We start from the raw sequence: 110,603 nt of genomic DNA, 5'->3' as shown, positions 1-110,603 counted from the left end.
GTGCAGTGAGTTGCCCGCGTCGATCTCCAGGGTCTCGCTGGTCAGCCCCAGTCGGGGTCGTCGGTCGACGGCAATCGCCTCGACCGCCGACCAGGGCAGCAGCCGCCGACCCGCGAAGCCGTGGATGACGGTGAGCCCGGCCGGGGCCACCGCCAACCGGACCGGTGCGACCAGGTCGCGTACCGCCCAGCCGGCCAGAGCTGCGGCGGCCAGGGCGGCCACCGCGAGGCGGACCGGGTCGCCGTCGGCGAAGAGCAGCCCGAGCGCGACGAGCAGGACGGCGCCGGCCAGCTTCGCCGCCGGCAGGCTCGACGGCACTCGCCACTGCCGTGTCGGGGACGTCTCATTCACCCGCCCAGCATGCCAGCGGCCGTCGGATTCCGGCACCTCGTGCAGGTGTGGCCGGACGACCGGTCGATGGACGACGTAGGATCGGGGCAGCCCAAGTTACCGGGGAGTAAACATGAGTGACGCGGTCATCGTCGGCGCGGTACGTACCCCGGTCGGGCGGCGCAAGGGCAGCCTCGCCAGCGTCCACCCGGTCGACCTCTCGGCGCACGTGCTGCGCGCCCTCGCCGAGCGGACCGGGCTCGACCCGGCCCAGGTCGACGACGTCTTCTGGGGCTGCGTGTCCCAGGTCGGTGAGCAGTCGTGGAACATCGCCCGCAACGCTGTGCTCGCCGCCGGCTGGCCCGAGACGGTGCCCGGCACCACCCTGGACCGGCAGTGCGGCTCCAGCCAGCAGGCCCTGCACTTCGCCGCGGCGACGGTGCTCTCCGGCCAGGCCGACCTGGTGGTCGCCGGTGGCGTCGAGTCGATGACCCGGGTGCCGATGGGCTCCAGTGTGGCCGGCGGCATGCCGTTCAGTGACCAGTTGCGCGCCCGCTACCGGGGCGTCGAGGGCTTCGCCGACGACGCGCCGCTGCCGTTCAACCAGGGGGTCGGGGCCGAGCTGATCGCCCAGCGGTGGCGCCTCTCGCGTACCCAGCTGGACGAGTTCGCGCTGGCCAGCCACGAGCAGGCAGCCGCCGCGCAGGACGCCGGCGCGTTCGACCCGGAGCTGACCCCGGTGCCGCTGGCCGACGGGGGCAAGTTCGCCGCCGACGAGGGCATCCGCCGGGAGACCTCACTGGAGAAGCTGGGCGAGCTGGCCACCCCGTTCCGCGCCGACGGCGTGGTGACCGCCGGCTCGGCGTCCCAGATCTCCGACGGCGCCGCGGCCCTCGTGGTGACCACCTCCGACTGGGCCAGCCGGCACGGCCTGCGCCCGCTGGCCCGGATCCACACCGCCGTGGTCGCCGCCGATGACCCGGTCACCATGCTCACCGCGCCCATCCCGGCCACCGCGAAGGCGCTGCGCCGCGCGGGGCTGGGCATCGAGGAGATCGGGGTGTACGAGGTGAACGAGGCGTTCGCCCCGGTGCCGCTGGCCTGGCTGGCGGAGACCGAGGCGGACCCGGAGCGGCTCAACCCGCGCGGCGGGGCGATCGCCCTCGGTCACCCGCTCGGCGGCTCCGGTGCCCGGATCATGACCACCATGCTCCAGCACATGCGGGACAACGGCATCCGTTACGGACTGCAGACCATGTGCGAGGGCGGCGGCATGGCCAACGCCACAGTCGTCGAGCTGATCTGAGGACACCGCCGCACGTCGGTCCGGGCGGCGGTCACCTGCGCTGGGGCCCGGATGCTGGTGGGGGCGCGAGCCGGCCGTTGGGCATGTGCACGACCCGGAGGAACGCGGGCAGCCGCCACGGCCTCGGCCCGCCGATGACGACGTCGCGCCGCAGCACCGCCTGCGCGGTGCTGATCCGGCCGAACATCATCAGGTTGAACCGGGCGGGGCGGAACGTCACGCTCGCGTCGAACGGGGCGTCGGGTGGCGCGATCCGCACCCGGCGGTCGCCCAGGGTCAGCGTCGTCGTCGGCGTGTACTCCGAGCGGAACTGCACCGACACGTGGTGCCGGGGCATCGACAGCTCGGTGTTGAGCAGCACCCCGTACGTGTCGCGCAGCATGTCGAACATGAACAGGTCCCAGTAGAGCGCGGCGTGCTCGTCCGGCATCGGCCACGCCCGGCGGAGCGCCCGCGCGATGTCCCAGCCGTGCACGAGCAGCTCGTTGGTCAGATGGGCGAACAGGCCGCCGACCGTCACCCGCGCGTTGCCCAGCCAACTCACCGTCGAGCGCGGATCGGCCGACGTCGTCAGGAGGCGGCCGACCAGGGTGTTCAGCTGCGTCAGCAGCACCTCCGGGTCGCGCTCGGTGAAGTGGGCGAGCACCTGGGTGTTGACGTCGGCCACCGTGTCCACGTTCGTGGTGGCCAGCAGGTCCTCCAGCCCTGGCACCCGGATGGGGATCTCGGTGCCCTCCAGCCTCGACACGTACAGCACCGCGATCGACACCACGTGCGCGAGGGTGTCGGCCACGGTCCAGTCGGCGGTCGCCATGACGTCGGGTGAGGGCGCGGCGGCCACCAGGTCGGTGAACCGGTCGGTGGCCGTTCGCAGGGCCGTGTTGGCCACACTCCACCGGTCTGGATCTGCCGCGCCAGTCACACGAACAGCATCGAGCACCCAGCGCGCCGGAACATCTTCGAATGTGCCATCTTCCGGCAGCGGCAGGTCTGGACCGGCGTCAGTCGTTGTAGAACATGGTGGGGAACCACCCGAAGCCGAAGATCGAGGGCACCCGGACGTCCCAGTACACGACTGTGAAGACGCCCAGGGCGATGAGCAGCGCGCCGCTGATCACCATGCTGCGGCGTACGTCGGCGGCGAGCCAGCTGATGAACCGGCCGCGGGTGAGCATGATCAGCAGCGCGAACAGTGCGGTGACCACGACGATGTTGCCGAGGGACTGCAGCACGAACGCGGCCGAACCGTACAGCGGGTTGCCGCTGTCGACCGCCCAGTGGAACAGCTTGTTGAACAACGGGTACGGCCGGCCGATGAGGAAGCCGCCGATGAGCGCGCCGAGGGTGATCACCCGTGCGACCGGCCGGTCGGCGAACACGTCCGGCACCGTCCGGATCGCGGCCAGCCCCAGGTAGATGAGGGCCAGTCCGATGACGCCGAACACCACCGACGACTGGATGATGCGTACCGGCACCCCACCGGCGGTGTCGGTGGACAGCTGGGGGAGCCGGTCACCCAGCAGGACCCCGACGAACCCGTACACCGCGGCGACGGCGACCATGCCCAGGGTGAGGTAGCCGACCGGCCGCAGCAGCAGCCGGAGCCGGTCACCGTTGGCAGAGCTTGCCGCGCCGAGCGGCCCGATGGACGCGAGCATCGCGATGTTGCACGCGGTGAACGTGCCGGCGAGGCCCGACACGAACGCGAACACCAGGCCGGCGGCGGTACCGGAGATCGCCGTCGCCTTCGCGTCATGGCCGAGGATCCCGCTGGCGACGCTGTCACCGATGACCGAGTCGACGAACTCGTAGGACCAGAGCACCGCCAGCAGGACTCCGGCCGCCACGCTGGCCGCGATGATGACGCCGTTGCGTTGTGGACGTTCGGCGGCGGAGGGGCGCGTGAGGTCTCGCGTGGCTGTGGTTGGCGTTCCCGTCATAGCTCTACTCCCCGAGCCGGTTCGAGCATGATTACAGGGCGCAGCGATAATGTCGCTCAGAGCTTCCTCGGCGCATCTCGCAGAGTGCGCAATTGGCAGATGCCACCGCCTCCGCTGGGGACGCAGTGCCGTGCCGGCACGGAATAAGCGGTCCCGAAACTCGGGAAGACGGCCTAGGGTGCCCAGCGTGACGACGATCGAGCGTGCCCCGGACTGGTCCGGCGAGCAGTGGCAGACGCAGGCCCGGTCCTGGGTCGACGCGCAGCTGAGCCGGGCCGGCCGACGGGTGACCGGGCCGGTGGAGCCGCGGGTCCGTCCCTGGTCGCTGGTGTGGCGGGTGCCCACCGACGACGGCCCGGTCTGGTTCAAGGCCAATAACCCGGGCACGGTGCACGAGGTGGTCCTGATCGCGGCGCTCGCCGAGTTGACGCCCGACCGGGTGCTGACGCCGATCGCGGTGGACCCGGCGCAGGGCTGGTCGCTGCTGCCCGACGGCGGCGAGTCGTTGCGCGACGTGCTGGCACGCGACCCCGATCTGGCGCACTGGGAACGGGCGTTGCCCGGGTACGCGGCGCTGCAACTGGCCACCGTGCCGCGCGCCGACGAGTTGGTCGCCCTGGGCGTGCCGGATCAGCGTCCGGAGGTGCTGGCCGGCCTCTTCGCCGAACTGCTCGACGATCGCGAGGCGCTGCTGATCGGCGCCGAGGGCGGGCTCAGCGCGGAGGTGCACGAGCGGCTGCGGGCCGAGTTGCCGTCGTACGCGCAGCGGAGCCGCCGGCTCGCCGACATCGGCATCCCGGCCACCGTGCAACACGACGACCTGCATGACGGCAACGTCTTCGCCGGGGCGGCCGGGTACCGCTACTTCGACTGGGGTGACGCCTCGGTGGCGCACCCGTTCGGCACGCTGCTGGTGACCCTGCGCTCCATCGGGCACGCCGGGAAGCTCGCCGCGGACGACGCCCAACTGGTTCGGTTGCGCGACGCCTACCTGGAGGCGTGGACCGACCGGTACGACCGCCGGACCCTCGTCGAGGCCGCCGACCTCGCGATCGCTCTGGGGCCGGTGAGCCGGTCGCTCTCCTGGCGTCGAGCGCTGGACACCCCCGAGGAGTCCCGCGCCGAGTACGCCGACGCGGTCCCGGGCTGGCTGGAGGAGCTGTTCGCCGCCAGTCCACTTCAGCCCAACGCCTGACCATGATCCGTCCGAGTCGGAAGTCGGACAGGCTGTGCGACGGGCGGCGTGGAACTTCCAAAAGTCCTCCGTGACCCACGTCACCCCGCTGGGGAGGTCGTTGGGCAGGTCATGGACGTCTTCTCCCGAACGTTCCTCCCGGCCGCCGCTGAGGCTGGCCTGGCCGTGCAGACGGTGAGCCGGCACATGCCGGTCTTCCGGCGCTGCGTCGGCTCCGGTGACGCCACCATCCTGGTCACCCGTTGCAGCCGCCCCGACCGCCCGGTCACCGGCGACTACCTCCTCCTGCTCACCCACCGCCGCCTGGTGGTGACCCAGCAGACCCGCCTCCTGCACCGACTGCGCCTGCACCTCAACACCGAGTTGCGCGAGCTGAGCAACGTCACCTGGAGCCCGGACCCGCGGCTGCAGTCGGTCGAGATGGCGGCCACCGCGATCGACGGGATCCGCGAACGGTTCCTGATCCGGACCAGTCACCCGAAGCAGGTCTGGCAGCTCGATGCGTTGCTCAACCAGGCGTTCCGGACCCGCCTGCGACCGCCCGGCGCGCGGGTCGTCGCCAGCATCGGTGACGCACCGGCCGTCGCGCGGCCCGGGATGTTCGCTCCGTCCTGGTGAGCTGACCCCCGCTTCGTTCCACCTTTACCGAACTCGAACACGCGCCGATCGCGCCGAGCCTCCGCCGTCGGCAATCATGGGCCGGTGACCGTCGAACCACCGCATCGCGGGCTCGTCCTCGTCGTGGAGGACGAGCCGGCCATCGCCGACCTGGTCCGGCTCTACCTCACCCGGGACGGGTTCGGCGTCCACCTGGAACGTGACGGCGAGGCCGGTCTGAGCGCGGCCCGCCGGCTGCGCCCGGTGGCCTGTGTGCTGGACATCGCGCTGCCGGGCCTGCCCGGCACCGAGATCTGCCGCCGGCTGCGCGAGGCCGGCGACTGGACCCCGGTCATCTTCCTCACCGCCCGGGACGACGAGGTGGACCGTATCGTCGGCCTGGAGTTGGGCGCCGACGACTACGTCACCAAGCCGTTCAGCCCACGCGAACTGGTCGCCCGGGTGCGCGCGGTGCTGCGCCGATCCGCCGGCGGCCCGGAGGGCGCGGACCGGCCACGGGTCGTCGGCCCGGTGACGCTCGACCCGGCCCGCCGCACGGTCACCGCCGCCGGCGCCCCGGTGCAGCTCACCTCCACCGAATTCGACCTGCTGGCCCACCTGATGGCCCGGCCCGGCCGGGTCTTCACCCGGGAGGAGCTGCTCGCCGGGGTCTGGGGCTACGCCGCGCACGCCGGCACCCGGACGGTGGACGTGCACGTCGCCCAGGTGCGGGCGAAGCTCGGCCCGGCGAGCGTGATCCGGACCCATCGCGGTGTGGGGTACGCGGTCGATGCCTGACCACCCCGGGCACGTCGAGTCGCCGACCATGGCCCTGCCGGTGGTCGGCGCCACCCCACCCGCCGCGCCTCGACGAGGCCGCTTCGGCCGTACGCTGACCGCCCGCGCGGTGCTCGTCACCTGCGCGGTGGCGCTGGTGTCGGTGCTGGTCACCGCCATCGTCGCGGTGCCGTTGGCGATCCGTGGCGCGGAGCGGAGCGAGCAGGAGGCGCTCGCCGCCCAGGCCCGGCTCGCGGCCGAGGTGCTGCGGACCCGCCTCGATAGGGGTCGTAGCGCCGACGAGGAACGGCTCATCCAGCAACTGCGCGACCAGGGCATCGACGCGTACCTGATCCGGCGTGGGGCGGTCGACCGGGCGGGTCTGCCACCCCGGGTGGTGCAGCGGATCGGGCAGGGCCGCAACGTGTCGGCTCGTCGCTCGGTCAACGGTGAGCGGGCCCTGGTCGAGGGTCGGGCCCTGCCCGGCGGCAACGGGGTGGTGCTCTCCCGTCCGCTGGCCAACGGACTGTGGGCCCGGGTGCTGCTCAGTCTCTGGTTGCCGTTGCTGGCCGGGTTGACCGCCGGTGTGGTGGCCGGGCTGCTGCTGGCCCGCCGGTTGGCTCGGCCGATCCGCGTCGCGGCCACCGCCGCCGCCCGGCTGCGGGCTGGTGACCGCGCCGTCCGGGTGCCGGTCGAGTCGCCGGACGAGGTCGCCGACCTGGCCGAGGCATTGAACGGGTTGGCTGCCGCCCTCGCCACCAGCGAGGGTCGACAGCGGGAGTTCCTGCTCTCCGTCTCGCACGAGCTCCGCACCCCGCTGACCGCGATCCGGGGGTACGCCGAGGCGCTCGCCGACGGGGTGCTCGGCGTCGACGACACGGTGGACACCGGCCGGACGATGCTGGCCGAGGCCCAACACCTGGACCGGCTGATCGGTGACCTGCTGGCACTGGCCCGGCTGGAGGCCGCCGACTTCCCCCTCGAACCGGTGCCGGTGGACCTGACCCAACTGGCCGTCGACGCGGAGCCGACCTGGTCCGGCCGGTGCGCCGCGGTGGGCGTGCCGTTCCGGGTGGAGACGCCCGGTCGGCCGGTGCCCGCGTACACCGATCCGGGGAGGATCCGGCAGGTGCTGGACGGGCTGTTGGAGAACGCGCTGCGGGTCGTACCCCCGGGGTCGCCGGTGGTGCTCGCGGTCCGGCCGGCTGGCGCGGACCCGGCGCACGGCGGCGTGTTGGAGGTCCGCGACGGCGGGCCCGGCTTCACCGACGACGACCTGGCGGTGGCCTTCGAACGCGGTGCGCTGCACGAGCGGTACCGGGGGGTGCGCAAGGTGGGCAGCGGGTTGGGGTTGGCGCTGGCCGCCGGGCTGGTCCGTCGGTTGGGCGGGGAGATCGCCGCGGGGCACGCGCCGGAGGGTGGTGCCGCCTTCACCGTCCGGCTGCCCGGTGATCCTTACCTGACCCGAACATCGGCCTGACGCTCCGCTCGTCGTCGCGGGGAAGGCTGAGGGCTCCACGGACGAGAGGGAGAGTCATGCCACGTTGGGGTATCGCCACCGGCACCACGGCACTGCTCGCGGCAGTCGCGCTCGGCGTCAGCGGCTGCGGCGCGGCCGAGGTGGCCAGCCAGCCCGCCCGGGACGTCGCCGTCGAGGTCGCCGCCGCCATGGGGGTCGAGGGTCAGGCGCTGGCCGCGATGGGCTTCGACGCCGACGACCTGGACGTGCTGACCGTCGCCGCACCGGCCACCCCGACGCCGGGCGCGTCCCCCAGCGCCAAGGAGAAGGCCCGGGACAAGCGCGGCGAGGAGTGGCGCAAGCGCCGCCAGGCCCGCGTGCTGCTGCGCAAGAACACGCTGCACGGTGAGGCGGTGGTGAAGACGAAGGACGGCGGTACGCAGACCGTCGCCGTGCAGCGCGGCGAGGTCACCGCGATCGACGGCGACTCGATGACCGTCAAGTCCACCGACGGCTTCACCATGAGCTGGACCTTTGGCGACGACCTGCGGGTGGTCGAGCGGCGGGCCACCGTGCAGCCGAGCGAGGTCAAGGTCGGCGCGACGCTCGGCGTTGCCGGCGCGAAGGACGGCGACAAGGGCGTGGCCCGGCTCATCCTCATTCCCCGCGCCAAGTGAGCGAAGGGGCCCTGGTCGACGCCAGGGCCCCTGCCCTCGTCACTAACGGCCCGGCGGGAGGGCGTAGCCGACGTAACCGTCGAACTCCAGCCGCCAGCCGGCCGGGACGAGTTTGGCGCAGGCCGCCTCGCTGCCGGTGCAGACGATCGCGTCGACCGAGGAGGGGTCGGCGGGCGGTCGTTCCGGCAGTACCGACTGCAACGCCACCAGGTCCGGTGAGCCGCCGTCGGGGTGCCGCAGCAGCAGCCACCACGGGTACTCCCAGTTGTCGTTCTGCTGCACAAGCCCGATCCGTCGCGCGCCGCTGTCCTGGACCGCGGTCGCCGCCCAGCGGAACTCGTCGGCCCACTGTGGGCGGCGCAGGAACCGGGTGTCCCAGTCGGAGGTGGTGAAGACCGAGCCGGCACCGACCAGCCGGCGCGGGAAGCCGTACGACAGCGCGAGCACTCCGGCCAGCGCCGAGGTGGCCAGCACGGTGACGGCCGCCACGGTGGCAACCGTTCGACGTCCGCCCGCACGGTTGCGCAGGAGCGCGTCCAGCCAGAGGCCGGCGAGGGGTACGGCGAGCACCACGGCGTAGAGCAGCAGCCGGTTGCCCCACGGCTGCCATTTGATCATCGCGGTGTGCAGCAGCACGGCGGTCAGCACCACCACGGCGTACGCCCGCAGCGACCCGGCCCGCTCGGCGGCGATCCGCCGTGGTCGGGCGAGCGCGATCACCGCGCCGATCACCGCCAGTGCCCCGGCCAGCGGAAACGCCACGCGGTCCTCATCCGGATACCAGGCCGGCTCCGGGAAGAGCTCCCGACCGAAGGTGATCGCGCGGTCCTGTGGGTCGACCCCGATCGCCTCGGCGCCGCTGATGATCACTTCGGCCCCGGCCCGACGCAGGGGCGCCAGCGGTGTGTCGAACGCTGTGTGTCCGATCCGCAGCGCGTTGACCACTATCGACGCCGGGTCGTGTCGCTCCATCGGGATGGACTCGCGCAGCCGGGGCGGCCCCAGCGGGTGCCCGAACTCGGCGGTGACCCGGGCCAGGAACGGGCCGACCACCACGGCCGCGACCACCAGGATCAGCACCGAACCGCCGACCGTGCGGGCCAGCCCGCCGACCGGCCAGGACCGCCGACCCGCACCCGCCGCTGACGTGCTCGCCGCTGCCGATTGACCGGTCCGGGCCAGCCTCAGCTGGGCCAACCCCCAGAGCACCAGCAGCGGGCCGACCGCGATGAGCCCACTGGTCTTGGTCACCGCGGTCAACCCGGTGGCCGCCCCCAGCCCGAGCAGCGTGCCCCAGCCGGTCCGTCGACGCAGCCCGTCCAGCGTCAGAGTCGCCGCGCAGGCCACCCACGCCGCGCAGATCAGGTCGGTCTGCGTGCTGGTCGCCTGGAGCACCACCATCGGCGTGGTCGCCAACACGAACGCGGTGAGCAACTGGGCCCGCCGGCCGCCGCCGAGCTGCGCGGTGATCCGTGCGGCCACCAGGAGGCAGACCACCCCGGCCGCCCACTGCACCAGGTTGTGCAGGGCGTCCCCGCCGGTGAGTAGGCGCAGGTGCAGCAGCAGGTACTCGGCCCCGGGCGGGATGGTCACCTGCCGGTGGATGGCGGTGGGCCAGAAGTCCAGGTCGCCCTGGGCGACCCAGTGCTCCACCTTCGGCAGGTGGTACGTCTGCGAGTCGAAGTTGTTCGGCTCGGCCAGCAGCGCGACCAGCAACTCCACCAGGACCAGCCCGCCGATCGTGCCGGCGAGGAGCCGTTCGCCCGGTCGGGCCGTACGCCAGGTGTCGACCGCCGTGGCGAGCAGGCCGGCGGCCCTCCGACCGGCCCGAGTCGGCGCGGTGGCGGCCCCACCGGGCTCGGCGGCCGGGGCGGACACGTCGGGGTTGCCACCGGACACCACCGCGCCCACCGGAACCGGCCGCGACGCGGTGGTGACTGGCACCGGCGCGGCGCCGACCGGCTGGCCGAGGCGAGCCTCCCGTCGCCAGCGCAGACCGGCCGCCGTCGCGGCCGCGGCCAGGAAGAGCAGCCAGGCGACGGCGAAGGCGGGTCGGGTCAGTGCGTGCGACGCGCCGAGCACCTCGACGACGAGCACCGCGTACGCCCCGCTGAGCAGGACGGCGCGCACCACGGCGAGCCGCAGCGGTGCCACCGCACCAGCCTCGCGTGGCCTCGTCGCGACGGTGAGCAGGAGCACCGCGGCGGCAGGAACCGCCGCGAGCAGGGAGCCGGCAGCCGACATGGCGGAAGTAAACACCATGGGTCTGAACCCGCCGCGCCGGCTGCCCCGCAGTGGCGGTACGCGGTTAACAAACCAACCAGGCTAGGCTATGGCCGACGTGTTGCCGCCACCGTGGAGATTCCCGTGAAGCTCTCGATCCTCATGCCGGTCTACAACGAGGAAGAACGCATCGCGGATGCCCTCAAGCAGGCATTGGCGGTGGACTATCCCTGTGAGATCGAGTTGGTAGTCGTCGACGACGGCAGCCGGGACGGCACCGGCGAGGTCCTCGGCCGCGCCGACGACGCACGCCTGCGGGTCATCACCCACCAGCGCAACGCCGGCAAGGGTGCCGCCATCAAGACGGCGGTCGACAGCGCCGAGGGCGACTACATGGTCATCCTCGACGCCGACCTGGAGTACGACCCGCAGGACATCCCCAAGCTGCTCGACCCGGTGCTCGACGGGCGGGCCACGGTGGTCTACGGCAATCGCACCTTCGGCAGCCACAGCGCCTACAGCTTCTGGTACGTGATGGGCAACAAGGGCGTCACCATGGCGGCCAACGTGCTGTTCAACTCGTACATCGGTGACCTGGAGACCTGCTTCAAGTTGATGCCGGTGGCGCTCTACCGGTCGCTCGAGGTGCGTTCGCGCGGCTTCGGCATGGAGGCCGAGGTGACCGGCAAGCTGCTGCGTCGCCGCATCCGGCCGTACGAGGTGCCGATCAGCTACCGGGCACGCGGCCGGGAAGAGGGCAAGAAGATCACCTGGAAGGACGGCGTCGAGGCGATCTGGATCCTCGGGCGCGAGCGCGCTCGCCGCCGCCCCGCCGTCTCAGCCGCCAACTGACCCCAGGAACGCGCTGATCGACAGCCGCAGGCCGTCGGCGTCCAGACCATGCCACCGGGCGTGGTCGGCCGGATCGCCGTACCGTCGCAGGTCGGTCTGACCCACCCCGAGCGCGAGCAGCCGGTGCGGTACGTCCGCCAGAGCCCGGCTGACGACCGCGCTCGACGTGCCCGCCAGGTACGGCTCGACAAGCACCACGTCGGTGTTGGCGAGCGCCCGCAGCCCACGAGTGTCGAACGGCCGGGGCGTGTGGGTGTACGCCACCGTCACGTCCATCCCCTCGGTCGCCGCCAGGGTGGGGTCGAGCATCGGTCCGACCGCCACCACGAGCGGCGCGTTCGTTCCGCCCCGCCGCAGCACCCGTAGCCGGCTGGCATCCGGGTACGCCTCGGCGTTGCCCTGCTCGGAGAGCCGCAGGTAGATCGGATCGTCGGAGGTCGCGGCGGTGCGGAGCAGCGGCGCCACCTCGTCCGGGTGGCCGGGCACCCGGACCGTCCAGCCGTCGCCGAGGGAGTCGAAGAGCGCCACGTCCCCGGGTGACTGGTGGGTGCGGCCCTCCGCCGACCCGTCGTACGACGCGCCGATGCTGACCAGGACGGCGCCCACGCCCTGGTGGTCCAGATCCAGCTTGATCTGCTCGTACGCCCGGTCCACCAGGAACGTCGCGTACGAGTGCGCGATCGGACGCAGCCCGGTCAGGGCGAGCCCGCCGGCCACCCCGATCATCAGTTGCTCCCGGATCCCCACGTTGAGCACCCGGTCCGGGTGTCGGTGGCCTACCGGGGCGAACTGGCTCACCGAGATGTCGGCCAGCACCAGTGCGGTACGCGGATCCTCGTCGAGGAGGGCGGTGGCGGTGTCGATGAAGGCGGTACGCATGTCGGTCATCCCTTGCTCTCGGTGCGGGCGACCACCAGGTGCGGGTGTCGTGGCCGGTGCCCGGTCAGCGCCGCGTACAGGGCCTCGTGGTCCCGGCCGTCCACGGTGTCGGCGGTCCAACCGTTGACGGTGAACCGGCTGGCGATACCACCGGCCCACCCGTAGCTGGCCGACGCGTTGTCCACCACAACCGCGGTGAGGCTGTCCAGGCCTATCGCTCCCGCGTACGCGATCGCCTCGTGGTTGGATCCCTCGTCCAGTTCGGCGTCGCCGAGCAGCACGTACACCCGGGGTTTGTGCAGCCCCTGGGCGCGTAGGCCGAGCGCGGTGCCGACGGCCAGCCCGAGCCCGTGCCCGAGGGATCCGGAGCTGATCTCGACCCCGGGCACCAGGCGTCGGTCCGGGTGGTGGCCGAGCCGGCTCTCCGGGCCGGCCAGGTCGTCGAGCCAGGCCTCCGGGATGAAACCGTGCGCGGCGAGCACCGCGTAGTAGGCGGCCGGTCCGTGGCCCTTGGAGAGCAGGAACTGGTCCCGCTCCGGGTCGTCGGCGGTGTCGGGGGTGACCCGCAGCACCCGGTCGTAGAGCACCTGGAGCACGTCGATGGTGGAGTGCGCGCTCGGCGCGTGCTTCTCGTCGCCGGTCAGTCGTCGGATCAGCCCGGGCAGTCGGGCGCTGCTGTCGGTGGTCAGTGCGGTGGTCATGCCACTACTGTGTGAGTTGAAGTGCACTTCAACTCAAGGACCTGTTGATGCCGGATCTACTGACGATCGGTGAGCTGTCCGCCCGCTCCGGGGTGGCACCGTCGGCGCTGCGCTACTACGAGCGACTCGGGCTGATCCGCGCCGACCGTACCGGCGGCAACCAGCGCCGGTACGCCCGCGCCGAGCTGCGGCGGGTCGCCTTCATCCGGATCTCCCAGCAGGTCGGCGTCTCGCTCGACGAGATCCGGGCGGCACTCGACTCGCTCCCCGAGGCCCGCACCCCCAGCCCGCAGGACTGGGCGCGGCTCTCGGCGAGCTGGCGGAGCAGGCTGGACGAGCGGATCCGGCTGCTCACCAAGCTCCGCGACGACCTGGACGGCTGCATCGGCTGCGGCTGCCTGTCGTTGCAGCGCTGCACGCTCAACAACCCGGAGGACACGCTGGCCGGCGAGGGCCCGGGCGCCCGGCTGGTGCTGCCCCGACCGACCGACGACCCGACGCTGGCAGGCTCGCTCAACTGACGGCTGACCGCCCGCCCGGTGGGCGGGTGAGGAGCACCTTGCCGAAGTGGTCGTGCGATTCGACGCGCCGGTGCGCCTCCGCCGCCTCGGTCATCGGCAGCCGCCGGTCCACGATCGGCCGGATCCGGCCCGACTCGACCAACGGCCACACCTCATCCCGTACGCCCTGCACGATCTCCGCCTTCTCGGCGAGCGGACGGGACCGTAGCGACGTCGCGGTGACGCTCGCCCGCTTGGTCAACAGCGCGCCCAGATCCAACTCGGCCTTGCGCCCACCCTGCATCCCGATCACCACGAGCCGACCGCCGGTGGCCAGCGCGGAGACGTTCCGCCCCAGGTAGGACGCGCCCATGATGTCGAGGATGACGTCCACCCCGCGCCCGTCGGTGACCCGCCGGGCCTCCTCGACGAAGTCCTGCTCCCGGTAATCGATCAGGTGGGCCGCGCCCAGCTCACGCAGCCGGGCGTGCTTGGTCTCCCGCGCGGTGGTCAGCACGGTCACGCCGAGGGCCGCCCCGAGCTGGATGGCGAAGGTGCCGATCCCGCTGCCCCCGCCGTGCACCAGCAGCGTCTCGCCCGCGCCGAGCCGCGCCACCTGGACCAGGTTCGACCAGACCGTGCAGGCTGCCTCGGGCAGCGCCGCCGCATCCACCGGGTCGCACGCCGGCACCGGCAGCAACTGCCCGGCGGGGACCGCCACCCGCTCCGCGTACCCGCCGCCGGCCAGCAGCGCGCAGACCTGCTGCCCGACCGCCCAACCGGCGACCTCCGCGCCAACCTCCGTGATCACCCCAGAGCATTCCAACCCGGGGTACGCGGGCGCGCCCGGCGGCGGCGGGTAGTGCCCCTGCCGTTGCAGCAGGTCAGCGCGGTTGACCCCGCTGGCCCGCACATCCACGATCACCTCGTCCGGGCCCGGCTCCGGGTCGGGCACCTCGGCCCAGACCAGCGCGTCAGGTCCACCGGGCTCCGGAATCGTGATGGCTCGCATGGGCCCAGTCTTCCCGATCTCACCGGGTGCCGCAGGCGCACCCTCCAGCCCACTGTGGACACGCGAGACCGCCTGGCCGGCGCACCGGGGAGGGACACCGGGCCGCCCGGAGCGAGCCGTGGCAGACTATGCGTGGCCGTACGCCCACGGGTGGCGGCCCAGGAGGGTTCGCCTAGTGGCCGATGGCGCTGGTCTTGAAAACCGGTAAGGCAGCGATGTCTTCGTGGGTTCGAATCCCACACCCTCCGCCCAGCGAGACGGCTGTTTACGCAGCTCAGCCCCCGTTTCCCGACGGGGGCTGATTGCTGATGGGGGGCTGGTGGGGGGGACTACGCACTGCCCTTGCCGTTGATGGATCGAAGCGGGGCAATGGGTTGGGTCTGCTGCTCCGCGTTCGCCCGCCACAGGTCCCGCACCATCTCCTGGATCTTGGCGAGTTTCACCCCGTTGACCTCGACCTGTTGGTCAGCGGCAACGACGGCGGCGATCACCGACTCGACGCTGACCTGCTGGTTGCGCAGGTTGTCGTTCTCCGCGGTGAGTGCCCGGACCTGAGCGTGCAGGCCGCCGATGAGCAACCAGCCCAGCCAGATGAGTCCGCCGATGGGGAACGTCACCCCCACGACGAAGCCGAGGACGTCGAACGGTGGGGCCAGGGTGAACGTGGTGAAGCTGTGCAACGCCCGGGCGACGATCGAGACGACGCCAACGGCAATGACACCACCGGCCAGCGTGCAGGGGGCGACGGATGGGCGCTTCGAGTAGTACATGACGCGATCAGCTCCGATCGGGTTGTGCTGGTGGTGGAGAGGTGATCGGAGGTTGGGTGTCGCGGTCCCCCACCTCCCGCCGGCCAGGCCGGCACGTGCCCGCTGTCGCGCTGCGGGCGTGGCCAGCTCAGGCGGGTCCGGGCTCGATGTGCTCGGTGCGGCCGGCGGGGATGTCACCGCGGGGACGCAGCTGGGTGAGCCGGTGGAGCACGGGTGCGCTGTAGGCGCCGCCGGCGGTGAGGGCGACGAGCTGTTCACCGGTGGGTGGTGGCGGTTTGACGTTGCCGGCGGTGATGGCCTGGCCGTCGGGTCCGGCCGGGGTGGGGCAGGGCTTCAGCGGTGCCGGCACACGGTGGGCGGCGGGCAGCCCGGTGCGCCGGTCGGTGATGGTGCGCACGACACCGCGGCCGTGGTCGGGGGTGACGTCGTCGCCCCGGTCGCTGGTGCACTGCGGTTCGCGGTCCGGCCGCTCCGCGCTGTCCGTCGCGGGGGCCAGGCCGGGGAGCAGGGTGCCGGTACCAGCCACGGGGCCGATGACGGGCAGGCCGGGCACCTCGACTACCGGCGCCGGGGGCAGCTGCGCGCCCGGCGGGACGGTGGTGACCGGGACGTCGAGCGGGGTGGGCTGCGTCGGCTCGGTGGGCGCCGGGGTGGCGACGGGCGCCGGGGTCGGCAGGGGCGGGATCGGGACGACGACCGGTGCGGGAGCTGGAGGTGTCGGCACCTCCGGTACTTCGACGGGTGGCGCGGGAAGGTCCACCGGCACCTCGACGGGCACCTCGACCGGCGGGACGACCGGGTCGGCGGCCGGCGGCTCGTCTACCGGGGCGTGCTCGGTCGGGGTGTCCTCGGCCGGCTCGGACGTCGGCTCGTCGGCGGGCGCGTCCTGCTCGGGTTCCGGCGCGGTCGTCGGCTCCGGGTCGGGTTCCGGCTCCTTGGTGGGCTCCGGCTCGGCTGGTGCTTCCTCGGCCGGCGGCTCCGGTTCCTGCGTGGGTTCGGGCGTCACCTCGTCGACCACGCCGACGACGGTTCCCAACGCACCCCCCGGGCGTTGGGCGTCGTCGGCGTGGGCGGCGGTGCTCATGGCGAGGGCGCCGACGCAGCCGGCGATGGTGAGTCCTGCCCCAAGGGCGAGACGTCGCAGTGTGGTCCTTGTCGTCATCGGCGTCGTCACCTCCCCCCGGAGTACGTGCCAGCGATCCCATCGACGGGACCAAATCCCTGCTGTTGCCCCCTGTGCGGGGACGTTCATGAGTGTCGTCCTGATCACTACGAGGTGACCATCCTGCCCCCGGTGGAGGCGGGGCGCGACCTGTGTCGGCGATCTTTATACGTTCGGCTCGGCGGGATTCCCGCGCAGTTCCTGTCCGGCAGTCTGCTTCATCCGCACTGGGAGCGCTTCTATCCGTGCAACTTGCGTTCAGCATGCGTAACTTCGGGTTGATCAGACACAGCGACGCAGGCCCCATGGCTGCGGTGCAACGCTACCAAGATCGCCCGTAGGGCTAGCTGAACGTGAAGCGTGTCCGGTCCGCCGCGTACTTCCCGCGCTCCCGACCACCGACCATCACCACGACGATCGGCACCACGACGCCCGGCTCGATGCCCAGCTCGGTGCGCTCCGCGTCGGTGGGCATGCGGGCGATGAACTCGGCGCCGCGTGGCACGCTGACCTTGATGCGGTCCCGCTCTTCGACCACCCAGGCAGGGTATCCGCGCACGGTCCCGATCAGGCCCTCGTTGCGCAGGACGTCCATCGTCCGCTGGATGGTGTCGGTGCCGACGCCGTACTCCTGGGCGAGGTGTCGCACCGACGGCAGGTCGTCGCCCGGCCTGAGCTGCCCCGACTGGATCCGGTCGCGCAGCACGTCGGCGATCTGTCGGTACACCGCTCGCTCGGCGGCGTGGTTGATCACGCTGGAGCACGCTACGGATCGACACCAACATGTACGGACAAGGCCCTAGGGCCCAAGGGCGGAAGGTCAGCGGCTGGCGTTGCGGACCTTCGCGAACCGGTTCCACACCTTCCGGCCGACCCGCAGCCGCGACCCGGAGCCCTTGCACCGGCGGCACCGCCGCCACACCTTCGAGTCCTTCCGAGCGAACTTCCCCTTGCCCTCGCACTTGCCGCAGTGGGCGAACGGCCACCACGCGCACGACGCGGCGTAGGCCAAGGCGGCGACCGTCAGAGCGGCCAGGAGCCAGCCCCACGGCATGGGGTGCTCGGGGGTGGCGGTAGCGGCGGTCAGGGCGTCCACGGTGCCTCCAGGGGTGGTTTTCGGGGGTGTGAGCTGAGGTGGTGCTACGCGCTACCTCCCGCCATCACCGCAGGTCACGGCATGTGCGGGAGGTAGCGCGGCAAGGTGGCACTCGTGCTACCGGTAGCGCGGGCCGTGCTACCTGGATTCGATGGCGCGGCGCTGGATAGCGGCCTCGATCGCGGCCTTGTCGCAACCCTGACCCTTGCCCGAATCGAAGTGGTCCGGGTCGTGAACGGTCTTCCCCTTGACCCCGAGCTTGCGCACCATCGCGCTGATCGCCTCGGGGGTGATGTCGGCGTACGCCTCGGGGTAGGTCTCCTTCAGGCGGGCGGCGAGCGCCGGCCAAGAGATGGTGGCCTTCCCGGCGTAGAAGACGTTGCGGACGTCGTTGAGCACGTCCCGCGCCTCCCGCGACATCTCCTCCCCGGCGGCCTCACCCGTGAGCAGATCCTGAGCCTCGCGGAACTGACGAGCCGCCCGAAGGATCTTCTCGGCGTCCTGCCCGTCGGCGAGGAACGTGCGCACCGTGGGGGTGTCGTCGCTGGCCCCGTAGAGGTAACCAACGCCGCGGTACTCAGGGCCCACGGGCAGGGTCGACGCGTCGAACCCCTCGGCGTAGGCGTCGCCGCCCAACACAGCCTCGCTGACCAGCCGGTTTCCGCACTTCAACGCGAACCGCACCGCGTGGTTGTCCCGGTAGCGGGTGAACAGCCGCTTGATGTTCTCCCCCGAGCCGATGCCCGACGGCTTCTGTGAGCTGGACAGGATGATGACCCCGGCGGATGGGCCAACGGCCATGATGAACGACAGCAGCGAGGCGATCTCCTCGGAGGCGTCCTTGTCGTCCAGCTCGTAGTAGACCTGGAACTCTTCCATCACCAGCATGTGCACCCTGAGCTGCTTGTACTTGCGGGACAGCTCCCGCGTCAGCTTCCCCTCGGGGCACTCGGAGGCGGGCAGCTTCGACAAGAAGTCGTTGACCTGCTCGATGTGCTTCTTGAGGTAGCGCAGCGCCTGGAGCAGGTGCTCCACGGGGTCACGGTCGCGGCTGTTCGGCACCGTGCCGTAGATCGCCATGTGGGCGACGAGCCGGAACAGCGTCCAGTCGGGTGAGTTCTTGCCGTCCGCGACGATCAGCCGCACGTACGGGTCGAGGGCGGCGTACAGGGCCAGCGCCCGGGCGGTGAAGGTCTTGCCCTTTCGGGGCTGCGCACCGACCAGCACCGAGATCCACATGAGCAGCAGCGTGACGAGGCTTCCGCGCTCGTCGAAGCCGAGCGGTGCGGGCTTCCAGATGTCGGTGGGCTTGAGCCGCAGCAAAGGCGTCCGACCTGCGGAGATGGCCAGTGGGTCCTGGTAGGCGACGTACAGCCAGTGGCTGCGGTGGCTGGCCTTGTCCTTGGTGATGAACACCTGATTGATGGACACGTCGAGGCCGGAGGCGATGCCGCCCTTGGCCTTCACGGCGTCGTCGAAAGTCTTGCCGGGCGGCAGTCCGATGAGGATCTGGGAGCCGAGGTGCTTGGCGTCGTCGGCCATGCGGCTGAGGAACTGGATTTGCTGGTTCGGCTTGTCCGGGTGGCCGAGGCCCGCGGCGTAGTAGGCGCTGGCGACCAGGTCGGGGTTCAGCTTCCGGAACCGGGGGGTGACCACGGCCGGGTGGATGATGGGCTTGGTCGCCGGCCGACCGACGTGCGCGAGCAGTGGTACGGCGACGACCGCGACGGCGACGACCGCCCACGTCGGCGCGAGCCGTACCGCGACGTACGCGGCGACGAGCAGTACCACCTCGGCGAGCAGCACGAGGCCGCGGTACAGGCGGGTGGCCTTCACCTCGTTGTGCGTCTTGTGCCACTCCTGCGCGTCGCCGCTATTCGCGGCAACCTGCTTCAGGTGCGTACCGTCCTCGGCCCGGGCGTCGGCGTCCCACCACCACCGCAGCTGCCGGCCACTGACGCGCAGCACGCCGATGATGGCCCAGAACGTGGCCAGCGCGATGTACCACGGGCTGCGCACCGCGTGGTACCCAGCGCGGTGGGTGACCTCCCCACCGACCCGCTTGAGCCCGGCCACGATGTTGTCCTTGCCGCGCCACTGGGCGGGAATGATCGGGCGGCGCGTGTCGTCCTTGCTGACGACGTCCACGTAGACGGGCCTGCGGGTGTCGGGCTCCTCGTCCAGCTCGATCTCGAAGTGGGTGTCGCGGGGGGTCAGGTCGTCGTCAGCCATGGGTCAGCCCTCCTTTCGAGCCACGGTGCGGCCGGTGGGTCGGCGGGATTTGTCGCTGGTCGGGGTGGGTCGGTTGCTGCCGGTGCCGGCCCATTCGGGCCGCTTCCACGGCTTGCCGCCGAGCACCCGCATCGGCTTGTCGTCGGCCACGGGTCAGCCCTCCTTGCTGTGGTCGTGGCCGTTGACGCCGGCCATCTGGCGCGGCCAGTACCGGCGGACCGTGCGGGTGCCGAGCTGCAACCGGGCGGCCACGTCCGCCTGCGTCATGGCCGGGTTCTTCGTGCGCAGAGCGGCCACCTTCTGCTCGGTGGTGGCCGCCGGCTTGGCCGCCTTGCGACCGGCCACCTGGCGCTCGTCGGTGGCCGGTTCCTTGGCCGGGCGCGTGGGCCGTTCCGGGGCCACGACGGTGACGTTGATGGCCGGTGCCGGGCGGCCCATCCGGCGGGGCCGGCGGGTGGTGGTTGGCCGCCACCGTGGCCGGTAGGTGGCCGGTGTAGGGCCGGCCAGCGGCGGCTCGGTGATGGCGTCAACGATGACCGCCAGGTCATCCCCAGCCGGAGCGGCGGTGGGCTCGCCGGCCAGCTTCGCCGGCGTGAGCCGGCCGGACAGGAGCGCCGCGTACCCGTCGTAGTCGGCCAGGGCGGCGATGCGCTGGGCGATGGCCGCCGGGTCGTAGGTGTGCACGGCGATGGCCGCCAACGTCGGATCGGCGGACTCTTCGATCAGCTCCCGCACAGCCTTCGCGATGGCCGCCTCACGCCGTTCCGCGCGAACCTGCTCCCGGGCCGCCGCGAGCGAGGCCAGCCGCCCCAGCCGGGCGGTGGTCGGCTGCGGACCCTCGGCCAGGCGGGTAGCCGAGTTGGCCTGCGCCAGGATCCGCGCCCGCCGGGTGATGCCCGGGTGGGTGAACCACTGCACGACACCGTAGGTCGGGGTGGTGTCCTCCATCTTCCCGGCCAGGCGCAGTGCGTCGCGGCGCTTCGCGGAGGTGATGAGCAGGTAGACGAGATAGCCCAGGCCGGACATGACGCCGAAGAACGCGGCGAGGCCGACCTGCTGGTGGCCGAACACGTTGGCCGCGACGGCGACCGACGCGAACGCCGTGGACAGGGTCATGGCGAACAGGGCGCGCTCGCCGAGCTGACGGCGCTCGTCGGCGTACCGCATGAGGACGACTCCGCCCAGCTCGACGGCGGCGATCGGGCCCAGGGCGATCCACCAGTTGACGTTGAGCCAGTGCGCCGCGGCGGTGACGGATCCGCCGAGGGCGGTGGCGAGGACGACGGCGTAGAAGACGCGGACCATGCGGTTGGTGTTCATCGGACGTTGGCCTCCTTCCTGGTGAGGCGCAGGTCGGCGAGGGTGGGGGCAGTGGTGGTGGCGGTGACCGCGGCGGGCTGCTCACGCTCCAGCAGCACCGGCCGGGTCACGTACCAGCGGTGCACGGCCTTGGCGCCGCGCCGGCTCAGCCGGTACGCGCGAGGGGCCGCCCACTTCGTGGTGAGGATCAGGGCGACGAGCAGCAGCTGGACGGCCTGGGCGAGCTTCTTGAGCAGCCACCAAACGAGCTGGGCGCCGCCGACCAGGATGAACTCCCAGAAGCCGCCCGCGACCCGGTTGCACCCGCACTTGCCGTTGATGGCGCACATCAGCGGGCCAACTCCTTCCGCTGCCGGGCGGAGACAGCGCGACGCTGCACAGGGGCCGGCTGCGACACGGCGGCCGGCTTCCCACCACCGGCGAGAGCGATCAGGCCCAGGGACATGGCGGCGAACAGCGGCGGGCCGACCACGCCGGCGGCGATCAGTTCCGCGCCGGGCTGGTCGGTGGGCAGGTGAATGGCGACCTGCCACACGACGATGCCGGCGACGGAGCCGAGCAGGTGCCCGGAGATCAGGGACGCCTTCATCGCGCACCCCCGGGCTGAGCTGCGGTGACGCACATGCCGGCCGCGCCGATGTCGCACGGCTGTGTGGTGTGGTTGTAGCCGACGGCGAACGCGGCGGCGACGGCGCACAGCAGGATGGTGCGCTTCACGAAACGGTCGATGGCGGCCATCACTTCACCACCACGGTGTCGTAGTAGGTGGCCCGGTCCGCGCCGACGTGCTGGTAGATGTCGCCGTGGTCGCCGCCCTGCGCGGTGACGATGCCGTGGGCGGTGGTGTCCACCTCGTCGTCGGTGGTGGCGGTGAAGGTCTCGCTGTGGGTCTTCGTCTCGCTGATGAAGACGTCGACTCGGTACAGCTCGGTGGGCTGCGCGGGCGGGCCCGCGTCGGGGATCATGCTCATGGGTCGGTCCTCCTGGGGTCCGATCAAGGCCCCGGCCGGCGGTGGAGTCGCCGCGCCGGGGCCGCCTACGTTGTGGTCAGTTCTCGTCAAGCCAGCCCTCGCGGAGCCGCCCCTGCCCCTTGGCCTGCTGAATCGCGGTCTGGGTCTTTGCGTCGGCCGGCTTGAACTTCGTCCGGTCAGTGCGGCTGTCCTTGCCCATCGCGTCGGCCAACTTGGCGTTCAGCTTCGTGTCGCGCTTCGGCATCGGTCACACCTCCCACATCTGGCCGCAGTGGGTGCAGACCATGTACTTCTTGCCGTTCGCGTAGGTGGTGTGGAAGACGGGGTGTGTGCAGCTGGCCATCGGTACTCCCTCTGTTTGGGTCGCCTGCTTGGCGTCCTCCGCTGGCCGCCCGGACCGGTGTGGGCCGGGCGGCGTACGCAGAACGTCAGCGGCGGTACCAAGGAACGTTCTTCTCGGCGGCGATGACGCGGTCGTTGGCGTCGAGGAAGGCGTCGGTCTCCGCGCGGTCGCGGCGGCTGATGCGCTCCAGCTCGGCGCGGGCGTCCTTGTGCTCCTGGATCGCGGCGGTCTTCTGGGGGTCCTTGCTTCCGAACAAGCCCATCTCGTTCCTCCTGAGGCTCGCTTGCATGTTTGTGTGTCTAGTGAGACGCTAACCCTCGAACCCGTCCTGTGTCAACTGAGACAAGGAGCTGATAGCGTGATCACCGTGCCTCGCCCCAAAACCGTCTACACCGACGAGCAGCAAGCCCTGCTCGCCGCCGCCATCGAGAAGGCGCAGAACGCCGAGCGCGCCGAGGATGAGGCGTGGGAAGCCATCCGGGCGGCCCGGGACGCGAAGGTGCTCGACACCGATCTGACCGGCGACAACACCCCGCCGCGCTTCAACCGGGCCACCCTGAACAGGCGGTACGGCAAGCGCCCTTCCTGATCCGGGCACAACGAAGACGGCCCCGCCGCCTCCACATCGGAGGTTGCGGGGCCGTCTTCGTGTTTCAGTTGACACACTCTCCCAGTGCCTGTAGTGTTTCAGATGAGACAGGAACTGGCCGAGAGAGGGAGATGGACATGGACAAGGTCGAAGCGAAGACCCAGGAGATCATGGCGATGGACCCGACGATCAGCCCCAAGCGCGCGCAGATCAAGGCCATGAAGGTCATCGCCGCCGACCAGCTCGCCGCCTACCACCGCCAGGTGATGGACCAGAACTGACCAACCCGCCACCCAGCGCCCCGCCTCCCAGACGGAAGCGGGGCGCTTCTCCGTCGCCTACCCGACGATCACGGTGACTGGTTGCCGCTGGTCGATACGGTGCCCGACATGATCCGTACCCGCCTCACTGTCACCGCCCTGACACTGGCCGTCGCCGTGACTGCCGCCGGCTGCGGCGGCGACGCGGAACCCACCGCAGCCCCGTCAGCAACGGCCAGCAGCACGTCCCCCACCCCGGCGCCCACCAGCGCATCGCCCACTCCAGCCGCCAGTCCGAGCGTCGACCCGGACGTGCCGCTGAAGCTCGGCAAGACCTTCACCACCGCCGACAAGTACGCCCTCGCCACCGTCTACGGGTACAAGCACAACGTCGCCAAGACCGCACCGAGGCCCGACGAGCAGCCCGGGTACGTGTGGGCGGCAGCCGACGTGAAGGTGTGCGCCGGGAAGGCCGACGTCAATCCTCGCGGCCTGCTCATCTCGAACAGCCCGTGGTCCTTGGTGTACGCCGATGACACGCAGATCGAGCCGTCGAACACCGGGTACGGCTCGTTCCCGGAGCCCGGGTTCCCGTTCGGGGAGAAGGATCTCGCGCCGGGCCGGTGCGTGCGGGGGTGGATCACGTTCCCCGCGCCGGGCAACAAGCGGCCGGTGGCGGTGGAGTACGCGCCCGAGGACGAGCCGGTGCCCCCGCGCTGGGCGGTGAAGTAGCCCGGACAGCACGAAAGCGCGCCCCCGCCACGAAGGCAGGGGCGCGCAGTGCGTTGCGGGGAGAGTCAGCGGTCGATCGGGTCCTTGGCGTTGGGGATGACGTACACGCCGAACGCGCCGAGGATGGCCAGGGCCACGGTGATGCCCTCGGTCGCGGTCAGGGTGTTGTCGCCGAGGGCGACAGTCAGGGCGGTGCCACCGGCGACGACACCGGCGACGATGGTCTTGGCGTACTGGGCGACGCGCATGCTAATCCTCCTGGGTACGGTGCATGGATGGCTGGGTTTCCGCGCCTCCGCGAGGCGGGCTGGTTGTACGGCGACGACCCGTACCTCCCGCTGGCCCTGGTCAGGCTGTTCGAGCGGATGGACGGGACGGGCTGGGAAGTGCGCCTGAACTCGCCGGCCGAGGCGGCGACGACGATGGTCGACTGGCCTGACGAGGCCGGGGCGCGGGCTGAGCTGGCGCGGGTGTACGCGCAGGGTGAGCAGTACGGCCGGTGGCGGATTCGCCAACCGGACGCCTACTGAGCTACAGGTGGCGGCCGTTGACGGTGCCGCCCGGATCACGAACCATCGCCCGCAGCTGCTCGATCTCGATGCCTGGGGTGAGGATTGCCGACCGCCACGACCGCAGGGTGGCCACCGCAGCGTCGATCTCCCCGTTCAACTCCCGCATCTTTTCCCGCGTCTCCTCGCGGGCCTGTCGCAGCTCGTCGCGGGCTGCCTTCGCCTCCCGCTCCGCCTCCGCAGTACGTTCCTGCAACTCGTTGACCTGCTGGATCGCGCTGTCGGTTAGCCGGGCCACCGCGTCCGCGCGGGTCTTCGGCCGGTTGAACAACCCCCCGACCAAGGTGGTGATGATGCCGGCCACCCCACCACCGCTCACACACGTCAGGACCAGGGCCCATCCGCTCATTACCGTTCCCCCGCCTGCTTGACCGCCCTGATGCCCCGGGCCACCTGCCACCCCCGCCACGCCGACGCGCCCGCCCAGGACAGGCAGAACGCCACCGCGAACGTCGCCTCAGGCCGCCCGCTGGCCAGCAGTGCGAGGCCGTACAGCAGCGGCGCTGCCGTCTGCCCCTGCATGGCTGCCAGTTCCAGCACCAACGCCTGGTAGGTGTTGGGCAGCACGATGGAGACCAGGCCGATGACGCCGGACGCGAACAGCAGCAGGTACCACGTCCACAGCACCCAGGTGTCGACGAGCTGCTCGACGGTGGTGGGTGGTTTCGCGCCGAGGACGAACGCGCCGCCGGCGAGCGCGGACAGGATCAGGAACATCACCTCGTGGGGTCTGTGCCTGCCGGTGACGATGATGGTCGGCACGGTCACTCGACCAGGCGGCGGGTCAGCTCGTCGGCGACCTGCTTGGCCATGGTCGGCGGGATCGCGGCGGCGATCTTCTCCGGGGTCAGCGACGCCAACACACCGGCGACGATGGCCGGCTCGTCGGTGAAGTCCTTGCCGGCCAACTGGGCTACGGCCTGCTCGGTCCGGGCAGTGGACCCCCGCATCGTGTACGTGTCGTTCGCGACCGCGGCCACGAACGTGCCGAGCGCGATCTTGGGGTTAGTCGCCCGGTCGCCGTAGCCGTTGGGCCAGATGTCCGCAGTGACGAGATAGTCCCCGAGCGCCTTGGCGATCTCCTGTGCAGTAGGCATGTCGTCCTCCGTGCTGGTCGGGGCCTTGATCAGGCCGATCTCGGTCAGGTAGCGGCGCACCACGGCGGTCTGGTCCCGGCCCGCCTTGATCGCGTCGCGGAAGTAGCTCTTGTGGGTGTGCCAGCGGTGGGAGCTGTCGCCCGAGCTGCGCTTCCCGAGGCGATCCCACCGCTTCACCGTCGTGCCGTCCGGCGAGTAGATGACCTCCCGGATGTCCCGGGTGTCGACGGTGTTCGCCGCACACTGGGCGACCAGCCACCGGGAGTAGTGCGGGAGGTCGAAGGTGCCCTTCGGGGTGGTAACGCGGAACTGGCCCACATCCAGGCCGGCGGCGTAGTCGTTGAGCCCGGCCCGGTCGCGCGGGGACTCGACCACCGAGTAGTCGTTCGTCACCACCCGGTCCGAGCCGCAGTGGTAGCCGCCCCGGTGAGCTGGGTCGCCGACGATGCCGACCTCGCCCGGGTCCAGGTCGTCCGGGCCCGGGGCGTTGTCGAGGTGCGTCAGCAGCAGGCTCCGGACAGCCAGGAGGTTGGCGGGTGCGCGGGTCACAGCCCCAACCTCCGGGCCACCTCACGGCGAATCGTCTCATTGCGGGCCGCCCGGCCGGCGTCAGTCAGGTGCACCCCGTCAGTCAGCCACGACCGGATCCGCGTCGGCTTCACCGCCAACTGCCGCTCCCACGCGGCGATCGACAAACCAGGGTGACGGCCCGTCGCCTCCCACAGCTGGGTGTTCACCCACGCGGCGTTCCGCTGGTCGTCGACCTGCACGTTCGCCGGTTGCGCCCACCGTGAGATGTGGACCTCCACCCACACCACCGGCACCGTCGGGCCCAGCAGCGTCATCACCCGGTTGACCTGCCCGGCGACCACCGGCGGCCCGAAGAACGGGGCCGGCCCGTAGATGTCGTTCGTCCCCGCGGCCATCACCACCAGGCGCGGCGGCCCGTACACGGCCAACCACTCGGCGAGCACATCCACCGTCGGCCGGGTGGGCCGCCCCGACTGCCCGTTCGACGCCACGAACAGCCCGTACTCGGCGTACATGTCGGTGGCGAACGCCCCGGCGCTGTCCACGGTGAGCGAGTCACCGAGCAGCCATACGTCGGCCTTCGCGACCAGGTCCGGCGCGGACACGACCTGCTCCCCGGTGGACCAGTCACCCTGATTCCCGGATCCGTACCAGCCCGGGCCCACCGCCGGGGCGGTGCACCCACAGTCGGCGGCGGACGCCGGTGCGACGGCCGTCAGCAGCACCACGGCGGCGACCATGACGGCGAACAATTTCCGGGCACCACGCATCATCACGACCTCCATCAGGTCAAGGCGGGAAAGGGTGTCAGCGGCGCGGCGGGCCGGCTTGCGCGCGGATCGCCTTCGAGATCTGCCGGGGCAGTGTCGGCGCGAACGAGTCCAACTCCAGCCGGCACGACGCCCGGCCGGTGTCGTACTCCGCGCCGACGCACCGGAACACGGTGACCCCGTCCCGCGCGGACGCGTTGAGGCTGTCGAGGCGGGGCAACACACCCCGCACCCGGATGAGCGAGCCGGGCGCCAGGCGGGGCAGCTCGTAGGGGTACACGGTGCGGCCAGTCACGTAGTCGACCAGCGGCCGGGCGACAGTCAGAGTGCCCTGGTTGGGTGCCGCCGCGTGCTCGGCAAGGAACTCGTCACCGGCCCGGTTGGCGTTGGACTCACCCCCGGCGACCGCGCCGAGGTCGATGAACGCCTCCCGGGAGAACCCGGCGTCGGCGAGCACCTGCACGGTCTGGGTGCGGACGGTGGTGCGGGGCCGCCCGGCCTGGTCCACCCATCGCACCCGCACCCGGTCATAAAGGCCGTCCGCGCTGCCAGGGCTGTCGAACACGTCGGAGACGTCCGCGTCGAACCGCACCGAGGTGGGCCAGTTGGACCACTCGAAGCGGTACTTCCCCGCAGCGTTCGGCTCCCACGCCGCCCAGAAACACCGCGGCTCCAGACGCATCAACTCCGCCAGCACCCGCTCGGAGTCAACGCCGTCCACCCACGCCAACTTCGGAATCGGGTACGTGCCCGTGGCGATGCTGGCGTTCGCCCCGTCGAACTGCGGGAGCAACCGGCCCAGCAGGTCCGCCACCACCTCGTGCGCCAGAACCGTGCTCAGCGGGTACGACGCCGCGGTGAGCAGCTCCGTGCCGGCGGCGTTGTAGCGGGTGCCGACGACCGCGACGTCCCGCAGTGCGGCCCAGTAGGTGTCCGTGCCGATCGTCGCCGCCCCGGCGGCGCTCTTGAACAGCCGAAACTCGATGGTGTTCCGGTTGTTCGCGGCCGCGAAGTCCGTGGCGATCACGCTGGCGAAGTTGCCGCCGACCGTGTTCAGGTTGGCGGTGGCCACGACGTCGCCGGAGGCGAGGCTGCCGTCCGTGCGGGCGACCGCCTGCAGCGCGTAGTTGGCGTCGGTGACACCGGCGTCCCAGCCGGCCGACACCCGGGCCAGTTTCTGCCCGGCCCGCCACAGGTGGTTGTACCGCACCGCCACCCGCGACCCTTGGATGACGGGGGTGGAGGCGGGGAACCGCAGCAGCTGCCACTGATCCAGGCCCAGCGGGTCACCGGGGGACGCGCCGACCGAGTCGACGCCGCCGGGGGTTTGGTTGTCGACCCGCTCGAACGCGAAGTCCGTATCCACGTAGACCAGGGGGACGGTGCGGTCGCGGGTGTGCGCGGCCGGGCCGACAGCGTTGATCTGCCACACCTCGCCGTCGCCGCTCGCGCTGCGCCCCGGGTCTTCCAGGCGGCCCGCCCAGACCGTCTGCCCGGACCGGTCGTAGACGAACACCTGCCCGTAGTAGGCGACGTCCGCCGGCTGCAACGCGAGGGGCCGGTGGAACGACAGTTGCGCGGACGCGAAGCCGCCCGGGATGGTGCTGCGGAACCGCAGCTCCCGCAGGTCACGGGTGACGTGCCGATCCCCGGCGGCGGTGACGATCCGCACCCCCAGCGGCACCGGCAAGCTCATGACGCCCTCGCGTACAGGTAGCGCGGCCAGTACGTCGGATACACGCTCACCGACTCGCTGATGGAGTCCTGCGTGCCGGTGGTGCCCACGTTCGGCATGACGTACAACCTGTTGTCCTCCCCGGCCGCGAGCTGCGGGAACAGGCCCACGACGGGGATGCCGAGGGCGTCACCGATCGGCCCGGGGCCGGCGGACGCGTCGTCCCAGGCCTGCTCGTAGGCCATCTCCCGGATGCCGTCGACCACACCCAGGCCAGTCAGCGAGTCAGGCCACGACACCAGGCACAGCCGCTCATCGGCCGGCACGAACATCAGCAGGTCCATGTCGAGGTTCCCGCTGCCGGACACCCGTTCGGCTTGGATGGCCAGGGGCACCCCCGACGCGGGCCACAGCAGCCCCGAATACCCGTCGGTTTCCGGGTCCGCCCCCGCCGGCAGGGACACCAGCGTGTCCAGGTCGATGTAGCGGCGGTCCGTGGACTGGGCCAGGGTGACGGTCCGGCCGACAACCGCACCGGGGGTGGAGACGCCACCCCACAGCATCCGCACCCGGATGACATCGCCCGCGACCGACTTGCGGTAGCGCAGGAACGGCCGATACGTGCCCCGGTACGCGCTGGAGGTGAACCCGCCCAGCGGGAACACCGGGAACGTCACCCTGTTCACCATGGTCGCGTTCGTCGCGAACGTGGTGCGGGTGTAGTTGTTGCTCGTGCCGGACATGGTCACGTCGTTGCCCGGCTCGGTGGTGTCGGTCTGGTTGTTGCCGTCCTCCATCTGCAACGACCAGAACGACCCGGACAGGTTCCGCGACCGCACCGCCATCAGCGACTGCCGGCCGACCACCGCCGACGCGCCCACCCGCAGCACCGCCGGGGTGTCCACGTCCCCCAGCACCTGCGCCGCCGGGATCGTCACATGCTGCGGGGCTGTCGCACCTACCAGCGGGTCGTTGTTGATGGTGATCGGTGCCAGGATCTGCTGCGCGCCCAACGCGAACGGCTCCGCGAGCAGCTCCACCTCGAACAGTCGCAGGTTCCCACCGCCCGGCACCTCGGTGATGCGACCCATCGGCGACCGGATTGTGTTGAAGTGCACCGGCTGCGCGGCGTCGTCCGGCTGCCACTTCAGGATGTTGCGCGGCCGGTCCACCTCCGCCGCCAGGGCCTGCAACTGGGCGACGGCGTCATCGGCGTGCAGCTCCAGGCGGAACCGGATCATCCGATCGTCGTACGCCGACGCCGGGTACACCGACCCGTCCCGCAGCAAGGTCGACGCAGCCGCCCTGCGCAGCGCTGGCGGGGACGCGTCGAACCCCTCGTACGGGGCAGCCCACGGTGCCTCGTTGTTCAGGTCCAGGCGCACACCCGGGGCCGGGGTGCACGCGAAGTCGTCGAACGCGACGGCGACGGGCAGGGTGTTCGTGTTCCCGGCACTGGCCAACACCGACGCGCCGATGCGGCCGAACGCGAACACGGACACGTCGGTGGCGGTCACCGTCCACGACGCCGGTGGGGTGCCCCCGGCGGGCCACACCTTCGCCCGCCAAGTCGTTTTGTCTGTGCGCTGGAACCCGATCGTCCACGACGACCCGGCCGTGTACGTGCCCAGCGACGCCGTGGCCAGGTCGGTGCCGGATGCGGTACGCCGCAGCCGCACGCTCAGTGCCCCGCTGGTGCCGAACACCAGTTCGGCCTTGTAGTTGTCGGTGGGTGTCACGTACGGGGCAGTCAGGGCGACGAAGATCGGCGCACCGGTCGCCACCACCGGCATCGTGACGGTGACCACGGCGTCGAACTCCACCAACCGCACCCCGACCAGCATCGAATAGATCGTGCTGACGGCGGTGATGTTGACGCGGCCCTTGCCGGAGGTGACCTCGTAGTTCGTGCCGGACCCGCCCTCGAACCCCCACAGCGGGCGCATCGACGGGGTCAGCCCGTCCATGACGCCCCACCCGCCGGGGAGCGCGGTGCGGGCGAACGCGTCACCGAGAGCCGCCGGGGGGATCGAGTCGACGAACTGAAGAGTGGTCATCCCGCCCTCACGTAAAGGTCCGCTGTCCGGCCACCCCGGTCATCGATACGCAGCGTCGTGCGGGACAACGCCCGCTCCATGGCCCGCTCGAACGCCGCCACCAACTGGTCGGTCGACGGCCCCGAACCGCTGGCGGCGGGGGTCGACACACCGACCGGCGACGCGCTGGCACGGCCGGCGATCTCCGCCGACTGGCGGGCGTTGAGCACGTACCCGTTGTCGCGGAAGGTCAGCAGCTCAGGGCCCTGCTCACCCACCCAGAGCGTCTGACCGCGCAGCGTGGGACCGCCGGCGGCCCGGCCGCCGATGCCGTCACCGATGCCGACGTTGCGGCCCTCGGAACGGGTGGTGATGATGTTGTTGTGCACGGTGATCACGACGGACTTGGACTTGATCGCCGCGATGCGGCCGGCGACCGTCTTCAGGTCGATCGGGGTCTGCGTCGTCGTCACCTTCACCGTGGGGTTCACCGACGGAATCCCGAACAACTGGTCGGCCAGCTTGTTGGCCTCGGCCTTCGACACTCCCATCGCCCGAGCCGCTTCGATGAACTTCGCCCGCCCGCGCTCCGTGGCCGCTGACGCCATCTCCTGCGAGCCGGTCTGGGCGAGGATGGCGTCGGAAGACGCCGCCGCCGCCTCGGCGATACCCAGCAGGGCCTGCCGGTTCGCGCGGCCTTTCTCAGTGTTGGCGTCGATGCCGTCGTTGTTGGCCTTCCCGGCGGCGGTGGCCTTGTCGATGGCCTCCTCCAGGCGGATGTTCGCCTGCTCAGCGGAGATGTTCTCCCCGGTCAGCCGGCGGATCATGTCCGACAGCGTCTCCACCTCAGCCGCAGCGGTGGCGGCCGTGGACTCCGTGCTGGTGAACCCAGCGATCAGATCCTGGAGACCCTGCGACAAGCCGTCGCCGGACGTCTTGGCGGCTTCCTCTTCGGCGACGAGTTGAGCGAAGCGGGTGCGGTTGCCGACCAGCAACGCGCCGAGCTTCTCCATCCACCCGTATGCCTCAGCCAGCGCCCCGATCGTGCCGACGATCGTGCTCACGCCGATGCGGAAGACACCCCACAGCGCGGTGAGCGCCCGGCTTCCCTCGTAGGCGTGCGCCGACAGCTGCACGAACGTCTCACCGACCAGCTCCCCGGCGTCCTCGGCGATGTCACCCAGGACCCGCACGACCGGCCCGGACCGTTCCACCGCCGTGGCGAATCCGTCGACCGCTGACGTAGCCCCGGAGAGCACGTCGCGGGTCAGCGGCGCCAGCATGCCCGACGCCGCCCTCGACGCCCGCTCCCAGTCGTCGCCGATCTCACCGATCCCGTCCCGGACGATGCCCAGCGCCTCGACCGTGGCCGGGACGAACGACACCGCGCCGCGGCGCATCTCCTCGGCGAACGAGTCGCCCGTCAGCTTCGCCGCTGCCTTCACCTGCGGGTGCTGAGCGGCGACCGCGATGCCACCGATGATGCCGCCCACCCCGGCGGCGCCCACGACAGCACCGGCGATGACCCCGCCGAGCGCTGGGGCAGCCGCTGACGCGGCGGCCACCACACTCGTACCGAGCGCCACCTGCGCACCCGGAGGCAAGGTGCCGAACACGTTGGTGAGCGCGGCGGAGATCGGCCCGCCAGCACGGGAGAGCCCGGATGCCACCCCGGCCGCGATCCGCCCACCGAAGCGGACGGCCTCTGCGGTCGTCTCGCTGTCGTCGGGCAGCAGATCCTTGATGCGGGTCAGTTTCCGCAGGTCAGCCTGTTGCCGGCGCAGATCCTTCGCCAGATCCTTGTTGCCGGTGCGGTCGATCTCGGCGGCCAGGTCACGCATCGCCGCCTGCGCCACGGCGATCTCCGCCGCCAGGCCGGCGTACTCCTCACCAGCGTCGTCGGCTTCCCGTCCGGACTGGCGGGTCTTGTCGCCCAGGTCGTCGACCTGATCGGCGGCGGTCGCGGACTTCTTGCCCAGGTCTTCGACCTGATCGCCGGCCTTCTCGGCGGCGGCGCCGACCTGCTTGAACGCCTTCGACCCGGAGGTGTCCCGGCCAACGACGTCGAATTCAATCTTGTCGCGGGCCACGGCTACCCCCCAAGGGTGACGGTGTCGAACGGGCCGTGGGCGTCTTCCCACCAGACGAGGTGGTCGCGGATCTGCCGCACCGTCAACCGCCGCAACTCAAACGGCGGGATGCGGGCGGTGAAGGTGAAGAACGGCTCCACCGACCTCAGGACACCGGAGACGGTTCGGCCTCGGAGGAAGACTCCGAGCTGCCAGCTGGGGGGTCGGCGCGGGGCACCTCCACCTGCTCGAACTCGGCGCGCAACAGCTTCGGTTGGAACTCGTCCCAGCGCACGTCGTAGCCGCTCTGCCGCATGGCGAGGAACGCCGCCGACCGGCGGGCGATGGCCAGCTTGCTCACCGTCGGCTCGATCAGCGGCAGGAGACTGGCCAGCGCGGCGTCGGACTCCTGCTCGAACTTCACCAGCTCGTCGGCCCGCATGTCCTTCAGTTGCTCGGTGTCGAGCAGCAGTTCACCGACCTCATAGCGGGTCTGGTCCTCGGCGCACAGCAGCACCCGGATGGTCGTCATGCTCAGCCTTTCGCGATCTTGTCGAGGACGCGGTCTACCGCCGCTTCGATCTTGGTGCGTACCGCCGGCCGACCGGCCAGCATCGGCCCGGTCACGAACTTCGGCTTCACCGGCTGCGTCACCCACGGGTTCAGCTGCGACGTCGCCCGGTGCACCGCGTGCCGCTTCAACGCCCTGGTCCGCCCGAACACCGGGTGCTTGACCCGACCCGCTTCCAGGTCACCGACCTGCCGAGGGTTGCCGCCCGCGCCCTTCGCGGTGGTGGTGATCCGCACCGTCACCTGATCGCCCGACGTGGTCGTCACCGTGGTCATCCGCAGCGACGGCACCAGCTCGGCCGCATACGCGTCAGGCAGGTACCCGGGCGCCCCTTCTCGGACGGCTTCCTTGAGTTCAGGAACCGCGTCGAGGATGGCCGTGCGCAGCTCCCGGACGAGATCCTTGCGGTCGGCGGCGGCACGCAGTCGGCGGGCGACCACCCGGAAGCGGTCGCCTTGCACCTCCACCCGCATCAGAGCGTCGTGTCCGTGGTGATGTACTCGATGGTGATCGGCGGGTTCGTGCCGTCGTGCTGGGCGACGAACGGATAGCTGGTCTTCACCTCGGCGGGCCCGTTGGCCTTGGGGGTGTCGCCGTCGAAGTAGACCTGCGGCATCTTCACCCGGAACGTCTCGTAGTACGTCGAGGCGATCAGCGGGCCCACGAACTCCCACACGATCGACACCGGCACGTCGGACGCGAACCGGTCCGCGAACACCGTCTTGTCGAGGAAATCCGCGTCGATCGTCCCGGACACCTTCGTCCAGTCGTTCAGCACACCCTGGCTGCGTAGGCCCTGGTTGCCCATGTACGGGCCGCCAGCATGCCGGGCCCGCTCTACGGACACCGACACCTTCGTCACCGCATCCACGACCGCCTCAGCGCCGTACGCGCCCAGCTTCAACGCGGCCTGGCCGAAATGGAACTCGTTGATCGTCGGGTACGACGGGGCGGCGATCGTCTGCCCCTCCGTCATGTCCCGGGCCTCCACACCCCACGACGCGGTCAACCCGCCGCCGGTCTCACACGCCAGCTCCAGCGACGTCACCTGCGCGCCCACCACCGTGTACGGGCGGACCGTCCCGCCGAGGTCCGGCACGCCGGCCTGCATCGTGTAGAACTTCCCGAACGGGTCCGCGAGCGCGTGCGTTTGCAGGTACGCGGCGGTGGCCGCCTGCTGAACCGGGGCAACCGTCCCACCCATGAGGCCGTTGAGCAGCAGCCCCATGCCCTTGGAGTACACGGCCGTTTCGAGGGTGCCACCGGCGCCCTTCGTCGTGACGTAACGCCGCGTCCCGGGTTGCACCATCCGCCCGGACGCCATGCCGCCGCCCTGGTACACGTTCTTGCGCTTCGTGAGGCTTGCCGTTGCCTCGAGGAAGCGGGTCGGCGCGACGTACGTGCCGTAGGTGACCTCCGGCGCCATGCCGAAGCTGGAGCCGAGGCCCGAACCGATCGCCATCAGGACTCCTCACCGGTGCCGGGCTGCTCGCCCTGGCCCTGCTGCTGGTCAGTGGGCGTGGTGGTGACCACGACGTTCTTCGACTTGACCGCCGCGACCTTGCCCTTGATGCTCTGCTGCTGGTCGCCGGTCGGCTCCTGCTCCTTGCGGAGCGCGTCGACCAGCGCCTTGGTCTCCTTGTCCTGGCCCGGCTGCCACCCGGCCTCCAGGTACGACGCCAGATCCCCGTCCGGGACCTCGACGATCTCGCCCGGGTCGACCTCGCGGCCGAGCCACGCCACCATCCGCCGCTCGTCGTACGGCTGCTTCACTCTGGCCACGACCAACCTCCTCACGCTGCCGACCGTGACCGGCACGACACCTCGAAATAGATCTGGCAGGTCCGGCCCTCGCCGGCCTCTTCCGCGCTGCCCGTCTGCTCCATCACCGGGTCCGAGACCAGCGCCGTGCCCGACTTGAGCACCCCGCCGAGAGTCGCCCCCTGCGGGGTACGCAGCGCCGTGTCGAACGCGTCGAACAGCTCAAACGCGGCGTCACGCGCCTGCTTCATCGCACGATCACCGGCCCTGTACGCCCAGATGATGCAGGGGACGGCGTACTCCTCCCACTGCGCGCGGGCACCCAGCTCGCCGTGCGATTTCGTCCCCCGCGTCTCGGGGTCCTCTGGGGTAATACCGACGACGATGCCCGTGGCGCCCTTCCGGTCTGACCAACCGTCGGACACGACCACAGCCGACGTGACCGGCGGCAGAGCCTGCGCGGTCGTGAACAGGTAATCGACAGCACCGGGAATCGTGGAGGTGGCCATCAGGGAAGCCACCCGCCCTGCCGGTGCGGCTCCAACAGCTGCAGCACCCGGTTGGGCACGAAGAACCCGAGCCGCACCTGCCCCGCCGTACCAGCCGGGACGTCACCGGAGTCGAAGGGCGAATAGTTTCCGCCCTGCTGCGAGCGGAAGTTCACCGCCACCAGCTCCTTCGCGGCCTGCTTGATGCTGGCCGGGGTCACCGCCCGCCCTGCCTGGTAGACGATCTGCACCGCCGCGCGTCCACCCGCCCACCACTGCGAGGACCGATAGAGCACCCCGGCGTTGAGAGACACCGTGTAGCCGCTGCTGTCGACCGCCGTCCCGTCCTCGGTGACCGAGGTGATGGACAGCGCGGGCGGCTGCCGCAGGATGACCGCGTCCGTTCCGCCGGGGTGGTCTTCGGTGACCTCTCGGGGTACGACCGGGCCGACCACGTCCTCGATCACGTCGGTGATGGAGGCGATGAAGTCGGCCAACTCGGCGTCTTGGGAGGTGTCCGCGTCGGGGATGTTGAGCTGCTTCTTCACCTCTTCGACGGTGACGATGTCAGCGGGCACGGCCACCTCCTCGGGTTACTTGTCGCCAGCTGGCCGGCGGGTCTTGTCCGCCGGCGTGCGGGTCTTCGCCGCCGGCTTCGCCTCGGGCTCGGGCTGCGCCTGCTCGTCGTCGACCAGCTGCGCGTCCGGGTACACCTTCACGTCCTGCTCGTTGAGCCGCATGATCGTGCGGTGGCCGTTGTGGGTCACGTGGTACTTGCGGACAGCTCCCACCGTTCGGTCCTTCCTGGTTGGGATGTCTACGGGGGTGCCGGTGCCGGCTGGCCCACAGGACGCATGGTTCGCGCCGCAGATGGGACAGCCGGCACCGCTCGATCGGATGAGCATCAGGGCGCGATGACGCCGGACGTCCGCAGCGCGGCGAGAGCAGCGTTCAGCTTCGTCCGCAGCGCCGTGACGTCCGCGCGCAGCGCGTCGTACTCGGCCTTGGTCGGGTTCGCACCAGCGGCAACAACCGAGGTCAGTGCCGCCGCGTCAGCGACCGCCGCCGCCCGAGCGCCCGCCCGTTGGGATCCCTTGGCCTGGTTCAGGTACGCCATGGTCCGAACTCCTTACGCGGTGATGTCGATCTCGACGAACGCGTTGGGCTGGATGATCCCGAAGCCCGCACGCATCTCGCCGAGGATCGCGACCAAGTTGCGGATGAAGAAGTCCGCGTGCGAGTCGGTGGCCTGCACGGTGGCCTGCTCCCGGTCCCACAGGACCGCCTTACGCCACGCACCCACCCACGGGGCACCCTCGGCGACCGCCTCGGACTCGACGACCGGCAGACCCCACACCGTGGGCTGCCCCTCGCGCATCGGGCCGCCGAAGTAGTAGCGGGCCTCGTTGTCCTGCAGCAGGTCGACCTTCTCCCAGTCGGCCGGGTTCATCACGTACGCGGTGGCGATCGACCGGCCCACGGTGCGGACCTTCGTCTTCGCCTTGCGCAGCGTGGTGAGGATGTCCGTGTCGTACGCCTGGGACTGGGTGCCCGAGACGGTGTTCAGGCCCTCGAAGTTCTCGCCGGTGCCGTCACCGTTGACCATCTGGTCTTCCAGCTCCTCCTCCAGCCCGTAGCGGAGGAACTGGTCGATGAGGGTGCGGACCTGCCCGGCATCGGCCAGGGCCCGCTTGGTGGCCGGGATCCAGTGCGCGATCGTCTTCACGGTCGTCGACACCTTGGCCAGGGCCATCGCCGACTCAGGCTTGTACCCGCCACCCGCGGCGTTGACCAGCGCACCGGCGCCACCAGGCGCGGTCGGCAGCGCAGACGTGGTCGCCTCGGCGACCGGCGCGGCGTTGTTCGTGGTCGAGGTGACCCGCACGTACTCGATCGCGTCGGAGGTCGTGTTGCCGTTGGTGACGAGGTCCCGGATCTTCAGCGGACGCTGGAACGCCTCCAGGCCCACCTGCAGGCCGATGTTGTCGTTGACGACCAGCGCACCTGCGGAGGTGTCCGACAGGCCGGTGACGAGGGCCTTCGCGCCGAACGGGGCCGAGTGGACTCGCTGGTTCTTGCCGAACGTCCCGCCGTTGGCCTCGGCCAGCAGGCTCTTGTACTGGTTCGACTTGACGAACGCCTGACCGATGGTCTCGCCCTTGCGGGGCGTCCACAGGCCGTCGGTGGGCTGGTTGCGCTCCTTCGCGCCCGGCTCGAAGCTGATGCCGTCGCCGAGGTCGCCGAGCTGCTTGGTCAGGTCGTTGTCGGCCTTGGCCTGGTCGATGCGGTTCTTGATCCCGTTGCCGGTCTTCACCGCCTCGGTGACCTTGGCCCGCTCGTCGTCGGTCAGGTCCCGCTTCTCGGCCTCCGCCTTCGCGGCGATGTCCCGAGCCGGGATGAGCGCGTCGGACAGCTCCTTCTTGAGCCGTTCCATCAGTGCAGTGGACATGCTGGATTTCCTCCGTGAGGGTCAGTCAAGGCCGTACGCGAGCGCGTCGACCTGGAGTGACAGCAGGACGGAGGCGGGGCTCAGGGTGGGCTCGGCGGACTTGGCCTTGGGCTCGATGGCCGGAGGCTCGTCGTCGGCGTCTGCCGGGGCTGGCATGGCCTGCTTGGTGCTGTCGATGGTGTTACCGCAGGTGGTGCACCTGCCGGCCTTCGCACCCACCAGATCGGTGGCCGCGTTCATGCCGAGCAGGGTGGGACCGACCTCGAACACGTCGAGGTCACGCAGCTCGTACACCTTCTCGCCGTCACGCTCACCGAGCGCACCGTCGCGGATGTCGTAGCTGAAGCTGAACTGGGTGACCCGGCGGCCCTTCAGCAGCCGGTGGACCTTCGCCGCCCGCGGCTCGTCGAGGTCGAGTTGACCCCGCACCCACAGGCCGCCGTTGCCGCGCAGCTTCTCCGGCAGTCGGTCATCACCGGCCAGGAGTTCCTCAGCGTCGAGGACCACGCCGATGTGGGAGTCGGGGTCGCCGATCTGGTGCGACCAGATGACGGGGATCGGGTCACCGGCGGCCTTCCACTCCGCGAGGGAGCGGGAGAACGCACCGGGCAGGACGACGTCGCCGCCGTGGTCGACGTTGCCGAACACGGACACGATCGCCTCGAACTGACCAGCGGCCAGGCCGTCCTGCTCACCGGCCGCCTTGACGTGCGCGGGGAACGCCTTAGTCCTCATCGGGTTCCTCCCCGGTGGTCGTGGAGCCGGGCTGTCCGGCAGGTAGCGCTGGCTGCTCGGGTTCGCCGATGGCCACGTTCAGCGGGACGATCAGGTCGTCGCCGCCCTCGACGCGGGGCAGGTTGGTCCGGCTGCGCGCCTCGTTGCGGGTCATGTACGGTCCGCCAACCGCGGCCTGGAGCTGGTCGGCCTGCTCGTCGAACGAGCCCTGCAACTTCTCGTAGATGTTGAACTCGACGTACACGCTGCGACCGGCCGCCAGGTCGGGAATGAGTTGCAACCCGATGTCCTGCTCGATCTCCGCGCACCACGGGCCCAACGTGTCCTGGTACAGCGCCTTGTGCTGCTCCCGGATGTTGCTGAACGTGGCGTGTTCGAGGATCCCGACCAGCGGCGGGGCAATGTGGTACGCGGCCGCCGTCTCCTCCCGGGTCAACTTCCGCGACTCGACGTACTGCGCTTCCTTCGGGTTGATGCCGGCCGACACGAACTCCATGCCGTCCTCAAGGATCGGCGTCCCGCCAGCCTGAGCACCCGACCCGGTGTACTGCGCCTGCCACCCCGCCCGGAACCGCTCCCGCGCCGGGTTGGACCACTCAGGAGCCTCCAACGGGCGGTGAAGGTAGCCAGACACCCGGGCCCCGTTGGACCACATCTGCTCCCGCCACAGGGCGGCTGCGTACTCCTCAGCGAGCACCTGACGCAGCGCCTCGATGGGCGACAGGCCGTGCCGCCCGTCCTCCGGGTTGTAGCCGCGGAAGTGCACGATGTTCTCAGCGTCGACGTCCAGGTGACCTGCGGCACCGTGCAGCCGGTACTGGACGGCGTCCATCCAGTCGGCGCCCAGCGGTTCCACCCGTGTCGGTGACACCCGGCGCAGCCCGATGGGGGTGTTGGACTCGCTGCGCAGCTTCACCCAGTAGGCGTCGTCGTAGATCGCTTTGTCGGACACCAGCGCTCTGATCAGCCGGAACATGGTGGTCTGCGGATTGGGTCGGTTAAACAGGTTGGCGATCGGATGGTCGGACAGCCGCCGGCGGTCGTTGTCGGAGAGCCGCTCGTAGGTGTGCAGCCCCAGCTGGGCGATGTTGCGGGCCAGGAAGTCCACAACTGTGCGCACCGCCGGTTGGCTGCGGTAGATCGCCCCGTACGTCAACGTCCGGTTGGCGGACAGCATCGTGTTGTAGCCAGGCCACGTCGACATCGACGACGACGCCGGCTCCAGCGCCTGGAGGCGGCCAGCGGAGACGACGAACGCCATCAGCTCACCACCTGAATCCAGTCGATGCGGTGACGCGGAATCAGCACGACGCCGTCGAGCGGGCTCGGGTCGCTGTGAGGCCGGTGCATCTCGGCGGCGGTGAGCTTCACCTGCCACGGCCACGACAGCCGGCGGGTGCCGGTGATGGTGGTACGGCCGTCGATCAGGTTCACGACGACGGACCGGCGACGAACAGTCAGCACGGCCGCCTCCTCCCTGGTCACACGACCATCAGCTCTTCGGACTCGTACGCCGACCGCTTGGGTGGCGGCAGCTTCACCGTCAGCACCGCCCAAACGCCAAGGGTCACCGCCAGCAACGGCGCCGCCGCCGGGTCGGTGTACTCCCACGCCGTTCCGCCAGACAGTGCGCGGGTGCCGGTGGCTGCGATGGCCAGATTCAATGGCGCCTCGTCGAGGTGGAACAGATTCCGCTGATCGACAACCGCGTCGATGAACAGCCCATACGCGTTGGCCACGTCCGATGCCCACGGAACCACTAGGTCGCCGCGGCGGGGGCGCTCGCGGTCGCCTGCCTCCGTTACCCCGAGGTCGGCCAACTCCGGCAGCAGCGTGCCTGTTGGCCCCTTGTCTTGAGCGACGATGAACAGCGGGTCATGCTGTCGCTTCAGCGCACCGATCCGATTCGCCGCCCAGCGCGTTCCGGGTCGGTGGTCGACGATCGACGCCAGCAAGGTGCCGTCTCCCCGGCGACCCACCGCAGCGATCGTCGTATACGTGCGGCTGGCGTTGACCTGCAAGACGAACACGACGTCGCGGGGCCGAACGACAGCGGTCGAGTCGACGTAGTTCGGGTCACGCTGGTCGCGCCACACGTCATCGGGGATAACTCCAGAGCGGCCCGTGACGCGGCGGGGCCAGATACCCAAGCGCTCGCGGGCGTACCCAGCGGGGTCGGCCAGCGTCGCTCGGCGCTCGCGGGCGACAGTCTCGTGTGTCAGCCCCGAACCGTTGGAGCGGCGAGCACCGAGAGCCGGGTTCGACGCCGCCGCCAGCGCCATGTCGTCGAGGTCAATGCCGTCCAGGGCGTCGAGGTCTCCAACCAAACCCCAATCGCGATAGCCCAGCGAAGGGTCCTGCTCCCAGGGGCCGTCGTCGGCACTCCGTGGTGCGGTCGGATCGCCTCGATGCCGCAGGGCGAACATGATGTCGCCGGTGTCGCCGGTCAGGGGTGGCGATGAGGTGTAGATGAATTGCGGGTTCGGTCGCGCGCTGACGGTGTAGAGCAGGGCGCTGTGCTGCTCTGCGGTGTACGCGAACGCTTCGTCGATGATGTTCACGTCACCGGAGAAGCCGCGCCCGGAGCCCTTCGACCGGGCGATGAACTTGATGCGAGCGCCGGTGTCGAGCCGCTCGAACGCCTCTTCCCCGTTCGTGTTGTTGACCTTGATCAGGATGCCGTCAACATCGAACAGATTCCCTGCCGTGTCGAGCTGGGTGCCGAGCGCCCGAATGATCGCCTTGACCCGGCGGAACGCCTCCATGGCCGTTTTGTACTCGTGCGCCGACCACATGATCAGCTCTTCGCCGATCAGCAAGAACCCCGCAAGGGCGCGGGCCTCCAGGATCGCGCCCTTGCCCTGCTGCCGGCACACCCACTCGCAGTACTCGAAGCACGCCCACTTGCCGTCATCGCGGACGGACACCATCAGCGTGACTGCGTCCTGCTGCCAGCCGTCCAATGGCCGCCCGGCGCGGGCCATCAACTCTGCGGTCTCCGGGCCGTAGCTGAAGGCGTAGTCGGGGTGAGTTTCAACTCGCGGCTTGAGCGCTCCGCTCGGCAATCCGAGCGGCGAGGTCTGCAACGCCAGCGACACCCTCGCCTCCCGACGTCGATCCCGGCCCCGCTGGCTTCCCGCCCAAGGCGGGCTTGGCGGGCGTGCCCGCCCGAGAGGTGCGCAGCTCGGCCAGCAGCGCCTTCAGCGCCACCTGCTGCTGCCTCGCCTCGGCCAGCACGTTGTTGACGACCACCGACACGATCGACCCGTCGTCGTTAAGCGACCGGAACCGCATCCACGCGTCCTCGTCGCCCCGCAGGATCCGATCGAGGGTGTCCAGACGGTCCGCGGTGCGGCACGCCTCTTCGAGCAGCACCCGCTCGGCCGGCTTGAGTGCCGCGCCGTCGTCGATGTACTGCTGCCAGAGGCGCCGCCCCCGCTCGCCCAGCTCCAGCGTTACGGCGTTACCCGTAACTGGTGCCGTGACGGGCCGCGTAACGCCCCCACCCGGCTTTTGCTGCTCAGCGCGGCGCCGTTCGCGGTATCGGCGCTGCCGCTCGGCGTTCGAGAGGCCCACAAGTTGCCTCCAAGGTCCAGCGCGGGGGGAGAAACGGGAGCGGGAAGGCGTGGGGTCTCCCGGATGTCCGTTTCTAGCGATTTGGACCGCCCCTACCCCTCACCAGTGCAGGGCGGGCCTGAACATCGAGGTCAGCGGCTTGGTTCCACGCTCTTGGTTGCAGTGGCGTCGACAGGTAGGGCAGGGGTTGCCACTGCCATGAGCAGGGCGCATGGCGTGTGGATCGATGGGCTGGGTGCTGTCGTGTGCGACAGGCGTGAGGTGGTCAGCGGTGCGTGCACCAGCGTGGCCGCACAGGTGGCAGGTGGTGCCGTAGAGGGCGAACATCTGGGCCCTGGCTCTGCGGTAGGGGCGGCCTACGCGGTGCTTGCTGCGTGGCATGGCTACCTCCGGGCGGTGCGGGCAGCCCGTCCGCCGCAGCCAGGCTGCCCGCTGCCCTGGTGCACGACGAAGCCCCACCGTGCGGGGGCACTGGTGGGGCTTCGAAGACACTTCTGGTTGCTCATATCTTCGTAGGTAGTGGGGCTACACGTCAAGCTGCGACGCGCTGGGTGTGGGCCTGGATGTACTCGCCGAGCTTGTACAGCGATCCGTCGTCGGATGCCCAGGTGGCTTGGCAGGCCCGGCAGTGGGCAGCCTGCGCTGACAGGTTGACCCGCAGCTGGCCGACCACCTGGCATGCGGGGCAGGGGACGTGGGGTGCGAACAGGGGCGCGGTCCACCCGGTGGCGACGGATGCCCAGCGGTGCCAGGTGCGGAGTTCGACGGTGAGGGCGGTGAGGTCGTCGTCGTCGAGGTTGGGTGCGGCACCGACCAACGCGCGGATGTTGGCTTCGACGGTGTCGCGGGCGGCGAGGTTGAGGGACCAGCACCAGTGGTGGACGTGCGTGCAGATCGCCGCGTGGGTGCTGAGAGCTTCCAGGGCGAGCGGTGGGCGGCTACCCGGTACCGACCTAGGGCCGGGCTCTGTTCGGCCCTCTGCGGGCGCTACAGCGGCCTGGTGGAGTTGGGTGAGCAGTCCGGGTTGCACGGTGCGCCACTCTCGGTGCTTCTCGTTGCGGTTCTTGTCCCAGTAGCGGACGCGCTCAACGTGTTGTCCGGCGTCGCACAGTTGCTCGGCGAGGCCGGTGATGGTGGTGATGGTGGCGTCGCGGTCCACGGTGGTCCCCCCTTGTAGGCTGGCCGGTGTTCAGCGCGGGCGTCCTACGGGGTGTCCGGGGTGGGCCTCCACAACTTCGCGGGCGTGGAGGCCCACCGTCGTTTACGGGGTCACCGGCACCAGCGGTGCGAACAGGCCGGCCCGCGTGTGTGTGGCGAGGTGCTTGAGGTCGGCGTCGCTGTCGCGTCGCAGCTGCTCGTACGCGTCCTGCGCGGTGGTCATGATCTCGTCGGGCACGCAGTGGAGGTACGTGCCGACGCGGACGCCGTTGCGAGAGGCGCTGACCATCGGCTCGATGCCGTGCAGATCCGCCAGTGCGTCGGCGTCGTAGTACCAGCGGACGACGGTGCCATCTCCGATGGTTGGTGTGACGGTGACGATCATGTCGCTGTCCTCCTCGTTGGTGCCGCTCAGCGCGGCGCGGTGGTGTCGTCGGTCAGGTGACGGGCTACAGGCCGTCGAGCGGCGATAGGTACTGCTCGCGGACGCCGAGGATCGCGGCGGGCGGGCGCTGCCGGTACAGCTCGAAGACGCCCCCGGTGTGGGCCTCACGGACGTTGCAGGACTTGCACAGGTGACCGCGCACGAGGTTGGTGGCGTGGTCGTGGTCGAGTACCAGCACCGCGCGCCGGCCGCAGATCGCGCATCGGCCTTGGTGCCACTCATCCATGGCGAGTAGCGCGCCGCCGTCGGAGAGCACCATGGCGCGGGCCTGATCGCTCAGCCCGGCGCAGGCTGCCTCGGCTAGGTCGGCCACCACGGCGACTGGCCACGACCAGCAGGCCGGCTCTGCCGGGTCGGCTGGGATGAGGTCAAAGGGCGAGGGTGCGGCGCGCTCGGCGGCGTGCCGCTCGCGCTCATCCAGGGTGAGGTGGTTGAAGCAGGATGGCGCTGAGGACACCGGCGGCAACGTGCACGGCCTGTTCCGCTTGGTGGTGCGTCCGCATTTGCCCAGGTCAGATGCACCGTCGCCCATAGCTCCATTGTAAACTAATCTGGCGGTTCGTTTACATTGCAGGTCAGAGGCTTGGAGGCTGTTGTGCTGAAGCTCATCGGGTACCTGCGGGTGTCCTCCGCCGGCCAAGTCGAAGCCTGGGGACTCGACCGCCAGGAAGCCGCCATCCGCCGATGGGCGAAGGCGAACTACGGTCGGATCGTGAAGTGGTGCCGAGACGAAGGCGTCTCCGGGACCGTCGAGGCCGTCGAGCGGCCGGGGCTGGCCGAGGCCATCGAACTCATGGCCCCGCTGAAGGCCGACGGGATCATCGCCGCCGACATGGACCGCTACGCCCGCAAGCTCATGGTCCAGGAAGCCGCCTTCGGTGTGATCTGGCAGCGCGGTGGCCGGGCGTTCACCGCGACCGGTGGCGAGGTGCTTCAGGACCAGGACGACGACGCGGCCCGCACCCTGATCCGTCAGGTGCTCGGCGCGGTCGCCCAGTACGAGAAGACCCAGGCCGTCATGCGGATGCGTCACGGCCGACTGGCCAAGCAGCGCGCCGGCCGCAAGTCCACCGGCTCGTACGCCTTCGGCTTCCACGGCGAGGGCAAGGGACGCGAGCGAGACGCCGCACCCAACCCGGCCGAGCAGGCGGCCCGAGACGAGATCGTGCGCCGACGGAAGGCCAAGGAGTCGTTCCGCGAGATCGCCGCCGCACTGGACGCCGCTGGCCTGAAGCCACGCCGGGCCGACCGCTGGTCCGCGATGGCGGTCCGGTCGGTGGCCCGGCGAGCTGGGCTGAGCTGACATCAGAGTCCTTCTGGTTCGTGGAAATTTGCTGGAGTTATCACGGAGCAGGGGTCACGCGGCGAACAGTGGTTGGACCGACGGTTGGAAGGTCGGCTCGCGCTGGAGGTACTCGATCGCCGTCCGCAGCACCTCCGGCGAGTCCTTGAAGATGCCGAGCGCGGCGTTGCACGGGACGCACAGCAGCCCGCGAACCCGACCTGTTGCGTGGCAGTGATCGACGGCGAGCCTGAAGTTGTCGGCCGGCGGCGCGCCGTCTGCGCGAGGCCGCCCGGCCCGCCGCTCCGGCAGATCGTCCTGGTGCTTCCGGCAGATGGCGCAGCAGTGGTCCTGCTCAGCCGCCATCGCCTGGTAGTCGGCCAGCGTGATCCGGTACTTCGTCCACAGGTTCTTGGCGCGAACGGCGGCCGGGTCGTTCCGGCTGGACTCGTCGAGCCGGCAGACCATGCACCGCGCCCGCAGCGCGTCACTGAGAAACGAGTCCGGCTCGCGAACCTGCCAGCACTCGCCGCACTTCCGTCCAGTGGTGCCCACGTCCCCTCCTTGATCGTTTCGTGCCAACAGGTCGCTGCTTCTGCGGGCTACTCATGCGGCTTGGCCGAAGTCGGTGAGGCAGCCGCAGCCGCCCCAGTCGAACTCGTCGAACAGGTCGCCCTGAGTGGGTTGGCTTTCCACCCGTCGGCGCAGGACGGTCAGCGGCAGGGTCTTTGTCTGCCCGCCGGTGCGGTCCTTGAGGATCGACACGTCAGCGCCCAGCAGGTCGCGCATCCGCTGTTCGTGGGCTTCCTTGGCGGCGTACCGCTCGGGGAAGGTGCGCAGCAGCTGGACCCACTGGGCTTGGCCGCCTCGGATGCAGGCACCGCCGCAGTTGTTGTGGGGGAAGCCGAGCCGGTTGAGGCGGGGCATCTCGATTCCACGGCTGCGGAGGTCTTCCTCGATCTGCCGCTTGTCGATCCACGGGGGCTCCGTCAGTGGGAACTCGACCTGCCACGGCGCCCAGCCCTTGACGATGCCGGCGGTGCGGTGCTGCTCGGTCCAGTCGATGCCGACGTACAGCACGGTGTCAGCCGGGTCGCAGTTCGCCTCCAGCCACTGACGGCAGGGCTTCACCTTCAGCTCCAGCGAGCATTGGGCGACGCGGGAGTTGGACAGCCACCGCCGGTCGACGTCGACCTGCTCGGGGGTGCGGCCGTCGCAGACGCGGGTGACGGGCACGCCGATGTCGGCGGCGGCTTCGTCGAGGAACCGGTAGAGGTCGGGGTCTTCGGCGAGGGTGTCGGCAAAGAGCAGCACTAGGTCGTCGGTGCCGTACGTATCGGCAACCCAGCGGCCGGTGGCCCAGCTGCCGGTGCCGCCGGACGTCTGAACGACTCGCCTGGTCACGACGCCTCCTGTCCAAGCAGGTCGATGGTGTGGGTGCCGGTGTGCCGTCCGCCCTGGTACGGCGCCACCAGCGGCGCGGGCTCGTCGTCGTCCACCCAGGCGCTGTGCGGAACGATCACCGGCTGATCCCTGCCTGAGCCGTAGCCAGCAGCGGCGAGCAGTCGGGTGAACGTGGCGCCGTCCATGGTCACGAACCAGTCGGCAGCGGCGCTCTTGCCGCGGCGCTTGTGCCAGACGGCGGCGAGGTCGGCGTGGTCGTTGATCCGCTCCTGCTCGGCCTCGGCGAGCCAGGCGGCGAGTTCGGTGCGGGTGCAGTTCTTGACCTCGATGACCACACCGGGCACACCAGCGATGTCACCGCGGTCCTTCGAGGCACCGGCAAGGCGTCGTTCGGCGTGGGGCCAACCGGTGGCGCGGAGGTGTTCGATGACGGCGCGCTCGGCTCCGCTGCCCTTCGTCTTGTTGGGATTGGTCATGGCGGGCTCCTCAGGGCTTGGGGCGGACGAGCGGGTTGGTGGTGTTGGCGCGGCCGAGTCGGCGCAGGGCGTCCCGGCGGCTCGCTGCCACGTCCGGGCGGGACTCCGGCGGGCGGATCCGCTCGCACTCGGCGCGGGAAGCCGGCGCCAGGTCGGCGAGGATCCGCTGCCACGTCGGTTCGTCGACGGAGGCGGCGACGTCGCGCCAGTCAGTGAGCACCGGGTCAGGTGCGGCAGCGATGGACTGTGCGTCGTGTGCCTTGTTCTCGGCGGCGATGCGGAGGTTGTCTTCGGTGGTGGGGACGAGCTCACCGCGGTCGGCTGCGAGGCGGCGGGCGATGCGCGGGTTGAGGGGTCCGGTCACTTCGTGCCTCCGTGGCGTGCGTGCGTCTCGGGCATGTGGCATCGGGCGCAGTAGCCGCGTCCGCTGTCCTCGTACGGGTGGCCGGTGGCAGGCGCGGCGGTCTTGGCGACCGGTCGGTGCTTGGCGATGTCACCGGAGGCGATGAGGCTGTCGACGTAGCGGCTGGGTGCGTTGACTTTCGGGTCGGCGACGAAGCGGTCCCAGATGGTCCGGGCGTCTGTCTCGCTGATGCCGAGTGCGTCTGCGATTCGCGTGACGGGGGGCGGGGAGGAAGAGGAAGTCCTCTTCTTCTTCAGTTCGGGGGTCGTGTGCGACCCCCCGTGGCCCTCACGAGAGGTCGTGTGCGACCCCCCGTGTCCGTTTGGACCGTTCTGCGAGGGGACGTCTACGACCCCCCGTGCCGATTCACGAGAGGTCGTGTGCGACCCGTCGTCACCCGTACGGGGGGTCGCCTGCGCCCCCTCGTTGTCGGCTTCACGGGGGGTCGTGTGCGACCCCCCGTCGTCCGGGCGAGGTCCACGGCTACGCTCCATCGCGAGGTCGTAAACCGTCGGCCGACGGTCGCTGCGGATGTACCTGGCGAGGCTCTGGTCGCCCTCACGGATCAGCCCGAGCTTCTCCAGCGCGTCGACGTCCCGGCGCGCGTTGCGGTTGTTCTTCCGCGTGCGCCACGCGATCTCCGGCTGACCCAGGAACGCCCCCGTCCCGTCCGGCGCCGCCGTCTCGGCCAGCGCCACAAGCGGGCTCACCAGATGCGACGGGAGGTCCGGTGCGTCCTCCAGCACCCAGCGGATGGCTTCCCAGCTCACGAGCGACTCCTGTCAGTGGTGGGGCAGCTCAGAGGACGCACATGTCGACGAACCGCGACACGTGCAGCTGCGCGGCGGCCGTGATGGTGTCCTGGGGGCCGGACCGGTTCTTCGCGACGATCAGGTCCACCTCGCCCGCCCGGGCCGACTCCTTGTCGTAGTAGTCGTCGCGGTGCACGAAGATCACGAGGTCGGCGTCCTGCTCCAGCGCGCCTGACTCGCGAAGGTCCGACAGCATCGGCCGCTTGTCGGTGCGCTGCTCCGGGCCCCGGTTGAGCTGGGCGACGGCGATCACCGGCACCTGGAGCTCCTTGGCGAGCAACTTCATGCCGCGGCTGATCTCGGCGACTTCCTGCTGCCGGCTCTCCGACTTGCGGGCCGGCGTCATGAGCTGGAGGTAGTCGACGACGATCAGCGACAGGCCCTTACGCTGGGCGAGCCGGCGGGCGCGGGCGCGGATCTCGGTCATGTTCACCGAGGGCGTCGGATCGATGTGCAGCGGCGCGGCGGCTAGCTCCTGCTCCGCCTCGACGAGGCGCTGCCAGTCGAGCGTGCTGAGGTGCTTGGCGTCGCGCAGCGCGTGCAGCGGGATCAGCGTCTCGGCGGACAGGATCCGTTGGATGAGCTCGTCCTCCCCCATCTCCAGGGCGAAGAACGCAACGGGCTTGCCGGCGCGGATGGAGATGTTGCGGGCGATGTCGACGCCGAAGACGCTCTTGCCCATCCCAGGGCGCCCGGCGACGACGACAAGCTGCCCGGGGCGCAGGCCGCCGGTGAGCCGGTCGAGGTCGACCAGCCCGGTGGGCAGGCCGATGACGGAGTCCGGGTTCGCCGCGGCGGCGGAGATGGCCTCCAGGGTGGGGCCGATGAGCGCGGACAGCGGAGTCAGTTCCCCGGAGTCGTGCCGGGTGGTCGCGTCGTAGAAGCTCTGCCCGGCCTGGTCGACGGCCTCGGTGTACTCGATGCCCGGGTTGAGGGCGAGCCCGACCATCTTGGTGCCGACCTCGGCGAGCCGGCGACGGCCGGCGTCGTTGCGGATGCGCTTGGCGTACCAGCCGGCGCTCGCGGCGATGGGCACGGAGTCGATGCACTCGAACAGGTAGGGGGCTCCGCCGACGCGCTGGAGGTCGCCGGTGGTGAGCAGTTTGTTGGCGACCGCGGCGGCGTCGGTGGGTTCGCCCTTGACGTACAGGTCGGTGACGGCGCGGTGGATGGCGCCGTGGGCGGGCCGGTAGTAGTCGTCGATGTCGACGAGCTCGATGACGTCGGCGATGGCGTCGCGGGAGAGCATCATGGCGCCGAGGACGATGCGCTCGGCGGCGGTGTCCTGAGGCGGGGTGCGGCGCAGGTCTTGGTCTTCGGCGGTGATCGTCATCAGGTCCCCCCTGGGTTGTGGTGGTCGTGTGGTTGGCGCCCCGTCGCGCGCTCGATGCGCGGTGCCGGCCGGTCCGGGCGGGGCTGGGTGGTGCTGGGTCACCAGGGCGCTTCTTCGGGCGCGGTGTCGCGGCTGGCCTGCCCGCCACCACTGCCCTTGTTGGCCTTGTCGACCTTCGCGGTGGCGTAGCGGAGGCTCGGGCCGATCTCGTCGACCTCCAGCTCGATGACCGTTCGCTTCTCGCCCTCGTTCGTCTCGTACGAGCGCTGCCGCAGCCGGCCCTGGACGATCACGCGGGCCCCGCGCTGGAGGCTCTCGGCGACGTGCTCGGCGGCCTGGCGCCACACGTTGCAGGAGAGGAACAGCGGCTCGCCGTCCTTCCACTCACCCGACGCCTTGTCGAGGAATCGCGGGGTGGAGGCGAGACGGAACTTCGCGACCGCGGCCCCCGAGGGGGTGAAGCGCAACTCGGGGTCGTCGGTCAAATTGCCGATGACCGTGATGGTGGTGTCGCCGCTCATGACTGGCCTTTCTGGCTGTTGGTGTGGCAGGGGCATTCGCAGTTGGTGGCGGTGCAGTGGCGGTGCCGGCGGCCGTAGCAGGACGGGCCGAGCAGCAGCCGGCGGGAAGTGCGGATGAGGCGGCGGACCTCACTGCGGGTGATCCGCTCGGACCTGGGGGCCCGGACCATCTCCTGGTAGCCGCAGTGCAAGCAGTGGTGCTGGGTGGTGTTGGTGGCCCCGTCGGCGAGGTCGACGGTCAGCGCCTTGCTGCACCTAGGGCAGCGCTGGTCGGACCGCTGCTCGCCGACGGGGCGCATCACGCCGCGGCCTTGCGGGCGTTTCCCAGGCGCGCCAGCAGCGCGCCGAGGGTGGTGGAGTTGCCGTCCTCGTCCTCGACGGCGGCGCCGAGCCGGCCGATCTGTTCCTCGGCCTTGTACAGCTGGCCCAGTTCCTCGAACGTGGTGGCCTCGTCGAGGGCCTTGCGGCGCACCTCGGAGACGGTCATGCCGGGATCCGAGCCGTCGGACAGCCAGGCGAGGATGGTGCCGCCGAAGTCCCGGTCGGGCTCCCGGATGACCGCCTTGGCGAGTCCCTTGCAGCGGGACTTGGAGACGATGAGCGTGTTCTCCAGGTCGAGGTCACCGACGATGTCGAACTCGTACTCGATGCCGTCGCGCTGCTCCGGCTTGGTGCCGATCTTGCGGGGGACCTTCTTGCCGCGGTCGTTCTCCTCGACCACGTACTCGGTCTTCGTGCGCATGGTGACGATGACGTGACCGGGGTAGGCCAGCAGCGCGTCGACCATGGCCCGCTCCATCGGACGGGCCTCTTTCCACCCAGCGAAGCCGTTGCCACCGCCGGAGCGCTTGGCGGCCTGGTCGACCTGCTCCAACATGCCGCCGGTGCCCATCCAGAAGTGCGACAGGCTGTCGACGATGACGACGTCGTAGCCGGCGCCACCGGCTGCGGCGAGGGCCTTGACGAGGTCGCGGGGGTCGTAGGTGTGCATGGCGAGGGTGTCGAAGGTGAACAGGTCGGCGTACTTGGCGGCGCTACCGCGTTCGGTGTCGATGACGGCGATGCGTCCGCCGAGGGCGGTGGCGGTGACGAGGCTGGTGTAGGTCTTGCCGCTGCCGGACGGGCCGGCGAACGCGAGCCGGGCCTTGGCCTGAGCTTTGGTGGCGGGCGCGAAGGTGAAGTTCACGGTGTCTCTCACTTCTCGGTGTTCTGGCGGGTGGCCCGCTCGTTGAGGTCGAGCCGCTTGCAGTGCGGGCACTGGCTGGCACCGCTGGCGAACAGCGGGTCGAAGGCGGGCCACTGGTCCTCGGGCAGGTCGCAGGTGACGCACTCGTTCACGACGCCGGCCTCTGCTTGCGCTTCGTGGCGGTCTTCTTGTCCTTGCCGACCAGGCCCGCCGCCTCGTCCTCGGCGTACTGGCGATCGGCGTGGTCCTTGCAGAGCAGCAGCTCGCCGTCGTTGGTGGTCCGCCGCCGCTTGGCGCTGCGGATGTCCACGGGTGCCGAGCCGCGCTTCTCGTGGGTGACGAGCTGGCAGTGGTGGCACGGGACGCGCTTGACGGGGCTGTAGCTGGCCCACTGGACGCCGTCGACCTTGCGCGGCGGGGCGACCTCGACGGGCACGGGCGGCCCGAAGAGGGTGAACTGTTCGATGCTCATGCGGCCTTGCTCCCGTTCTTGAGTGCGGCGGCGCGGGCCAGCACGGTGGTCATCTCCGGCACCTGATAGCGGTGGTCGTCGGCGTCGTGCCGGCGGCGAAGGACGCCGCAGGTGGCGCAGCCGAGCGGCAGGGCGCTCATGCCGCCCTCCGCTTCAGGGCGCGGCGCTCCCGCTCGGAGAGGCCACCCCAGATCCCGAACCGCTCGTCGCGGCCGAGTGCGTACTCCAGGCACTCGGTCTTGACCTCGCAGCGGGAGCAGATCCGCTTGGCCTCGCGGGTGCTGCCGCCCTTCTCCGGGTAGAAAGCCTCCGGGTCGGTCTCCGAGCAGACGGCGCGCTCCTGCCACTCGGGCTGGCTGCCGAGCAGGTCGGCTGCGGTGAGCATCACTTCGCTCCGATCAGCTGGTTGTGGATGTGGGCGGGTTCCAGCGGCCCGATGGGCAGCTCCCCGAGGTGCGGCACGTCGACCAGCCGGTACGGGACGGCGGCGAGGGCGACGCGGGGTTGGGGGACGGTGGCGCGGCCTCGGGCGCGTTGGATGACGGCGTGGTCGTCAGCGGTGCGCATGTCGCGCAGTTGCTGCGCCCAGTCGGGGTCTGCGCCGTGGTGGTCGGGTTCGAGGCCGAGCGTTTGGGCGATGCTGGCGCGGAGGTATTGGAGGGTGGTGATGCGGTGGGGGGCGGTGGCCCAGGCGTGGACGGTGCCGTCGCGGAGGTCGTAGCTCACGACGCCACCCCGGCCTTCGGCAGGGCGTCCACGGCGGTGGTCAGCTCGTCGGCGTTGAAGTTCTCGTAGTCCCCGGTCTCGGCGACGGTGCTGCGCCACCGCTTGGCGGCCTCGACGATCGGCTTCAGTTCGTCGCGCTGCTGCCGCAGCCGGGCGTTCTCGGCGACGAGCCGGCCGACCTCGGCGGCGTACTTGGCGGCGTTGGCGCGGGACTCGGTGAGCGCGGCCAGGGCCTCCTGCTCCCGCTGCCGCAGCGTGGCGACGGCCTGCCGGTCGAGGTTCAGGTGCTCGCGCACCTCGGCCAGCTCCGCGCGCAACTGCTCGACCTTGCGCTCGGCGATGACGAGGCGGGCGTCTTCGCTGCCCTCGTTGGCGGCCAGCGCGGCGGTCAGCTCAGCGACCTTCTCGCCCGCCCGGCGTAGCGCCTCGATGTCGCGGGCGTACAGCGGGTGCCCGTCGAGCACGTCGTAGATGCCGTCACCGTTCGCGGCGATGTACTGGCCGACGCGCTCGGCGGCGGGTCTCGGCTCGGGCAGGTCGCGGCTGTCGTCCTCGATGTTGTCCGGCTGGCCGGGGATCACATCCACGTGAGTCAGGGCGATGCACGCGCTGTGGGTGGTCACCCATACGCCGGGGGTGTGGCCGCCGAGCAGCTCGGCCCCGCTGCGGGTCTGCCCGTACTTGGCGGGGTCCTCGCGAGTGCCGGTCCAGTAGCGGACCCAGGCGCCGGGCAGGTGGCTGGCGTTGAAGGCGTCGACGGCGCGCTGGTTGGCGTCAATGTCAATGTCGGTCACGGCTTGTCTCCGTTCGTGCGGGCGGCCCGGGCGCAGATGGCCTTGGCCAGCGCCTCGTAGTCGCGGCAGGTGTCGGCGGGGCGGGTGAAGGGGGCGGTGATGACGGCGGCGATGGCGTCGAGGGCCATCCGCAGGCGGGTCACTGCGCGGTCCCGTTGGCGATTTCCAGCAGCACGTCGACGTGGCAGGGCTGGTCAGGTCCGCACCAGCAGGCGAGGTTCCATCCGGCAAGATCGCGGCGGACTTCCTCGACGTCGAGTTCGCAGTTGCCCATCGGCCCGGTGTGCAGCCGGTACAGCTCGACGGCGCGGGCGAGGGCCTGCGACTGGAGTTGGTAGTGGCCGTGGTCGGCGGAGTCGTTGCCGATCTCGCCGACGTACCAGCCGGTCCACCCCCGCATGTCGCCGACCTGGCCGACGAAGAACGGGTTGCTGTACTTGCCGGGCCGTCCGACGTACTTCGTGTGGGGCGGCATCCGCCATCCGGCGGTGCGCTTGCGCTGGACGCGCTGCGGGGTGTTCACGCGGACCTCCGGGCGTGGAAGCGGGGCAGGTGCAGTCGGGGCAGGCGCGGCAGGCGCACCAGGGCCCGGATCCGCTGCCGGTAGACGGCGAGCACCTGACCCAGGTAGGCGGGGGTGTTGATGGCGACGGCGGCGGCGCGCATCTGGTGGCGTAAGCCCTGCCAGCGCAGCCACCACCCGCCGGCCTTGAAGGCGACGACGTGGGTGAGGGCGAGGGCGGCGACGGTGATGAGGAGGTCCATCACGCACCTGCCCGGTCGTAGACGTGGACCACGTCGTGCAGGCCGTCCCACTGAACCGGCACCCGCTCGGCGACCTTCACCCAGTCGCGTTCGAACGCCTCGAACATCCCGTCGTCACCGCAGCAGCCGCCCCAGTCCTCGCCGATGTAGATGACCCGGCCGCCCTTGTAGGCGTCGAGGATCGGGCAGGCGTCGAAGCCGTACGGCGGCCAGGACAGCAGCAGCGTCCGGCTGGCGGACCAGGCGACGGAGTCCTTGGCGTTCGCCTCTCCGACCGTCAGGTGCGCAGCCACGTTGCGGTGCCAGTCGTTGGCCTCGCTGTCCGGCGCTGGCGGGTTCAGGTCGTAAGCGGCGGTGTCCACACCGGCCTGCGTGAGCAGCCAAGCCCAGTAGCCGGTGCCGGCCATCGGGTCGACCAGCCGGTCGAGCGAGTGCTCGGCGACGAACGTGACGGTCTCGGGGTCGGTGATCGTCCAGGCGTACTGCTTGACGTAGTCGGTGCGCTTCGGTGCGTCGCGCATCCACTGGTTGACGTCGAGGTCTCCGCCGGGCTTGCGGTAGGCGGCGAGGCTGCCAACGGTCGGCGTGCCCCAGAGGGAACCGGCAGGGGCGACGTGGTCGCGGACGGCATCCCAGTACGGGTTGGCTAGGGCGGTGGTGATCACGCGGCGGCCCTCCGGAAGTCGAAGAAGATCGGCTGCCGGTTCGCGGCCCGGAGCTGCCGGCGCATGGCCCGGCAGTCGCACCGCTCACCGACGAGCACGGCCTGGCAGCACGCCTTCTCGGTGACTTGGGGTCCGGGGCGGCTGCCGCTGCCCGTGCCGGGGCCGGTGGGCGGTGGGCTCGTCGGGCCGGGCTGGAAGTAGGCGATGACGTCGCCGAGGTCAGCGACCCGGGGGCTCATCGAGTCACCTCGTCGGTGTACTTGTCCAGCGCAGCCCGGGCGTCTTCAAGCGCGACCCGGTCCGACGCGTCGATCTCGTCGCTCTCCAGCACGTTGGCGATGGCGTCGATGGCGTGCCGGGCGCGGGTGGTGAGTCGCTTCGGGCGGCGATCCGGGCGAAGGACACCGGCGAACGGATCGTTGCTCACTTCTGTGCCTCCCATCGGGCGGGCAGGGAGATCGCGGCGACCAGATCCGGGCCGGCCGCGATGAACCGCTTCACGGCCTGCCGGTACTCGATCTCGTGATCGATCAGGTCCCGGTGGGTGGCGGCGATGAACCCGGTCAGGCCCTCCCAGTACGCCTGGGTGGCGGTGACCTGCTCGTCGGTGGCGTCGGCCAGGGCGGCGCGGAAGTTGTCGAACCCGCAGGCGCGGACCACGGCGCTCATCGGGTGCCCGCGATGCGGTCGGTGTCGGCGAACAGCCGGCCAGCCTTCACGCCGGACTCGTACGCCGAGGAGAACTTCATCGGGAGGATGTAGAGGGCGACAAGGAAGTCGACGGCCTGACGGACGCTGGACGCCGGGTAGAGGCGCGGGGTCGGCCACATGCGGTCGGCGCTGATGCGGCGGCCGATGGACAGGCCGTGCTCGTCCCAGTCGACCTGGATCGTGCGATCGGGGTTCTGCCAGCCGGTGTCGCGGTGGCTGGCCCAGCCGTTGGTGCGGGCCCATGTGCGGACGTTGGCGAGCAGCCCGCGGTGCTCACCGGGAGCGAAGCCGGGGAACGCCGGGTCGGTGATGACCTTGGCCGACTCGTCGTTACTGAGGATCGCTGCGACGTCGCGGGCCACGTCGGCGAGCGAGCCGTCCGCGATTGGCCACTTGCGGGCGGGCTGGCCGGTGGTGTCGCTGTCGGCCCACTCACGGAGGGTCCACCCCTCACCGGTGGTGCCGCGCCACGACAGGATGACCGCCGGGCCGGTCGTGGCCTCGACGTCGGTCAGCCAGACGTCGATGGTGGTGTCGCCGTCGGTCTCGTTGTAGTGGACCTCGATACCGGCGGCGGCCAGCGCGGCGAGGATGCGGTCGACCCCGGCGTAGCTGAGGTCAACGGGGGTGCTGCTGTGGTTGGTCACGTACTCTGTCCCTTCGGTTGGCGGCGCCCCTGCGGACTTGGCGGTTGGTGGGGGCGCTGGCGCTTTTCCGGGCCCGGGTGGGCACCGGGTGGATCAGGCGGCGTCGGCGGGGACGCGGCGCTGGCGCGGGGCGGCGCGACGAACGCGGCTCGCGGCCCGGCTGGGGGTGGCGGTGACCGCCGGCTCGAAGAGCTGCTTCTTGATGGCCTCGACGTCCTCGGGCGCAAAGCGCACCGCGCCGCTGGGCCGACGGTGCGGCAGCAACCGGGCGGTGACCTTGTCCCGGACCCACGAGCGCTTGACGTTCATCAGCTCGGCCAGCTCGTCGATGGTCAGCCACTTCTCGCTGGTCATCACATACCTCCTCTCGATCTCTCTTCCGGCCTGCTCCGGTCTGCTCCGGTTTCTGGCCGCGCACAGAACATAGCCTGAATGTGCGCGCACGCACAAGGGAGACGAGCGGTTGGTCTGGCATCATCTGAAAGCACGATGTGCGTGCCCCGCACACCGGCAATCCACGGGAGAGCTGATGTTGCCGCCACAGATCAGCGATATGTCCACGGCCATCGATGAGGTGCGTGCGGTCACGCACGTGACAGGTCGCGCAACTGTGCCTAGATTCGTGCGCGTGCGCACAGTCGAATGGCCGGAGCGTGATGCGTTCATCGCTCACCTAGACCGGCTGAAGGAAGCCCGCGGGTTCCGCTACGACGTCGCGCTGGCCGAGGCCGCCGATGTCAGCCACTCGGCCATCAGCAACTGGCGCTCCGGGAAGCAGAAGCCGAGCCTCACCGCGATTACGAAGCTGGCTGCGGCGCTCGACGTCAACCCGCACGACCTAGCGGCCCGCGCGGGGGTGGCCGAGGGGTTCGCGCAGGCGTCCACGCCGACGCAACTGCCGCCCGAGCTGGAGACGCTGCTCGACCACTACCAGACGGCGGAGTCCAACCGGCGGGCTGAGTTGCTCAGCTTCGTGAGCCGCGTCAACGAGTGGTTCGAGGGCACTGCCCCTCGCCCGATCGGCGAGCGCGACCGCCGAGCTGGCTGACGCCGGTGTGGGTCGAGAAGCACGGACCCGGCTGGCGGATCAGGGAGCAGGTCGGCGGCCGGAAGGTCACCATCGAGTCCGGCTACCCGAACAAGACGTCAGCGAAGGCAGCCATCGCGCGGATGTCCACCGACCGGGCCCGAGGTGAGTACATCGACCCTCGCGCCGGCCGGGTCACCCTGAACTCATGGATTGACGCGTGGTGGCCGTCGTACGCGGCGACCCTGAAGGCCACCACGCAGCGCACCGAGGACTCTCGGGTGCGCAACCACATCCGCGCGCTGCTCGGTGACCTCCCGCTGGACGAGGTCGACACCCTGACGATCCAGCAGTTCGTGTCTCAGCTCGCCGCCGGCGGGCCGGGCCGCCGGCCGATCAGCCCGAAGACGATCCGCAACGTGCACGCAATCCTGCACAAGCTGCTCGACGCTGCGGTGGCTCAGCGGCTGATCCGGGTTAACCCGGCTGGGTCGACGGGGTTGCCGAAGGTGCGCCGGCAGGAGATGCGGTTCTTGACCACCCCGGAGATCGGCCGGCTGTTGGCCGCTACGCCGGAGCACTGGGCGCCGCTGGTGATGCTGCTGGTCGCGACGGGCCTGCGGTACGGGGAGGCGACGGCGCTGCGGGTGAGTCGGGTGGATGTGCTCGCGGGCCGGCTGGAGGTGCTGGAGGCGATGCATGACGGCATCGGGGGAGTGCCGATCCTGACCGACCCGAAGACGGAGCGGTCGCGGCGGACGGTTACGTTCCCGCCGACGGTCGGGCACGCGCTGGCGCCGCTGCTGGTCGACCGGGACCGCAACGCGTTCCTCTTCACCGACCTGGACGGGGTCCGCCCGGTGACGCGGAACTTCCGCCAACGCGTCTGGCCCCGAATCCTGGCGGACGCGGGGCTGGGGCGGCTGCGGCTTCACGACCTACGGCACACGCACGTGGCGCACCTGATCTCGGCGGGCGTGCCGCTGACGGCGGTGTCCCGGCGGATGGGTCACGCCTCGATATCGGTGACCTCCGACGTGTACGGGCACCTGTTGAGTGAGGTCGACGAGGGCATCATGACGACCGTCGTGGGGATGCTCCCGCCGCTCCCCGTTGGGGGGAATCTGGGGGGAACGGTCCCGGAACAGACCGGAGAAGACCGGAGCAGCCCGGCTCAATCGGCACGTCAGAGCCCATCCTGATGCTCCGACCTGCACCCAAGATCGGGTTCGAATCCCACACCCTCCGCCCACCTTGATCCACTCGGCTCCCCGAAAGTCGGGGTGTCAGGAGTCCTGGGACACCCCGACATCACTGAACCTGAGTCGATCGCCTGGTCCACGCCTCGTAGCTGAGCAGCACGGCGAGGAACGCGGTGAGCAGGCCGAGCGCGGCCAGGTCGGGCAGGTACCGGCCGACGGGAAGCAACGGCAGCGCCACGACGGGAGCGACGAGCTGCCCCGGTCGCACGCGCCGGACGCTGAGACTCAGGAACGTCGCCCTGGCTGCCAAAAACAGGGCGGTCCCGCCGAACAGGGTGATGGCCGGCATCCAGGCTGAGGTGCCGTGGGACTTCTCGTCCGCCAGACCGGCGAGCGCCTGCTCGACGCCCAACGCCACGTAGATGATCCCGGCGAGTACCGGAAAGTGGGCGACGCTGTAGGCGTTGACGCCGACGTGGGCCCGCCGGAGCCCGGTCTCCATGATCAGCGCTTCCCGGGCGGTCGCCGCGCTCGCGGAGTACAGCCAGTACAGGCAGACCGTGACGGCCAGGGTGAGGAGGGCGGCCAGCAGGATCGATCCCCGGATCCGCTCATCCCCGATGCCCGCGCCGACCGAGATCAGGGACTCGCCAAGCGCGATGATCACCACGAGGCTGTGTCGCTCCGCGAAGTGGCCGGGGCTACGTACCGGCCACCCACTGCGCACGGAGGCGACCACCCCGCCGCCCATGTCGATGGCGAGGGCCGCCGCCCAGAGCAGGATCTGTGTGGTGCCGCCGAACATGGCTCCGAGGAAGAGCGGGATCCAGGACAGCACGGTCGCGAGGGCGTAGATGCGGATGGTCCTGCGTAGCTGCTGGTTGCCCGCCATGACCCAGCGGAAGAGAACCAGGTAGATGATTCGGAGCGCGACGTAGGTCAGCACCAGGATCAGGCGCGACTCTTCCGTGCCCGGTCCGGTCTGCCAGGCGTCGGGGATGACCAGGGCGGCGAGGAACACGGCAGCCATTGCCACGGTGGTGCCGGTACGGATCACCCCGACATCGATGCGGACATGGTTGCCCAACCAGCAGAAGACCAACCAGGAGATCCACAGCAGCAGGAGGACGACGAAGCCCTGCGCCAAGGTCATCGGTGCGGGCCGTTCGCTCATGAACGTGGTGACCCGGATGAGCCCGAAGACGAAGACCAGATCGAAGAAGATCTCGAACAGCGTCGTTCCGTGTGTTTCCGGGGCCGCCTTCGGTCGTGTCCCGACGATCCGCCCCATCAGGTCATCTTCACCGTTTGCCCGGGGCCGGTCCGATACCCGGCGCTCCGGTCACTCCGGCGGGTCGGTGGCCTGCCGCTGCTGGCGGATCGTCTCCTCGGCCAGTCGCTCGATCGCGCGTCGGCGTTCGTCGGCGATGGCCCGCTCGTCCCGGCGGCGGAACGCGGTGAAAACGGCCACCACGAAGTCCCGCCAGATGCCGGCCACGGTGTCCCCCTGCGGAACGTTGCCCGAACTCAAACGTAGCTCCGCGAAACCACAGTCGGTCAGCGCGTGCTTCCGGTCGTCGGGAGGGCCGCGGCGGGGTAAGAAGGGGCTGGTATCTCCGCACATCGGAAGGACGCGTCCCCATGACCCTGGAACGACCGATCGCCCCGGACCCGTACGAGCTGCTGCCGACGCTGCCCTCGTTCACGCTGACGAGTGACGACGTGCAGAACGGCGAGCCGATGGACGCCCGGCACGCGCATGGCAGCACCGGGGGCGACAACGTCTCGCCGCAGCTGGCCTGGTCGGACTTCCCCGCCGAGACGAAGAGCTTCGCGGTGACCTGCTACGACCCCGACGCGCCGACGGGCAGCGGTTTCTGGCACTGGGTGCTGGTGAACGTGCCGGCCAGCGTCACCCAGTTGCCCACCGGCGCCGGTGGCGCGGCGGGCACCGACCTCGGTGGAGCGTTCTCGGTCCGCAACGACTACGGCGAGCAGGGGTACGGCGGGTCGGCGCCGCCGCCCGGTGACCGCCCGCACCGGTACGTCTTCGCGGTGCACGCCCTGGACGTCGATCGCCTGGACCTGACGCCGGACGCCACGCCCGCCTACGTCGGCTTCAACCTGACGTTCCACACCCTGGCCCGAGCGGTGATCCGCCCGACCTACCAGATCAAGGAGTAACCCCCGCCCCAGCTCCCGCGATCTTGCACTTACTGTCCCGACATCCCTGACCTAACAGGCATAAGGGCGACAGAAAGTGCAAGATCGGCGGGGGAGGGCGGGGCGGGGCCGGGGGTGGGTGGGGTGGGTCAGGCTGGGACGCGGGCCACGGCGAAGACGGACTGGCCGAACGGCGGGAGGACGAGCTGCTCGGCGGCCTTGGTGGCGGGCAGGACGAGGGTGTCGTACACCTTGACCATCGGGCCCTCCTTCGGCATCAGCCGGAAGACCTTGGTGGCCATGAAGTAGCCGATCAGCCCGAGCGCGTTGGCGTAGTGCATCTTCTCGACGGTCAGGCCGGCGTCGACCATCGCCGCCCCGAGCGTCTTCTTCGTGTAGCGGCGGACGTGCCCGGTGGCGATGTCGGCCGGGCCCATCGCGAACTGGAACGCGGGCACGATGATGATCACGGCGCCGCCGGGTCGGACCAGGTCGCGCATGCTCTGCAGCGCGCCCACGTGGTCCTCGATGTGCTCCAGGACGTTGTACGAGACGGCGGCGCTGTAGTCGCCCCGGTCGTTGTGCGGCAGCAGCATCTGCCGGACGTCGATGTTCGGACGGCCGGCGAGGCGCTCCTTGAGCTGCACCAGCCGGTCCGGGTCAGCCTCGGTCGCGGTGAACCGAGGAAGCCGCTCGGACCATTCCAGCGCGTAGTCACCGAGGCCGCTGCCGATCTCGATCGGGTCGTCGCCCAGGTACGGCACGGCCAGTTCGATGAACCAGCGACGGTGGTTGACAGCGGTTGCCAGGCCTTCCAGGACCTCGGACTGCACGCGCTGATCCCCAGTGATTTCTGCCATGCGTCGATTCCTCACGATATGAACTCGACCCGTGCCTGGACCGACAGAGTGAATCATCCGCTGGGAGGGCGAAAGAATCGGGGCATCGGGGTGGCCGAATTGTGGTCGGGGGGTGGGTTCGTGATCGGCGGTCGGCGAACCCGGCACATAGTACGGCAGTACCCCGAAACATGTCACGGCGGTGCCATCCGCTGACTACCCTATGAATTGTCATGACTACTCCTGAACCGGACGTGCCCAGCGACAGCGGCGGCCCGGCCGCCGCGTCGTCGGCGGAGGGGGCCTCCGGTGCCGTTCGGCCGTCCCGCAGGGGGATGTGGGCCGATCTGGCCGCTGTGCTGAGCTTCGTGCTGCTCGGCTTCTGGGTCACCGGTCGCCTCTGGCTGGATCCGGGTAGTGGTGTGCGGGACAACCAGTCCGATCAATCGCAGTTTGAATGGATGATGGCCCACGGTGCGCGAGTAGTCACGCACTTTGCGTATCCGTTCCATTCCAATCAGATGAACGTCCCCGACGGCGTGAATCTGATGGCCAATACGTCCGTATTATCCATTTCATTGCCAATGACGCCGATCACCCTGTTGCTCGGGCCGCGGGCGTCATTTCTGACCTTTCTCACCGCCGGCATGATTGCCACCGCCACGGCCTGGTATTTCCTGCTCTCCCGGGTCCTGATCGGCAGCCGGGGGCCGGCGTGGCTGGGCGCCGGCTTCTGCGCGTTCGCGCCGGCCATGGTGTCGCACGCCAATGGGCACCCGAACATCGTGTCGCAGTTCGTCGTCCCGTTGATCATTTGGCGCACGCTGCGACTCGGCGAACCGGGCCGCTGGCTGCGCAACGGGGTCCTCCTCGCGCTGGTCATCGTCTGGCAGGCATTCCTCAACCTGGAGATCCTGCTGATGACCGCGATCGGGCTCGGCGTGGTCGTCGGTGTGCTCGCCCTCGGCCGCACGGATCTGCGATCGCGGGCCCGACCCTTCCTCGCCGGCCTGGCCGTCGCCGCCGGGGTCGCCGGGCTCCTGCTCGCGTACCCCCTCTACGTCCAGTTCTTCGGGCCGGACGCGTACTCCGGGCTGTCCCGCCTGATCCGCGGCTACTCCAGCGACCTGGCCTCGTTCGTCGCGTACTCCCGCGAATCCCTCGCCGGTAGCGCGCGCACCGCCGCCGGCCTGGCCAAGAACCCGACCGAGGAGAACAGCTTCTTCGGTTGGACGCTGGTGGTGCTGGTGGTCGCCCTGGTCTGGTGGCTGCGCCGATCGATCGTGGTGCTCGCGCTGGCCGCGCTCGGGTTGCTCTTCGCGGTGCTCTCGCTGGGCCGGGAGGTCCGCTTCGACAACCGGGGTACGGGTGTGCCAGGGCCCTGGGCGGCGCTGGAGAACCTGCCCATCCTGCACTCGGTGGTGCCGACGCGCTGGGCGTTGGCGATCACCCCGATCGTCGGGCTGCTGCTCGCCTACGGTGCCGAACGGGCCCGCGAGTTGGCCGGCGCGCACCCGGCCGCGCGGGGGCAGGTCCGTTTCGTCACCGCCACCGTGCTCACGATGGCCCTGTTGCCGATCGTCCCCACCCCGCTGCCCGTGGCCCGCCTCGACCCGGTTCCCACCTTCGTGACCAGTGGGGCGTGGCGGCCCTACGTGACCGGTGGGCGCAGTGTGGTGACGCTGCCGTTGCCGGACACCACGTACGCGGCGCCGCTGCGCTGGTCGGCGGCGACCCGGCTGGACATGCCGTTGGCCCGCGGCTACTTCCTCGGCCCGGACACCCGCCCGAACGCCGATCCGCCGAAGGTCGCGCTGTTCGGAGCGCCTCCCCGCCCCACCAGCAGCTTCTTCGCCACCATCCGGCGCACCGGGGCGGTGCCGCCGATCACCCCGCAGACCCGGGTCCGGGCGGTCGACGACCTGCGCTACTGGCGGGCGGGGGTGGTCATCCTCGGGCCACACGAGCACGAGGCCGCGCTGCGCCGGGGGATGACCGAGCTGACCGGGATCCAACCGGTGTTCACCGGTGGCGTGTGGGTGTGGGACGTGCGGTCGTTGACCGACTGAGTGGTGCGGCTGAGCGGTGCGGCTGGGGCCGGCCCGGCTAGCGGACGCAGCAGCCCTGGCAGACCTTCGGCCGGGGGAGGGTGAAGGCCAGGCAGCAGGTGCGGCGCTGCACTGTCGGCTCACCGGTCGGCCCGGGCACCAGCTCGATCAGGTCGGTCAGGTCGAGTGCGCCGAGCAGGGTGTCGATGCTCTGCACGGTGGAGCCGGGCAGACCGTCCGCGGCCCGCAGGATGCCGTGCGCGATGCCGGAGGCGACCGAGCCGAGCAGCGTCCGAGTGCCCACCCGGACCTCGGACTGGATCGCCGTGATGAGCGGCGCCAGGTGGGCGTCGAGCAGTGACGCGCGCAGCGCGGCCAGCAACTCGGCCTCGTCGGCGACGACCCGTACCTCCGGCAGGCCGGCGAGCGCCAGCGGATCGTTCGGCAGCACCGCCACGGTGGTACCCCGGCGCAGGCCCATGGTGAGCAGCTGTCGGTGGTCCTCGAAGTGGATCAGCAGGTCGGCCGGGTCGAGCAGCGGCACCCTCCGGGCGGAGGCCCACCCGAGCACGACCGGCAGCGCGGCCCAGTAGCTGTACGACTTCCAGGCCAGCGCGGCGCAGGCGTGCGGGGTGCCGCCCCAGCGGACGGCGGCGCCGTTCAGCAGCTCCGGCAGTCGGCTGCCGTCGATCAGGGTGGTGGCGGGTGCCCAGCCGAGCTCGTCGTCGACAAGCAGGCCCCGGGCGAGGCCGGGTAGGTCGTCGGTGCCGAACATGGCGCGCAGCGCCGCGGTGACGGGAGCGAGCGGCGTGGTGGCGGCCTCGCGCCGTGGCATCACCGCTGTCACCTGAGTCGTCCCCTGTCTGCGTGACCGAGGAGTGCGCCCCGGCGGACGACAAGTGCCGTCCTGAGCTAAGGCTAGCCTAACCAGACCCTCGACCGTAAGGGAAGCCTCACCTTGGTCACATCCCAGACGTCCAGGTCACCCCGCCTTCGACGGGAGTAGTGCTTCGCGTACTACCCGGAGTCAGTGCTGGGAAACGCCGCCGCACCATCGATCCTCATCGGTGAATTGTCAAGTGGTGTGTCGAAAACATGCCACATGCGTGTGCGCTCGGGCACAGAACGTGAAACTTATATCCCCGGCCACGAGGAAGCTCATGACGACCTCACCCCTCGAACGGGCTGCCGACTCCTTCGCGGCCGAACTCGCCCGGCAACGGACCGGGCGCGGGCTGTCCAAGAAGCAACTGGCCGTCCTGATGGGGTTCGACCCGTCCTACGTGAGCCACGTCGAGGGGCGCCGGCACCGCCCGACCGAGGACTTCGCCCGCCGCGCCGAGGCCGTCCTGGAGGCCAGCGGCGCGATCTGGCAACGCTTCCGGGAGTACGACGACCTACGGCACGCCCGGACGGGTCAGCCGCACCGCGAGCCGTACCTGCCGGGACAGTGGCTGCCACCCGGCACCGGCCTGGTCGTGGAACGGGAGCTGGCCACCCTCACCCACACCGAGGACGGCTACCGGTGCGTCATCCACCGTGAGCTGTACAACGCCGGTACCGAGCCGGTCACCCGCTACCTGGTCCGGGTCGCCGTCGACCGCTACCCGAACGACCCCGGCCGCTCCAACCGGCACCACCGGGAGCACCCCCTCACCTTCGCCGAGCTGCAGATCCAGGCCCATCGAGACGACGGCGGCGGAGACCCGGAGCCGATGCACTGGCGAGCCAAACACGATCGGGACGCGTTCAAGGAGATCTGGCTGCTCTTCGAGAACGGGGAGCGGCGCTTCCCCCTCTACCCGGGCGACCGGGCCACCATCGAGTACGCGTACAGCGTCGGGCCCGAGAAGTGGGGCCCCTGGTTCCAGCGAGCCGTCCGGCTGCCCACCCGGCAACTCGCCGTACGCCTGGATCTGCCTGTGGCGCTCGACCCGCAGGTCTGGGGTGTGGAGACCTCGCTCAGCGCGGAGGAGGGCCCGCTGCGGACGGCGCCGCAGCGTCACGACGAGGGCGACCGGGCGATCTACGACTGGCAGACCGACGACCCACCGTTGAACGCCCGCTACCGGATGCAGTGGCGGTTCCGCGCCCGCCCGGAGAACGAACCGGACACCGTACCCGGCGGCGCCCGGGTCCGACCCAGCGACCGGATGCGCGGCCTCGGCATCGTGCAACGCGGGGCCGACCTGCTCCGTCAGCGCGCCCGCCCGTTCGACCTGCCCGCGGAGGAACATGTCGCCCGGGACGTGGTCGACCGGCTCACCATGGCCCTGGCCCGGCTCGACGAGCTGCACCCGTTCAACAAGGGGGTCGGTGTCGCCGCCCCGCAGTTCGGCATCGACCGGGCGGCGGCCGTGGTCCGGCCCCCCGACCGCTCGGCGGAGCCGGTCGTGCTGCTCAACCCCCGGGTGGTCGACGCCGACCCGGAGACCGACGAGCAGTACGAGGGCTGCCTCTCCTTCTTCGACCACCGTGGTCTGGTGCCCCGGCCGCTGCGCCTGGACGTGGAGCACGCCCAGTGGGACGGCAGCCGCGTCATCACGTCGTTCGAGTTCGGCATGGCCCGGCTGGTCGCACACGAGATCGACCACCTGGAGGGCCGGCTCTACGTCGACCGGATGGCACCCGGCGTGCCGTTGGTGCCGGTGGAGGAGTACCGCGAGACCGGGCACCCCTGGCGCTACTGACCCAGGAAGGGACCGGGGCGCGTGCCCCAGGGGGCAGGGGCACGCGCCCCGGTGTGGGGGGAGGAACGTCTAGAGGTCACCGAAGGTGTCGTAGCGGATGTGCGGCGGCGGCACGTCGTCCGCGGCGAGCACCCGCAGGGCGGACCGGACCATCCGGGCGGCACCGGAGACGTAGCAGTCGTGCGTGGTCCACGGCCCGTACCGGGCCACCACCTCCGGGATGTCGCCCTGCTCGCCGTCGAAGTCCGGGTCCTCACTGCACGCCGCGGTGACCGACAACCACGGGTGTACGGCCACCAACTCCTGCAACCCGGCCAGGCCGTACAGGTCGGCCGCCTGCCGGGCGCCGTAGAAGACGTGCACCCACCGGGTCCGGTTGTAGGTGGCCAACTCCTCCACCAGCGCCTTGATCGGCGCCAGCCCGACGCCACCGGCCACGCAGAGGACGTCCCGTTCCGAGGCGCGGTCCAGGGTCATCGACCCCATCGGCGCCGCCAGGCGCAGCAGGTCACCCGGCCGCACCCGACGCACCAGGGCGCCGGACACCCAGCCGGCCCCCGGAGACCGCACGTGGAACTCCAACACGTTGTCGTCGTTCGGGGCGTTCGCCACGGAGTAGTTGCGCCACACCCGGGGGTGGTAGCGCGGCACCTCCAGGCTCACGTACTGCCCCGCCTGCCAGCGCAGCGGATGCTGCAACGCCCGGCAGGTCAGCACGGCGGTGTCCGGGCCGTACCGCTCATGGGTCAGCACCTCGGCGTGCCAGAACGGCGGGTCGTCGTCGGAGGCGGCGCCGGCCACCATCAGGGCGGCGATAGCCGCGTACGCCTCCCGCCACGCCTGGTCGTACTCCAGGTTCCAGCCGTCGCCGGCGGTGCTGCGCAGCGCGTCCAGCAGCGCGACGCCCATCGTGGCGTAGTGCTGCTCGTCGACGTGGTACTTGCGGTGGTCGCGGCCCAGCGCCCGGAGAAACTCGTCGAAGCTCTCCGGGTCGTCGACCGTGTGGATCGCCGTGATGATCGCTTCGAGTAGGCGGTCGCCCTGGCCGGTCATCTGCACCGGGAAGAGTTGCCGCAGGGCGGGGTCGAGCAGGAACAGCCGAGCGTAGAAGTGACCGCTCAACCGGACCCGGTCGTCCTCGACCAGGGTCCAGCTCTCCTTCAGCAACCGCGCGAGGTTGTCCACGAACGCTCCTTCTCCAGACGGCAACGGATCGGGCGCTCATAGAATCTCCACGGAGAGTGTCTACTGGTCGCACAGAATGTGCGATCGGCTCATGGTGGCCGGTCGGCCATGTCACCGGCGCCGCACGTCGGGCAGAGTGGTGCGGTGACCGTTGAGCTGACCCGCCCGGTGTCCCGCCGACTGCTGGGCACCGAGACGCTGCTGGTCCTCGGCCTCTCCCTCGGCCAGTCCGCGATCTACGCGGTGGTGTCGATCATCGCGAAGCTGACCGCCGACGGTCCCCTCTCCAAGCAGACCGCCTCGCTGAACACCTCGGCGTCGGCCCGCCCCTGGCTGGACCTCACGTACCAGCTGCTCGGCATCGTGTTCGCGCTGCTGCCGGTGCTGCTCGCCGTACACCTGCTCAGCCGTGACCCCGGCGACCCGGCGCGGACCCTCGGCCTGGACGCCCGACGGCCCGGTCAGGACGTGGCGCGCGGAGCCGGCCTGGCGGCGCTGATCGGCCTACCCGGGCTGGCGCTGTTCTGGGCGGCGGCCCACCTGGGCCTCAACGCCACGCTGGTGCCGGCCGCGCTGCCGCCGGTGTGGTGGGCGGTCCCGGTGCTGATCCTCTCGGCCGTGCAGAACGCCGTGCTGGAGGAGGTGATCGTGGTCGGTTACCTGGTCACCCGGCTGCGCCAGCTCCAGTGGCGGCTGGCCGCGATCATCGCGGCCAGCGCGCTGCTGCGCGGCTCGTACCACCTCTACCAGGGCTTCGGCGCGTTCGTCGGCAACGCGATCATGGGCGTCGTGTTCAGCCTCTTCTACCTGCGCACCCGGCGGGTGATGCCGCTGGTCATCGCGCACACCCTGCTCGATGTCTTCGCCTTCGTCGGCTACGCGCTGCTGCCCCGAGAGTGGTTCGACTGGCTCTGACCGGTCAGCGCCGGTCGGGTCGGTAGACGGCCACCGTTCGGGCCGCGAGCCGGTCCGCCGCCGCCGCGTCCCCGAGCGCTGCCGCGAGCACCGCCGCACCCGGCAGCAACCGGGCCACCAGCCGCAACGCCACCCAACCGCCGGCCTGCGCCGTCAGCGGGGCGGCCAACCGCCAGGCCGCCTCCGCCGCCCGTGGCCACGCCCCCTCGACCGGCTCGCCCGCCGTCTCGGCGGCGGCCAGGGCCGCCGCCGCGCTCGCCCGATCCGGGTGCACCTGGGTCAACACCAGCAGGTCGACGGCCCGGTCGGGATGCGTCGGATCCTTGCCGTACGCGGCGGCCAGGTGCAGCACCAGCTCCGAGTGCGTCCACAGCACCGCCCCCAACTCGGCCAGCGGCGCGAAGAAACCAGCCAGCGCGGCGGTGGCCCCACCCGCACCCGCCGAGCGGACGAACCGCCGGGTCGCCAACCGGGCCAGGCCGTCCGCGGAAGCGTCCGGATACCGGGTGCGCAACCCCGCGGCCCAGCCGGCCGCGCCGGGCCCGAGCGCCCGCACCGCGGCCAGAGCCAACAGCTCCGGCGCGAAGCCGGGGTGGTCGAGCACGCGCGCGGCGACCGCGCGCAGCTCCGATTCCTGGGTACGCCCCAGAGCCGGCTCAGCCAGCCGCGCGGCGGGTGCTACCGGTGCCAGCTGCTGCTCGGTGGGTGCTGTCTGCGGCTCGGCTGGTGGTGTCTGCTGCTCGGCAGGTGGCGTCTGCTGCCCGGCCCCGGGTTCGGGGGCGGGCTTCGTCGGCGTGGTGCTCTTGGTCGGCGTGGTGCGTGGGGTGGCCGCGCGCTTGGTGATCTTTGCGGCCTTGACCGGGGTCGCTGGTGTGGTGGTGCTCTGTGCTTCGGTGGTGCTCGCGGCGTTCGTGCTGCTCGCTGTTTTGCTGGTGCTTGCTGCTTTGGTGGGCCCTGCGGCGCGTTTCCGGGGTGCTGGCGTGGCCGGGGTCACCTCGGTGGGCGTCTCGGTCGCCTTCCGGGGAGCAGCCTTGCGAGCGGGGGTGGTCCGGGCCTTCGGCGGTGTCGGTGCGACGCCTGTTGCGGAGCCTGGTTGGTCGACGTCCGGCTGCGCTGGCTGCTCCGCATCTGCCTCGGAGGTCAACTCGGTCGGTGCGCGTCGAGGCTGTCGAGGCAGAGGGTGGTCCGGCTCCGGTGGCTGGAAGAGCACCGCCGGGGCGGCCTTGGCCCGTCGAGGGCGCTGGCTCGCCGGGGCGGCTGCCGGCGGTGCCGCCGCCCCAGGCTCCACCGTCTCGGTGGGCTCGTCGGCCACGATCGGCGGCCGGAAGGTGGCCCGTGGGGAGCGCCGACGCGCTCGTTCAGCAGGCTCTCGACTTGTCGACTCGCTGGGCGGCTGCTCCTGCATATCGATGGAGCGTAGTCCCGATCACGCCGGCGCACAGCGTTGAAACACGGGCGCCGGCGGGCCCCGGTGGGCATACCCCGGAAGTCGTTTTGCTCCCGGTGGGTGGCGACCTGTATCCTCGGGCGCGGTGGTCTGAGGATCACCAGGGAGACTTCGCCTAGTCTGGTCTATGGCGCCGCACTGCTAATGCGGTTGGGGTCTTAAAGCCCCTCCCGGGTTCGAATCCCGGAGTCTCCGCGCGAAAGCCGGGTGTGTACACTGGCTGAGCACAAGCGCCCGTAGCTCAATGGATAGAGCATCTGACTACGGATCAGAAGGTTAGGGGTTCGAGTCCCTTCGGGCGCACTAGCACCACCAGGCAATATATATAAGCATCACTGACCTTCAGGGGCCTGTGGGGCACGTGTGGGTCACATCTGTGACCCACACGAAGAGCCTGGTTGAGCGGCGCTGACCTGCGGTTTCAGGCCTGGCGCGCAGCGGATTCGCGTTCGGACGATGCGGATCCGCCCTTTCGCGTTGCCTTGATGATCCATTCGGCTGATGATCCCGGTTTGGCTGCCGCCTAGCCTGTCCCGGTGTCGTGGGGGATGAATGGCTAGGGCCAACGAGGCGGGCCTGGTGTACCGGCGGTGTGGCTGTAGGTGCGAGCAGTCCGGTCGGCAGCTGGGCGTGCGGTGCGCGCGTCTCGACGAGGTCGATCACGGCCGTTGGTACTTCGCCGTGCAGATGACCGGTGTAGACGAACGACGTGTCCGGGTACGTCGCGGAGGTTTCGCCAGCCGGGCGGACGCCGAGCGGGCCTGCTTTGCGCTGCGGGAGAAGCCAGGGCACGAGGCGGCCGGCATGTGGACGCTGAAGCGTTGGCTGGAGTTCTGGCTGTCGGACAACGAGGGGCGGCTTCGTCCCACGACCATGCTCAGCTACCGCGGCATCGTGACCGACTACCTCATTCCGCAGCTCGGTCACCTGCAGATGCGCAAGCTGCGCACCCGCGACGCCCAGCGGGCAATGGACCGGATCTCGCATCGCCACGTCCGGGGTGGACGGCTGATCTCCTCAGGCACGCTAAACGGCATCCGGGCGGTGCTGCGCAGCGCATTGTCCTCGGCGCGGCGACAGGGCGTGATCGACCGCAATCCCGGCCGAGGACTGCGGCTGCCGAACGGGGCGCGCCCACGGGCGGTGGTCTGGGACGCCGAGCGGGAGAAGGCTTGGAACAACACGGGGGTGCGCCCTCGGGTGGCGGTTTGGGGTCTGCATCAGGTCGGCCAGTTTCTGGAGTCCGTGCAGACCGATCCGCTGTTCGCGTTGTGGTGGCTGGTGGCGTTGCGCGGGCCGCGCCGGGGTGAGGTCGCCGGGTTGCGCTGGGAGGACATCAACCTGGTGGACGGCGAATTCACCATCCGGGAACAGGTGGTCGTCGTGCGGGGCGTGGAGCGGTTGGGTCCGCCGAAGTCCGCGGCTGGCGTACGGACGTTGGCGCTGGACGACTTCAGCGTGCGGCTGCTGACGGATCTGTGGCACCGGCAGCGCCGACGGTTCGGCCGGGTCGACCCGAAGCAGCGGGTGTTCCTGCAAGAGAACGGGCGGCCCGTGCGTCCCGACTGGCTGACCCGCCGCTTCGCCAAGCTGGTCAAGGAACTGGATTTGCCGCCGGTGCGGCTGCATGACCTGCGCCACGGCGCCGCGGGGATCGCCTCAGCCGCCGGGGTGGACCTGAAGCAGATCCAGGAGGACATGGGTCACCACACCCCGTTGACCACCATCGAGACCTACATCTGCGTGTTCAAGCAGATGGCCAAGAAGGCGGTACGGGCGTCGGCCGAGCTGCTCCTGCAGCATGTACGGGTCAGGGCTTCCCTAGCGGGGGCGTACCAGGCCTGACTGGCCGGGAGCCTCGCCGTGCTGACCTACCCGTCCGCGGTCGCGCTGTCCAGCCGCATCCTGAACCACCTGGCCGACCTCATCCCCGCCGAACGCCTCCGGCGCCAAGGCCGGTGGCGGCGCCTCGACGCCGGCCAGCAGGCCCTACTCGCCCTGGCCCATCTGCGTAACGGTGACCCAACGCCCGTCTGGCCCGCGGCTTCGAGGTCAGCGTCACGACGGCTTGGCGGTACGTCAGGGAAGCCATCGACCTGCTCGCCGCACATGCCGAGGACCTGACCGCGGCCATACGGCGCATCGCCCGGCTCGCGTGCGCGAGCCTCGACGGCACCCTGATCCCGATCGACCGAGTCGCGGACCCGAGGCCGTACTACTCCGGAAAGCACCAGCGGCACGGAGTCAATGTGCAGGTCATCGTGGACTGCAAGGGACGCCTCATCTGGGCCTCGCCGCCCTGCCGGGCGCCGTGCACGACCTGACCGCCGCCCGCACCCACGGCCTGATCGACGCGCTGATCAGCGCGAACGTGATGACCTTCGCCGACAAGGCGTACCAAGGCACCGGCGGCAGCATCCGCACGCCCTTCAAGCGCCGCCGTCATCGGCCGCTACTGTCCCGCTAGCAGAGGGCCGCCAACCGGCACCACGGCAAGATTCACGCTGTCGGCGAACGTGCCGTCGCCACCCTCAAGGACTGGAAGATCCTGGCCAAGCTTCGCTGTGTCCCCGACGCGCCACCGCGATCGTCAAGGCCATCCTTGCTCTACATAACGGCCCGACTAGCCAAAACCCACGATGAAAGCGCTCATTGGTGCAGCCGCCCGGCATGGACAAGGTGATCGACGAAAGCCAGTGCAGTGGACCGCTACTCGATCAGTCAACCAGTGGGGGTGAACGCTACCTGTGGTGATGCCACTAGACTAGACTAGAGGCTTTAATCCGGAACACGTTGGACGTCTCTACAACTGTGGGAGGAAACGACCGTGGGCTTGTCCGGCAAGAATTGCCCTGATTGTGGTCGACGTGTGAGCGAGTCGTTCCGAGAGACAATCACCGGTCGTGAGGTTTGTCCTGACTGCGCTACCGCCTTGACCATGGGCTCAGCCGCCGGGGCCATCACCGGGAGCATCGGGTCAGGATTTGGAGTATGGGGAATGCTCATGCGTAGGATCCGCCGCTCAAAGTGATTCTTTGGCCATCGCTCAAATCGGCCAGCTCCCCTCAGAGCGTCAAGGGAGCGATACCTTTGGGCGTTTGACCGGTCGTGCGCGCTGGACGATCCAACTCTGTCATCGCTGACGGTACCAGCCGGCCCGGCGCAGCGGCCTATTGCAACAGGCTAGAAGGTCGCCGGGCCGGGCCGCCAGAACCAAAGAATTAACCAGGTGTCTAACTGCGGGCCCGCGTATGAGGGCAATCAACTCTCTTCTGATTCAATTGGACTACGCCTCATGCCTCGCAGAGAATAGATAACGCTCCCCGCCGAGAAGACCATTGTTGAGACGACGGGGTGATAGGCGCCATTCTGGTATTCCGAATACGTGGCGCCGACCGCAGCCGGAGACATTTCAATCGCAAGATTTAGCATTACCAACAGTCCGACCGGCAACCAGTACAAATCTCCGAAGCCGACCACGCATACCTGAGTCAATCCGAGAATGAAGAGCGAGTTCCAGAGCAGGCTACGACCGCCTGGACCGGTGGCGACAGGAAGTAAGGAGAGAAGGCCGACTGTGTTTTGCAGAAGGGCCAGTTTCAATCGGTATACACCTGTAAACCTGGCTGCCGCTGGCGTGAAATCCTGCCACCGATTAAGTAGTCCCAGACCAACAACCAACCCTAGGACTGCCGGAAAGCACACCGAGAGGGGTATGGCTTTGGTGCCGAGAGGCAGTTCCACCGTGACATGTCCCCAAGCCGGCAGCAGCCACGCCGAAACGAGAGAGCACATGGCAATGGTTCCGACGTTATTTGCCTTGCAGTATAAGGCCGCCGCTTGCGCCCTAGAGTGGAGGTTTGATCGCATCTAGGGTGCACTCTCGCAGACTGTGGAAAGTTGCTACGAGCCATTCGTTAGCGAAAACGCTGTTGGCCCATGCATTCTCGGCGCTGCCTGTGGGGGCAGGGAATTCGGCGATGCCGACCCGATCTCGCACAAGGTCCGCGACTAAGGCTCTCGCCGCCAGCGCGTCTTTCGGAGGAAAATCGCCATAGTACTCGTCGCAAGCTGCCGGGGTCGACAGATAGTCCGATACAGTTGCCGGGTCAACCTTTCCGACATTTACAGCGTCAACGGTCATATACATGACACCCTGACCTTTGTTTGCCCGAAGTCGGGGATGCTCCTGCGCATAGGTGGCTGGTAGCTTGACGCCTATCGCTTGCAGGACATCTGCTTGGCGCTGCATCTCCTTAGCTAAGGGAGCAAGCTGTCGAGTAGTGCCCTCTAGCATGCATACTTCGGGGCCGGTTCCAGCGCAAATATACCGCGGGGCACTTGCAGACACTCTAAAGCGCTCGTCACCCACAAACTCGAGTGAAACGTATGCAAGCAATGAAATGATCAGCGACAAACTAAGAACGGCGACGTGAGACCGGCCCACAACGGACGTAAACAGGGCCATCACGATTAGCACCAACAATGCAGACAGCGCGACCAGGAATGCCGCGACGATCAAGACCGCACCCGAGTTGACCTCGAGACCGACTACCGAGCCGGTCACTCCACCAACCCTGAAAACATTGGCTACAGCGCCCGTGGCAGCCAGATAAGTTAGGGCGAACGTTCCGATGATAGCAACTGGCACTGCCGCGATAGTAGGAATCAGGACCGCGATAATGCCTCCCACAGCGGTGAAGGCGGCGAGCACCATGGGACCGAGAATTAGGAGAAGGTAGGGGAAGGAACCAGTCGGCGAGGTCGACCATGTCAACCCAACGCCAACTATCATGACGGCCACGTGCACGCATGTTGCAACCACCCAAACGGCAGCCATTGCGTGGAGCGGCAAGTATAGGCCATTTGGTAGCGACCTGGACAATCCTTGCCAATCGGGCTTATTTACCCGCCGAATCTCGTATGCCGCCAAGCCGGCAGCTAGGGGACCGGACAGAATCGTACTTCCATTAACCCAATCAACCGTCCACGCCCATTCCCCCTGCCACGGAAGGCCCCGGTTGAAGAGCGCAAGTAGTCCTACTCCAAGCAAGGCTACCGAGGCCTTGATGGAAGTTCCGCGGATGAGCCAGTTCAGGACAGCCATCAGGAGACGCTCCCTGCACTGGATATCGCCCTTAGAAAGGCAGACTCCGCTCGATTCTCGCCCGCTTTGCTTTCGACTGTTTCGAGAAGAGAATCGAGCGAGTTGTTGAACACCACTCTACCCGCGTGCAATATCACAATGCTCTCTGTTAGCGCCTCGATGTCTTCCATCAGGTGGCTGCTAAGTACGACGGTCCTGGAATCAGCGAGGTTCTTGATAAGGCTACGGATATTGACACGCTGCTCGGGATCGAGGCCAGTGGTTGGCTCGTCCAGGAGCAGGACATCCGGTTTAGATACAAGCGCTTGCGCCAAGCCGACTCGGCGTAGCATCCCACCCGACAAGTCCGATATCCGGGCGTCGCTTTTAGTAGTCAGTCCGACTTCCTCTAAAACCGTAGTGCTGCTGGTGCGAGCTTCCCGCCAAGAAAGGCCTCGAAGATATCCGAGATACTCGACGAACTCATGAACCCGGAAGTTCCGTGGATAGGCAAACCGCTGCGGCATCAAGGCGACATGAGTCAGCCCTTTGCGACGGGCTGACCGGCTATACAGGTCCCATTCCTTGAGCTTTACCTCACCATCGGAGGGCTTAAGCGCGCCTGCTGCGATGGAGAGCAGGGTGGTTTTTCCTGCGCCATTTACACCAACTAAACCTGTGATGCCGCGGCCGAAATCGAGATTAACACCTTCGAGCACAGGATTCTGCCCATAGCTGTGCCCAACATTACTGATGTTTAGCAAATTGGTACTCCCGCCGCGAACCCTGAGCCCTGAAAGGGCCCAGGGTTCGTTCAGCTAGCTAGGTTGGTCTTACTCAGTAGTCGAACGTCGGGAGGTACGTACCTGAACACGGGTCGCCGGCAAGGGTGTGATCCTCACAGACCTTGACTGATCCGCGCGCCTTCTCGCCCTGGCTGGCGAGAGGCCAGTAGATCGACTGGTCAGACCATGAGCCCGACGTGGTGTGGTTAGTTTCGTCCCCACCATGCGAATTGAAGCCCGTAACGCAGTTCGGGTTGCAAGTGGTGTAGTAGAAGGAGAAACTTGTCGCGACGTAAACGGACTGCCCGCCGGTCTTCATGTCCTTCTGCCAGGAACGGCTTCGAGCGTTAGTTCCGGTGTTGGTGAAGTCGCCGTAGCCAGCCGCCTGGGCGACACCGTCTTCGGAAGCGTACGCGGGACTAGACGCACTTGCCCAAGTAACGGCCATAGCCGGAGTAGCGAGCGAGAGCGCTCCGACGGTGAGCGCTGCGCCAGCGAGCAGCCGGATAGAGTTTTTCAATTGTTCCTCCGCTTCCTGCAACGGCGCCAACCACGAGAGCGCGAGAGCGCGAGTTCGTTATCAATCCATTATGACTGATGTGAGTGCCACTCTTTCGTGTCGGCGCAGATCGATTTATAGACCTTACAACGCCGTTTCTTGAAGATCAATATGTAACTTTGCGCATAGGAAATTGCATCTTGCAAGCTTGGATTTCGTCGTGATTTAGATGATTTGCCACGATCAACCTTAACGGAGGGTAGCCGTAGAGCAGCTATCTGGCGTGACCCTCGCGCTGCCTAGCACGACGCGCGTCAGAGGGAAAGTCCAACCCTCAGCCGTGAAGCTCCCTGCGCTCGGATCGCCCTCGGCCAGAGCGAGGGTCGCCTCGTCCAGCCCGGAACGCAGCGGGCGTACAGTTTGGTAGCGGCTCGCGCAAGCGGCCGACTAGCACTTCGCCGCACTTGGTGGAGTTGAGGTCTTCGCTGGTGGCGGACGCTTTAGCGCGATACTGACTTTAGCGTCGCCATCGCGACCATCGATGGATGTAGTCGAGGCGTCGGACGGCGGTGGTCAGGCACTGCGGATATTCAGGAGCGCCGAGTCCAATGATGGCATTCATTTGGGCACGGCATCCAAAGGCAGCCAATGTGCGCGAGCCGAGCATCGTCCGATTTGGCTTACATCGGCGTACCGGATTCCGATGCTGGCTGCCGCGCGGCGGCGACGAGCCTGTCGCGCAGTGCGGTCAGCTGGTCCTTGCTGGCCTCGTAGTCGTTCGCGATTCTGCTGCCGCCGTGCATGAGGTTCCAGACTCGCCCGTCGATGTCGTACGCGCGATCTGTGATCGCTGTGGCGATCTCGCCAACATCTGGAGAGCTGGCGCTGCAGGGTCGTGTTGGCCGAGAAAAGGGCGGTCCACGCTAGCCAATAGTGATCCTTCTTCTCGGCCAACATCTCAACCGGATCGCTGCCCGCCTTGCTGGCGCCGCGCTTGGCCCAAGCCATCTCCTCGGTCACCATGACATAGATGTCGAGACAGGCGAGGAACGACGCGCTGGCCCCCCCCGGTGCGCGTCGCGCTGCGCGGCGGCTCGCTGCGACTGCGCCAGGCTCCGTTGAGATCGGTCGTTCACGAGAGCACCATGCACTGCGCCGCCAACTCCGATTGCAGCTGCGAGTACGACAGCCGCCGCGGCGATCACCTCTGCAATCATTGACGCATTTGATCACGGCCGGCAATGCATCGCTGTCCCGTCCGCGGCGCTTTCTAGGCGACCCGCGTCGACTACTCGTTCGCGCTGTAACAACCCGCGATGCGGATGGCTATTCTTCGACGAGAACAGGACTGTCGACGTGCAACCTCGCGACCTGCCCCCAACACGCGGACAGTGGTGATTAATAGCAGCGGACACGCCCGGCCACATCAATCAGTCCTGACCGTCCGGTAGCTGCGGCGCCGGGTCACCCGCGTCCGCCGTTCGTCCCGCATCCGCTCACGACTCGCCGTTGAGCGGTGCTGTGGCTCAGAGGTGACGGTCGGACCCCGCCGATTGGTGTCGCGGGTGCGCTCAATCTGCATCATGACTGCGGCGCCAGGCTTGCTGGCGGCGATGAGGTAGGCGGCGGTGGCTTCGGCGGCGTCGCGTGCGGTGGCGGGTAGGACGGCGGTGTAGATGTCGGCAGTGAGCCGGATGGTGGCGTGCCCGAGCTGGTCTTGGATCGATTTCATGTCCGCGCCGGCGGCGTGGGCGAGGGTGGCGGCGCCGTGACGCAGGTCGTGTAACCGGATCGGTGGCAGTCCGGCCCGGTCGACGAGGAGGCGCAGGCGTTGGGTGAGATAGCCGGGGTGCAGGGGCAGCCCGTCGGGGCCGGTGAACACGTACCCGCCGTCGTGGCACACCTTCCCCGCGCTGATGCGTCGGGTACGCCGGTCTCGTTGGCTGTTGCGGTGCTGCCGCAGCACCTGCACGGTGTGCTGGTCGAGGGCGACGGTGCGGCGGCTGGCCGCGGATTTGGGTGGTCCTTCGATGACGTCGTACCCGGCGGTGGTTCGCTGCCGCACCACGGCGAGTTGGCCTTCGTGCAGGTCGACGTCGGCCCACCTCAGGCCGGCGGCCTCACCGCGACGTAGGCCGCGCAGGGCGACCAGCCACCACAGCGGATACAAATTGTCGTCACGGACGTAGTCCAGGAACGCGGCCAGCTGCGCGGCGGTCCACACCGCCACCGTCGGCCGCGCGCCAGTGGCCTTCCACTCGGCGACCCGCGCTTCGGTCCAGACGAGGGCCTGCGGTCGGTCTCGGGCGGGCAGCTCGACCCGGCGGGCCGGGTTGTCGCTGATCAGCCCCTCGCGAACTGCGGCGTTCAGGGCGGCGCGCAGGGTGGTGTGCACGTGGTGCAGGGTGCACGCGGTCTGTGGCTGTCCTGCCCGGTTGCGGGTGACGGCGATCTGCGCGAACGCCGCGTTGAGCTGCCGCCCGGTCAGGTCACCGAGGATGAGCTGCCCGAGGTGCGGGATCAGGAAAGTCTCCACGTCCCGGGTGTAGTGCATCTTGGTCGTCGCGCGGATGCGGGTGCGGGTCGACAGCCAGTACCGCAGCCACCGGGCCAGGGTCCACGACCGGCCCGCCTGCTCCTCACGCGACAACGCCAACAACTCTTCGCGCGCCCGCCGGGCCGCCTGCGCCGACGAGAAACCACCCCGACGCACCCGCTCGACCTGGCCCACCAGGTTCCGGGTGGAGCAGTGGAAGTACCAACTGCCGTGATCGGGCTCCGGCAGTCTCCCGCACGCCTTGCCCAACGGCCGGCGCGTCGCCGGGTTGAGGCAACCACACCGCTTCACAATCGCACCCTGGCTATTCATGTTCTTCGTCCCTTCGGTTTGGCATAGGCAGCAACTTGCCTCAGGAAGGGCGGGAATTCGTAGCAATTAAGCGGGATTTACCGGCATGCGCCGAACTTGTTTGGTAAGGAAGGAGTTGCTTCAGGTGGTGCGGTGCGGTCCCAGGGCCAATGGCAACCGCGTATGAATCTGATTATGGGACCTCGCCTGACTTGTGCGATGTCACACCATGCAGATACGAATTGATCAAATAGTTTGACAAACGACTTCATCGTGTTGCGTCGCTTCTGGCGAGTCGTCCATCAGCGCAAGCGAACCGCAGCCTCCCGCGCGAGGAGTTGCGGGCCGTCGTGCGGCGTCCGGAACGCGGGCGCGAACAGGCCCACACCGGCGGCGCACCAGGTCCACCACAACATGTCGGCGTCGATGGGCAGGCCGGCGGATTGGGCGGTGAGGTAGCCACGGACCGGGTCGAGGATGACATGGGTGATGCTCCAGTCGCGCAGCCAGTCCACGCCGCCGTCGACCATCGGCGCGGGGTGGGTGGTGCTCGTGGGCGTCTTCCTGCTCGTCGGCTTCAACGCCGAACCCCCGGGCGGTCCGATCCTGCTGTTCCCGCTGACCATGGGTGCCACGGTGCTCGGGCTCCTCATGGTGGTGATGCGCGCGCTGCTGCGGCAGGCCACCACGCTGCGCACCGACATGGAAGCGGTGATCTGATGCCCATCGTCGTCCGCATCGATGTCGATCTGTCCAGACCCAAGATGACCGCCGGTGAGTTCGCCGAACGCGTCGGGCTCACGCCGGCCAACGTGGCGGTCCTCAAGAACGGTCGCGCCAAGGCGGTGCGTTTCAGCACCCCTGGAGGCCATGTGCCGGATGCTCGACTGCCAGCGCGGCGACCTGCTCGAATGGGTCAAGGAGGAAACCCCATGAGGTACGTCGCCACCATCCTCGCCGTCGCCCTCGGCGTCGGCGCCGTTGTGGCCGGGGGCGCCGACGACTCGCCCGGCCTCTAACGTCTCGGCGCGCTGCTCGTCGTCGGCGCGGTCGCCTTCGCCATACGCTCGCCCCGACGCGGAACGTGACGACGTCGACCGCACACGGAATAACGATCATGTAACGGGCGCGAACCTTTCCCCGCGGGTGACCTGTCTTGAAGGTCGTCGGCCCGCCAGGGCCAGGGGAGGCGTCGGATGGAACTGGTGTGGAGACGGGCCGGTGAGGCGCGAGGGTTGCTGGTTGCCGCGGTGATAGCCGCCCTTGTCGCCGTCGCGATGGTCACCGGCCTGTCCGACTACAACCGACGCGCGGTGGAGGCCGGGCAACGGGCGCTGGTCGCCGCGGCACCGGTCGAGGAACGCGGTCTGGTGGTCAGCGGGGCCGCCGGACGCGACGCCGCCGAATTCGCCACCCGCGACAAGGCGGTCCGCGCCGAGTTCACCGGCGGGCTCGCCGGTGTGCCGGTCACGGTCGCCGTCGCCCGGTACGGCACCGGCCGAGAGTTGACCGGTGACCTTGGTCAGATAACCCGACCGAAGGACGAACCGGTCTTCGCGAACCTGGCCACCCTCGACGACCTGGCCGGGCACGCCGAGCTGACCGGTGGAGCCTGGCCCACCCCAGGAGCCAACCCGGTCCAGGTGAGCCTCCCGGAGCGGGTCGCCGGCGCGCTGGGCCTGAGCATCGGTGAACGGGTCCCGCTGCGCGACCGTGCCACCGAACGGGCCAGCCAACTGGTGCTCGCTGGCACCTGGCGGCCCCGCGACCCGACCGACGCGTACTGGCTGCTGGCCCCCGGGGTGGGCACGGGAAACGCCGGCTCCGGCACCTCGTTCGGGCCGTTCACGCTCGACCGGGCCGACTTCGAGACCACCTTCCCGGGCGCGGTGTCGGTGTCCTGGCTGGCCGAACCGGATCTCGGTGACGTCGACACCGCCGACCTGCCGGCCGTGCGGAAGGCCCTCACCGCGGCCGGCACGGCGGTGCCGGAGGCCGCGCAACTGGGCTCGTCGGGGCAGACGGCGACGAAGATGGACGCACTGCTGGACCGGATCGCCCGCGCCGACCTGGTCGGCCGATCCTCGCTGGCCACCCCGCTGCTGCTCATCCTGGTGCTCGGCGGATACGCGCTGGTGTTGGTCGCCGCGCTGCTGCACGAGGACCGCCGCCCACAGACCGCGCTGCTACGCGCCCGCGGGGCTGCCCGCCGGCAGTTGGCCGGCCTCGCCGCCCGCGAAGCCACCCTGGTGGTCGCCCCGGCCGCTCTGCTCGGGCCGCTGATCGCCGTAGAGGCGCTGCGATTCGTCCCGCGCGGCGGTACGGCGGAACTCGCCGCCGCCGGCGGCAGCACCGCCCTGGTCTGGTCGGCTGCCGTCGCAACCGCGGTGGGCTGCCTGGTGGCCATGGTCGTGCCGACACTGCGCGGCGCCGGCGCGTACGTGGCTGACATGGCCGCCCAGTCCCGACCGAACCGGTCGGCGAGCGTCCAACGCGCCAGCGTCGACCTGGTGCTCGTGGCGCTCGCCGTGCTCGCCTGGGTGCAGCTACGCCGGTACGCCTCCCCGCTGGCCGGCTCGAACGGTCGGCTCGGGCTCGACCCGCTGCTGGTCGCCGCTCCGACGCTCGGCGTGCTGGCCGGTGCCGTGCTGGCGTTGCGGGTGCTCCCGCCGCTCACCCGGTTCGCGGAGCGGTTCGTCGACCGACGTCCCTGGACCGCCACCATGTTCGGCATGTGGCAGGCCGGCCGGCGTCCCCACGCCGGCCCGGTGCTGCTGCTCGCCCTCGCCGTCGGCGGCAGCACCCTGGCCTGGTCGCTGATCAGCACCGGCGAGCGGTCCCAGGTCGAGCAGGCCGGCCACACGGTCGGCGCCGACCTGCGGGTGACCGAGCTCTCCGGCACCGCCCCGCCGAGCCGGGCCGGTGAACTCGCCGCGCTGCCCGGCGTGCACCGGGCACTGCCGGTGTGGCGCGACGATGTCCGGGTCGGCCGCGCGGACCTGCCGGTGACCGTCATCGGCGTCGACCCGGCCAACGCGCCCGGTATCGTCCGACTCGCCGACCGCCTGAGCGACGAACCGGTAGCTGAGCAGTACCAGCGGATGACCGGGACACGAGGCGCCCCGGCGGGCGTCGAGTTGCCCGCCGGGGCCCGCGCCATCACCGGCACGGTCCGCACCCCGGTGAGCGGTGCCACGCAGCCGGTCCGGATCGCGGTAACGGTGCTGGTCACCAGCTCCGACGGGCTTGCCCTGCGACTGCCAGCCGTCGAGTCTGACGGTGACGGCCAGGCCACCCGGTTCACGGTGCGGCTGCCCGACGTGGGCGGCACCCAGTTGCGGGTGGCCGGTTTCGAGGCCGACGGCGACCTGACGGCCGACATCTCGTACCGCCTCCAGGTGGACGACCTGGCACTGGTAGCGGCGGACGGCACGAGCAGCCCCACCCCGCTGACCGGTGACTGGGCGATGATGGCCGTCGGCGAGAAACCCTCCCGGGTACGGCTCAACGGCAACGGATTCGACGTTGTTCACCCGGTGCGGATAGTTCCCAACGGCCAGTACTCGTATCAGCTGTCCAGCCGGGTTGCCGTCGTACCCGACGGGGAGAGCGCACCTGTCGCGGTGCTGATGACCGCCGGGGCGCGCGACGCGCTGAGCCTGCACGTCGGCGACACCGTCGACCTGACGCTCTCCGGGGCGACGCTGCGGGTCCAGGTGGTCGGTGACCTGGCCGCCGTGCCCACCGCCACCGGCGAAGGGATACTGCTCGACCTGCCCGCCGCAGTCGACGCGCTGATCCGGGACGGCGGCACGATACGGGCGGTCCCCGAGTGGTGGGTGGGCGCCGACGACATCTCGGCGGCAGCCCACGCCGTCGGTGACCTGCCCGGCGTGACCGTGCTCAACCGCGAATCGGTGATCAAGGCGGCCGCCGACGATCCGTACTGGCGAGGGTCGCGTACCGGAATGCTCGCCGCCGCGCTCGGCGCGGTGCTGCTCGCCCTCGTCGGCCTGATGGTGGACGTGTGGGCCACCGCCCGGCGTCGGCTCGGCGAGTTCGCGGTCCTGCACACCCTCGGTGCCACGCCCCGGCTGATGGCTCGCGCGCTGCTGGCCGAGCAGACGTTCCTCGCCGGCATCGGCGTGGGAGTCGGCCTGCCGCTCGGCGCGGCAGTCGGGTCCACCATGGCCCCGCTGGTCATCCTGACCCCGGCCGCCGGCCGCCCGGTCCCGCCGCCGACGTTCGTGCTGCCCTGGGTGCCGATCGGCCTGACCGCTGTCGGTCTGCTGCTGGCGGCGCTCGCCTTCAGCGCGTTCATCGCCACCGGCATCCGACAGCGGGTGGCGGCGGTGCAACTGCGAATCGGGGGAGAACGATGAGCGTCGGGGCGGCCGTCCAGCGGGTCCGGGCGTACGGCGGGCAGTTCCTGCTCCTGGCGGTGCTGACTCTGGTGGTGACGCTGCTGATCAGCGGGGTGCCTCGGTTGGTCAATCGGCTCACCGAGCAGGGCCTGCGGACGCAGCTCGCCAGCGAGTTGGCCGCCCGCCGGGACATGAGCTACACGACTGAGCTGATGAATCTGCCGGCGACCACCGTCTCATCGTCGTACCAGGCTCGGCTTCCCATGCTCGAGGCCCAGTTGCCCGCGCAGTTGCGAGGGCTGGTCGACGAGCGGTGGTACAGCGCGGAAACCTTGCCGGGCCGGGTGACCGGCCCCGATCTGGCGGCTCGCCACCTGAAGGTCGATCTTGGTTTTCGCGCGGTGCCCGGGGTGCGGGAGGCCGCCACTGTCGTCGATGGCGCATGGCCAAACGAGACGTATGTCCCCGGCCGGCCGACCGAGGTGGCCCTCGACGTCGACGTGGCCCGCAAACTGAATCTGCGCCGGGGCAGCGCCCTGCGGCTGCAACGGTCCGACGACCCCTTCGTGCAGCGTCGGCAGCCTGCTGGTAAGTCGTTTGACCTGGTAGTGGTCGGCTTGTTCCGTCCCAACGACCGGATGGACGGGATGTGGGACGGCCTACCGCAACTGCTACAGGTCGCTGATCCGGAGGCAGAGGGGTACCCATTCGTCGCGCTCGGCGTGATCGGCCTGGCAGGCCTGGACAAGCTGGCCGTGGCGGGCTGGCCGGTCCAGTTCGGTTGGCGGTATCGGCTGGGCCTTGAGCAGATCGACGTGCGCTATCTCGATCAGGTAGTCGAGGGCCTGGATGAGGCGCAGCGTGATGTCCCGCCGGACCTGACGTTGACGTTGGGCGTGGATGGTGCGCTGCGGGCGTTCGCCGCGCAGGTCAATGCGTCGCGGACGTTGTTGGCGGTGATCGGGTCGGGTGTGTTGGCGACGTTAGCCGGGTTGATCGTGCTGGCGGCGATGCTCGCGGTGCGGCGGCGTCGTTCGGAGTTCGCGTTGCTGCGCGCACGGGGTGGCGCGGTGACCGCTGGCGCCACCCGTAGCCTGGTCGAGTCCTTGCTCGTGGTGCCGGTTGCTGCGGTGTTCGGTTGGTGGCTCGGCACGCTGTTTCCGGGTGCCCCGGATCCGGTTGCTTCGTATGGCGTCGTGGCGACGGTGCTGGTGACGTTGGCGTTGCCGCTGGCGACGCTGGCCGTGCCGGTCGATGGGGCGGCCCGCCGCGACCTGGTGCGGATGCGCCCGTCGGCGCGCCGGCTCACTGTCGAGGTGTCGCTGCTACTGCTGGCCTTTGTCGGTGTGGTGTTGTTGCGTCGGCGTGGCCTCACCCTCGGCGAGGTGGACCCGCTGCTGGTCTCGGTGCCGGTGCTGCTGGCGGTCGCGGCAGCGGTCGTGGCGCTGCGGGTGTATCCGTGGCCGCTATTGGTGCTGAGTCGGCTGGCGGCGCGGACGCGCGGCAGCGTGGCCTTCTTGGGGATGGCGCGGGCCGGTCGGTCGGCGGTCGCGGCGCCGTTGGTTGTGGTGGTGTTGGCGATCGGGACGGCGGCGTTCTGCGCGGTCGTCGCCGGTGGGGTTGGTGCCAGTCGGGACCGGGCTGCGGAGTTCGCGGTTCCGGCCGACGCGGTGGTCCGGGGTGGGCCTTACGCGCCGGAGACGGAGCGTTTCGCGCCGGACACTGTGGATGCGTTGGGTGGCTTGCCCGGCGTTCGGGCGGTCACTCGGGTGTTGGCCGAGTCGTATCAGCAGTTGGCCGCCGACGAACTCGGCACTGACCTGAGGGCTGGGCAGGCGGCGGTGCTGCTGGTTGATGGTCCGGGGTTGGCTGCGGTGGCCGGGGAGTCGCAGGCGAACCTGCCGGTGCCTGCTGTGTTGCGTTCGGCTCAGGCCGGACCGGGGCCGTTGCCGGCGATTGTTTCCCCGGCGGTCGCCGCCGACCTGGCCCGGGTTGGGGTGGGCCGTTCGGCTTTCGTCCTGGTGCAGGGCGAGCGGTACGAGTTTCGGGTGGCCGGCACTGTGGAGAATTTCCCGTTGCTGCCGGCGAACGACGGTCGGTTCGTGATCCTGCCCTGGCAGGCTCTGCCGGAGCGGATCACAACGCCGGTGCCGACGGGTCTGCTGGTGGCCGGGGATGGGCTGGATCCGAAGGCGTTGCGCAAGGTCGGTGATGAGGGGCAGAGCCGGTACCAACACAGCGGTGCGGTGAAGGGGCCCGATCGGCCGATCAGGGCGTTGGTGGAAACCCGGGTGGGTGTCCGGCGTGGGCTGGGCGAGGGCGGCGCGAACGGCATCCTCGTGTTCGGTTTCGTGGGCGGTGCGGCTGGCGGCATCGTGCTCGGGCTGTTGGCCATCGCGTTCACCGTGTTGGCCGGCGCGCGCGCCCGGGGCCAGGTGCTGTCCCGGCTGCGCACCCTCGGCCTGTCCCGCCGGCAGTGGCGAGGGCTGCTGCTGGTCGAGTTGACCCCGCTGGTCGCGGTGTCGGTGCTGACCGGCGCGCTGGTCGGTGCGGTGCTGCCCCTGCTGCTCAACCCGGTGCTCGGCCTGTCCGCGTTCACCAGTGGTGTGCCGGTCCGGGTGGCTTTCGAGCCCAGCCTGGTCGCCGCGGTGCTCGCGCTCGGGGCTGTCGCCCTCGGCTTCGCGGTCGCCGTCGAGGCCCTGAACAACCGCCGGTTGCGCCTCGGAGAGGTGCTTCGGCTCGGAGAGGAGAGCTGAGATGACCGCTACCGCCCAGACTCCACTGGCGCCCGACCTGGCCGCCCTGCAGCAGCGGGCAGCGCTTCGCGCCGCCGAACGGGCCGGCGGGCAGGACCGCCTACGCGGGCACATCGTCTGCGACGGCCTGGTACGCATCTTCAAGACCGAGGGGGTGGAGGTGGTCGCCCTGCAGGGGCTCGACCTGGTCATCGACCGGGGGGAGCTGGTGGCGATCGTCGGTGCCTCCGGTTCGGGCAAGTCGACGCTGCTCAACATCCTCTCCGGTCTGGACACGCCGACCGCCGGTATCGCCCGGGTGGCCGACTACGACCTGCTCTCACTCTCCGCAAAGCGACGGCTGAGCTACCGGCGGCAGCTGGTCGGGTTCGTCTGGCAGCAGACCGGCCGCAACCTGCTGCCGTACCTCAGCGCGCTGGAGAACGTCGAGCTGCCGATGCAGTTGGCCGGCAAGCGCAGCCGCACGGCCCGCCGGGAGCGGGCCCGGGAACTGCTCGACCTGGTCGGCGTGGGTTACTGCGCGGACCGGCGGCCGGGGCAGCTCAGCGGCGGCGAGCAGCAGCGGGTCGCGGTGGCGGTGGCGGTGGCCAACGACCCGGAGGTGCTCTTCGCCGACGAGCCGACCGGTGAGCTGGACGAGGCGACCGGCGCGGAGGTTTTCGCGGCGCTGCGCACCATCAACGCCGAGCTGGGCGTGACCATCGTGGTCGTCACCCACGACCACGCCGTGGCCACGCAGGTCCGCCGGACCGTCGCGATCCGCGACGGCCGGACCGCCTCCGAGGTACGCCGGACCGCTCGGACCGACGCGGACGGCAACACCGAGCTGGTCAGCGAGGAGTACGCGGTGCTGGACCGCAACGGTCGGATGCAGCTGCCGGCCGCGTTCGTCGACGCGCTCTCGCTGAAGGAGCGGGTCCGGCTCGACCTGGAGCCGGACCATGTGCAGGTACGGCCCGGCAACCGGGCCTCGGACGAGCGGGGGGCACGGGCATGAGCCGGCAGGACATGGTGGTGACCGGCGGGGCCGGGTTCGGCGGTGCGCCCGGGGCGCATCCCGAGGAGGTGGTTCGGGTCAGTGGAGTCAGCCGGACCTTCGGCCGGGGTGAGCACGCAGTGCACGCGGTGCGGGACGTGTCGTTCACTGCCAACCGGGGTGAGTTGGTCGCCATCCGAGGTCGGTCCGGAGCCGGCAAGACCACGCTGCTGAACCTGATCGGCGGGTTGGACCGGCCGGACAGCGGTCAGGTCGTGGTGGCCGGGCACGAGGTGACCTCGGCCGGGGAGGCGGAGCTGCTGCGGCTGCGCCGCGGCACCGTCGGGTTCGTGTTCCAGACCTTCGGGCTGGTGCCGATCCTCTCCGCCGCCGAGAACGTGGGCGTGCCGTTGCGGCTGGCGCAGGTGCCGGCCGCGCAGCGGGAGGAGCGCGTCGCGGTGCTGCTGGAACTGGTCGGCCTGGGCGGGCACGCCGCGCAACGCCCGTACGAACTCTCCGGCGGCCAGCAGCAGCGGGTCGCGGTGGCCCGTGCGTTGGCCAACGAGCCGGACCTGCTCATCGCCGACGAGCCCACCGGCCAGCTCGACTCGGAGACCGGCCGGTCCATCATGGACCTGCTGCGCGCGGTGGTGCACGCCCGCGGCATGACGGCCCTGGTGGCCACGCACGACCCGGCCCTGATCGACCTCGCCGACCGGGTACTCGTCCTGCGCGACGGCCGCCTGGTCGACGATTGATCCGACTGCCGCTCCGCACGGGCGGGCGTCGCACGGCAGCACCGGCAGGCGGTCAGAGCGGCAGCTTCATGCCCTCATGGCTGGCGAACAAGCCGAGGCCCAGAGAGGAGCGATGCGGGTCCTGGCAGGTCTTGTCCGTGGTGAGCTGCACCAGCGCGCAGCCACGCCGCCGAGCCTGGTCGATGGCCCAAATCATCAGGTCCCGGTCCAGCCCGTGGCCACCCCGGTCGGAGCGGACCCGGACCGACTCGATCAGGGACCGCTCTGCGCCGTGCCGGCTGAGCCCGGGGATGTAGGTGATCTGGAGGCATCCGATGAGGTCACCGCCCTGCTCGGCCACGACCAGGTGGTCGCGCGGGTTCGCGCTGATGTCCCGAACGCCCGCTCGTACCCGTGCTGGTGCGCGGCCGAGGAATTCCTACTGGACCTGCTCGCCAGGAGCGCCTCGCGCACCAGAATCCCGACGTCAACGTAGGCCCGGGCTACTAAGCGCCTGGCCAGCGTGCTCGCAGCCCTTCTTCGCCCCGGTCAAGTCGAGGTGCTCGCGCAGCGTGTCGAGCAGTGTTGTGCGGTTGTCCAGGGTCACCTCACGGAACGCGCCGTTGACCTCGACCGTCACCCGGGACGAGTGGTGCTCGTCGGTCGTCGTCGCGTTCTCGGGTCTGCCCTGCACCGGCCGGCCCGGCCACCCGATCCTGCTCGATCGGGAAATCTGGCCGTTGCTGGACCGGTACGCCGTCGGCGACCGGGGTGCTCGCGACCGGCCGGACCTGGTGGTCGAGGTGCCCTGTGACGACGTCGGCTCCCCGGTCGACGTGGACACTCCGGCCGACCTACTCCGACTCGGCCCGCTCAGTGACGGGTGAGCCAGCGGGGCAGCCCCTCGCTGGTGACCGCGTGATAGGTGATCATGACGATGACGCCGATCAGGCCCAGCAGCGGGCTGACGAACCAGCCGAGCAGACCGCTGAGCCCGTACAGGATCAGGCCGGTGATCGGCCGCAGCCGCTGCATGCGCACGTACTCGGGGCTGACCCGACGCTCCAGCAGTGCCGGGTGGTGGTGCAGGTAGCTGAAGAACACCAGCCAGGGGGCCGACATGAGGGCCGCGGCCAGCGCGTACAGGGCGACGGCGGCGCGTTGGTCGTCGGTGTCGCCGTGGGTGAACGCGGACGCCAGCACGGCGGTGGGGAAGGGGATGATCACCGCGCCGAAGAGCACGGCGAGGTTGATCCAGCTCAGCGTGAGCGTGGTGCCGCGGATCAGCCGCAGCAGGGCGTGGTGGTTGAGCCAGAGCACCCCGATGTAGACGAATGACACCACGAAGGCCAGGTAGGAGGCGCCCTCGTCGAGCAGGCCGGTGAGCAGTTCGCCCTCGTGGTATTCGGGTACCCGCAGCTCGATGACCAGCAGCGTGATGACGATGGCGAAGACCCCGTCGCTGAAGGCGGTCATCCGGTCGGTGGCGGACACTCGCCCCTTGGGGTCGGGCTGCTCGACCTCGTCGGGTGCTGCGGACATTGCCGCAGACTAGCCACTCGGCAACGCGGTCGGTAGTGGTTTCGTCCGATCGGGACACGAACGGCCGCCCGAGTCGACGCCCCTCAACAACTGCTCGATCTCGCGCTGCAACGCGTGGATGCTGGTGGCGCGCGCAACGGGCCGTCGCCGGAGTCGTCTCCCCCGCCCCCGCCGATGAACTTGAACATCTGCTTGGGATGCGTGACCGTGCCGTGCTCGTCGAACGCTAGGCAGGTGTCGCGGAACCAGCGGTACCGGTTGCGGGCATTCGTCAAAACGCCGAAACATCGCGCTGGCGATGTCCCGGTGTACGTGCTCGGGATCCCCAGGGTGTTCCAGCGTCGCCAGCGCAGAAATTAGATGGCTCTGGCTGTTGAATTGCGGTAGCGGGTGATCCTCACGTTCCAGTTCCGCCGCCAGATGGTGCATGCAGGCGAAGGGGGCCGCCGTCCTGGAACGAGTCCAGCACCTCCCGGGCGCCCTCCAACGCCTTGCGCGCCCCGACCATGTCACCCATCGAGACCAGCAGCTTGGACAGGCTGGGCGTGTTCATCGAGCGAAACTCCCTACGAGGGTTGATGGCCAACACGTAATCGATGCCTCCGGGAGGCGGAGCGTTCGACCTCTTCTCATCCCTGTGACGGGCCGGTCGCGGAAGGTGCGATTACCCGGCAAGGGAGCAGCAGTTCGGCGAGACGGGTGAGAGAGGCACGCATGCTGTCGGTGCCGCCGCCCTGCAACTCCGCAAGAACCGCACGGGCACGCTCGAACACCCGCTGTGCTGTGGGGATGTCGCGAGCCGTGATCAGAACCTCGGCCATCTGCCGCAGCGCGTCGAACTGCAACGGTCGGTCTCCGACGCGTCGCGCCGTCTCCGCTGACTGTTCCAGCTGTTCGACCGCCTCATTGATGCGTCCGGTTTCGGCCAGGTTGTGGGCGATAGCGGAACGGATCTCGCTCTCCTCGCGGCCGCGTCCGACCTGCTGATTGAGTTCGAGGGCCTCTTTCAGCGCCTGGGCTGATTCCTCCACCTGTCCCAGGCCGGCGAGCGACGTCCCACTGAACAGGAGGCTGAAGATCTCGGCCCGACGATTCTCGAGAAGTCGGGACAGCGACAGCGCCTTCTTGCTGTGCTCAAGGGCGAGGTCGTGTCGGCTCAGCGCACTGAGCACCTGGTGGAAGTTGTTGTGCACCAGCGCCTGTTCCAGCCGCATGTCCCGGTCCTCGAAGATGCGCAGCGCTTCGCTGAGCAGGTGCAGCGACTCTTCGTTGGCTCCGAACACATGCCGCGCACCGGCCAGGCTGCGCAGGACATGCGCCTCCCCGACGGCATCATGGCTCTCCCGCGCCGCGTGCAACGCCACCCTCATGACGTCTTCCCAGTCCTGGAAGTATCCGGCCCACTGCAGGTACTGCTGCATGGTGATGGCGAGCTGCCAGGGCACGATGCCGTACCCGACGTCGGCCGCCAGGCGCACCGCCTCCTTGAGCACCTCCCGCTGACTCGCAAACCAGGCGATGGCCGCGTCGTACGTCTCCGGCTGCTCCGCGACGACGCCGGGCAGGGGCGGCGGCGGCTCGATCGGCGTCCGGTTCGGCTCAAGCACCACCTGCGCCTGGAAGCTGCTGTGCAGGTAGTACTGGAGCAGGCGGCTGATCGCCGCCCGTCGTTCTGCCGCCGGCTCCTCGGCCTGGAGGAGCTCTTCCGCGTACGTCCTGACCAGTACGTGCGACGTGAGCCGGCCGTCCTCGTGCTCAGTCAGCAGGGCCGCCTCGATCAGCTCAGCCACCTCCGCCCGAATGTCGTCGGGGTTGCGGTCGCAGAGACTCACGCAGGCTGCGGCCGTGACACCCGGCACCAGGGCCACCGACAGAAGCCGGAACAGCCGAGCGGCACCGGGACCAAGCTGGCGGTAGGACCACGAGAACGCGGTACGCGGATCACTGAGGCTGCCCCCACCGGGGAACGCCCCGAGCCGGCGGGCACCGTCGCGTAGCTCGGCGGCGACGGAGGCGAGCGACAATCGTGGGCGGACGGTGACCCGGGCCGCCAGGATGGCCAGCCCCAGCGGAAGCCGGCCGCACAGTTCGATGATCTCGTCGATGATCTCCACACCAGCCGTTCCGCCGGCCGGCTGGCTCGGCAGGCCGGAGAGACGGCGTTCGAGCAGCCGACGGGCCGTCGGTAGGTTGGGCAGATCGACGCTGAGCGGATAGGCGCCATCGAACGCGGCCAAGCCGACCAGCGACCGGCGGCTGGTGACGATCACGAGACTCTCCGCCGAGTTCGGCAGTAGCGGACGCACCTGGGAGGCATCGCGGACGTTGTCCAGCAGGATCAGGATCCGTTTGCCGGCGGTCATGCTCCGGTACGTCCCGATCCGCGCGTCGAACGTGTCTGGAACGTCGGAGGCGGGCACACCCACCGCGTGCAGAAGGAGGCGCAGGGCATCGCCGGCCGAGCGGCTCTCACCCTCGCCGAGGTGACCCTGGAGATCGAGGTAGAGCTGCCCGTCGCTGAACTCGCCGGACACGCGGTGCGCGAAGTGCACCGCGAGCGTCGACTTGCCGACGCCGCCCATGCCGTTCATCGCGACCACCAGAGGGCTCGTCCGTCCGGCGGCTCGCATCCCGGCCACCAGGTCACTCAAGATCGTCAGTTCGGTACCGCGGCCCACGAAAAGGGGTAGGTCCGGCGGAAGATGCGCCGGGCGCACCAGGGGAATCGGCCGGGATGCCCCGGGGATCGGATTCGCGTCCCCGGAGGGCGGCATCCCCGCCTGGGTGAGGGTCCGCCGCTGGGCGTCCTGGAGCTTGTGTCCAGGGTCGATGCCCAGCTCGTCGTCGAGGCGCGCGCGGATCGCGCCATAGACCGCCAATGCCTCGGCCTGATGGCCGGCCGCGGCGAGCGTCGTCACCAGGCACGCGTGGACCGGCTCGTTGAGCCGGCCCATCTCCGCGGCGAGCCGCAGCGGGGCCAGCACCCGCGCGGGCTGGCGCACTCGCACGGCCACCGCGGCGGTGGCGACTGCGGCGTCGAAGAATTCGCTGTCGATGCCGGCGAAGGTTGCTGCCGCCGACGTGCTGTCGATCAAGGAGTCGCCGGCCGAACCGTGGCACAGCTCGAGAGCGTTGAGGTAGTGGTCGAGCGCTTCGGCGGGACGGTCCTGCCCCAGGCTGGACTTCGCGGCCGAGACGTGGCGGCGGAATGCGATGAGGTCGAGCGTCTCCGGCCCGGCCGCGAAGCGATATCCGTTGCCGTGTCGCAGCAGGTAAGACCCGGCAGCGCGTGGGGGTAGATCGGGTTCGAGCAGGCGGCGCAGCGCTCCGACGTACTTGTGGATGACGTTCACCGAGCTGGCCGGCGAGTCCGGACCCCAGATCAGGCCCGTCAGATCGCTGGTGCTGACGGGCTGCCCCGCATGAGCCAGAAGGAGCGCCAACAGGCCGCGTTGCTGACGCGGGCCCGCGTCCAGCTCGACCTCACCGCGCCAGAGCCGTAGCGGTCCCATGATCTGCAGGCGCAGCGCACCCTTCGGTCCCGGCTCCTGTGACCGGCCAGAGCAAAGAGGCTCTTGTGAGGATTCACTTGACGGCGACTGAATCGAGCATCCGTTCATCCGGCTCGCGGGACCGCAGGGTGCCGCGACCGGAAAGACGGACGTCGGGGTTAAACGGGGCACGACGTGGGCCGTTTTGCCGACGGCGTACTCCAGGCTTGTGTCGATGGCATGTCCTGCAGATCCAGGCGGCATGACGAAAGTTCGGTCCACTGAAGAAGTTTTTTCACTGGCCCGAGCTAGCGTTCCGGGATGCTCCTACCAACATCGGGACCCGTGTCGGCCGGCGACGCGGAGCAGGTGGTCCGGGCCGCCCAGCTGGGCGATCCGCGAAGCTTCACGCTGCTGTTCGAGCTTCACTACGCCGGCATGCTCGCGGTGGCACACCGCATCCTGGGTGCCAGGCCCGACGCCGAGGATGCCTGCCAGGACGCGGCGATCACGGCGTTCTGCCGGATCGGCGAGCTGCGCGACCCGTCGGCGTTGCGGCCCTGGCTGCACGCCATCGTGCGCAACAACTGCCGGAAGCTTCTCCGCTCGCACCGGCCCGTCCCGGTCGGCGTGGCCGGCGAGAACCTGCTCGCCTCGGAGCTGGACGATCCGGCTGCCCGCATCGACCGCAGCGCCATGCGGGACTGGATCTGGCACGGACTGCACCAGTTGTCCCCGGCCGCGCAAACGGTGGCGTTGCTGCGCTACTTCACCGAGAACAACTCGTACGAGCAGATCGCGGATCTCTGCGGGGTCCCCATCGGCACCGTCCGCAGCCGCCTGAGCGAAGCGCGCCGTCAGCTGGCCGACGTCCTGCCCCGCCTGCACGAGGAGCGGCACGACGAGACCACGTCCCTGCAGGCCGAACGACGCGAGGAGGCTTCGACGGTGCTGACCGCGGTGTCCGACGGTGCGCCGATGCACAAGGCGGTCGCGCGCTGGGCCGAAGACCTGACCTTCTGCTGGCCGAGTGGCAAACGGACGATCGGCCGCGAACCGGTCTTCGCGGCCATGCGACGGGACTATGACTCCGGCGTCGCTCACCAGATCACCGGAGTGGTGGCTGGTGCGGGCATCACGATCTGGGAGAACGCCTTCATCAACCCGCCGGAGGATCCGTTCCACTGCCCGCCCGGCGGGACCTGGCTGCTCCGCGAGAAGAAGGGCCTGGTGTGTGAGGTGCGCCTCCTGCACACCCCGCGGCCGGCCCGCCCGGAGATCACTCCCCCGGCGAATCGAACTTCTGGCCGCCAGACCAGGTCCTGGAAGGTATGACTACGTACTCCATCCATGACCTGGAGCCGCAACTCGCTGCCAACCGCCGCTACTGGTGCGGCTGGGCCGGCGCGCGCCCCGACACCGACCTGCCGATCTACCGCACCGACATCCCCCACCCGCTGCTCAACGGGGTCCTTCGCGTTCGTGGTCGGCAGCTGGACGACGCGATCGCGGAGGTGAAGAGGCACCTCACCGGCTCGCGGTGGGGCTGGTGGGTTGGCGCGGACAGCGACGAGGGCACCGCCGAAGGCCTACTCGAGCGCGGCGCGGAGCAGATCGGTGACATGCCGATCATGGCGATGGACGTGACCACCGTGGCCGAGGCCGCATCGCCCGCCGATCTGAAGATCCGGACCGTCGTCGGCCCGGTCGGGATGCGGGAGTACGTCGAGGCCTACGCCGGACCGCTCGGCATCTCCGGTGACCTTGGGATCGTCGTCGACCGGGAACTCGACTTCGACTACCCCGATGTGCTCCGGCTCGCGGGCACCGTCGACGGCCGTACCGTCGGCACGTGCACCCTGTCGCTCGGCACCGACGTCGGCGCCCTGTACTGCATCGCCACCGACCCTGCCTTCCGCCGGCGCGGAATCGCGACCGCCCTCACCCGCGAGGCGTTGCGCATCACCCGCGAGTCGGGGCGGCGGATTGCCACGCTGCAGGCGAGCGCCGAGGGCGAGCCGGTGTACCGGCAGATCGGCTTCGACACCGTCGCCCGCTATCGCCTCTACCAGCTCCCGGAGTGAGCTTCCGGCGATGCCGCCCCGGCCGCCCACTTGGCGGCCGGGGCGGTGCCGCCGCGCCCGTCACCACCAACGCGCATCCTGTCTCCCGGCCAAGGCCATCTCGCTCGCGCGACGAGGCCGGCCCGGGACCCGCAGGGCGAACTCCAGCACCATGTGGCTGAAGCGCTCCGCCTCTTCCAGGTGCGGGAAGTGCCCGCTGTCGGAGAACTCGGCCAGGACCGCACCGGGAATGGCCGACCGCAGCATCTCGGCCGGCTCCGGGCCGAATTCGAAGTCGTGCACCCCCGCTACGACCATCGTCGGTGCGGTGATCGAGGGCAGCGCGCAGCGGAGGTCGAAGTCGGTGGCCGGCCGCGGCCAGCACGGTAGCGCACCGAGGAGGTGGGCGAACTCCGTCTGCCGCCAGTAGTCGGCGAAGTAGGCGGGGAGGATCTGCCAGAGCCGTGCTGTGGTCTCGTGCACCCACCGACCGGCGGGACGGTCATACGCGGCGACCATCGCCTCGGCATCGATGCGGTCCCCGTGGGCCAGAGCGTACTGCCGTAGCTTCTCCCGCGCCGCCGCCCGGGTGTGTTGGTCGACCACCGGTGCGGTCGCGTACAGGATCAGGCCGGCCGTCCGGTCCGGGCGGCGCAATGCATGATTCTGCGCGACGAATCCACCGTGCCCGTGCCCCAGGACGAGCACCGGAGCGTCGGAGAAGTCGGCGATCACCGCGTCGAGATGATCGGCGTAGGTGTCGAGGTCGTACCTCGCCCCCGCCGCCAACCGGCTCGAACCGCCCGTGCCCACCGGCTCGAGATAGACCATCGTCAGGCGGCGCTCGAGCAGTGGCATGCGCAGATAGTCTCCGGAGAGCCCAGGGCCACCCGGATGTACGAAACAAAGCGGGCCTCGACCGCGAATGTGACATATCAGGGAAAGGTCGCCCACCCGGACCGTGTGCGTCGTTTCCGATCTCGTGCTCATTGCAGCTCCTCGGTGACCACGAATGACATCAGCAGCCCCCCGGCAACCCCCCAGTCGAGCATGTCGGACCGCAGTTGATTTCTACTGACCATTTCCGACGAGGTCACGAGTTCGGGCCCACGATGAAAGGGCAGCCAGGAACCTGGCTGCCCTTTCATCCACTTAACTGTCAATGCCCGGTCAGGCGGCGTTAGGCACCTTGTCCAAGCCCATCCGACGGGCGTATCGGGTGTACGCCCCCGGCCCGAGCCGGGAGAGCACGAACCAGGCTGGACCCGGGATCACCGCCTTGAGACCTGCGACGTACTCGGGCGTGCCGTCGCGCAGCACCATCCCGAAGGCCATGGGCAACAGCCTCTTCGGCATCGAGGCCAGCGCGGCCGCGCCCACCTCGGCCCACTCCTTGTCTGTCAGGTACTTGTCGATCAACGCCAGCAGGTGTGTCTCCTCGGTGACTAGGTGCTCCAGCATCGGCGGAATCATGGCGTCGAGGGCCGACGCCACTGCATCACGGTCAGCCGACGTCGCCCTCCAGCGCCACACGGTGGCCAGCCTCTCCACCTCGACCAGTGCCTCATGCAGGCCCTCGTGCTGACGTTCCATAGTCGCGACCAACGGCGCGATCTCGTTCGGGCCGCGTTGCAGCAGTTTCGGCCAGACCTTCTCGTCCTCCCCGGCGTGATGCAGGCTCAACAAACCAGTCAGCAGGAGCACGTGCTCGGCGACCCGGGAGGCGGTGGCGCTGTCGTTCGCGGCCACGGTCGGGACGAGTGCCGCAGCAGCGGGAAACTCACGCCGGAAGGCGCTGTGGACGAGGTACATGTCACGACTGTCTGCCATGGCTCTCTCTTCTCGATCCTTTGCATTTTTATGTGGCGGAGGCCACGCCGACCGTCGAGCGTCTCAATGAATTGAGACCTGTCCCGGCAACCGTATCGGCCCGCTCTTGACGAGAAGTGGACGCTCACAGCGACGGGTGAGACGACGCATCGCGAATGGGCGGGAGCTTGATCGCCCTGATGATCAGCGACCGGGCCTCGCCGCCTAACGAGCGGGTCCGCCACCGAGTCCGGCCGGACAGGTCGAGCCCCGACCCAGACACAGAGCTTCCGGTTTCGGCTTCAAGCCGCGCCGCCTCGGCCTCGGCCCGCTCCACCGCCCGTCCGGTGATGACCACCTCGCTGCCCCGCCGGGCCTACTCGGCGGCCAACTCGCGGCCAATGCCCTGGGTGGCAGGCGCCACGACAAGAACTCCGACATTCTTGACACATTCTTTCGGCGCGGAAAGTCCGCTCGGGTCACGAATCTCAGCCCCACAGTGGTTCACCGGGGAGCGAGGTTTTTCGCTCGCATGGAGACCAGTCTCGTTCACTCGGAATACAGTTCGTTTGAAGTTGGCGCTGCCATTCTGGGAACGGCCTTCGTTACCAGCCTTGGAGTTGATTCGTGCAGCAGGGGTTCCTCGTTGAGAGTCAGCACGAGAATGTGGATGTGGTGACAGCTGCCGGGCTACTACTACGCCTTCGCCGAGCCACTCTCACCGATCTTGAGGCGGCCAACCACCTGCACCGCTGGGAATGCTCCGCCGAGAGCCGCAGGGCCCGCTACCACGCGTCGCGAGACCGGATCCGCCACGCCGAGTGGCGACATCTGATCGACCCTGATCGCGGCTACACGTTCCTCATCGCCTGTCCGCAGCGGCCAGGGCTGATCGGTCTTGCCCACCTGTTGTGGCAGGACTGCGGACCGCCAGAGATCGCTCTGTTGATCGCTGACGCATGGCAGGGCCGTGGAATCGGCACCGCGGTGGCCCGGCACGTGGCCGGTCTCGCCGCCGCGCATGGCCACCCAGTCCAACAAGTCCTGATCATGTCGGGAAACGTTCGGGCCATCCGCCTGGCGAGTCGCTTTCGCGCCATCATCGATGACGCGGCCTGACACACCAGCGGCAGTTGTGGTGGGTAGAACCGCCGCGTTCCCTAGCAGGGAAGAATCCTTCCACTGCGTGACGCTAACGTCTTTGTCGGGTCCTGCCTTCATGCAACGGGCAGGAGCCGATCGTCATGGCCGGTATCCCGTCGGCCGTCCCAGATCCCCGGCGTGGCCCCCGCTTCCCTCCAGCGGTGGGGGCCACGCCGGTTTTTGATCTGATCGTCAAACCGACTCACGTCCCGGCCCGGTTGTTGACGACGGCAGGTCCCGTGCCCGGTGCGCACCGAGCCGAGCACGCCCACGCGGCGGACCGGTCACATGCGCCACGGCCACGGATCGCTACCCGACCTGTTCCTCCCCGCCGACCGATCATGGCAACCACCGTTGGACCTGCGGAGTTCTTAGCCTCGTGAGAGTTGATCCAAGCTTCGACGCATTCGTCGAGCAGAAGTCAGCAGCGCTCCTGCGCCTCGCGTACCTCCTGACCGGGGACCGTGGCCATGCCGAGGACCTGCTGCAGACAGCCCTGCTCCGTACGATGCGCCGCTGGTCGAAGGCCTGCCACGCACCCGAGGCATACGTCCGGCACGTCATGATCAATCTGTCACGTGACCGGATCAGAGCCTTGTTGAGGCGGCCCCGCGAGACCGCACTGCCGGAGGACACCAATGCCTTCCGCTCCGACGACCCCGGATTGGACGGGATCGGGGACCGGCGGATGGTCACCGATGCGATCAGGAAACTGCCGGTTCGGCAACGGCAGGTGATCGTGCTCCGCTATTTCGAGGATCTGTCCGTCGAGCAGACAGCCGAATTGCTCGACTGCTCGAGCGGAACGGTCAAGTCGTACACCTCCCGCGCATTGTCGCGGCTGCGCGAACTACTCGGCGACTTTCATGAAACCAACGGCAGGAGGGCTTTCCAATGACCGCTGTCGACGACGATCAGCTGGGTCGACTGCTGGGCGACCGGCTATATGAGGAGACGCACCAAATGACGGCACCCTCGGGGCTCATCGAGACCCTGCACCGTAGGAACAAGCGCCGCAGCCGGGCGCTGGGCATTGCCGGTGCCGTTCCGGTGATTGCCGCTATCGCACTGGGCGCCTCGCTGTTCTTGGCTCCACAAGGCACCGCCCCGGAAGCCCCCGACATGCTCACTGTCGGGTTCGTTGCCGAGCGGACCGGTGCCGCCCTGGCTGACGTGTCCGGCTATGTCCAGCACGAGAACTCCTCACACGAGGGACGCGACGGCAAGGCCGCCAGCATGACCGAACTCTGGAGCGACCCGACAACCAAGCGGGAGCGGCAGGACAACCAGATCTTCTTCGGCGACACGCGCTCGTACACGGTCGTGCTGGACGGCTCCAACGCGGTGGAACTCAACCATGACAAGAAGAAGTGGTGGACGTACGAGGTCACCCGGCTTGAGGCGCTCGACAGCAACACGGTCCAGTCGCTGCCACCGGCGCTCAACCCCGCCGACCTCAGGAGTGCGGTCGACAGCGGGAAGCTGACGCTCGTCGGCAAGGAGTCGATCGACGGCAACCCAGCCGTACACCTGCAATGGCTGGGTGGTCCGGACAGCGCGATGGACAAGGCGAAGGCCGCCGAGGAGTCCATGCAGATCTGGGTCGACGCCGAGTCTTACCTGCCGGTCCGCCTCATCCACAAAACCTTCAATGGCACCACCACCAGCAACTACGAGTGGCTGCCCCGCACCGCCGGAAACCTGGGAAAGCTGAAGGCTTCCCCGCCGGCCGGCTACACGAAGCTGTCCTGCGCGCCGAACCCGGCGAAGGACTGCGGCTTGAACGACTGAGTCGCGTTGGCGGGGGCCCCGGGGGGGGGGGGCGCGCCCGGGGCCCCCCCCCGCCCCCCCGGGGGGGCCCCCGGGGCGGGGGGGGGGGGGGGCCCCCACCCCCCCCCCCCCCCCACGCCCCCCCCCCCCCCCCCCCCCCCCCGGGGGGCCGCGGGGCCCCCCCCCCGGGGGGGGGGGGGGGCCCCGCCCGGGGGGGGGGGGGGGGGGGGCCCCGGGGGGGGGGGGCGCCCGCCCCCCCCCCCGCCTCGTACCGGCCGGCGGGCACCTGGGCGCGGGGGTAGTGCGCGGCCATCAGCTCCACCCCGCAGCATTGCCTCACCCAGGCCGGTCGCCGCGTCTGGGTCGATGACGATCTCTGGGGCGAGGAAGCTGCTCCATAGCGCCCCACCGTCGAAGGCCGTCAGCAGGCGAGGACGGCCTGTGACAGCCGTTGAAGCTGGTCGGCCTTGGTGGGCATGGCGGCGCGGAGACCGGCGATCGCATTCACCCACTGCTGCTTCTGCTCGACGGTGAGTTTGCCGCGGTTGGCGTCGACGAAATCCCCGGCACCGGTGAACTGCTCGGTTCTGATGAGCTTGACGACGTTGAGCATCGATCCGGAGATGTCGGTGGCGTCGACGGGGCCGACCAGTTTCGTCATCGATGCCAGCGCCGCTGTGGTGAGGCCGCCCTCGACTGGCGGGTCGAGCCGTCCGGCCGCGTCGAGTTGGCCCACCGCGTCGAGGAGCACGCGGGGCCGTTGGGCCGGTTCGGCGCCGGCGTAGTCGAAGACGATCTCGGCGTGGCCGGCCGCCCCGAATTCCAGCACCGGGTCGAAGACGCTCAGTGCGGGCTGGTCGGGTACCCGCTCGATCATCTTCCTGACCTGGGCCAGGCCCGCTTTCAGCCGCTGCGGTGACCAGTGTTCGCGGAGGCTGCCGAAGACGTCGCGGGCCGCGTTGAGGTCCGCCGCCCAGATCAGTTCGCCGAGCCTGTCGTCGACCCTGCTGACGGCTGCCGTCGGCCGGGCCAGTTCGGTGGCGGCGTGCAGGACACCGGCGGTGATCCGGTCCCAGATCTCGCCGGGCCTCGCGTCCTGCCCGTCCTGCCGCGGCGCGGTGAGCTTCCATCGGTAGCCGACCTGCAGGCCGACAAGCCCGGATCCGCCCGACCTTTGCAGGGTCGGGTGCAGCACCGCGGCGCCATATTTCCTCGCCACGGTCAACACAGCGTGTTCGACCTCGCCGTTCATGCTTCCTCTGGTGACGATGATGGGCAGGCGGTCGCGTTGGGCGAACTGTTCGAGCAGGTAGTTGAGCGTCGCGAGGTCGGACGCAAGCACGGGTCGGCCGGTGCTCTGGGCATCCAGCAGGATCACCGGATGATCGGCGTCGGCGGCCTCGGTCAGCTCGGTGATCAGCTGGGACGGCACGCCCCGGGTGTGCGAGGAGATCACGTGGACGTGTCGATGCGCGGTGACGGTCTCGGTCAACCTCATCGGCCAACTCGGCGGCCCGGACGGTTCGAGGGGCATGCGCAGGACGGGATACCGGTTTTCGGCGCGTACTGCGTGCTGAGCCACGTTCCAGGACCGCGACGCGATGCCCGGACGGTTGATCCTGATGTGCTCGGAGGCTTCCCGTAGGAGGTGTCCAAGGGCGTCCGGATCGTGCAGGGTGGCGTCGTCGCGTACGACGAGTTCGTAGTCCGGTGCTGACCAGTGCCGCAGCCGCAGCACCACCTCGGCGTGCCTGCCGAGGGTCGGGTCCACCCTCACGGTGAGTTCGGCGTTCTTCAGGTCGCCGACCGCGAGTTGCAGCTTGGTCGGGGAGACCACGGCGACCCAGGGTTGGGCCTGGGCGCCGGCGGCCGTTGACGACATCGCGGCGATGCCCGCCCAGAGGTGGTTGGTCCGCTCCCGTTCACGGTCCACGGCCACCCGGTACGGCGAATTCTTGTCCGATTCCGCACCCCGGACAGCTGCCATCGAATCGGCGGACTCGACGGCAACATCCGATGCGGCGCCGACCAATGGATCGACGCGTCCGTGCCGGGATCGCAGTGCCGCGGTGATCGCGGCCCAGCGCGTCTGGTCCCAGGACCAGTCCTGCTGCCCCGTGTCCTGCCACAGACCGAGTTTGTTCAGGTGCAGAGCGAGGGTGGTCCGGAGCAGGTCGCGGTCACCGTGGTCGCCGACGGCCCACCGCTTCAGGTTGTCGAGGTCGGTGAGGATTTCGTGCAGCGCGTCGACCTCGGTCCGGTCAGCCGAGGTCAGCCGCACGGGTCCCGCCGTACGGATGGGCTGCCGGGTGAGGTTTCGTGGCGGCTCACCACCACGGATCTGATCCTGAGTCCACACCAGGACACGCCGAACCCGCCGGCTTCCGCTGACCCAGACATCGGTGAACCCGTCACGCTGCCAATGGCCGAATCGTCTGACCACAGAGGCGTTGGCCGGCATGCGCGTGGGCTTGATCAGCATGTTCGCCGCGGCCGCCTCGCGCAGGTTGTCCCGGAGAACCCCGACGAACTGCTCGCTGGACCGCGGCTGACCACCCACCTCGGCGGCGGCACCCGCGAAACGGGCCGCCTGACGGTGCCGGGGTTCATGGGTGCGAAGGTACGTCTCACCGGCGCCGGTCAGGGTCAGGACACCGGCGACGGTGAGTATCAGCGGCAGTGCCACCGGGGCGGCGATCATCCCCGCGCCAGCCGCGATGCCGTAGCCCAGCGCCCCACCGGCGGTGGCCGGCACATGCTTGTAGAGCATCTGCGTGCGCTTCGAGATCTCGGTGGGCCGACGGTTGTCCCGGTTGATCCGTCGCTGATCCACTACGCGGGCGGTAGCCTGGCTGAACTGTGCCAGCCACGGGTGGCGCTGCGCGTCTGCGGCACGTGGCACCTGCCCGTCGGGGACCGGTTCGCCCTTCACGATGGCGTCCAGCAGGGCTCTGACAACTCCCAGGTGAAAGCGAGCGTCCCAGGCGGCGACCGCCATCGCGTCGCGGAACTCGTGGTTCTTCAACGCGCTCCACCCGGCGCCGTAGGCCAGGCCCCGTCCGGCACCCGAGATGACGCCAGCGTCGGCGAGGCCGGCCGCGCTGCCGGCGAGGTGACCGATCACCTGGGAGGGCACCTGCGCGGCGGAGTACTGGATGCCGGTGCGCAGCATGTTGTGCCAGATCTTCGGCATCCCGTTGGGCAATCCCCGATCGACGAGGTCGTAGCTCTCCCGACCCTGCTGCCGACCGAACATCCCGATCAAGCGCTTGAGCAGTCTGCGGCGGCGCCGTAGATCGGCGACCTTGTTGTCCACCTCCTTCTCGACCGCCCACGCCAGCCCGTTGACCTGCCCCATCAGCTCGGCTACGTCGGCCTTCAGGTGCTCCGGAACGGTCACCCCGGACTTCAAGGACTCCGTCCACCGCCCGTACAACTCCAACGTGTGGTGGAACGCTATCTCGACGTACTGATTGCGACGGTGGTCCGGGCTGCCCTTCAGGGCACGTTCGAAGGTGGCCTTGGCCCGGCCCTCCCAGAGGTCGAACACCCAGTCGGAGCCGGCGCCGGCGAGCAGGCTCTGCCCGCCCTGCAACGCGGTCGACAGGCCGGCCAGGTCCCACCGGTGCACCTTGTGCCCCTCGGTCAGGATCCGACCGCTCGTGTCCAGCACCGGTGGCACATCGAGACCGACCAGACCGGTCACCAGGCCCGAGGCCGCCGCCATCGCCAACGCGGACGGCGCGCGTTTGGTGACCTGAGCGGTAGGCAGCCCTAACGCGGTTCTCGTCCGCAGGCCCAACTCGCCCCATCGCTTGGGGGTCGCCAGCACGGTCTTGGGTGCGGCGTTGCCGCTCACATTCGCCGCCAACGCGTCCGAAACCGCCTGGACGATGTTCTGCGTACCGGTTCCGGCGACCGAAGCACCCATCAACGCCATCGCCCGCGGCGGATCGTTGCTCAGCCCGCCGGCGAACGTGGTGCCGATCGACGACGCGGAGACCATCCGCCGGGCGAGGTGGTCAGCGAAGGAAGCCTTGCCGGTCAGGTGGGCGGGCTGATCGACTCCCCACACCGCGGTGTCGGTGTGGCCGGGATCGTTGACCTGAAGCTGCTCGTCGATCGCTCGAAGCTCCGCACGCAGCACCTCGGTGGTGTGCGGCATCGACAGATGTTTCTTGAGCCACCGCTTCGGTCGGGTCGTGCCCCAGGTACTGCCGGCGAAGTAGATCCGTCGCACGATCGTGCGCTTGGTGTGCAGCGCCTCCGCGCTGTCCGCCATCAGGTTCTCGTTCAGTCGGGCGGCCCCTGTCGTGGCGATCTGGGCGAACAGGCCCGCGATGCCGATCACGAGCGACCTGTCGCTCGCGTCCGCCCGGATCTTGAGCCGGCCGTCGACAAGGACAGCGGCATCGGTCAGCGGTGGTGTCCACTCCTCGGCCTGAACAACATCGACCGGCATGGTGTGCCTCCCGGCATTCAGTACCGGCCGGGTGCCGCCCCCCGCCGCGAACTCGACGGTCAGCGTCCTCGCCGCCGCATCGATGTGCGCGGCGGGAAGGGCGCTGCCATGAGCGAGCGCGAGCCGCACCGCCGCCCCAGCCAGATCCAGCACATCGCGGTCACTTCCGGCCAGATCGGTGCGATGGTGCACCACCATTCGGCGTACGGCCGAAGGGTTCGCCCGCCTGTCGCGTGCGAACCGGCGCTCCATCTCCGCCAGCAGATGTTCACCGCGGCGCGCAGCGCCGTGCTGGTCTCGGAGCACATTGAGTGAACGCAGCGCGGCCACCACCGCCAACTCCCTCTTCACCTTCGGACCGAGGGTCGGGTCGTCCGAGCCGAGCCGGTGCACCGCCTCGACGACGGCATCGACCTTCGTCCTGTCCGCCGACGTCAGCGCGCTCTGCCAGCGAGATCGGTTGGCCTTGGCGAAGCGTGGCCTCGGGTCGGACTGCCACGAAGCTGGCCTGACTTCGATGGGTGGGGAGAGCGGCTGGCCGCTGGCCGCTTCGGCTGTGTCGTAGTCCAGATGCTGTTCGACGAGGTGATTGGTCGGCAGGACACGCAGATAGTGCGCCCGGTGCGGAGACTCGACCGACTGGCCGTGCTCGTCCAGCCAGACGGATGCCTTCGGAGGCTGGGTCAGATATCGCTGCGGGACGTCAGCCATAGCCATGTCCACAGGGAGACCGAGCCCGCCGGCTCGCGCCGTCGCGTCGAAGCTTTCCGTCAGATCGGGACCCGCTGGCCGGTGCACCGCAGCCGCGATCACCTCCGCCGGCTGGCGAAGGAGCGCCAACCGCATCAATCCGATGTCTCCCTGATCCGGATTGGCCCGGAATCGAACCTCCACGGTCCGCTGTTCACCCAGGCGGCGAACTGCTTTAGCGGCTTCGTCCGGCACCTGCCCGGAACCAATCCACAATCCGGATGAGATCTCCGCAACGGACAGGGGGAAGAAGTATCCCGGGTCCGGCAACACCCGCAGGGCTGATGGCTCCACGGCCGCGGACACCTTGGACAGCGCCGCCAGGTACGCCGCAACGGCTTTGGCTGCCGCGCCGACGGCGGAGAGATTGCTCTGCGCCACAGTGTTCTGAAAGGCCTGCCACCCGCGGGTTGCCTCGGTCTTCGCCGCCGAGGACGACAAGCGAGCGAGTGCAGAGGACACCCGGCCGTCCAGGCTGGCCGCGGCCTCGCGAAGCACCGCAACAGCACGACGGTCCGACAATCCAGCCTTGACAATGGAGACCAGAGCGAGTGCTTCGCTATCACCAGGGTTCGACTTGAGCGCAGCCTTCGCGAATTGCTTGGAAATCCCGATCTCGAAGTCCAGGCCGGTCTGTGCGCTCACCATGCGGGCGACGTGCGCCACCCAGGTCTCAGACTCCTTCGCAGTGAGTTTCGGCCGAACCTTCGGGCTCATCGTCCGGCCCGACATGTCGTTGAAGATCAGAATGTCGTCGTCCGGCTCGTAGTGAACTTGACCGCCGACGCGGTTGTCGCCGACCACGAAGCGGCCGTCGGGACCAAAGCTCGCACCGATGGTGGGGTGCCCGAGCCCATCGACCTGCGCCCGCAGATCCTGCGACCATTCGCGGTCGGGCATGATCTTCGAGGCGTTCTCACTGCCGAACCAGGGCAGTCCGTCCGATGTGACGGAGAACTGCCACGGCACCCTCGGGGAATCGGCAAAGTGGGCGGCAGTCAGCGCGGCCAGCGGAGTCCACACCGGGTTCATCTGGATCTGCAACTCACCTGCCCTGCTACCCGGGACCCGGTCGAGTCGGGCCGGCGCGAACTCGTGCCCCTTGATGGACTCAGGCACCACGGTCGGACCGAGGGCCCAGTCGAGGTTCACAGCACGGCGCAGCACGCCATATATCTCTGTCGGGGCCAGCTGAAAATTCTGCGAAAAGTCGAAGGCTGGATCAACCTGGAAGGCGTTCCACCAGGCGGTTACCGCCTGCACGCCCTCGTCGAGCGCGGCAAGCCCCGACAGCAGGTGAGCTTCCATGTCCTCGGCCAGACGATGCCGCAAGGCCCTGATGTGGTCGACCTGACCGTCGGCCTCCCGCCCCTCGTTCAGGCGACCTCGATAGTCTCGAACGGAAGCCAACCAGTTATGCATCGCGGCTCGCACCGCAACCACCGATGGCGGAAGGCCGCCCACCGCCGCACCCAAGGCATCGCGCCTGACCGGCCAGTCGATCGGCAACTCGAACCGTTGCGAGTTCGCCAGCCCGCCGCTGACCGGCCCCTCCGGCCGCACCTTCCCGCCGAGCCACAGCGTCCGCAGACCCAGCCCACCCGGCACGTTGGCGATGTCGTCGGTGACACCGATCAGCGTGGCGCCCTGGGCGCCCAGTTCGGCCAACAAGGCGGCCCGGCCCGATTCGCCCAGGTGCCCGTGCCCCGCCGCGCTGAGTGCGTCGATCAACCCGAAGGACTGCGGGTGCCGGTTGTGCAGCAGCCCACCCGGGTCCGGGCCGATCAGCTGGATCGGTGATCCAGGATATTGCTGTCCGAGCCGCTCGACGAGTTGATCCACCACGGCAGGGTGCAGCGCGGGGACGTCGCGGTCGGCGAAGGAGACGTCGGTAGCCGTGGACAGCACGAACATGGGCAGTGCCGGCTCCGCTCGCGGGTCGGCGACAGTTGATCGGATGGCAGCTTGTACGGCCTCCCGCGAGTAGGCGACAACGTGATTCGGTCCGAGCATTCGCGCTGGCGTCAGGGTCATCGTGGCCGCGTTCCGGGGGAGGGTCGTCGCTCTGAGGCCGTCCGGCGTGGCGGTCAACAGTGCGATGCCGTCCTCGGAACTGACAGCCAGGGAGACGGAGGGCGGATCGCCGTGTACCGGGGTCACCCGTACCTGGGCGACCTCGCCCGGAGCCAGGTTCGACAGGGCACGCCACAGCCCGGCGAGTCCATCCACGGGCCGTTGCTGTCCGGCAGGCGTCAGTCGCATGTCCCTGCCGGCAAAGCGGGCATCAACGATGGACAGCGGGCGCCCCACCTCCACCCGGTCTCCGGCCAGACGGACCTGGCCCGGCATCGGTACGCGGAGCGTGACCCGCCCCGGGTCGAGGTCGCCGGCGTGCCTCTCGAGCAGGTGACGTTCCGGCAGGACGAGTACGTAGTCGGCGGGCAGGCTGTCTGCCCCGATCGGCAGCACCCGGCCGTTGTCCACACCGCCGAGGACGGTGCCCGGCACCCGCACCGGCATACCGAGCCGGTCAGCGCGGGCGATGGCATCAGGGAGGGTGAGCTTTCTGGTGACCGATGCCCTCGGAGCGTCCACCATCCGCTCGACCACCGCCATCGGCTGAGCCAGCAGGGCCTTGGCGACCATCTCTGCGCCGGCCTTTTCCCCTGCCGCCCCGACCGTCTCCACGGCTGAGTGGATCAGGTGCAAGCCGGGCACCGGCGCGGCCAACAGCACCTCTGCTGGAACGGCACCTGGACTGAGGCTCAGATACACGCCCGACCTCACCCAGGTGGTGAAAAACTCCGGACACTCCATGCCTGCGGTGCCGATCACCGCCACCCCCCATCGCTGCTCGCGCCAGCGATAACGGGAATTCGTGTTACGAAGAGTTGGCCCAGACGTTGACGCGGGTTGTCATTGCACCGAACTCCCGATGCCGAGGTAATGGGCTCCGCTGGTGAGATGAGTGGCTGGTGTCGTCAGCTGAGACCCTGAGCCCACCCGCAAAGCGATGACCCGCCGCCGACGATGGGACGCAGGATCGGATGCAGCGGCTGCTCAACCGGTCGGCGTGGGACCCGGACGCGGTCCGCGACGACCTGTTCGCCTACGTGTCCGAGCACCTCGCTGACGGCGACGGGGTGCTGATCGTCGACGAGACCGGATTCCTGAAGAAGGGCATCAGGTCCGCCAGGGTGCAGCGTCAGTACTGCGGCACGGCCGGGCGGACGGAGAACTGCCAGCTCGGGGTGTTTCTGGCCCATGCCAGCCCGGTCGGGCGCACGCTCTCGACCGGGAGTTGTATCCGCCCCGCGGCCGGTGCGCGCGTCAGTGCCCTACGCCGTCGTTCGTGGCGGTCGGAGCGTTGGGGGTGTGGTTGCGGCGTACGCGGGGTCGCGCTGGATGAAGGATGAAGGTATCCAAGATGGCAGAGGGGCCAGTTCGCCCATGGCTGCATAGTGAGCCGGCGAAACCGAATACGGTTTCGCCGGCTCAGCACGAAGCTACGCGTCGCAAACGGCAGAGGTCTTGTCGCTGAAGTTAACGTTCGGGTAGGTCCAGCCATTGTTGCCAGGGAAGTAGTTTCCGTGCGTGACCGCTACATTCTTCAGGCTGTTGACCTTCTTGTTCGGTGCCACATAAAAAATTTCTGCTTTGGCTGCAAAGCGGTAAGGAGACGGGTTTTGGAACAGGAAGATGTTGTATCCCGTCTTGTTGTAGACAGAGGATGTGGCGTCGGAGACGCGATGGCCGTTGCTGAACGTGTTGTCATTGAGGTCCAGGTCGCAGTAACGTCCATTTGACGCCTTGTCCTGCACAATGAAGATTCCGCCCGCGCCGTCCTGGTTCTCGTTTTCCCAGAGGCAAACACGGTTGGCAGGGCAGTCGCCGGCTGAAGCTTGGGCGCTCGTTGCGATCACCGTCATACCCGACAGCGACACTGCAAATGCCGCAACGGTGACGGCGACTCGCTTCGCGGTTCGCACGATCCGATACCTCCTGTGATGTTCGGCCAGTTGCGCCGCAAATATACGCTTAGTGCTCTTAACTCCTAGTTGATATCGACTGAACTGTTTGCCCTCTGACCCGATCACGGGCCTTGATAAACTGAGAAGATGCAGGTGGGGCGGCTGATCCTGGTGCGCGTTATGCCCAGCTTCTCTGGGTGTATCGGGGGCAGAATTTCCAGGTTGGGATACTGCTGATTTGTATGGCTACCCAACTAGGCTGAGTGCCGTGCTGGCCATAAGTGCGATCGAGCGCCCCCGTGGCGGTCAGCCCTACCTCGCGAAATCTAAAAGGTCAGCGATGATCACGGACTCGTGCCGGATCTTCGGCGCGCCGAGTCGGCGACCTGACGTTCGCATCTAGCCCTGTTCGCCTGCGATTGCAACGGGGTTTGGTCGTCGAAGCTTGTTAGGTGATGTCAGTGCTCCCCGAGGCGACGTCGACCACCTCGCGATGCACCGTACGGTTGGGAAGTCCGGTGGTCAGGTGTTGTGGGCAGTCGTTTTGCAGAGCCTTCTCCGGCCACTGCTTCCCCGACGGGTGAGGACCGAGGTATGCGGTCACGGAGCCAGGTAGTCAGCCCGGGCGTCGAAGGGATTCCGGGCACCCCAACACCTCCTCCGCTACACAGGTCATCATTCCGAGACGACCCGAACGGATGCGGGAGGTCCCCCGCCCGAGAACCCTCACCGTGATCAAGGCCTCGTTACAACGCTCTAGCCGGGGTGTTGCTGCAACGATGCAGGACGTGGGAACTGCGGAAACGATGACGCCTGCCATCTCGCCACTTGCGGGCGAACCGATCAAGCGTGCCGACGCCGAGCGGCTCGCCGCAGTGCTGAAGGCATTCGCCGACCCGGCCAGGCTACGACTGCTCAGCCTGATCCAGTCGTCTCCCGAGGGCGAGGCCTCCGTCAGCGACCTCACCGCGCCGCTCGGGCTCTCCCAGCCGACCGTGAGTCATCACCTGCGGATCCTCACCGAGGCCGGCCTGCTCGAGCGCGACAAGCGCGGCGTCTGGGCGTATTACCGGCTGATGCCGTCCGCGATCGCCGCGATCGCTGAGCTGCTGACGCCGCCCCGCAAACGGGCGACGAAGAAGACCCGCTGAAAGTCACCGTCGGAGACGCTTGCCACGCCGGCTGACCGGCCTCCACCCGACGCACCGTCATCGACCCACGGCAGGGCACTCGCCGCACGTGCACATCGAGAGCTCAAACCCCGCGGCTGTCACCGGCTACCACAGCCTCGACCGGAACGGCCTCCCTACCGTAGGCGCCGCGCGCTGCGTCACGAGACGCGGCGGACCTCCTCCGGCCCGAACCGCGAAACGAAGAGCTGGCCGAGATTCTGCCAGTCCTGGACCGAAGCCCGTTCGTCAGAGTGAAGCTCAAGACACTCGTCAACGTCGACAGCGAGGGCGACGAGGGCCGTGAACGCCTGGGAGGACGCTGAAGGCCCACGCCCACAACGCGATCCGGGCGTCGACCGTTATGCGCCTGCCGGGCGTCTCGGCCGCCACCGGCGACGTGACCTGGTGAGCAACCGGCTGGCGCGGGGGACGTCGGCTGGGACGCGAACGAACAACGGCGGAACGATGTGCAACCGGTAGTTCCATGGGCTCCGGGACGAGGCTGCTCCACCGACCCACGTCGACCTGTGCGCCCGCGCCATCCCGCAGGCACAGCTGCATCGGTTGCCCAGCCCGATCATCAACTGGACAACGACCTGAGCGAGGTCGCGGCGGTGCTGAAGGTCGACGACCTCGGGCCGCGTGGCGTCAGGTCCGCTCGTTCCCCTCGTAGAGATCGAGATAATACTGATTGATCTCGTCGGCCCGACCCCGTAGTCCTTCGGGGTCGAGGACGTCGTGCCCGATTCCGGACTCGCGTGGCAACTCGTGCGCTGTGAAGGTGGCGTCGTTCAAATCAGCGATGGCTCTCGG

General features: G+C 69.5%; 122 protein-coding genes, 3 tRNA genes and 5 pseudogenes (2 of these 130 running past the window's edge). 38 read left to right on the top strand and 92 right to left on the bottom strand.

All coding sequences use genetic code 11. The features are described 5' to 3' along the window. Nucleotides 1-351, bottom strand: the 5' portion of a protein-coding gene (locus ACFYL6_RS21105; RefSeq protein WP_387173459.1) for a PH domain-containing protein. 78 nt of this gene lie to the left of the window's left edge; the window shows 351 of its 429 coding nt (coding positions 1-351); it begins with the start codon at nt 349-351; the stop codon falls past the left edge of the window. 112 nt (nt 352-463) lie between these two features. Between ACFYL6_RS21105 and ACFYL6_RS21100 the strand changes: the two genes are divergently transcribed. Beyond that, complete coding sequence (locus ACFYL6_RS21100; protein ID WP_387173457.1) at nt 464-1,636, top strand: thiolase family protein; 1,173 nt, start codon at nt 464-466, stop codon at nt 1,634-1,636. 31 nt (nt 1,637-1,667) lie between these two features. Here the strand turns inward: ACFYL6_RS21100 and ACFYL6_RS21095 are convergent, their stop codons facing one another. Both ACFYL6_RS21095 and ACFYL6_RS21090 read right to left on the bottom strand, forming a co-directional pair. Then, nucleotides 1,668-2,558 carry a maleylpyruvate isomerase family mycothiol-dependent enzyme gene (locus ACFYL6_RS21095; RefSeq protein ID WP_387173455.1) on the bottom strand — a complete coding sequence of 297 codons (891 nt, stop codon included), beginning with the start codon at nt 2,556-2,558 and terminating at the stop codon, nt 1,668-1,670. A gap of 79 nt (nt 2,559-2,637) precedes the next feature. Beyond that, entirely contained in the window at nt 2,638-3,576 is a 939-nt protein-coding gene (locus tag ACFYL6_RS21090; protein WP_387173453.1) for a hypothetical protein, read from the bottom strand. Between the two features lie 187 nt (nt 3,577-3,763). Here ACFYL6_RS21090 and ACFYL6_RS21085 point away from each other — a divergent pair, with 187 nt between their 5' ends. From ACFYL6_RS21085 to ACFYL6_RS21065, 5 genes are all read left to right on the top strand, one after another. Next, on the top strand, nt 3,764-4,771 hold the full coding sequence (locus ACFYL6_RS21085) for an aminoglycoside phosphotransferase family protein (RefSeq protein ID WP_387173451.1): 1,008 nt from the start codon (nt 3,764-3,766) through the stop codon (nt 4,769-4,771). Nucleotides 4,772-4,882: 111 nt separating this feature from the next. After that, a complete protein-coding gene (locus ACFYL6_RS21080) occupies nt 4,883-5,389 on the top strand; it encodes a hypothetical protein (RefSeq protein ID WP_238662381.1) in 507 nt (168 codons plus the stop codon). Between the two features lie 84 nt (nt 5,390-5,473). After that, entirely contained in the window at nt 5,474-6,166 is a 693-nt protein-coding gene (locus tag ACFYL6_RS21075; protein ID WP_124822475.1) for a response regulator transcription factor, read from the top strand. Then, nucleotides 6,159-7,625 carry a sensor histidine kinase gene (locus ACFYL6_RS21070; protein WP_387173449.1) on the top strand — a complete coding sequence of 489 codons (1,467 nt, stop codon included), beginning with the start codon at nt 6,159-6,161 and terminating at the stop codon, nt 7,623-7,625. The genes ACFYL6_RS21075 and ACFYL6_RS21070 overlap by 8 nt, the downstream gene beginning before the upstream one ends. Before the next feature lie 56 nt (nt 7,626-7,681). Then, nucleotides 7,682-8,281 carry a hypothetical protein gene (locus tag ACFYL6_RS21065; protein WP_387173446.1) on the top strand — a complete coding sequence of 200 codons (600 nt, stop codon included), beginning with the start codon at nt 7,682-7,684 and terminating at the stop codon, nt 8,279-8,281. A gap of 42 nt (nt 8,282-8,323) precedes the next feature. Here the strand turns inward: ACFYL6_RS21065 and ACFYL6_RS21060 are convergent, their stop codons facing one another. Then, entirely contained in the window at nt 8,324-10,525 is a 2,202-nt protein-coding gene (locus tag ACFYL6_RS21060) for an ArnT family glycosyltransferase (RefSeq protein ID WP_387173444.1), read from the bottom strand. A gap of 123 nt (nt 10,526-10,648) precedes the next feature. Here ACFYL6_RS21060 and ACFYL6_RS21055 point away from each other — a divergent pair, with 123 nt between their 5' ends. Then, complete coding sequence (locus ACFYL6_RS21055) at nt 10,649-11,356, top strand: glycosyltransferase family 2 protein (protein ID WP_030487790.1); 708 nt, start codon at nt 10,649-10,651, stop codon at nt 11,354-11,356. On the opposite strand, the gene ACFYL6_RS21050 is transcribed toward ACFYL6_RS21055, so the two are convergent. Further along, nucleotides 11,342-12,235: a transketolase family protein gene (locus ACFYL6_RS21050; RefSeq protein ID WP_387173442.1), complete on the bottom strand. Its 894-nt coding sequence runs from the start codon at nt 12,233-12,235 to the stop codon at nt 11,342-11,344. The genes ACFYL6_RS21055 and ACFYL6_RS21050 overlap by 15 nt on opposite strands. A 5-nt stretch (nt 12,236-12,240) precedes the next feature. After that, the gene (locus ACFYL6_RS21045; RefSeq protein ID WP_387173440.1) at nt 12,241-12,936 is read right to left on the bottom strand and encodes a transketolase; all 696 of its coding nucleotides are present in this window, start codon (nt 12,934-12,936) and stop codon (nt 12,241-12,243) included. A gap of 47 nt (nt 12,937-12,983) precedes the next feature. On the opposite strand from ACFYL6_RS21045, the gene soxR reads away from it, so the two are divergent. Further along, nucleotides 12,984-13,457, top strand: coding sequence for a redox-sensitive transcriptional activator SoxR (gene soxR, locus ACFYL6_RS21040; RefSeq protein WP_238662400.1), 474 nt, complete (start codon nt 12,984-12,986; stop codon nt 13,455-13,457). Here soxR and ACFYL6_RS21035 read toward each other — a convergent pair. Further along, nucleotides 13,450-14,448 (bottom strand): NAD(P)H-quinone oxidoreductase, encoded by a 999-nt coding sequence (locus ACFYL6_RS21035; RefSeq protein WP_387173438.1) that lies wholly within the window; start codon nt 14,446-14,448, stop codon nt 13,450-13,452. The two genes, soxR and ACFYL6_RS21035, sit on opposite strands and share 8 nt — an antisense overlap. A 161-nt stretch (nt 14,449-14,609) precedes the next feature. On the opposite strand from ACFYL6_RS21035, the gene ACFYL6_RS21030 reads away from it, so the two are divergent. Next, nucleotides 14,610-14,696: transfer RNA gene (locus ACFYL6_RS21030), tRNA-Ser, on the top strand. A gap of 81 nt (nt 14,697-14,777) precedes the next feature. Here the strand turns inward: ACFYL6_RS21030 and ACFYL6_RS21025 are convergent. The 13 genes from ACFYL6_RS21025 to ACFYL6_RS20965 form a co-directional block, all read right to left on the bottom strand. Beyond that, a complete protein-coding gene (locus tag ACFYL6_RS21025; RefSeq protein WP_387173436.1) occupies nt 14,778-15,218 on the bottom strand; it encodes a hypothetical protein in 441 nt (146 codons plus the stop codon). A 127-nt stretch (nt 15,219-15,345) separates the two neighbouring features. Then, entirely contained in the window at nt 15,346-16,380 is a 1,035-nt protein-coding gene (locus ACFYL6_RS21020; protein WP_387173435.1) for a hypothetical protein, read from the bottom strand. Between the two features lie 343 nt (nt 16,381-16,723). Continuing rightward, a complete protein-coding gene (locus tag ACFYL6_RS21015; RefSeq protein WP_387173433.1) occupies nt 16,724-17,134 on the bottom strand; it encodes a GntR family transcriptional regulator in 411 nt (136 codons plus the stop codon). Nucleotides 17,135-17,200: 66 nt separating this feature from the next. After that, nucleotides 17,201-17,476 (bottom strand): hypothetical protein, encoded by a 276-nt coding sequence (locus ACFYL6_RS21010; RefSeq protein WP_387173431.1) that lies wholly within the window; start codon nt 17,474-17,476, stop codon nt 17,201-17,203. A gap of 138 nt (nt 17,477-17,614) precedes the next feature. After that, nucleotides 17,615-19,708 (bottom strand): cell division protein FtsK, encoded by a 2,094-nt coding sequence (locus ACFYL6_RS21005; protein WP_387173429.1) that lies wholly within the window; start codon nt 19,706-19,708, stop codon nt 17,615-17,617. Nucleotides 19,709-19,711: 3 nt separating this feature from the next. Next, nucleotides 19,712-19,858: a hypothetical protein gene (locus ACFYL6_RS21000; RefSeq protein WP_387173427.1), complete on the bottom strand. Its 147-nt coding sequence runs from the start codon at nt 19,856-19,858 to the stop codon at nt 19,712-19,714. A 3-nt stretch (nt 19,859-19,861) separates the two neighbouring features. Then, nucleotides 19,862-21,028, bottom strand: coding sequence for a hypothetical protein (locus tag ACFYL6_RS20995; protein ID WP_387173425.1), 1,167 nt, complete (start codon nt 21,026-21,028; stop codon nt 19,862-19,864). Further along, a complete protein-coding gene (locus ACFYL6_RS20990; protein ID WP_387173423.1) occupies nt 21,025-21,357 on the bottom strand; it encodes a hypothetical protein in 333 nt (110 codons plus the stop codon). Before ACFYL6_RS20990 ends, ACFYL6_RS20995 begins: the two co-directional genes overlap by 4 nt. After that, the gene (locus ACFYL6_RS20985) at nt 21,357-21,617 is read right to left on the bottom strand and encodes a hypothetical protein (RefSeq protein WP_387173421.1); all 261 of its coding nucleotides are present in this window, start codon (nt 21,615-21,617) and stop codon (nt 21,357-21,359) included. The genes ACFYL6_RS20990 and ACFYL6_RS20985 overlap by 1 nt, the downstream gene beginning before the upstream one ends. Then, nucleotides 21,614-21,766 carry a hypothetical protein gene (locus ACFYL6_RS20980; RefSeq protein WP_387173419.1) on the bottom strand — a complete coding sequence of 51 codons (153 nt, stop codon included), beginning with the start codon at nt 21,764-21,766 and terminating at the stop codon, nt 21,614-21,616. The genes ACFYL6_RS20985 and ACFYL6_RS20980 overlap by 4 nt, the downstream gene beginning before the upstream one ends. After that, nucleotides 21,766-21,999 carry a hypothetical protein gene (locus tag ACFYL6_RS20975; protein WP_387173418.1) on the bottom strand — a complete coding sequence of 78 codons (234 nt, stop codon included), beginning with the start codon at nt 21,997-21,999 and terminating at the stop codon, nt 21,766-21,768. The genes ACFYL6_RS20980 and ACFYL6_RS20975 overlap by 1 nt, the downstream gene beginning before the upstream one ends. 76 nt (nt 22,000-22,075) lie before the next feature. Further along, nucleotides 22,076-22,243, bottom strand: coding sequence for a hypothetical protein (locus ACFYL6_RS20970; protein WP_387173416.1), 168 nt, complete (start codon nt 22,241-22,243; stop codon nt 22,076-22,078). Nucleotides 22,244-22,427: 184 nt separating this feature from the next. Beyond that, nucleotides 22,428-22,604: a hypothetical protein gene (locus ACFYL6_RS20965; RefSeq protein ID WP_387173414.1), complete on the bottom strand. Its 177-nt coding sequence runs from the start codon at nt 22,602-22,604 to the stop codon at nt 22,428-22,430. 96 nt (nt 22,605-22,700) lie between these two features. Here ACFYL6_RS20965 and ACFYL6_RS20960 point away from each other — a divergent pair, with 96 nt between their 5' ends. The 3 genes from ACFYL6_RS20960 to ACFYL6_RS20950 all read left to right on the top strand — a co-directional run bounded on the left by ACFYL6_RS20960 (nt 22,701) and on the right by ACFYL6_RS20950 (nt 23,923). Continuing rightward, nucleotides 22,701-22,931: a hypothetical protein gene (locus ACFYL6_RS20960; protein ID WP_387173412.1), complete on the top strand. Its 231-nt coding sequence runs from the start codon at nt 22,701-22,703 to the stop codon at nt 22,929-22,931. 137 nt (nt 22,932-23,068) lie between these two features. Continuing rightward, nucleotides 23,069-23,212: a hypothetical protein gene (locus ACFYL6_RS20955; RefSeq protein WP_387173410.1), complete on the top strand. Its 144-nt coding sequence runs from the start codon at nt 23,069-23,071 to the stop codon at nt 23,210-23,212. A 108-nt stretch (nt 23,213-23,320) separates the two neighbouring features. Then, complete coding sequence (locus tag ACFYL6_RS20950) at nt 23,321-23,923, top strand: hypothetical protein (protein ID WP_387173408.1); 603 nt, start codon at nt 23,321-23,323, stop codon at nt 23,921-23,923. A 65-nt stretch (nt 23,924-23,988) separates the two neighbouring features. Here ACFYL6_RS20950 and ACFYL6_RS20945 read toward each other — a convergent pair whose 3' ends face one another. Next, nucleotides 23,989-24,171: a hypothetical protein gene (locus ACFYL6_RS20945; RefSeq protein ID WP_387173406.1), complete on the bottom strand. Its 183-nt coding sequence runs from the start codon at nt 24,169-24,171 to the stop codon at nt 23,989-23,991. 27 nt (nt 24,172-24,198) lie between these two features. Here ACFYL6_RS20945 and ACFYL6_RS20940 point away from each other — a divergent pair, with 27 nt between their 5' ends. Continuing rightward, the gene (locus ACFYL6_RS20940; RefSeq protein ID WP_387173404.1) at nt 24,199-24,453 is read left to right on the top strand and encodes a hypothetical protein; all 255 of its coding nucleotides are present in this window, start codon (nt 24,199-24,201) and stop codon (nt 24,451-24,453) included. A 1-nt stretch (nt 24,454) separates the two neighbouring features. Here ACFYL6_RS20940 and ACFYL6_RS20935 read toward each other — a convergent pair whose 3' ends face one another. The 25 genes from ACFYL6_RS20935 to ACFYL6_RS20815 all read right to left on the bottom strand — a co-directional run bounded on the left by ACFYL6_RS20935 (nt 24,455) and on the right by ACFYL6_RS20815 (nt 44,310). Continuing rightward, complete coding sequence (locus tag ACFYL6_RS20935; protein ID WP_387173402.1) at nt 24,455-24,841, bottom strand: hypothetical protein; 387 nt, start codon at nt 24,839-24,841, stop codon at nt 24,455-24,457. Then, complete coding sequence (locus ACFYL6_RS20930; RefSeq protein WP_387173400.1) at nt 24,841-25,260, bottom strand: hypothetical protein; 420 nt, start codon at nt 25,258-25,260, stop codon at nt 24,841-24,843. The genes ACFYL6_RS20935 and ACFYL6_RS20930 overlap by 1 nt, the downstream gene beginning before the upstream one ends. Continuing rightward, a complete protein-coding gene (locus ACFYL6_RS20925) occupies nt 25,257-26,138 on the bottom strand; it encodes a hypothetical protein (protein ID WP_387173398.1) in 882 nt (293 codons plus the stop codon). Before ACFYL6_RS20925 ends, ACFYL6_RS20930 begins: the two co-directional genes overlap by 4 nt. Beyond that, on the bottom strand, nt 26,135-26,905 hold the full coding sequence (locus tag ACFYL6_RS20920; protein ID WP_387173396.1) for a GDSL-type esterase/lipase family protein: 771 nt from the start codon (nt 26,903-26,905) through the stop codon (nt 26,135-26,137). The genes ACFYL6_RS20925 and ACFYL6_RS20920 overlap by 4 nt, the downstream gene beginning before the upstream one ends. Before the next feature lie 22 nt (nt 26,906-26,927). Beyond that, nucleotides 26,928-28,586, bottom strand: coding sequence for a hypothetical protein (locus tag ACFYL6_RS20915; protein ID WP_387173394.1), 1,659 nt, complete (start codon nt 28,584-28,586; stop codon nt 26,928-26,930). Continuing rightward, nucleotides 28,583-30,622, bottom strand: coding sequence for a hypothetical protein (locus tag ACFYL6_RS20910; protein ID WP_387173392.1), 2,040 nt, complete (start codon nt 30,620-30,622; stop codon nt 28,583-28,585). Before ACFYL6_RS20910 ends, ACFYL6_RS20915 begins: the two co-directional genes overlap by 4 nt. Continuing rightward, entirely contained in the window at nt 30,619-32,691 is a 2,073-nt protein-coding gene (locus ACFYL6_RS20905) for a hypothetical protein (protein WP_387173390.1), read from the bottom strand. Before ACFYL6_RS20905 ends, ACFYL6_RS20910 begins: the two co-directional genes overlap by 4 nt. A gap of 2 nt (nt 32,692-32,693) precedes the next feature. Beyond that, entirely contained in the window at nt 32,694-32,831 is a 138-nt protein-coding gene (locus ACFYL6_RS20900) for a hypothetical protein (RefSeq protein WP_387173388.1), read from the bottom strand. A 5-nt stretch (nt 32,832-32,836) separates the two neighbouring features. Then, nucleotides 32,837-33,202 carry a hypothetical protein gene (locus ACFYL6_RS20895; protein WP_387173386.1) on the bottom strand — a complete coding sequence of 122 codons (366 nt, stop codon included), beginning with the start codon at nt 33,200-33,202 and terminating at the stop codon, nt 32,837-32,839. Between the two features lie 2 nt (nt 33,203-33,204). After that, nucleotides 33,205-33,714 carry a hypothetical protein gene (locus ACFYL6_RS20890; protein ID WP_387173384.1) on the bottom strand — a complete coding sequence of 170 codons (510 nt, stop codon included), beginning with the start codon at nt 33,712-33,714 and terminating at the stop codon, nt 33,205-33,207. Beyond that, a complete protein-coding gene (locus ACFYL6_RS20885) occupies nt 33,714-34,703 on the bottom strand; it encodes a phage tail tube protein (RefSeq protein WP_387173382.1) in 990 nt (329 codons plus the stop codon). Before ACFYL6_RS20885 ends, ACFYL6_RS20890 begins: the two co-directional genes overlap by 1 nt. Next, complete coding sequence (locus tag ACFYL6_RS20880; protein ID WP_387173380.1) at nt 34,703-35,023, bottom strand: hypothetical protein; 321 nt, start codon at nt 35,021-35,023, stop codon at nt 34,703-34,705. The genes ACFYL6_RS20885 and ACFYL6_RS20880 overlap by 1 nt, the downstream gene beginning before the upstream one ends. 11 nt (nt 35,024-35,034) lie before the next feature. Continuing rightward, nucleotides 35,035-35,511: a hypothetical protein gene (locus ACFYL6_RS20875; protein WP_387173378.1), complete on the bottom strand. Its 477-nt coding sequence runs from the start codon at nt 35,509-35,511 to the stop codon at nt 35,035-35,037. Then, entirely contained in the window at nt 35,511-36,068 is a 558-nt protein-coding gene (locus tag ACFYL6_RS20870; protein ID WP_387173376.1) for a hypothetical protein, read from the bottom strand. Before ACFYL6_RS20870 ends, ACFYL6_RS20875 begins: the two co-directional genes overlap by 1 nt. A gap of 15 nt (nt 36,069-36,083) precedes the next feature. Then, nucleotides 36,084-36,281: a hypothetical protein gene (locus ACFYL6_RS20865; protein ID WP_387173374.1), complete on the bottom strand. Its 198-nt coding sequence runs from the start codon at nt 36,279-36,281 to the stop codon at nt 36,084-36,086. A gap of 113 nt (nt 36,282-36,394) precedes the next feature. Continuing rightward, nucleotides 36,395-36,607, bottom strand: coding sequence for a hypothetical protein (locus ACFYL6_RS20860; protein ID WP_387173372.1), 213 nt, complete (start codon nt 36,605-36,607; stop codon nt 36,395-36,397). 12 nt (nt 36,608-36,619) lie between these two features. Further along, complete coding sequence (locus ACFYL6_RS20855; protein WP_387173370.1) at nt 36,620-37,939, bottom strand: phage major capsid protein; 1,320 nt, start codon at nt 37,937-37,939, stop codon at nt 36,620-36,622. Nucleotides 37,940-37,960: 21 nt separating this feature from the next. Then, nucleotides 37,961-38,674, bottom strand: a complete 714-nt coding sequence (locus ACFYL6_RS20850; protein ID WP_387173368.1) for an HK97 family phage prohead protease — start codon at nt 38,672-38,674, stop codon at nt 37,961-37,963. Then, a complete protein-coding gene (locus tag ACFYL6_RS20845; protein WP_387173366.1) occupies nt 38,664-39,935 on the bottom strand; it encodes a phage portal protein in 1,272 nt (423 codons plus the stop codon). Before ACFYL6_RS20845 ends, ACFYL6_RS20850 begins: the two co-directional genes overlap by 11 nt. After that, a complete protein-coding gene (locus ACFYL6_RS20840) occupies nt 39,935-40,108 on the bottom strand; it encodes a hypothetical protein (protein ID WP_387173364.1) in 174 nt (57 codons plus the stop codon). Before ACFYL6_RS20840 ends, ACFYL6_RS20845 begins: the two co-directional genes overlap by 1 nt. 47 nt (nt 40,109-40,155) lie before the next feature. After that, complete coding sequence (locus ACFYL6_RS20835) at nt 40,156-41,772, bottom strand: hypothetical protein (RefSeq protein WP_387173362.1); 1,617 nt, start codon at nt 41,770-41,772, stop codon at nt 40,156-40,158. Further along, nucleotides 41,708-42,250 (bottom strand): hypothetical protein, encoded by a 543-nt coding sequence (locus tag ACFYL6_RS20830; RefSeq protein WP_387173360.1) that lies wholly within the window; start codon nt 42,248-42,250, stop codon nt 41,708-41,710. Before ACFYL6_RS20830 ends, ACFYL6_RS20835 begins: the two co-directional genes overlap by 65 nt. Before the next feature lie 532 nt (nt 42,251-42,782). After that, a complete protein-coding gene (locus tag ACFYL6_RS20825) occupies nt 42,783-43,409 on the bottom strand; it encodes a hypothetical protein (protein WP_387173358.1) in 627 nt (208 codons plus the stop codon). Nucleotides 43,410-43,511: 102 nt separating this feature from the next. Further along, a complete protein-coding gene (locus tag ACFYL6_RS20820) occupies nt 43,512-43,793 on the bottom strand; it encodes a hypothetical protein (protein WP_387173356.1) in 282 nt (93 codons plus the stop codon). A gap of 64 nt (nt 43,794-43,857) precedes the next feature. Next, nucleotides 43,858-44,310, bottom strand: coding sequence for an endonuclease domain-containing protein (locus ACFYL6_RS20815; RefSeq protein WP_387173354.1), 453 nt, complete (start codon nt 44,308-44,310; stop codon nt 43,858-43,860). 138 nt (nt 44,311-44,448) lie between these two features. Here ACFYL6_RS20815 and ACFYL6_RS20810 point away from each other — a divergent pair, with 138 nt between their 5' ends. After that, nucleotides 44,449-45,156: a recombinase family protein gene (locus ACFYL6_RS20810; protein ID WP_387173351.1), complete on the top strand. Its 708-nt coding sequence runs from the start codon at nt 44,449-44,451 to the stop codon at nt 45,154-45,156. 54 nt (nt 45,157-45,210) lie between these two features. On the opposite strand, the gene ACFYL6_RS20805 is transcribed toward ACFYL6_RS20810, so the two are convergent. The 24 genes and pseudogenes from ACFYL6_RS20805 to ACFYL6_RS20690 form a co-directional block, all read right to left on the bottom strand. Then, a complete protein-coding gene (locus ACFYL6_RS20805) occupies nt 45,211-45,690 on the bottom strand; it encodes an endonuclease VII domain-containing protein (protein WP_387173349.1) in 480 nt (159 codons plus the stop codon). Between the two features lie 51 nt (nt 45,691-45,741). Further along, nucleotides 45,742-46,539, bottom strand: coding sequence for a hypothetical protein (locus tag ACFYL6_RS20800; RefSeq protein WP_387173347.1), 798 nt, complete (start codon nt 46,537-46,539; stop codon nt 45,742-45,744). Beyond that, the gene (locus ACFYL6_RS20795) at nt 46,536-47,015 is read right to left on the bottom strand and encodes a hypothetical protein (protein WP_387173345.1); all 480 of its coding nucleotides are present in this window, start codon (nt 47,013-47,015) and stop codon (nt 46,536-46,538) included. The genes ACFYL6_RS20800 and ACFYL6_RS20795 overlap by 4 nt, the downstream gene beginning before the upstream one ends. Nucleotides 47,016-47,025: 10 nt before the next feature. Continuing rightward, on the bottom strand, nt 47,026-47,379 hold the full coding sequence (locus tag ACFYL6_RS20790; protein WP_387173343.1) for a hypothetical protein: 354 nt from the start codon (nt 47,377-47,379) through the stop codon (nt 47,026-47,028). Next, nucleotides 47,376-48,188, bottom strand: coding sequence for a hypothetical protein (locus tag ACFYL6_RS20785; protein ID WP_387173341.1), 813 nt, complete (start codon nt 48,186-48,188; stop codon nt 47,376-47,378). The genes ACFYL6_RS20790 and ACFYL6_RS20785 overlap by 4 nt, the downstream gene beginning before the upstream one ends. A gap of 28 nt (nt 48,189-48,216) precedes the next feature. Further along, on the bottom strand, nt 48,217-49,563 hold the full coding sequence (gene dnaB / locus ACFYL6_RS20780) for a replicative DNA helicase (protein ID WP_387173338.1): 1,347 nt from the start codon (nt 49,561-49,563) through the stop codon (nt 48,217-48,219). A gap of 140 nt (nt 49,564-49,703) precedes the next feature. Next, nucleotides 49,704-50,084 (bottom strand): annotated as a pseudogene (locus ACFYL6_RS20775) (single-stranded DNA-binding protein); the annotation flags it as partial. After that, nucleotides 50,081-50,383, bottom strand: coding sequence for a hypothetical protein (locus ACFYL6_RS20770; protein ID WP_387173484.1), 303 nt, complete (start codon nt 50,381-50,383; stop codon nt 50,081-50,083). The gene ACFYL6_RS20770 and the pseudogene ACFYL6_RS20775, both read right to left, overlap by 4 nt. Then, a complete protein-coding gene (locus tag ACFYL6_RS20765) occupies nt 50,383-51,282 on the bottom strand; it encodes an ATP-binding protein (protein WP_387173336.1) in 900 nt (299 codons plus the stop codon). The genes ACFYL6_RS20770 and ACFYL6_RS20765 overlap by 1 nt, the downstream gene beginning before the upstream one ends. Continuing rightward, on the bottom strand, nt 51,279-51,422 hold the full coding sequence (locus ACFYL6_RS20760) for a hypothetical protein (RefSeq protein ID WP_387173334.1): 144 nt from the start codon (nt 51,420-51,422) through the stop codon (nt 51,279-51,281). The genes ACFYL6_RS20765 and ACFYL6_RS20760 overlap by 4 nt, the downstream gene beginning before the upstream one ends. After that, nucleotides 51,419-51,742, bottom strand: a complete 324-nt coding sequence (locus ACFYL6_RS20755) for a hypothetical protein (RefSeq protein ID WP_387173332.1) — start codon at nt 51,740-51,742, stop codon at nt 51,419-51,421. Before ACFYL6_RS20755 ends, ACFYL6_RS20760 begins: the two co-directional genes overlap by 4 nt. Next, entirely contained in the window at nt 51,739-51,882 is a 144-nt protein-coding gene (locus tag ACFYL6_RS20750; protein ID WP_387173330.1) for a hypothetical protein, read from the bottom strand. Before ACFYL6_RS20750 ends, ACFYL6_RS20755 begins: the two co-directional genes overlap by 4 nt. Next, the gene (locus tag ACFYL6_RS20745; protein WP_387173328.1) at nt 51,879-52,127 is read right to left on the bottom strand and encodes a WhiB family transcriptional regulator; all 249 of its coding nucleotides are present in this window, start codon (nt 52,125-52,127) and stop codon (nt 51,879-51,881) included. The genes ACFYL6_RS20750 and ACFYL6_RS20745 overlap by 4 nt, the downstream gene beginning before the upstream one ends. Further along, a complete protein-coding gene (locus tag ACFYL6_RS20740; protein WP_387173326.1) occupies nt 52,127-52,468 on the bottom strand; it encodes a hypothetical protein in 342 nt (113 codons plus the stop codon). The genes ACFYL6_RS20745 and ACFYL6_RS20740 overlap by 1 nt, the downstream gene beginning before the upstream one ends. Further along, entirely contained in the window at nt 52,465-53,262 is a 798-nt protein-coding gene (locus tag ACFYL6_RS20735; protein ID WP_387173324.1) for a hypothetical protein, read from the bottom strand. The genes ACFYL6_RS20740 and ACFYL6_RS20735 overlap by 4 nt, the downstream gene beginning before the upstream one ends. Further along, nucleotides 53,259-53,405, bottom strand: coding sequence for a hypothetical protein (locus ACFYL6_RS20730; protein WP_387173322.1), 147 nt, complete (start codon nt 53,403-53,405; stop codon nt 53,259-53,261). Before ACFYL6_RS20730 ends, ACFYL6_RS20735 begins: the two co-directional genes overlap by 4 nt. Further along, on the bottom strand, nt 53,402-53,785 hold the full coding sequence (locus ACFYL6_RS20725) for a DUF4326 domain-containing protein (protein WP_387173319.1): 384 nt from the start codon (nt 53,783-53,785) through the stop codon (nt 53,402-53,404). Before ACFYL6_RS20725 ends, ACFYL6_RS20730 begins: the two co-directional genes overlap by 4 nt. Next, nucleotides 53,782-54,027, bottom strand: coding sequence for a hypothetical protein (locus ACFYL6_RS20720; protein WP_387173317.1), 246 nt, complete (start codon nt 54,025-54,027; stop codon nt 53,782-53,784). The genes ACFYL6_RS20725 and ACFYL6_RS20720 overlap by 4 nt, the downstream gene beginning before the upstream one ends. Beyond that, the gene (locus ACFYL6_RS20715; protein ID WP_387173316.1) at nt 54,027-54,692 is read right to left on the bottom strand and encodes a hypothetical protein; all 666 of its coding nucleotides are present in this window, start codon (nt 54,690-54,692) and stop codon (nt 54,027-54,029) included. Before ACFYL6_RS20715 ends, ACFYL6_RS20720 begins: the two co-directional genes overlap by 1 nt. Beyond that, nucleotides 54,689-54,931, bottom strand: coding sequence for a hypothetical protein (locus ACFYL6_RS20710; protein ID WP_387173314.1), 243 nt, complete (start codon nt 54,929-54,931; stop codon nt 54,689-54,691). Before ACFYL6_RS20710 ends, ACFYL6_RS20715 begins: the two co-directional genes overlap by 4 nt. Beyond that, nucleotides 54,928-55,119: a hypothetical protein gene (locus tag ACFYL6_RS20705; RefSeq protein WP_387173312.1), complete on the bottom strand. Its 192-nt coding sequence runs from the start codon at nt 55,117-55,119 to the stop codon at nt 54,928-54,930. Before ACFYL6_RS20705 ends, ACFYL6_RS20710 begins: the two co-directional genes overlap by 4 nt. Beyond that, nucleotides 55,116-55,361 (bottom strand): hypothetical protein, encoded by a 246-nt coding sequence (locus ACFYL6_RS20700; RefSeq protein ID WP_387173310.1) that lies wholly within the window; start codon nt 55,359-55,361, stop codon nt 55,116-55,118. The genes ACFYL6_RS20705 and ACFYL6_RS20700 overlap by 4 nt, the downstream gene beginning before the upstream one ends. Next, on the bottom strand, nt 55,358-56,050 hold the full coding sequence (locus ACFYL6_RS20695) for a hypothetical protein (protein ID WP_387173308.1): 693 nt from the start codon (nt 56,048-56,050) through the stop codon (nt 55,358-55,360). Before ACFYL6_RS20695 ends, ACFYL6_RS20700 begins: the two co-directional genes overlap by 4 nt. Nucleotides 56,051-56,143: 93 nt before the next feature. After that, nucleotides 56,144-56,404 (bottom strand): helix-turn-helix domain-containing protein, encoded by a 261-nt coding sequence (locus ACFYL6_RS20690; RefSeq protein ID WP_387173306.1) that lies wholly within the window; start codon nt 56,402-56,404, stop codon nt 56,144-56,146. Between the two features lie 175 nt (nt 56,405-56,579). On the opposite strand from ACFYL6_RS20690, the gene ACFYL6_RS20685 reads away from it, so the two are divergent. Beyond that, nucleotides 56,580-57,098 (top strand): helix-turn-helix domain-containing protein, encoded by a 519-nt coding sequence (locus ACFYL6_RS20685; RefSeq protein WP_387173304.1) that lies wholly within the window; start codon nt 56,580-56,582, stop codon nt 57,096-57,098. Between the two features lie 5 nt (nt 57,099-57,103). Further along, nucleotides 57,104-58,279: a tyrosine-type recombinase/integrase gene (locus ACFYL6_RS20680; RefSeq protein WP_387173303.1), complete on the top strand. Its 1,176-nt coding sequence runs from the start codon at nt 57,104-57,106 to the stop codon at nt 58,277-58,279. Between the two features lie 109 nt (nt 58,280-58,388). Here ACFYL6_RS20680 and ACFYL6_RS20675 read toward each other — a convergent pair whose 3' ends face one another. Both ACFYL6_RS20675 and ACFYL6_RS20670 read right to left on the bottom strand, forming a co-directional pair. Beyond that, nucleotides 58,389-59,570 carry a low temperature requirement protein A gene (locus tag ACFYL6_RS20675; RefSeq protein WP_387173301.1) on the bottom strand — a complete coding sequence of 394 codons (1,182 nt, stop codon included), beginning with the start codon at nt 59,568-59,570 and terminating at the stop codon, nt 58,389-58,391. Nucleotides 59,571-59,621: 51 nt separating this feature from the next. Then, a complete protein-coding gene (locus ACFYL6_RS20670) occupies nt 59,622-59,810 on the bottom strand; it encodes a hypothetical protein (RefSeq protein ID WP_387173299.1) in 189 nt (62 codons plus the stop codon). A gap of 110 nt (nt 59,811-59,920) precedes the next feature. Between ACFYL6_RS20670 and ACFYL6_RS20665 the strand changes: the two genes are divergently transcribed. Continuing rightward, nucleotides 59,921-60,463 carry a YbhB/YbcL family Raf kinase inhibitor-like protein gene (locus ACFYL6_RS20665; RefSeq protein WP_387173297.1) on the top strand — a complete coding sequence of 181 codons (543 nt, stop codon included), beginning with the start codon at nt 59,921-59,923 and terminating at the stop codon, nt 60,461-60,463. A 128-nt stretch (nt 60,464-60,591) separates the two neighbouring features. On the opposite strand, the gene ACFYL6_RS20660 is transcribed toward ACFYL6_RS20665, so the two are convergent. Beyond that, complete coding sequence (locus ACFYL6_RS20660; RefSeq protein ID WP_387173295.1) at nt 60,592-61,302, bottom strand: class I SAM-dependent methyltransferase; 711 nt, start codon at nt 61,300-61,302, stop codon at nt 60,592-60,594. A gap of 212 nt (nt 61,303-61,514) precedes the next feature. Here ACFYL6_RS20660 and ACFYL6_RS20655 point away from each other — a divergent pair, with 212 nt between their 5' ends. Beyond that, nucleotides 61,515-63,350 (top strand): hypothetical protein, encoded by a 1,836-nt coding sequence (locus ACFYL6_RS20655; RefSeq protein ID WP_387173293.1) that lies wholly within the window; start codon nt 61,515-61,517, stop codon nt 63,348-63,350. 37 nt (nt 63,351-63,387) lie between these two features. Here the strand turns inward: ACFYL6_RS20655 and ACFYL6_RS20650 are convergent, their stop codons facing one another. After that, on the bottom strand, nt 63,388-64,164 hold the full coding sequence (locus ACFYL6_RS20650) for a hypothetical protein (protein WP_387173291.1): 777 nt from the start codon (nt 64,162-64,164) through the stop codon (nt 63,388-63,390). A gap of 325 nt (nt 64,165-64,489) precedes the next feature. Here ACFYL6_RS20650 and ACFYL6_RS20645 point away from each other — a divergent pair, with 325 nt between their 5' ends. Then, entirely contained in the window at nt 64,490-66,019 is a 1,530-nt protein-coding gene (locus ACFYL6_RS20645; protein ID WP_387173289.1) for a peptide deformylase, read from the top strand. 69 nt (nt 66,020-66,088) lie between these two features. On the opposite strand, the gene ACFYL6_RS20640 is transcribed toward ACFYL6_RS20645, so the two are convergent. After that, nucleotides 66,089-67,204 carry a globin domain-containing protein gene (locus tag ACFYL6_RS20640; RefSeq protein WP_387173287.1) on the bottom strand — a complete coding sequence of 372 codons (1,116 nt, stop codon included), beginning with the start codon at nt 67,202-67,204 and terminating at the stop codon, nt 66,089-66,091. A 144-nt stretch (nt 67,205-67,348) separates the two neighbouring features. Between ACFYL6_RS20640 and ACFYL6_RS20635 the strand changes: the two genes are divergently transcribed. Then, nucleotides 67,349-68,119, top strand: a complete 771-nt coding sequence (locus ACFYL6_RS20635; protein WP_387173285.1) for a CPBP family intramembrane glutamic endopeptidase — start codon at nt 67,349-67,351, stop codon at nt 68,117-68,119. Nucleotides 68,120-68,123: 4 nt separating this feature from the next. On the opposite strand, the gene ACFYL6_RS20630 is transcribed toward ACFYL6_RS20635, so the two are convergent. Beyond that, nucleotides 68,124-69,524 carry a hypothetical protein gene (locus ACFYL6_RS20630; protein ID WP_387173283.1) on the bottom strand — a complete coding sequence of 467 codons (1,401 nt, stop codon included), beginning with the start codon at nt 69,522-69,524 and terminating at the stop codon, nt 68,124-68,126. Nucleotides 69,525-69,670: 146 nt separating this feature from the next. Between ACFYL6_RS20630 and ACFYL6_RS20625 the strand changes: the two genes are divergently transcribed. From ACFYL6_RS20625 to ACFYL6_RS20610, 4 genes and pseudogenes are all read left to right on the top strand, one after another. After that, nucleotides 69,671-69,761: transfer RNA gene (locus ACFYL6_RS20625), tRNA-Ser, on the top strand. A gap of 35 nt (nt 69,762-69,796) precedes the next feature. Beyond that, nucleotides 69,797-69,869: transfer RNA gene (locus ACFYL6_RS20620), tRNA-Arg, on the top strand. A 249-nt stretch (nt 69,870-70,118) separates the two neighbouring features. After that, nucleotides 70,119-71,411, top strand: a complete 1,293-nt coding sequence (locus ACFYL6_RS20615; RefSeq protein WP_387173281.1) for a tyrosine-type recombinase/integrase — start codon at nt 70,119-70,121, stop codon at nt 71,409-71,411. Between the two features lie 18 nt (nt 71,412-71,429). Beyond that, nucleotides 71,430-72,209, top strand: a pseudogene (locus tag ACFYL6_RS20610) (transposase family protein). Between the two features lie 618 nt (nt 72,210-72,827). Here ACFYL6_RS20610 and ACFYL6_RS20605 read toward each other — a convergent pair. From ACFYL6_RS20605 to ACFYL6_RS20580, 6 genes are all read right to left on the bottom strand, one after another. Beyond that, nucleotides 72,828-73,310, bottom strand: coding sequence for a hypothetical protein (locus ACFYL6_RS20605; protein ID WP_387173279.1), 483 nt, complete (start codon nt 73,308-73,310; stop codon nt 72,828-72,830). A 103-nt stretch (nt 73,311-73,413) separates the two neighbouring features. Continuing rightward, entirely contained in the window at nt 73,414-74,283 is an 870-nt protein-coding gene (locus ACFYL6_RS20600) for a hypothetical protein (RefSeq protein ID WP_387173277.1), read from the bottom strand. A 389-nt stretch (nt 74,284-74,672) separates the two neighbouring features. Beyond that, entirely contained in the window at nt 74,673-75,371 is a 699-nt protein-coding gene (locus tag ACFYL6_RS20595) for an ABC transporter ATP-binding protein (protein WP_387173275.1), read from the bottom strand. Nucleotides 75,372-75,489: 118 nt separating this feature from the next. Further along, nucleotides 75,490-75,978, bottom strand: coding sequence for a hypothetical protein (locus tag ACFYL6_RS20590; protein WP_387173273.1), 489 nt, complete (start codon nt 75,976-75,978; stop codon nt 75,490-75,492). Between the two features lie 1,384 nt (nt 75,979-77,362). Further along, on the bottom strand, nt 77,363-78,784 hold the full coding sequence (locus ACFYL6_RS20585) for a tyrosine-type recombinase/integrase (protein WP_387173271.1): 1,422 nt from the start codon (nt 78,782-78,784) through the stop codon (nt 77,363-77,365). Between the two features lie 302 nt (nt 78,785-79,086). Continuing rightward, nucleotides 79,087-79,314: a hypothetical protein gene (locus ACFYL6_RS20580; RefSeq protein ID WP_387173268.1), complete on the bottom strand. Its 228-nt coding sequence runs from the start codon at nt 79,312-79,314 to the stop codon at nt 79,087-79,089. Nucleotides 79,315-79,327: 13 nt separating this feature from the next. Here ACFYL6_RS20580 and ACFYL6_RS20575 point away from each other — a divergent pair, with 13 nt between their 5' ends. From ACFYL6_RS20575 to ACFYL6_RS20550, 6 genes and pseudogenes are all read left to right on the top strand, one after another. Then, the gene (locus tag ACFYL6_RS20575) at nt 79,328-79,504 is read left to right on the top strand and encodes a DUF2975 domain-containing protein (protein WP_387173266.1); all 177 of its coding nucleotides are present in this window, start codon (nt 79,328-79,330) and stop codon (nt 79,502-79,504) included. Then, nucleotides 79,504-79,720 (top strand): annotated as a pseudogene (locus ACFYL6_RS20570) (helix-turn-helix domain-containing protein). Before ACFYL6_RS20575 ends, ACFYL6_RS20570 begins: the two are co-directional and overlap by 1 nt. A gap of 260 nt (nt 79,721-79,980) precedes the next feature. Beyond that, nucleotides 79,981-83,166: an FtsX-like permease family protein gene (locus ACFYL6_RS20565; RefSeq protein ID WP_387173264.1), complete on the top strand. Its 3,186-nt coding sequence runs from the start codon at nt 79,981-79,983 to the stop codon at nt 83,164-83,166. After that, entirely contained in the window at nt 83,163-85,904 is a 2,742-nt protein-coding gene (locus ACFYL6_RS20560; RefSeq protein WP_387173262.1) for an FtsX-like permease family protein, read from the top strand. The genes ACFYL6_RS20565 and ACFYL6_RS20560 overlap by 4 nt, the downstream gene beginning before the upstream one ends. A gap of 1 nt (nt 85,905) precedes the next feature. Further along, nucleotides 85,906-86,901 (top strand): ABC transporter ATP-binding protein, encoded by a 996-nt coding sequence (locus ACFYL6_RS20555; protein WP_387173260.1) that lies wholly within the window; start codon nt 85,906-85,908, stop codon nt 86,899-86,901. Between the two features lie 11 nt (nt 86,902-86,912). After that, nucleotides 86,913-87,638, top strand: coding sequence for an ABC transporter ATP-binding protein (locus tag ACFYL6_RS20550; protein ID WP_387173482.1), 726 nt, complete (start codon nt 86,913-86,915; stop codon nt 87,636-87,638). Nucleotides 87,639-87,690: 52 nt separating this feature from the next. Here the strand turns inward: ACFYL6_RS20550 and ACFYL6_RS20545 are convergent. Then, nucleotides 87,691-88,050, bottom strand: a pseudogene (locus ACFYL6_RS20545) (GNAT family N-acetyltransferase); the annotation flags it as partial. Nucleotides 88,051-88,104: 54 nt separating this feature from the next. Continuing rightward, a complete protein-coding gene (locus ACFYL6_RS20540; protein WP_387173258.1) occupies nt 88,105-88,257 on the bottom strand; it encodes a hypothetical protein in 153 nt (50 codons plus the stop codon). Between ACFYL6_RS20540 and ACFYL6_RS20535 the strand changes: the two genes are divergently transcribed. Beyond that, the gene (locus tag ACFYL6_RS20535) at nt 88,241-88,504 is read left to right on the top strand and encodes a hypothetical protein (protein ID WP_387173256.1); all 264 of its coding nucleotides are present in this window, start codon (nt 88,241-88,243) and stop codon (nt 88,502-88,504) included. The two genes, ACFYL6_RS20540 and ACFYL6_RS20535, sit on opposite strands and share 17 nt — an antisense overlap. On the opposite strand, the gene ACFYL6_RS20530 is transcribed toward ACFYL6_RS20535, so the two are convergent. The 3 genes from ACFYL6_RS20530 to ACFYL6_RS20520 all read right to left on the bottom strand — a co-directional run bounded on the left by ACFYL6_RS20530 (nt 88,491) and on the right by ACFYL6_RS20520 (nt 92,671). After that, a complete protein-coding gene (locus ACFYL6_RS20530; RefSeq protein ID WP_387173254.1) occupies nt 88,491-89,159 on the bottom strand; it encodes a TMEM175 family protein in 669 nt (222 codons plus the stop codon). The two genes, ACFYL6_RS20535 and ACFYL6_RS20530, sit on opposite strands and share 14 nt — an antisense overlap. A 397-nt stretch (nt 89,160-89,556) precedes the next feature. Then, a complete protein-coding gene (locus ACFYL6_RS20525) occupies nt 89,557-89,712 on the bottom strand; it encodes a hypothetical protein (protein WP_387173252.1) in 156 nt (51 codons plus the stop codon). Between the two features lie 76 nt (nt 89,713-89,788). Further along, a complete protein-coding gene (locus ACFYL6_RS20520) occupies nt 89,789-92,671 on the bottom strand; it encodes a BTAD domain-containing putative transcriptional regulator (RefSeq protein WP_387173250.1) in 2,883 nt (960 codons plus the stop codon). A 300-nt stretch (nt 92,672-92,971) separates the two neighbouring features. Between ACFYL6_RS20520 and ACFYL6_RS20515 the strand changes: the two genes are divergently transcribed. Together ACFYL6_RS20515 and ACFYL6_RS20510 are read left to right on the top strand one after the other, a co-directional pair. Then, nucleotides 92,972-93,985 (top strand): RNA polymerase sigma factor, encoded by a 1,014-nt coding sequence (locus ACFYL6_RS20515; protein WP_387173248.1) that lies wholly within the window; start codon nt 92,972-92,974, stop codon nt 93,983-93,985. Beyond that, nucleotides 93,982-94,734 carry a GNAT family N-acetyltransferase gene (locus ACFYL6_RS20510; protein WP_387173246.1) on the top strand — a complete coding sequence of 251 codons (753 nt, stop codon included), beginning with the start codon at nt 93,982-93,984 and terminating at the stop codon, nt 94,732-94,734. Before ACFYL6_RS20515 ends, ACFYL6_RS20510 begins: the two co-directional genes overlap by 4 nt. A gap of 60 nt (nt 94,735-94,794) precedes the next feature. Here the strand turns inward: ACFYL6_RS20510 and ACFYL6_RS20505 are convergent, their stop codons facing one another. Beyond that, nucleotides 94,795-95,703, bottom strand: a complete 909-nt coding sequence (locus ACFYL6_RS20505) for an alpha/beta fold hydrolase (RefSeq protein WP_387173244.1) — start codon at nt 95,701-95,703, stop codon at nt 94,795-94,797. Nucleotides 95,704-95,883: 180 nt separating this feature from the next. Then, complete coding sequence (locus tag ACFYL6_RS20500; RefSeq protein ID WP_387173242.1) at nt 95,884-96,543, bottom strand: hemerythrin domain-containing protein; 660 nt, start codon at nt 96,541-96,543, stop codon at nt 95,884-95,886. 606 nt (nt 96,544-97,149) lie between these two features. On the opposite strand from ACFYL6_RS20500, the gene ACFYL6_RS20495 reads away from it, so the two are divergent. From ACFYL6_RS20495 to ACFYL6_RS20485, 3 genes are all read left to right on the top strand, one after another. Beyond that, on the top strand, nt 97,150-97,641 hold the full coding sequence (locus ACFYL6_RS20495; protein ID WP_387173241.1) for a GNAT family N-acetyltransferase: 492 nt from the start codon (nt 97,150-97,152) through the stop codon (nt 97,639-97,641). 403 nt (nt 97,642-98,044) lie between these two features. Next, on the top strand, nt 98,045-98,563 hold the full coding sequence (locus ACFYL6_RS20490) for a SigE family RNA polymerase sigma factor (protein WP_387173239.1): 519 nt from the start codon (nt 98,045-98,047) through the stop codon (nt 98,561-98,563). Next, on the top strand, nt 98,560-99,456 hold the full coding sequence (locus ACFYL6_RS20485; protein ID WP_387173237.1) for a hypothetical protein: 897 nt from the start codon (nt 98,560-98,562) through the stop codon (nt 99,454-99,456). Before ACFYL6_RS20490 ends, ACFYL6_RS20485 begins: the two co-directional genes overlap by 4 nt. A gap of 400 nt (nt 99,457-99,856) precedes the next feature. Here ACFYL6_RS20485 and ACFYL6_RS20480 read toward each other — a convergent pair whose 3' ends face one another. Beyond that, the gene (locus ACFYL6_RS20480) at nt 99,857-107,488 is read right to left on the bottom strand and encodes a hypothetical protein (RefSeq protein WP_387173235.1); all 7,632 of its coding nucleotides are present in this window, start codon (nt 107,486-107,488) and stop codon (nt 99,857-99,859) included. A gap of 182 nt (nt 107,489-107,670) precedes the next feature. Between ACFYL6_RS20480 and ACFYL6_RS20475 the strand changes: the two are divergent. Next, nucleotides 107,671-107,963: pseudogene (locus tag ACFYL6_RS20475) on the top strand (transposase); the annotation flags it as partial. A gap of 190 nt (nt 107,964-108,153) precedes the next feature. Here the strand turns inward: ACFYL6_RS20475 and ACFYL6_RS20470 are convergent. Beyond that, the gene (locus ACFYL6_RS20470; protein ID WP_387173233.1) at nt 108,154-108,636 is read right to left on the bottom strand and encodes a peptidase inhibitor family I36 protein; all 483 of its coding nucleotides are present in this window, start codon (nt 108,634-108,636) and stop codon (nt 108,154-108,156) included. Between the two features lie 761 nt (nt 108,637-109,397). On the opposite strand from ACFYL6_RS20470, the gene ACFYL6_RS20465 reads away from it, so the two are divergent. After that, nucleotides 109,398-109,769, top strand: coding sequence for an ArsR/SmtB family transcription factor (locus ACFYL6_RS20465; RefSeq protein WP_387173231.1), 372 nt, complete (start codon nt 109,398-109,400; stop codon nt 109,767-109,769). 669 nt (nt 109,770-110,438) lie between these two features. Here ACFYL6_RS20465 and ACFYL6_RS20460 read toward each other — a convergent pair. Beyond that, on the bottom strand, nt 110,439-110,603 hold the end of the coding sequence (locus ACFYL6_RS20460) for an alpha/beta fold hydrolase (protein ID WP_387173229.1). Its footprint extends 879 nt past the window's final position; 165 of the gene's 1,044 nt are visible here — the last part of the coding sequence; the start codon falls outside the window, past its right edge — the gene reads right to left on this strand; the stop codon is at nt 110,439-110,441.

The sequence above is a fragment of the Micromonospora sp. NPDC007208 genome, from assembly GCF_042869175.1.
GTDB classification, from domain to species: Bacteria; Actinomycetota; Actinomycetes; order Mycobacteriales; family Micromonosporaceae; genus Micromonospora; species Micromonospora foliorum.
Note: the sequence above shows the minus strand (reverse complement) of the source record. Positions and strands in the feature narration are given on the sequence as shown.

Coding starts and splice junctions, on each gene's coding strand:
- ACFYL6_RS20630 (WP_387173283.1), bottom strand. CDS start 69,524: ATGCAGGAGCAGCCGCCCAGCGAGTCGACAAGTCGAGAGCCTGCTGAA.
- ACFYL6_RS20890 (WP_387173384.1), bottom strand. CDS start 33,714: ATGCGGGTGGAGGTGCAAGGCGACCGCTTCCGGGTGGTCGCCCGCCGA.
- ACFYL6_RS21005 (WP_387173429.1), bottom strand. CDS start 19,708: ATGGCTGACGACGACCTGACCCCCCGCGACACCCACTTCGAGATCGAG.
- soxR (WP_238662400.1), top strand. CDS start 12,984: ATGCCGGATCTACTGACGATCGGTGAGCTGTCCGCCCGCTCCGGGGTG.
- ACFYL6_RS20965 (WP_387173414.1), bottom strand. CDS start 22,604: ATGGGCTTGTTCGGAAGCAAGGACCCCCAGAAGACCGCCGCGATCCAG.
- ACFYL6_RS20920 (WP_387173396.1), bottom strand. CDS start 26,905: ATGGAGGTCGTGATGATGCGTGGTGCCCGGAAATTGTTCGCCGTCATG.
- ACFYL6_RS20660 (WP_387173295.1), bottom strand. CDS start 61,302: ATGGCAGAAATCACTGGGGATCAGCGCGTGCAGTCCGAGGTCCTGGAA.
- ACFYL6_RS20520 (WP_387173250.1), bottom strand. CDS start 92,671: ATGGGACCGCTACGGCTCTGGCGCGGTGAGGTCGAGCTGGACGCGGGC.
- ACFYL6_RS20875 (WP_387173378.1), bottom strand. CDS start 35,511: ATGGCCACCTCCACGATTCCCGGTGCTGTCGATTACCTGTTCACGACC.
- ACFYL6_RS21045 (WP_387173440.1), bottom strand. CDS start 12,936: ATGACCACCGCACTGACCACCGACAGCAGCGCCCGACTGCCCGGGCTG.
- ACFYL6_RS20750 (WP_387173330.1), bottom strand. CDS start 51,882: ATGAGCGCCCTGCCGCTCGGCTGCGCCACCTGCGGCGTCCTTCGCCGC.
- ACFYL6_RS20845 (WP_387173366.1), bottom strand. CDS start 39,935: ATGGCGTTCGTCGTCTCCGCTGGCCGCCTCCAGGCGCTGGAGCCGGCG.
- ACFYL6_RS20665 (WP_387173297.1), top strand. CDS start 59,921: ATGACCCTGGAACGACCGATCGCCCCGGACCCGTACGAGCTGCTGCCG.
- ACFYL6_RS20895 (WP_387173386.1), bottom strand. CDS start 33,202: ATGACGACCATCCGGGTGCTGCTGTGCGCCGAGGACCAGACCCGCTAT.
- ACFYL6_RS20915 (WP_387173394.1), bottom strand. CDS start 28,586: ATGAGCTTGCCGGTGCCGCTGGGGGTGCGGATCGTCACCGCCGCCGGG.
- ACFYL6_RS20655 (WP_387173293.1), top strand. CDS start 61,515: ATGACTACTCCTGAACCGGACGTGCCCAGCGACAGCGGCGGCCCGGCC.
- ACFYL6_RS20980 (WP_387173419.1), bottom strand. CDS start 21,766: ATGGCCGCCATCGACCGTTTCGTGAAGCGCACCATCCTGCTGTGCGCC.
- ACFYL6_RS20970 (WP_387173416.1), bottom strand. CDS start 22,243: ATGCCGAAGCGCGACACGAAGCTGAACGCCAAGTTGGCCGACGCGATG.
- ACFYL6_RS21060 (WP_387173444.1), bottom strand. CDS start 10,525: ATGTCGGCTGCCGGCTCCCTGCTCGCGGCGGTTCCTGCCGCCGCGGTG.
- dnaB (WP_387173338.1), bottom strand. CDS start 49,563: ATGACGATCACCGCCGAAGACCAAGACCTGCGCCGCACCCCGCCTCAG.
- ACFYL6_RS20770 (WP_387173484.1), bottom strand. CDS start 50,383: ATGCGCCCCGTCGGCGAGCAGCGGTCCGACCAGCGCTGCCCTAGGTGC.
- ACFYL6_RS20645 (WP_387173289.1), top strand. CDS start 64,490: ATGACGACCTCACCCCTCGAACGGGCTGCCGACTCCTTCGCGGCCGAA.
- ACFYL6_RS20975 (WP_387173418.1), bottom strand. CDS start 21,999: ATGAGCATGATCCCCGACGCGGGCCCGCCCGCGCAGCCCACCGAGCTG.
- ACFYL6_RS20820 (WP_387173356.1), bottom strand. CDS start 43,793: ATGATCGTCACCGTCACACCAACCATCGGAGATGGCACCGTCGTCCGC.
- ACFYL6_RS20560 (WP_387173262.1), top strand. CDS start 83,163: ATGAGCGTCGGGGCGGCCGTCCAGCGGGTCCGGGCGTACGGCGGGCAG.
- ACFYL6_RS20985 (WP_387173421.1), bottom strand. CDS start 21,617: ATGAAGGCGTCCCTGATCTCCGGGCACCTGCTCGGCTCCGTCGCCGGC.
- ACFYL6_RS20710 (WP_387173314.1), bottom strand. CDS start 54,931: ATGAGCCCCCGGGTCGCTGACCTCGGCGACGTCATCGCCTACTTCCAG.
- ACFYL6_RS20910 (WP_387173392.1), bottom strand. CDS start 30,622: ATGACCACTCTTCAGTTCGTCGACTCGATCCCCCCGGCGGCTCTCGGT.
- ACFYL6_RS20955 (WP_387173410.1), top strand. CDS start 23,069: ATGGACAAGGTCGAAGCGAAGACCCAGGAGATCATGGCGATGGACCCG.
- ACFYL6_RS20650 (WP_387173291.1), bottom strand. CDS start 64,164: ATGCCACGGCGCGAGGCCGCCACCACGCCGCTCGCTCCCGTCACCGCG.
- ACFYL6_RS21070 (WP_387173449.1), top strand. CDS start 6,159: ATGCCTGACCACCCCGGGCACGTCGAGTCGCCGACCATGGCCCTGCCG.
- ACFYL6_RS20850 (WP_387173368.1), bottom strand. CDS start 38,674: ATGAGGACTAAGGCGTTCCCCGCGCACGTCAAGGCGGCCGGTGAGCAG.
- ACFYL6_RS20690 (WP_387173306.1), bottom strand. CDS start 56,404: ATGACCAGCGAGAAGTGGCTGACCATCGACGAGCTGGCCGAGCTGATG.
- ACFYL6_RS20990 (WP_387173423.1), bottom strand. CDS start 21,357: ATGTGCGCCATCAACGGCAAGTGCGGGTGCAACCGGGTCGCGGGCGGC.
- ACFYL6_RS20550 (WP_387173482.1), top strand. CDS start 86,913: ATGGTGGTGACCGGCGGGGCCGGGTTCGGCGGTGCGCCCGGGGCGCAT.
- ACFYL6_RS20945 (WP_387173406.1), bottom strand. CDS start 24,171: ATGCGCGTCGCCCAGTACGCCAAGACCATCGTCGCCGGTGTCGTCGCC.
- ACFYL6_RS20505 (WP_387173244.1), bottom strand. CDS start 95,703: ATGAGCACGAGATCGGAAACGACGCACACGGTCCGGGTGGGCGACCTT.
- ACFYL6_RS20500 (WP_387173242.1), bottom strand. CDS start 96,543: ATGGCAGACAGTCGTGACATGTACCTCGTCCACAGCGCCTTCCGGCGT.
- ACFYL6_RS21090 (WP_387173453.1), bottom strand. CDS start 3,576: ATGACGGGAACGCCAACCACAGCCACGCGAGACCTCACGCGCCCCTCC.
- ACFYL6_RS20465 (WP_387173231.1), top strand. CDS start 109,398: ATGCAGGACGTGGGAACTGCGGAAACGATGACGCCTGCCATCTCGCCA.
- ACFYL6_RS20565 (WP_387173264.1), top strand. CDS start 79,981: ATGGAACTGGTGTGGAGACGGGCCGGTGAGGCGCGAGGGTTGCTGGTT.
- ACFYL6_RS21035 (WP_387173438.1), bottom strand. CDS start 14,448: ATGCGAGCCATCACGATTCCGGAGCCCGGTGGACCTGACGCGCTGGTC.
- ACFYL6_RS20795 (WP_387173345.1), bottom strand. CDS start 47,015: ATGACCAATCCCAACAAGACGAAGGGCAGCGGAGCCGAGCGCGCCGTC.
- ACFYL6_RS21020 (WP_387173435.1), bottom strand. CDS start 16,380: ATGACGACAAGGACCACACTGCGACGTCTCGCCCTTGGGGCAGGACTC.
- ACFYL6_RS20615 (WP_387173281.1), top strand. CDS start 70,119: ATGGCTAGGGCCAACGAGGCGGGCCTGGTGTACCGGCGGTGTGGCTGT.
- ACFYL6_RS21065 (WP_387173446.1), top strand. CDS start 7,682: ATGCCACGTTGGGGTATCGCCACCGGCACCACGGCACTGCTCGCGGCA.
- ACFYL6_RS20755 (WP_387173332.1), bottom strand. CDS start 51,742: ATGAGCATCGAACAGTTCACCCTCTTCGGGCCGCCCGTGCCCGTCGAG.
- ACFYL6_RS20555 (WP_387173260.1), top strand. CDS start 85,906: ATGACCGCTACCGCCCAGACTCCACTGGCGCCCGACCTGGCCGCCCTG.
- ACFYL6_RS20530 (WP_387173254.1), bottom strand. CDS start 89,159: ATGTCCGCAGCACCCGACGAGGTCGAGCAGCCCGACCCCAAGGGGCGA.
- ACFYL6_RS20950 (WP_387173408.1), top strand. CDS start 23,321: ATGATCCGTACCCGCCTCACTGTCACCGCCCTGACACTGGCCGTCGCC.
- ACFYL6_RS20600 (WP_387173277.1), bottom strand. CDS start 74,283: ATGGTGCTCGCCGCCTTCACCGCTGTGGGAGGCATTATCGCGGTCCTG.
- ACFYL6_RS20700 (WP_387173310.1), bottom strand. CDS start 55,361: ATGAGCGCCGTGGTCCGCGCCTGCGGGTTCGACAACTTCCGCGCCGCC.
- ACFYL6_RS20745 (WP_387173328.1), bottom strand. CDS start 52,127: ATGCTCACCGCAGCCGACCTGCTCGGCAGCCAGCCCGAGTGGCAGGAG.
- ACFYL6_RS21025 (WP_387173436.1), bottom strand. CDS start 15,218: ATGTACTACTCGAAGCGCCCATCCGTCGCCCCCTGCACGCTGGCCGGT.
- ACFYL6_RS20515 (WP_387173248.1), top strand. CDS start 92,972: ATGCTCCTACCAACATCGGGACCCGTGTCGGCCGGCGACGCGGAGCAG.
- ACFYL6_RS20935 (WP_387173402.1), bottom strand. CDS start 24,841: ATGAGCGGATGGGCCCTGGTCCTGACGTGTGTGAGCGGTGGTGGGGTG.
- ACFYL6_RS20855 (WP_387173370.1), bottom strand. CDS start 37,939: ATGTCCACTGCACTGATGGAACGGCTCAAGAAGGAGCTGTCCGACGCG.
- ACFYL6_RS21080 (WP_238662381.1), top strand. CDS start 4,883: ATGGACGTCTTCTCCCGAACGTTCCTCCCGGCCGCCGCTGAGGCTGGC.
- ACFYL6_RS21100 (WP_387173457.1), top strand. CDS start 464: ATGAGTGACGCGGTCATCGTCGGCGCGGTACGTACCCCGGTCGGGCGG.
- ACFYL6_RS20580 (WP_387173268.1), bottom strand. CDS start 79,314: ATGGTCGACGGCGGCGTGGACTGGCTGCGCGACTGGAGCATCACCCAT.
- ACFYL6_RS20525 (WP_387173252.1), bottom strand. CDS start 89,712: ATGAACACGCCCAGCCTGTCCAAGCTGCTGGTCTCGATGGGTGACATG.
- ACFYL6_RS20675 (WP_387173301.1), bottom strand. CDS start 59,570: ATGGGGCGGATCGTCGGGACACGACCGAAGGCGGCCCCGGAAACACAC.
- ACFYL6_RS20485 (WP_387173237.1), top strand. CDS start 98,560: ATGACCGCTGTCGACGACGATCAGCTGGGTCGACTGCTGGGCGACCGG.
- ACFYL6_RS20720 (WP_387173317.1), bottom strand. CDS start 54,027: ATGGACCTCCTCATCACCGTCGCCGCCCTCGCCCTCACCCACGTCGTC.
- ACFYL6_RS20685 (WP_387173304.1), top strand. CDS start 56,580: ATGTTGCCGCCACAGATCAGCGATATGTCCACGGCCATCGATGAGGTG.
- ACFYL6_RS20940 (WP_387173404.1), top strand. CDS start 24,199: ATGGCTGGGTTTCCGCGCCTCCGCGAGGCGGGCTGGTTGTACGGCGAC.
- ACFYL6_RS20885 (WP_387173382.1), bottom strand. CDS start 34,703: ATGGCGATCGGTTCGGGCCTCGGCTCCAGCTTCGGCATGGCGCCGGAG.
- ACFYL6_RS20510 (WP_387173246.1), top strand. CDS start 93,982: ATGACTACGTACTCCATCCATGACCTGGAGCCGCAACTCGCTGCCAAC.
- ACFYL6_RS20860 (WP_387173372.1), bottom strand. CDS start 36,607: ATGGCGTACCTGAACCAGGCCAAGGGATCCCAACGGGCGGGCGCTCGG.
- ACFYL6_RS21050 (WP_387173442.1), bottom strand. CDS start 12,235: ATGCGTACCGCCTTCATCGACACCGCCACCGCCCTCCTCGACGAGGAT.
- ACFYL6_RS20995 (WP_387173425.1), bottom strand. CDS start 21,028: ATGAACACCAACCGCATGGTCCGCGTCTTCTACGCCGTCGTCCTCGCC.